The organism is Chitinophaga arvensicola (assembly GCF_900110835.1).
GTDB lineage: Bacteria > Bacteroidota > Bacteroidia > Chitinophagales > Chitinophagaceae > Chitinophaga > Chitinophaga arvensicola.
In genome coordinates this window covers 896979-1012321 of record NZ_FOJG01000002.1, presented here as the reverse complement: position 1 = coordinate 1012321, position 115343 = coordinate 896979, and the positions used below count along the sequence as shown (strand labels likewise).

Below are 115343 nucleotides of genomic sequence, written 5' to 3'. Positions count from 1 at the left end.
TGTAGCCTTTTAATAGAATGCCCCAACAATACATCATACTATTCTATCAGTTTTAACTATCAAGGAGAAGGAATTGTTGGCTTTTGCTTTGAGAAGCGTGATACTATAAACTATTCTATACAGAAGAATGATTCACTTATAAAGTTGATAGCATTTCATCTTACAAGTGATGACAAAAGACATGTTGATAGCTTATTGATAAATATTCCTTTATTAAAGAATGATAATAAAAAGCTCTCCCATGACTCTTTTAAATACACATTAAAATTGGATAATTTAGTTAAAAGTGAAAATGTTTCTGACACAAATCTATATGGAATATTGAAAATTATAAAGAACAATTTTCCGAAAGAAGCCAAACACTATGATTTTTGTGGATTTTTTGAAGCTTTCAGTTATACTAAAATTTCTTCGGAGAAATAAAGATGTAACATTTGCCGGGGGAGACTTACTATTATCTGTTTGGGTTGGCGATGGCGGGGAGCAGTTTGAATGCGCTGAAGAACCGAATTACTCAATAATCAATTAAAAAAAACTAATTTTGCACGCATCCGTTAAAAGGAATTGAACAATATTTGCACCTTTATGATAGATGTAGCAGTTTGGACGAGTAAGAAATACAGCCAGGGAACATTATAAGTTTATTCCATCTTCGCCACCGGAAGATGGTTTTTTTATGCCATAGCCACTATTGCAGGACGTTGCTGTAAAAGCAGCGTCGCTAACCATAATAAATTGCCGGAAAAAGATCTTCATACCGATCAATTGCTTTTCGTGTCCATTGCAGATGGAGATGGGCATGCGTTTGCGCAGTTGTTCCGCCAATATTATGAGCCGTTGCGTGCCAATGCCTATAAGCTCATGAAATCAGCATTCTGGGCGGAAGAAGTGGTGCAGGAAGTTTTTTTATATGTATGGGCAGAACGGAAAACGCTGGTGGAGATAGACCAGCCCGCTGCTTACCTGTACAGGGTTACGGCCAACCGTTGCCTCAACCGTCTGCGCCGCCAGGAGCTGGAATCCAGGATGCAGTACTTCGTTAGCCAGGCATTGCATGATAGTCATCATGACGACTTATCCGGTTACCGTAAACTTGAAAAGTTGATTACCGAAGCTACCGGGCGCCTGCCCGCACAGCAGCAGCGCATTTTCCGCCTGCAGCAGGAAGAGGGACTGAGTTACCAGGAAATAGCCTCCCGGCTGGGTATCAGCAAAAATACCGTGCGTAACCATATGGTGCAAACGCTCAAAAGTATCCGGCAATACCTGCAGCAGTATGGCGACTTCTACCTGTTGTTATTCAGTGTATGGTTCCTTTTCTGATTTTTTTATTGGGTACTAGTCCTGCCTGTTGAGCAAGGTGTCTTTACTAATATCTGCATGAACAAAGGTAAGCAACATATCGAAGATCTCTGGCGCCTGTATGTATCGGGCCAGGCTACTGCGGAGCAGCTCCAGGAGCTGTTCCGGTTACTGAGCGATCCCGCACAGGAAGCCGTTCACACGGAGGCCGTGCAGGTGGCTGCTGCCGGGGATGGTCCGTTCCTGGCGCCGGATTCGCACCAGGAAGAACTTACCTGGCAGCTGCTGTTGCAGGAAGCCGACGGACTTAGTGCCTCCCTGCAACCAGTGATTGAAGCGCCAGTGCGGCGCATCGGCCTCCTGCGCTGGGGCTGGGCGGCGGCTATTGCCGTGCTGCTGAGTGCCGGTGGCTATTATATATATTATACGCCACGGCCTAAAACAGATCTCTCTATCACTACCAAAGTACCTGAAATTAAGCCAGGAAGGCAGGGCGCTGTGCTCACCCTGGCCAATGGCCGGCAGGTACTGCTGGATAGTATGAGTAATGCAGAAATAGCCAGAGAAAGCGGTACCACCGTATCGATGAATAAAGGACAATTGCGCTATGAGGCCACTGGCAATACGGCGCCGGAAGAAATATTTAACAGCGTATCTACACCGGTAGGCCGTCAGTTTAACCTGGTGCTGCCGGATGGTTCGCGCGTATGGCTCAATGCAGGCAGCAGTCTGCGGTACCCGGTAGCATTTACAGACAAGGTGCGGCGGGTAACGGTAACCGGGGAAGCCTATTTTGAAATTGCAGCAGATTCACGGCGCACTTTTATCGTGAACATTGGCAACCGTGCAGAAGTAAAAGTGTTGGGTACGCACTTCAATATTAATGCGTACGACAATGAACCCTATATTCAAACCACCCTGGTAAAAGGTGTCATTGCTACCCGGGTGGAAAAGGAGGCGCCGGTATTGCTGAAGCCCGGCCAGCAGGCCCGGTTGAGCCACACCGGCAATAATAATATACAGGTACTGGAGGTACCCGACATGGATAAAATAACTGCCTGGAAAAGGGGATTCTTCAATTTCCAGGATGCTTCACTGCAGGAAGTAATGCGCACCCTGGAACGGTGGTATGATGTAAAAGTGGTGTATGAAAGGGGAGTACCGGATATAAATTTTGGCGGAGAACTGAGCATGAAAATTTCATTGCAGGGCGTATTAAATGCTTTGCGTAAAACGAAAGTCCACTTTAGAATTGAAAATGGCAATAAAGTAATTGTAACACCCTGATGATTCAGGCAATATATTGAAGGCTGTAAAAAGCCACTGCGGATTAGGCCCCGCAGCGGCGGAAAGCAGGTTTCAAAAAAAGGCGGGTAGCCCATTTTTTAACAACCAAACTCCTGACAAAGGTATGCAAAAAACTGCATCTCGGTGGCGGGCCGCTATATCCCTGTTTCCAGGGCACTATAGCCATGCGCCACATCCAGTTCCAACCAAAATCAAAAAAGCCCCGGATGTATGTATTACACCGGCATCTTTAACAGCCACCGTCAACCGGCTAAAACAAAAATGGCTGCCAGCGGATGGGAAACAATTATTGCGAACAATGAAACTGACATCCGGTCTGCTTCTCTTATGCTTCCTGCAACTCAGTGCTAAAAGTCTGGCGCAGCGTGTAACGCTGAGCGGTAAGGCCATCAGCATGAAGCATTTTTTTGAAGAAATCAAAAAACAAACCAGTTACTCTTTCTTTTATAATAAGGAAGATGTAAATCTTAACAGCATCGTGACGGAGAAAGCCAGCCAGATGCCGTTGGATGAACTGCTGGTGAAAGTGTTTAAAAAAGAACGGATCACCTTTCTGATAGAAGGAGAATCCATTATCCTTTCCGGGGAGCAACCGGTGGCATCACCCGTTACTACCGCCGCCGCAGCGGTTTTTCAGGTCGTTACCGGTACCGTCACTGATGAACAGGGAAATCCGCTTCCCGGCGCGAGTATCACGGTAAAGAAAGCAAAGATGCAGACCGCCATTGCGGATGCCAACGGGCAATTTACCCTGGAGGGCGAACCCGGATCTACGCTCGTTGTTTCTTTCCTGGGCTACAGTCCTAAAGTAGTAGTGCTTACGGAGAATACTACGGGGCTGTATATACGTTTGGCCCGTATTGCTTCACAGATAAAGGAAGTAGCGGTGGTAAACACCGGTTACCAGACCATTTCAAGGGAAAGGGCCGCAGGTTCCTATTCCACCATTACCGCCGATGATATGAAAGGTAAGCTGCAAACAAATATCATGGAGCGCATGGAAGGCATGGTGGCCGGCCTCACCTCACAGGGAAGTATCCAGATCCGTGGCGTATCTACAGTGAATGGTAACAAAGCACCGCTGTATGTGGTAGATGGTATCGTATATGAAGGTGCACTGGCGGCACTGAATCCGGCTGAAATAAGCAGCATTACCATTTTGAAAGATGCCAGCGCAGCTTCCATTTACGGCGCCAGAGCTGCCAACGGCGTGATTGTTATTGTTACCCGCAGCGGCGTGGCAGGAAAGCCCCGTATCAGTTACAGTGGTACCATGAAGCTGACACCGCTGCCCGACTGGGAATATGCCAACCTCATGTCGAGTAATGAGCTGGTAGATTTCCAGCAGCAGTTGTTCGCAGCCGCCTCCGGCGATTATAATTCATTGGATGCCCGTAAATCCATGAACGACGTGTATGCATGGCTGTATGAAAGAAAAGCCGGCAACATTTCTGAAGCAGAACTGCAACAACAGCTGAATGTATACCGGAAGCGCGACCGTTACAACCAGGTGCTCGATGAGCTGGTGCGTGATGCCAAAATGATACAGCAACATAACCTGAGCTTTTCCGGTGGCAGCGACTTCTATAAATATAATCTCTCCGCCAATTATACCGGTAATAATAACTATGATAAAAGTCGCGGTACCACTAACCGCTACGGCTACAACCTGAAAAATGCGTTCAACCTGGCCAAATGGGTCCAGGCAGATGTGACTTTGCTGGGGAGCGTTGTAAAAGATGATTATGACAATGGGTTCAGCGGATTCTCCAATCTCAACGGCGGAAAGGCTTCCTATTATATGCTGCGCAATGAAGATGGCACGCCAGCACAATGGCTGATCTCCAAATCGCAGTTTGAAATTGACCGTCTGAATGCCCTGGGCCTGCAGGATGAAACCTACCAGCCACTGAATGAAATCGGTAAACAACACGCCACCAGCACCAGTAAATATACCAATGCCAATATCGGCGCAAAGTTTAAACTGATAAAAGGGCTTTCGCTGGATATACGCTACCAGAACGAGCGTACAGAGGGGTTTGACAAACAGTTCTATCACAAAAGTGCCAATGCGGTGAAAACGCAGATCAATGATGCCACCGTGATCAATCCTGCAACCGGTGTGGTGACCAACTACATCCCCCAGGGCGGACAGGTGAGTGAAACCCGCAACGATCAGAACTCCTACACCATGCGTGCGCAGTTGAACTTCCAGCGTTCGTTTACCCGTAAACACCAGGTAAATATTATCGCCGGTGCAGAGAAAAGGAGAATTGTGAGATCAGGCACGAACTTGTATAAATATGGATACGATGATTTCAGTCTTACCTATAAGCCGATCGATGAACTGATGCTTCGCCAATACATCAATAATACGCAGAGTGTATTTAACCAGTTTTCGTTTGCCAGTAAGGAGAAAGGTTTTACCTACACAGAAGATCGCTTTTTGTCGTTTTACGGAAATGGCTCCTATACCTTTAACCAGAAGCTAACTGCCACTGGTAGCATCCGTGTGGATCAGTCAAACCTGTTCGGTACCGATCCCCGCTATCAGTACAAGCCTTTGTGGTCTGCCGGTTTATTGTATGAAATAGCACGTAATAAATTCGGTTGGCTCGACAGGGCGGCGGTGCGCGCTACCTATGGTCTCAATGGTAATATTGCCAAACAGAGTGGTCCTTACCTGATCGCGAAAGATGCCAGCAGCACCAATTATCTCACCAATGAATTCCAGAGTTCTATTGTGAGTCCCCCTAACTCAGGACTGCGCTGGGAAAAAACGCAGGTGACCAACTTCGGGGTGGATTTCGATCTGTTTAAAAGAAGAATGCAGGGTTCCATTGAAGTGTATAATAAACATACCGTGGATTTACTGGGTGACCGCAACGCTGATCCCACCACCGGCTGGGGCTCTGTGATGCTGAATTATGGCAGCATGCGTAATCGTGGTATTGATATCACCCTTACCAGCATCAACGTGGAAAGTAAGGACTTCAACTGGCAGAGTACCCTGAATTTCAACTACAATAAAAATGAGTTGCTGAACCTGGAGAATCCTTCCAACGAAGTATACAGTTACCTGGTTTCCGGGCAAACCCGCGTGGGCAGGCCGTTGCAATCGCTGTACAGTATCCGTTACGCAGGACTGGATGCGCAGGGACGCCCTCAGGCCTACACTGCTGGCGGCAAGTTGGTGAATACCACCCAGGCGTTGACCATTGCCGATCTGGTATATGAAGGAACGGCTACGCCACCTTATTCCGCCTCCCTGCAAAATACATTTTCGTATAAGGGGATCAGTTTGTATTTCATGTTTATTTACTACGGTGGTCACGTCATGCGTGGTGCAAAAGCTACTTACCTGAATCTTTATCCGGAGTTGAATTACACCAGTAATATGGATAAGCTCAACCTGGTGCGCTGGCGTAAACCAGGTGATGAGGCTGACCGCAGTATGGCCCCGGCCTATCAGCAGGGTGCTGATGCCGTGCTGACCAATATCTGGGATGCAGCCGATATGCATATGCAGAAGGCCGATTTTATCAAGCTGCGTGATATCACGCTGGGCTATGAACTGCCATCCGGGCTGATTGGCCGGGCAGGTATCAGTGGCGCAAGACTCAGTCTCCAGGTACAGAACGCATGGCGCTGGGCTGCCAACAGCCAGGGGCTTGATCCGGAAGTATGGAGTGGTACTACCTTATCTACCGGCAGGGGCATTTTACCTCCGCCCAACTACACCATTGGTTTAAACATCCAACTCTAAACTTACAGGTATGAAAAAAATAACGATCTCATTGATAAGTGTGGCAGTACTCCTGTTTACTTCCTGCAATAAATTCCTGGATATAAAGCCAAAAGGATATTCCATTCCTGAGTTTTATGAAGATTACGCAAAGCTGTTGAACGACCAGTACCTCATCAGGGTTTCCTCGGCCTATCCGGCTTACTTAACGGATGAAGTGTCGATCGGTGTGAAGGGCGATCCTGTTAAAGGGGCCGAATACTCCCGGCTGCCGGCAGTGAAGAAAAATCTGTACTCATTTCAGGGCGGGGCCATTTTTCTGCCCGGCGAATCGGATGTAATATGGGAAACCGCCTATTCTCATATGTTTACCTACAACGTAGTGATCAATAACGTGATGAAGGTACCGGATGCTACGGACAAGGATAAACGTGAACTGAAAGCAGTGGCTTTACTCGGACGTGCCTATGAGCTGCTGACGCTGGTGAATGCCTATGCAGCGCATTACGATCCGCAAACCGCCAAAAATGACCTGGGTGTACCCATCGTCAAGGAAGGGGATATCAATGAAACCTATAAACGCAATACGGTAGCGGAAGTATATGACCAGATCCGGAAAGACCTGGAAGAGAGCCTGCCCGATCTGCCTGAAAAAGCGAGACATGTTTTCTATCCGAGCAAGAGCATCGGCTTTGCTTTTCTGAGCCGCATGTACCTATATATGGGAGATTATGCCAATGCCCTGAAAAATGCAAAGGAAGCGCTCAACCTGAAGAATACGCTGCTGGATTATAACCTGTACACCACCAAAACCGGCACCACCTATGGCCGTGTGTGCCTGGCGTCGGATAATACAGTAGTATTCCCTGCTCCGCAGGATCATCCGGAAGATATCTGGGTACGATTGGCCGGTATGTCTATGGGCAGCGTGAATGCGGAAGTGTATGCTTCTCCGGAAATACTATCCGTATTTGAAAAAAATCTGCCGGCTACGGCAGTGGATAAACGAATGGAATTGTTTTTCTGCAACGGGAAAGCCAACTTTTCTACCAGGGAAATCCAGTTTCCGGGCCGGGTATTGTATGCACCGTATATCGACTTTAACATCGGCCTCGGTACGCCTGAACTTTACCTGATTGCCGGTGAGTGCGAAGCACGACTGGGTCAGAAGGATGCGGCGCTGAACTATATCAATGCCCTGCGTAGTAAACGGATCCGGAATCACGTGGATTTAACCGCTGCTACAGCTGACGAAGCGCTGGTAATAGCGCTCGACGAAAGGCAGCGGGAGTTATGCTACAGCGACAACACACGTCTCATCGATCTGAAGCGGCTGAACAAAGAACCGCGTTTTGCCAGAACGATTGTGCATAAGCAAGGCACGGAGACATTCAGTTTGCCGCCAAATGATAAAAGATATATTCTGCCGGTGCCGCCAAAGGTACTGGAACTTAACGCCACCATGCCGGTGTATGAGCGGTAATTGTCACCCGATAAAACATTACAGATGAAAAATATTTTTAGCATAATAGGAGCTTGTTTTGCCCTGCTGTTGCCCTTACACGCAGCCGCACAAAATGAAATAGCCTTCCGCCCGCTGGCGTTAAGCGAACTGAAAGCGCTGGCCGCAAAGGAAAAGAAGCCGGTATTTATCGATTGCTTCACCAGTTGGTGTGGTCCCTGCAGGTGGATGGATAAAAACGTGTTTGTAGATCCTAAAGTAGCCACCTTTTACAACGGGCATTTTATCAATGCGCGCTTTGATATGGAAAAAGGGGAGGGCGTTGCCATCAGGAATGAATATAAGGTGACTTCCTTTCCCACCTATCTTTTTATAGATGAAAAAGGGGTTATTATTCACCGTTCCGGCGGCCGTATGGAAGCGGATAATTTTATAGCCGAAGCACAACGGGCAGCAGATCCGAAGCTGAGTTTTCCTAACATGCAAAAGGAATATGCGGCAGGGCGCCGCGATCTTCCTTTCCTCATGAATTACTACCTGGGCTTAAAGAATACTGATGCACGGCTCGCCGATGAAATAGGCGAGGGGTTGGTACGTGATATGCCGGAGTCGCAACTGGCTACTGCCCTGGGTTTAAAAGTAATCAGTGAACTGGGACACAGTGAAGATGATCGACTGGGAAAATACTTCCTGCAAAATACCGGCTTATTTAAAGGGGTGGCCAGTGCAGGCAAACTCGATTCCCTGAAGCAACGTATGCTCCAGTATAAGTTGTATGCCACTATGCGGTCGGGTGATGATAAAGGTTTCCGGGAAAGACTGAATTATTTTAAAACCTCCGCAGATACGGGCATGCAGAAGCAGGCAGTGATGTCGGAAGTGGAGTATTACCTGTACAAAAAACAGTACGCGGAGTATGTGACGCTGGCAGCCAAAGCACGTACCGGCTTGCTCCGGTATGATGCAGAAAAACTGTCGTTCCTGGCGCGTGCAGCGCATCGGCGCGGTATGGGAGATCCGGCCACCTGGGAAGCGGCCTATCAGCTGGCCAGGCAGGCGGTAGCCATCAGTCCGGATGATTATAGTACACAAAGCACGCTGTCGCAGATATGTGTGTCGCTCCGCAAAAAGGAAGAGGGCATGGCAGCTGCGCAAAAGGCATTGTCGCTGGCAGAAACTACCAAGGTGGAAGCAAATGTAAAAAAGACGATCAGCGAACTGGAAAAGCTGTAAGTCCATCTTCAACAACATGATTTTTTAACATTACTTCATCAACATGAAAAATATATTGATATGGTTATGTGCGGGCATCCTGTTAACCGGATGTACCAAGCGTAAGAATGACCTGGACGGTATTCCTGATATTACCCCGGTAGAAAAACCGGTACCCGCTGTAAAAACAGGGTTGCATAAGGATAGTATTATGGTGAATTATGCAGACGGAAAGCGGGGATACCGTTATTTCCTGTACTATATGCCATCGGCACTGACCACTGCGCGGCCGGTGTCGCTGGTCTTTAATTTCCACGGGGCGATTAATTACACCGGTCCGGACCCGATGCCCGATTCGCTGATGCATATCTATGAAAATGATTTCCTGAACCAGGTGGCAGATACAGCCAACTTCATCGCCGTGTTTCCAGTGGGATTAAAATCGGGTACAGAAGCAAACTGGCAGGACAGTGCGCGCAACGTACAGTTTGTAAAAGGTATGCTGGCGTTTTTTGAAACTGCCAAACCTGAAATTGATAAAAACAGGATTTATGCCTGCGGACATTCCAGCGGGGCTATTTTCTCTTTCCGGCTGGCGTTGGCGATGAGTGATGTATTTGCGGCTGTTTGCCCGGTTTCGGGGCAGTACACGCTTGCGAATTTTGGTACTGCGCCTGCACGGATAGTGCCGGTGCGCTGTTTCAACGGCATACTGGATGCTACCGTTAACTTTGGTGCGGCAGTACAGAATATCCGCGCCTGGGCAGACAAAGTGGGCGGCTATTATGTAAAAGACAGCACGCGGAACCTGGATAGCATCTCCATCAGGAATAATAAATACACTGCTTATCCTACCGTTTGGGAAGGTGGTAACGGCAATATTGAAATGTATGCCATTAAGCAGGCGGGGCATGGGATTCACTGGGGCACCATCCTCCCGCTGATGTGGGGCTTTATGCGGGATAACCCATTGAACAAACAGCAGGGACTCTATCTAGGTGTGGAAAAAGATATGGTGAATTATGTAGCAGGGAGCAGCTATCAGGTACAGGTGCGTGCTTCCGGTAACGCTTCTCTGGAGATCTTAACCGTTCCTTCGGGTTTTACCGCCACGTTGAATGGCAGAACCATTAATATAAAAGCCGGTGGCAAACCTAAAGCGGGTGTGCTGGTGGTGAAAGCAGTATCGGGCAACCTGTCGAAACTGGCGGAGGTCCGTTTTGAAAAGGAATAGTGTTAGATGTAGTAGCTGAAATAGGAAGGGCGCCTCTATAATGATGGAGGCGCCCTTTTGTTTTTGACGTAAAAGTTCATTTAACTTCGCCTCTTTTATTCATGATGCGGTGTGGCTTGTGATGTACGATCCAGAGTTAAGTATTTCACATCTTCACATTCAATCAATAATTTAGCTTTCTTAGCAGACAAACTCCGTGTTCATGAGATAGGGTGTTGAGTACAATGTTTATCCCTTAATATATAATTATATGAATTGGAAAGTGCATTTGGAACAATTAGAGCGGAACAAAGACTGGAAATCGGCTACTGTTTTCATGCAGCAAGTTATTGATGACAATCCGGATCAGGCCGAAGTTTACATAAGTATAATTTATTTGCTGCATAATATTTTGGTGGAGGAAGACTATCCTGAATCGGATCACGATTACTTTGCAAAAGTATTAGGATATTATTTTGAGAAATCTTATAAGAAGTTTTCTGATAATGCGGAGTACCTCTTTTTTGCAGGTAAAATTCTTCATATTGCTGAGTGGTATTTTGGCGTTGATGATGATTTAAAGCCTATTGAAAAAAGACTGGCTTTTCAAATGCAGAAAAGCGCTTTTGAAAAAGAAAAAAGCAATGTTTTGTTTGAATGGGCTTATCGTTTTAGTCTGGGTGACGGGATAGCCGAATATCTGGCCGACCAAATTTTGCTTTATGATAAAGCAGCTGTAGAATGGTTAAAATCTAAAGGTTTTCCAGGATATTATGTTTTAGGCGTTTTAGAACAGCATCGGAAAAGGCAAAACACTTAAATTGGGAGTTTATGCGGATAATATTGTATCTATTGGTCTTTTTTCTTATGACTTCTTCTTTTACCGGCATTTAGATGAATAAATTGTCAGGATGGAGAATAGATGATTCTACAACCATTCGCTTCGAGGGTGATTCAGTAAGGGATTTATTTTACGCCAGGAATTTAGATGGGTTGAGTTTAAAGCAGCATGTTGAATAGTAATTCTAAGTTGATGGCTAACCTGCTATTAGGGTAAAAGGCCATATAGGAATTGAGAATGTTGTTATGCCGGGCATATACACCCGATTACAACTGGCACTGTTTGGATTTAAATCAAATACTGAGAATTTATTGGAGATCATATTTTTCGTCTTCAATAAGTTTGGATATTTATTCCTATTTTAACTATCATCATGTCATTACTCAAATGAAGCTGTACTGCACTATTTTGTTACTTCTATGGCCTTTTGCTGTTGTCGCCCAATCCGGCGGGCCTGTTCTGCAGGCTGGTACAGTCCGCGTAAGTGGCGAAGTAACTATTCCGGTAGCAATTAAGAAAGACAGTGTATGGTTGTTTTTGAAAGTTCCGTACCCTTTTACAGGCGAAGTTGCTTTGTATAAGACATTGCTCGATACCAGCGGGCATTTTGTATTAAAGGTAAACACAGAAGTAAATGTCAACAGATGTGCTGTCAGCACCGATATAGATATTAATAACCAGGTGATTGTTTTCCTGAAAAACGGCCGGGAAAACAACATCTCATTCAAATATGGTAATGATGGTGTGATTAATAAAATAACGACCAGTGATAATGCCGGATTTACTGAGGAAGAACTTATCACGAGTCTGGACAAGTTTAATGATATGATCAATGAGAGATCCAATAAGCCGGTATCTCCCTTATATAACAAAGATTATAGCGCATTTATAGATCATACAAATCATGTTTTGGATCGGAAACGTGGCTTGCTGAATCAGCCACCTCTTTTATCTGAGAGGATGAAAGACATCGTATTCAAGGATTATTGGCTGGCGGTGTATTATAATCATGTATTCGATTACCGCACTGAAATGGTGTTGAATTACAGGAATACGAATAATCATAAGATGCCGGATAGTGCAGTCATAAAGCACCCTGTTCGCGGTGATTATTCCTTCCTGAAGGACCTGGACCTGAATAATCCTTTATACCTGTATTGCTTTTCTTACCCGACATTTACGCAGGAGTTATTAAGAAATAGTGTGTTAAATATCCCGCGTATCGGGGATACGCCGGTCCGTGAATGGACGAAAACGATAAAAGGCATACTGGGGCAGCTGATGGGATCAGATCAGGGATTGTTCTATGATATGCTTATCAGCAATGCGTACGCGATGCAATTTGAACTGGAACTAGCAGCATTAACGGCAAAGCAGATCAGAAATATCAAGGATTATTGTAAAGGCGGGGATTTAGAGAAGATACTTCCGCAAGAAACCAGGACATCATCGAAGTGTCCCAATTAAAAGAGACAATGGTGGTTAACAGTACGCCGGAGGTATCTCCCGAAAAACTGATGAGCGCTATTGTGTCCAGATATAAAGGAAAGGCTGTTATTGTTGACTTCTGGGCTACCTGGTGTGTGCCTTGTCTGGAAGCCTTTAAAGCATCCAGGAATTTGAAAAAGCAGCTTACAGATAAGGAGGTGGTATTTATTTACATCAGTAGTCCTTCATCACCTAAAAAACTATGGGAAAAGTATATTCAGGGTATCGGAGGGCAACAGTATTATGTGACGGAGGGAGAGTGGAGGCATCTGCTGGAGAACTTTAAGTTCAACGGCATACCCAGTTACCTGATATTTGACCGGCAAGGTGTACTAAAACAGCAATTTACTTCGTATCCGGGCAACGAAGTCATGCTGGAACGGATTGAAGCAGCGCTGAAAGTGGAATAATACTATAAAACCGCATATATCCCGGATGATATATGCGGCTTTATGGAGAATGTTCCAGGAGGCGCCTTAGCAGCCACCTTTGTGAGGGGGACGTTTATAAAGTATTTTACTATCCCGTTCTACATAGTCGCCCGATACTATTGGATATGAATACTTGGGGGCATACGATACGCCACGGCTTTTTATAGTTATCTTGTCGTTTACTTTCAGGCTATGCAATTGCTTAAATTCATTGGATTGTTCCAGCCCAAAGCTGAGAATATAATCTTCGCCATTAATCCTGGCCATCACTCCGAAACCTAATCTTGAGCCCGGCGGCAGGGAAAGATCCGTTACAACAGCCTCCATATTGGTAAAATCTCTTACAGGCTTGCTTATATTAGCAGCGCGGGCAAGCACTTTTCTACCTTCGGGAGACACTTCCCAGTTTTTGAACATGATACCTGCAGGGGTAGCCTCCCATTTTTCCCTTTCAGCTTTCATTTCTGCCGCAGAAAGAGGTTTTGGGATTGTTTTTTTAGCATTTTCATTTTTGATTTCGCGATTAGCGAATACTAGTCCGCCTACCACCACCAGCGGTAAGATCAGTGCATAAATAACTTTTTTCATGTTTTTTGTAGTTTTAATTAACATAGATCTGTCTCCTGATAAATTATATCCGCTTAAGGCATCTCTTTTATTTTTCATAACCTATTAAAGTTTGATACAGCGAAACTACTTTGATCCTTTCAGTTGGAAGGGATCCGGGTTGTAAATTGAAATGTAAACTTTGTAAATTATTGTAAATAGAGCCATGGGCCTGAGAATCCCGTTGCTTAAGATCATCGCTGACTGCAAAAAAATGCGGTTATCCGGGATGGATGACCAACGGATTGCGGCGCAATGATGATGCCCGGGAAATCGTAAACTGGTTTAAGCCACCGCATTCAGGCAGGGAATTAGGAGGACAGCAGGCCGGTAGATTATCTTGTGAGGGCTGGGGGAATATTTAAGAGCCGGATATTTGTGTTGGTGCTATTGGGGGCTGGTATCAGGCCCTCCGGCAGCGGGTATGCGTATGTTGGTCGTCCGGTTGGCGGCTACAGAATCATAAATTTCGCTTGTTGCTTTCAATGGTAATGAACTCGGGTAAATAATCCGGTGTACATCCTTTGGATACCATCTGACCTTTGTAAAGACCTGTTTTTTCTCCAAGTGTAATACAACGATTGCGATACTTTTTGTCGTAAATGCCAATCCAGCCTGCTGTGAAGTTCATGGCCCATTGAACTTCCGGTTCTTCCTGTTGGATCTGGTTTTCAATTTTAGATAATAACGCTTCATTGTCGGAGGGAGGCGTTTGCCCCATCCAGCGCAGACGCCCCTGATAGTACCAGAAGATCCGCCTCTGAACGGAAGATGGACTATTTTCCCAGGATTGGATCAGTGTAATGGTGTTTTTGTTTTTGGTGAGCTGATTGGCCATGAGCCAATCGGTTAACTGGTTTTGTTCCTCCAATGGGTGAGTCTGCATATCCTGATCCAGTTTATTAATTACCTCCTGGGACAGCAGTTTGTTATCCATAATCAGGATGGCCAGTTGCCGGGGCAAAAACTTCCCGGTGGACCATAATTCCATTGCCAGTTCATGATCTTTTTTAATATCCTTTGCAATATTCCGTAAGTCGCCCAGCTTCGTTTTAGTATCGATTTGAGCCAGGATATCTGCTGCTTTTGAAGAGCGTTTCATATCAATCTTTTGTTTTTCGGGTTAAATAATAATGCTGACCTGGATAATTGTCTGCATCTGCCGTTTGAACAAAGCGAAATGGTTCGCCATTGAATAAATATATCTTCCGGAAACAAGATAAGCTAATAAAATTTTATCTTCATAGAGAATGCAGACTGCTGTTTTATACTCAATTTGCTTGTATGTCGAACGTTATTATTGCTACTTTATGCAGGAATTTTCTGGCGGCCATTGATATGGCTCACCAGGTGCTTGTGCTTGCTCCGGAAGAATTGTTGGAGAAGGATCGCAGGTTCTTTTATATGGCATATCATTCATTAATTTTTCTTGATTACTATTTGTCAGATCCGGTAAGGGATTTTCACCCGAAACTGTCTTACACCATCCATCATGCAGATGTTCTGCCAGCAGAGGCGGTAGACGATGTGCTGCCGGATCGCATTTATACCAAAGATGAGTTACTTACTTTTCTGAGAGAAACAAGGGGGAAATGTGAAACGCAATTCCGGCAAATGACCGGAGAAAAACTATTGGAAAGATGGATAACGGACAATGAAGTGGACATGCATGGGCTTTGCCCACCTTTGGTTTCGCACTATAGCCGGCTGGAAATTTTGCTTTATAACTTGAGACATCTGCAGCATCATACAGGTCAATTGAATTTGCTGCTCCGGTTGAAGGCAAATGTGGCAGCCGACTGGGTTTCTCAGTCGCCCTGCCTGTAGTCGCCCGCAATTATCTCCGTTGATCAGATTGCTTTTTTACGGACTTTCTTTTTCAATTCTTTAGACAACTCTTCTATAGCCCCCGCTTTATCTGCTTTTATTTTCTTCCCCAGTTCTTTTCTCGGGCAGTTTTCATTGTACTTTGCGCCCCAGTCCATGATTTCAATTATTATCGGCAGCAGGTCGGCTCCTTTTTGTGTGAGGCTGTATACGAATTTTGATTTATTCTTCTCTGAAACTTCCTTGATCAGGATTTTTTCGGCTTCCAGCACATTCAGCCTGTTAACGAGAATGTTGGTGGCAATTTTCTCTTCTGACTGAAGAAACTCACTGTAAGATACTTTTTCTCTCAGCATTATATCCCTGATGATAAGCAGCGACCATTTATCGCCAAATACATCCAGCGAGCAACTTATCGGGCAATCGGATCTCATTTTTTCCATACTATGAAAAATTAGTTATTGCATTTTGCAATTACTTTGTATATTAGTACTTGCAAAGTGCAAGCACAAATTTATAAATTTTAAACCTGAAAACGATGGAAAAATCACAAGAAACCAGGAAATTGTTAGATTTCTATTACAAAGGGTTTGCGGAGAAAGCAAACTGGGAAAGTGTTATTGCGGAGGATTTCCGGTATACAGGTGGTGATATGAACAACACTAACCCTGTGATTGGTAAGCAAGCCTATATAGACATCATCAAACGCTTTTCGCAACGTTTTGAAGCCATGCGGGTGCAGCAGATGGTTGTAGATGGGGACAATGCCACTGTGATAGGCAATTATGATTTTGTGTTTCCCAATGGCGTAAAGATAAACGGGAACGTGGCAGAATGCTGGAGGGTAAAGGATGGTAAACTCAGCTCGCTGACCTTGTACTTTGATACCTTGACATTTATGAGCAATTTAAAATAGCAGATGGCTTACGATCAGGATCTTGCGGAAAGGGTAAGAACCCATTTAGCGGGCGTTCCAGGCATTGAAACGGAAGAGAAAAAAATGTTTGGCGGTCTTGCTTTTATGGTCAATGGTAAGATGTGCATCAATGTGAGCGGCAACAGGTTGATGTGCCGGTTTGACCCTGAACAAACAGCGCAGCTTTCCAAAAAAAGAGGCTACCTGCCCATGATCATGAAAGGAAAGGAATATAAAGGCTATTGTTATGTTGAACCAATCGGGTTTAAAAGTAAGGGGAATTTTGAACGCTGGATAAATTTATGCCTTGATTTTAATCGTCTCGCAAAGTCCCCGTAATTAACCAGGTATCGCTGCTGATCTGGCCCCCACGTTTAATTTCGCCGTTAAAAAATCAAGAATATCAATCGGCAATTGCTGGTGAAAGGCTACTCTATCGAAACCTGCCGGATCGGAGGAGGGAGGGAAACCGGGGTTTGTCATGGCCGCCGGGAAAGGGCTGATAAAAGCAAAGTGCCCTGCATTTTTTACTTCGGTGAAGCTCACCAGAGATGGATCAGTGGCTATTTTTTGAACCACCTGCGCATTCCAACCCGGTGTAATGTTATCATGTTCGGCTGTAAGTAGTAATACAGGACAAGAGATATGATTGTCCGGATGATTGAACCATCCGGCCCCCGGCGCCATCAGCACGATTGCTTTTACCCTGTTGTCGTGCGGCACTTCTACGTGCTCACCTTCTTTTGTGATAGGACGGCCACCAGCCAGGGCAAGTGCGGTGTAGCCACCCATAGAATGACCGATAACGGCTATTTTATTTGCATCAGCAGCGCCGGATAAAAAGGGTGCCGTTAACAGATGGTCAATAGTAAGACTTACATGCCTGGGTCTTAACTGCAAATTTTCCACGGTGTTTTCCAGGCTGGTGTTGTTGCGGTTGTTGCCATAATGTTCGGGCATGGCAACAATGAAACCGTTTTTAGCCAGGTAAGTGCTGATCGTTCTGTAAAGGAGATGGGAACCGTTGTTACCATGTGAAATCACAACCAGCGGAAACTGTTGTCCGGGTATGATGTCTGCATTCATGCTTACCTCCATCTGATACGGACCAAAACCCGTAGGCACAGCCGGTGTGTAGGTCGGGTATTGCACCAGTACCGGGAACGAAATGTTATTGTCATTATCGGTAAGTTGCAGTTGCCTGCAACCGGTAAATATATTGTTCTGGCCTGTTTGCATGTGCTGTATGATATCCGTTACGAAAGGTATTTCCAGGCCAAAAGTAGGAATTTATCTGGCCGTTTAGATAGCTTGTCATTATGGAGTATGTTTTTTATGGATCCTTTTGGTGGAATTCATTCAAACTAACTTCTTCTTTCATGGGTATGAAAGAAGTATTGCTCCTATCGTTATGAAACGGGTACCCTGTAGGGAATGAATTTATTTAAAAAGCTGCTGAGCACGCGACAGCTTTTCCTTACCTGATCCTGAAACTAAACTTATTTACTCCCAGCACCCCGGCACCGGTAACGCCTTCGGCTATGCCGATAAATGGCCGGGTTACATCGGAAGAGAAGAATTCAACAGTGGCCTCGCCATTTTTATCCGTCACAATTGTTGGTTTCCATAGCAGGGTATTCCGTGTATCACTGACGGTACTGGTTTCCTTGTCATAATCCGGCTCGTAAAACTCCCTGCTCTGGTAGTAACCTTTTGTTATGGTCATTTTGAATTTTTTTAATAGCTCTTGTTCCGTATACTTTGGATAATGATAAACCACTTCTTTATTATTATCGGCGGTCAGGATAACATGCTGATGTGACGTGACACTGCTGGAAAACATATGGTAGGTTTTCCCTTCAACAGGTTTTATATCGGTGCGTCCATCCGGGCAATTCAGCCAGCCGCAGGCGCCTACATAGTCTGTATTGCCTTCATATTTTGCGATGCTGTCCAGGTAGCCGAAGTACCGGTCTGAAAAAGCCGGCCCTTTAGCCGCAACGGTAATCTCTTTCAATGTTTTGCCATAGGGGATATAGGCGGTATCTGTTACCGCTTTAACCACGCTTTTTTCCGGGAGTAGCAAGGTCGGGGGATGTGTTGCCTGCGCTTTCCGGATGGCCTCAAACGGATCATCTACATGGATAATATATTCTTTGTCGGAAAAGTATTTAACGAAGAAGCGGGGGCCAAGGGCAAGATATTCCGGGGTGAGGTAAAACCTGCCGGCATTGTCGGGTAAAGTTATCCGGGTATTCGTTTTGTTATAGTTGAAAAGGAAAAGCGATGGCGGTTGTTTTTCTTTCCCGGCTTTTTTTGCGGTGATCCTTGCCGGCAAGCTGTCTGATAAAACCGGTTTTATACTATCCCATACGTAGCGGCGCCAGCCCTGCGTAAGCAGCAGCAGGTCCATTGCTTCGTGGCGGTTTGCATGGGTGCTGTCAAAATAATAACCGGGGTCATTGATCCTGCCGCGTATTTGTGTAGAGAGATAATAATAACTGACGATATCCGTGTTTTGCGTATGATGGAACAGATCGTCATATACGCGCAGACTCAATACAGCAGCAACCGGGCTACCATTTGCATCTGTGGTGTTGATTTTTACAGATACCTTTTCTTTCCGGTTGTATTGTTCTTTTAACATACTGAACCGGATGCTGAACTGCTGCTCCGGATGCAGGTATACCAGTCGCTCTGCTATGGGCTGTAACTGCTCATTGAATAACGTGACTTCACCTATTCCCTGCGGGGAGTTTTGAACCGGAATTTTTACGTTCACGCTGTCGTTAAGTCTGCCGGCAGCTATCGACTGCACTGCACCTCTAACCTGTAGCCGCAGGTAGAACTTCTGTGGGACGGTTGTATGTGGTGTGATGATTCTAAAAGTGAGACTGTCGCCTTCCTTCTTCACCAGGCGCATTCCGGTACTGCTTCCTGACGCTATTGGCAGCGGGTATACGCTATCCTTGCGCGCTGCCAGCCTGATATGATAGGCGGTATTTTTTTCCGGTGTGAACAAGAAACTGCCCATTCCGTCATGCACGGTGTTGAAATCCAGCAACGGCGTGTTGCCCTTTAGCAGGGTACCTTTTACAGCGACCGGTTGTCCGTCCTTATCGACAGCCTTAAAGGCAACACGATTGAGCGCATCCGCCACCAGGTTGCCTCCTTCAGGAAAGACATGGAACTGAATACCTTCTTTCGCCAAAGTACCTGGCTGTTGTTGTTTTTTCCAGGTTCTTATTTCCTGCGGGTCGTTCACCACCTGGATACGGGCGGCGGCATAGAACCAGGGTTGGCCGGTAAAAAAAGAATGTGCAGTATAGCCTTTCAGCAAATACGTTCCTCTGGTTAAGGTGGGAGGCAGGTATACATGACCGGCAGACAACCCGTTACTGATGGGATACATTTCCTGCCAGACGATACTGTCTGTATCTTGTTCTTGTAACTGGAGGTACAACGTATTGTCAAGGGATGACAGCGTGAAATCGGTCGCATTTAATATAAAAGCATTGAACCAGAGATCTTCCCCGCTCACATATATATCCTTGCTGGTGCTGAGGTAAAGAGAAGTCTGTGTAATTGAGCCGGGCTCACCTGCCAGCTTATCTATATCGGGGTGGGTTCCCTGTGAGAAGGACGGATTATTGATACCGGATAACACAAAAGCCAGGCATATCATGTACTTGATCATACGTGTGATTGTTCTGTTTGTATTTTCAGCCGTTCCAACGGCGCCCACTATCATTCAACGCACCGAAAGATGCGATAAATAATTAATTAAAGAAAGATGTTTATCTTTTTTCTATGTGCTCACCGAGCAACTTACCTAGTTTAATCAACGCTTTCTCCGCCTTCTTCTCCCAAAGCCCCGAATAGCTTAGCCGGATGTAATGCAGGTACTTGCCTTTCGAGGAGAAAATTTCACCAGGTGCATAGGAGATATTGTGTTCAAATGCTTTTTCCAGGAAGACAGACGTATTCACTGCGTCCGGCAATTCTACCCAGAGATAGATCCCTCCACCGGGCTGCGTTACTTTTGTGCCGGCAGGAAAGTGCTTTTCGATGACAGCAATATAACGATGCTGGTTCATCTGCATTTCCAGCCTGAATTTCTGCAGGTGCTTTTCCAGTACGCCTGTGGTGAGCAATTGCAGTATTACCCGCTGGCTAAAGCAGGAGGTAGAGTGGTTCATCATGGCTTTGATGCGTGCTACATCGTAAGTAAACCGCCCGGCGGCAGTCCAGCCGATCCTGAGTCCGGGCGCCAGGGTTTTGGTAAAGGAGCTGCAATACATGACCCAGCCATCTTTATCATAGGCTTTAATGGTATCACGACGGCCGCCTTTGAAGAAAAGGTCCCCGTAGATATCGTCTTCTATAATGGGCATTTGCAGGGTATTAGCTAAACCGGCAATTTGTTTTTTCTGGTCCGTGCTGATACTCGCGCCATCCGGGTTGTTGAAGTTGCTCACAAAGACACATGCTTTAATGGCGAGTTTCCGGCAGGCGGCTTTGATATTCTCCACCGAAATACCGGTAGTAGGGTGAGAGGGAATAGTGGCCATTTTGAGGCCTAACAGCTCCAGGATCTGCATGATGCCAAAGAAGCAGGGTTCTTGTACCAACACGGTGTCGCCGGGCTGTGTAACGGCTTTTAAGCAGCATACCATCGCTTCTGCGGCGCCATTGGTAATAACTAACTCATTGGCGTGCACAGGTCCCTGCCAGTGCATCGATCGTTTGGCAATGGCTTCACACAATTGCTTGTTGCCGTATCGGGTTTCCAGGCTGAGGTAACTGCCGCTTACATCCCTCGACGTTTGCTGGATAGCCCGCTTGATGCTGTTAAAGGGCAACAGCCGGTTGTCCGGAACGGCATTGCCAAAAGAGACAAAGTCTTTTCCGGTACGGTCCACCGGCATCTTTTGCAGCAACTGATCAATATGCACAGTTCTTTCTGAAAGGGAAACTGGTAACACTTCCGGTACAGGGAGACTTTTAGCCAGGTTGTCGTTCACATAATAACCCGATTTCTCCCGGGATACTACGATGTCTTTGTCCATCAGGTAATTGAACGATTGCAATATGGTACCAATGCTAACCCCACTTTTCTTATGCATACTCCTGATGGATGGTAGTTTTTCCCCCGGCTTATAGATGCCGTCATCTATCATCTTTGCGAATTTGTTGGCGATGCTGATGTAAGCCGGTTCTTTCATGATACCTGATCTGTTATAGTGAAAAGTATAGAAATTAGATCTGTTAAAGATAGGTATAAACCAGTAAGGACAGTCTTTTGAAGCATCTGTTACATAAATATTTACAAAAACTGTATCTGTGTTGGGCGTAATCCAACGGTTACCTTTGTGGTATGAAAAAGCCAGACCAGACTATGAAAATAGAAAACAGCACCAGTCAGGATATAGAAGAAATATTCAGACTATACAGGCTCGCTACGGAATTTCAGAAAACAAGGTTCACCGTTCATTGGCCGGAGTTTGACCGGACAATGGTGGAAACAGAGATTGCGGAAAAGCGGCAATGGAAAATTATCATCGATAACCAGGTAGCGTGTGTGTGGGCAACCACATTCGATGATCCGCAGATCTGGGAAGAAAAAAATGCCGATCCGGCTGTGTATATCCATCGTATTGCTACCAATCCTGTGTTCAGGGGTAATAGCCTGGTGGAGCGCATTGTGGAGAGCGCGAAGGAATATGCCCGTCTCCATCAGAAGAGATTTGTGCGCCTGGATACAGTAGGGAATAATCCCGGCCTCATTGCTTACTACACAAAATGTGGTTTCGACTTTTTAGGGTTGCTGAAACTTAAAAGTACAGCCGGACTTCCCGCGCATTATGATAATGCTACCGTGAGCCTGTTTGAGATAGACCTGGAAGGTGCGTCTCCTGTAGTTAATAACAAAGAACATACCCGTTAAAAGTGGCGTAGTTTAACAAATAGCCGCTCGTTCATATCATGAAGGCCGTTCCGGTATTGCCGGAACGGCCTTTGTTTTATCCGGGCGCCAGCCTTTTGGAGTACACTATCACATACAAAAGAGAAACCTATGATTAAATAGTCCATTTATTTTTGAACAATGTGCAACCATTTTTCGTATATAGTTGTATACGAAGTGCTGTAGAAATGAATTTAACCGGTTACCTGTTCCGGTACTAACTGTTACGCATACATTTTTCTGGCTAGGAAAAACTTTATCGCATGAGTTTATTAATGGCAATAAGCAGATGAATCATTTGAAGAATACGTAAAATGTAGCATGTGTTGGCATAACAGAAGTAGCACCCCGGGAGCATATGCACATTAGAAAATTCTAATTCGGCTTGTATTTTCTCTTTAGTAGTTTTGGTCTTTAATTAATCCTTTATGCAGTACACGAGAGTGTTGCGTCTGACGCTTATGCTATGCATGAGTGTCGTTTTTGTAAGTGCTCAACAGAATTACTCCTTACCTGTTGCGGATACTTTAAATCTACAATTGGATAGTGCAGAACACATCTTTTTGAGAAACAACCTTTTACTATTGGCTCAGCATTATAACATCAATGCGCAGCAGGCACTGGAAATCCAGGCAAAACTTTATCCCAATCCCAACGTATCGGTTGCTACAGCATTGGCGGGACATGATCCCAATCTGCAGCCCCCTTCTTCCAACAAGCCGTTTCCTTCCCCTTTTTCCAATGCAGGGGAGGCTTCTGCCAGTATCAGCCAGGAGATCGTTATTGCCGGAAAAAGGAATAAAGCCATTAAACTGGCAAAATCCAATACCAGGCTGGCGGAATATCAGTTCTATGATCTTTTGCGTACGTTGAAGTATACACTCCGCACAGATTTTTTTACCATCTATTATTTACTGGAAAGCGGAAAAGTGTATAAAGAAGAGATAGACGGCCTGCAAACCGTGGTGGATGCCTATAATCAATTGCTGAAAGAAGGAAAATTCTGGGTGTCGGAAAAGGAGATCGTACGCGTTAAAGCACAGTTATACAGTTTGCAGAGTGAATACCAGGACCTGGTAGACCAGATCAATAATACCCAGAGCGAGTTAAGGCTGCTTTTGCAGGTGAAACCGCTTACCCACCTGGTACCACAGGTAGACACGTCGTTGGCGGCATCTGCCAACCCCCTTAAATATCCGTTACCGGAACTCGTTGATTCGGCTTACAAACGTCGCACAGACCTCAAAATAGCGCAGACGAATACGGAAATCAGCCGGTTGAATTTCAGCTATCAGAAAGCAATGGCCGTTCCCGATCCCTCCCTGAATGTAAACTATGATAAACAAGGCAGTTATATCCGCGATCTGTTCATGGGCGGTGTCGCTATTGACCTGCCGGCCTTCAACCGGAACCAGGGAAATATCAGATCGGCGAAATTCATGATCAAGATGAATGAAATGACCGAGCAGAGTATCGAAAAAACGGTAGAAGAAAATGTATACCGCGCATTACAGGAGTCGATAGACGCCGATAAGCTTTACCGTAAGGTAGATCCCAGCTTCAAAAATGACTACAGCAGGTTGATAGGCTCGGCATTGGACGCCTATAAGAAAAGAACAATAGGATTACTCGATTTCCTGGACTTCTATGATTCCTATAAACAGAATACGCTTCAGATAAACGGCATACAACTGAACAAATTGAATGCGCTGGAAAGTATCAACTTCTACACCGGCTTCAATTTTTTTAATTAATAAAGACAGGTCCCCATGCGACAACTATTAAACATAAGCCATGTATTAAGATTGCTGTTGATCATGACAATGGCAACATTAGCCGCCTGTGGCGATAAGCACGACAAAAAAGAAGAGGAAAGGACGGCCTACGTGATTCCTGATTCCATCATGAAAGTATTAAAGATCGATACCGCCCGGATGACGCCCATGGTGGATGCTATTACTCTCACGGGTATGGTCGACTTCAACCAGGATAACCAGGTGAGCATCTTTCCGCCGGTAAGTGGTATTGTACAGGGTGTAACCGCCCAGCTGGGAGATGTGGTGAAACAGGGGCAGGTACTGGCCGTCGTAAGAAGCAGCGAGATGGCCGGTTATGAAAATAACATGGTGGCCGCAGAAACAAATGTAACCAGTACCAGAAAGCAACTGGAGGCGACAAAAGACCTGTTTAAAAATGGGTTGTCGTCCCAGCTGGATATGGTCAATGCCCAGACCGCCTACGATCAGGCAGTAGCACAATTACAGATGGTGCAGCGTGTCCTGAAAATAAACGGGAATAACAGGCAGGGGGTATACGAAGTAAAATCCCCGATTAACGGATTTATTGTACAAAAGAATATTACCAACAACACGGTTATACGTACTGATAACGGCAACAACCTGTTTACAATTTCTGACCTTAAAAACGTATGGGTGCAGGCGAATGTCTATGAATCAAATGTAAGCAGGGTACACGTTGGCGATAATGTGGATGTGACTACCTTATCGTATCCTGATAAAGTGTTTAAAGGAAAGGTCGGTAAAACATTGAATGTGCTTGATCCGTCCAGTAAAGTGATGAAGGTGCGTATAGAACTGCCCAATGAAGACTATCTCCTGAAGCCGCAGATGTTTGCCAATGTGAATGTACTCAATCCGCTGAACCAGAAGGCGATTACCATCTCCTCTCATGCGCTGATATTTGATCACAGTCAATACTATGTGCTGTTGTATAACAGCAACAGCGATGTCAGAATTACACCTGTACAGGTGTTGGGCGCCAATGGCAATGAAACGTATATATCTGCCGGACTGAAAGAAGGGGATAAGGTGATTGCCTATGATGTAATCCTTATCTATCAGGCTTTGAACAGTTGATCCTGCGGATACCCTATAGAACGGTTAAAAAAAGGCATCGCAAAAATGCCTGACCTCTTTTAATACAAGAAAATGACTAAAATATTAAGTTGGATCATTGGATTTTCGTTAAAGAATAAATTCTTCATCCTCTTCCTGACATTCCTGCTGATCGTGTCCGGTGTAGTTACTTTTATGAACATGCCTATTGAGGCATTCCCGGATGTAACGAATACAGAAATTACCATAATTACCCAATGGCCCGGCCGTAGTGCGGAGGAAGTAGAAAAATTCGTGACTATTCCCATAGAGGTGGCGATGAACCCGGTACAGAAGAAAACAAGTCTCCGTTCCACCAGCATTTTTGGCTTGTCTTATGTAAAAATAATATTTGATGATGGGGTGAAAGATGGAGAGGCAAGGCAACAGGTGATGAACCTGTTACCCAATGCCACTTTACCTGCAGGTTTGCTGCCATCCGTACAACCGCCTACAGGGCCTACGGGCGAAATTTTCAGGTATTCCATTACCAGTACTTTCCGGGACGTACGGGAATTGAAAACGATGCAGGACTGGGTCATCGACCGGCAACTGAGGAGTGTTCCCGGCGTGGCGGATATCAATGGCTTCGGTGGCAAAACAAAAGCCTATGAAATAAAAGTAGACCCAGGAAAGCTGGCCAATATAGGCCTTACCCCGCTCGATGTTTTTACTGCCGTACAAAACACCAACATCAACGTTGGGGGAGATATGATATTTCAGAATAACCAGGCATTTGTGGTGAGAGGCATCGGCTTACTGAATGATATCGAGGAAATAAAAAATATCGTTATCCAGAATAACAATGGGGTACCCTTGTTGGTGAAAGATGTAGCTGCGGTGGATATATCGAATATCCCCCGGTTGGGTTGGGTGGGAAGAAGTGACAGGATTATTGACAAGGACGGAAAGAGCAGGGTGACCGATCAGGCAGATGTGGTGGAGGCTATTATTGTGATGCGGAAAGGGGAGAATCCATCCGAAGTAGTGAAGAAGCTGAAGGAGAAGATTACCTATCTCAATAACTCGGTACTTCCGGCCGATACTAAAATAGTTCCTTACTATGATCGTTCCAATCTGATTGAGTATGCCACGCATACCGTTTTGCACAACCTGATAGAGGGTATTTTACTGGTGGTGATCCTGATTTCGCTTTTCCTGTTTGATTGGAGAGCCACTTTTATTGTAGCCTGTATTATACCGATCTCTTTATTATTTGCCTTCATCTGTCTGCATCTGATGGGCATGAGTGCTAATTTGTTGTCGCTGGGTGCAGTTGACTTTGGGATCATCCTCGATGGTACCATTGTGATGGTGGAGGGGATTTTTGTGGTGCTTGATCATAAGGCGAAGGAAGTGGGAATGGAACGGTTCAACAAGCTAAGTAAGTTGGGACTGATCCGGAAGAATGCGGCAGATATCGGGAAGCGGCCTTTTTATCTCAACGTAATCATTATCACTGCGCTGTTACCCATCTTTGCTTTTCAGAAAGTAGAGGGTAAAATGTTTTCGCCTCTGGCCAATACGTTGTCATTTGCATTGCTGGGCTCACTGATAACAACGCTCACGCTGGTGCCGGTGCTTATCAGTATGCTGATGCGCAGGAATGTGCGGGAGAAGCATAATCCTGTTGTGCATAAAATGATGGGATTTATGTTGATGGGATTCATCAGGTCTTTTAAACGGAAAGAAATTGTGGTAACCTTATCGCTTATTGCCATGGTAGCAGGCATCTATTCTTTCAGATTCCTGGGTTCGGAATTCCTGCCGGAGTTAAATGAAGGTAGTATCTGGCTGCGTATACAGGCCAACTACAGCATAGACCTGAATAAATCAGTAGAATTATCTAAACAGGCGAGGGACATTATTATGCAGTTCCCACAGGTGCAGTATTGTGTGTCGCAGACCGGGCGCCCGGATGACGGAACAGATGTTACCGGTTATTATAATAACGAGTTTGATATACTGATGTTTCCGGAGTCGGATTGGAATCCCAAAATCAGTAAGGAAGAACTGATCAGCCGGATGAATACCGCCTTGTCTGTTATTCCGGGGGTGAATCTGAACTTTTCGCAGCCCATCATGGACAATGTGGAAGAGGCGGTGTCGGGCGTTAAAGGAAGTATTGTGCTGAAGATCTATGGCGACTCACTCAACTACATGGAAGGTAAGATGGACGAGTATTTCAAGGTGTTGAAGAATGTTCGCGGGATAGAAGATCTGGGTGTTATGCATAATATAGGGCAGCCGGAACTGGATATCAATCTCAGTCAGCAGAAGATGGCATTATATGGTGTGGCAGCTACGCAGGCGAATGCTGTTATCAGTATGGCCATGACCGGCCTGGGAGCGGGTGGTACGCCGGCAAGCCAGTTGTATGAAGGGATTAAGATTTTTGATATCCGTGTACGTTTGCCGGAAGAGTTCAGGAAAACACCTGCACAGATCGGGGAGTTGTTGGTGCCAACACAGAATGGCAGCAAAGTACCGATCAAGGAAATTGCGACCATCACCCAGAAAACTGGTGCTGCATTGGTTTTCCGGGATGATAACAGAAGATATGCTGCCCTCAAATTTTCCGTCAGGGGACGTGATATGGGCAGTACTATTGCAGAAGCAATGGAGAAGGTAAATGAAAAGGTGAAGCTGGACAGAGGCTATTCTATGGCATTCCAGGGGGATTTTGAAAACCAGCAGCGCGCAGAAAAAAGACTGGCGCTGGTAGTGCCGATAAGTCTTGCGTTGATATTCCTGTTGCTGATCAGCATGTTCGGGAACTTCAAAGATGCGTTGCTGGTATTTACCAATGTACCTTTTGCACTGGTAGGTGGTATTATGGCGCTTCATGTTACGGGCACCAATTTCAGTATATCTGCAGGTATCGGTTTTATTGCACTGTTCGGGATCTGTATACAGGATGGTATTATCCTGATCACAAAATTTAAAGAGAACCTCTCTTCCGTCAGGGGAGAAAGCAGGTTATATAACTCTATTAAGCTGGGGGTAAACGCCAGGATAAGGCCGGTGATGATGACCGCCCTGATGGCGGCAATAGGGCTTTTCCCTGCCGCCATATCCCATGGTATTGGCTCGGAAAGTTCCAGGCCGTTGGCCAGGGTGGTGATTGGTGGTATCCTTTGTGCGATGTTGTTCTCACTCTGGGTATTCCCGCTCATCTTTGGATGGGCTTACCGGAAAGTAGATAAGCAGCCTTACCGGGCGCCGCAGCATGACCAGGAATAGAAAGAAGCTACGCAAACCGCGTAGCTTTTTTTTTAAGATGCAGGTATCCGTTCTGTAGACGCCAATCATAGTATTGTCCATTTTTTTAACGGTTTTATCCATTGGAAATGGATAGGCGTAATAATAATTTCGCCCTATTACTTTATCAACCATAAATCAATTAATTCCACTATTTCCAACGGCGCCGGAAACGCCGCATCGCTTTTATTCGTACCGAAGCCAGTACTTATTCCAATGGCATCTTCATTATCCGTTATGAAGATGTAGCTGTGGGAAAGCGAATGCTATGTCATTCTCTCAGCACGTTCATTTTACCACGTATATGCATCACTGTTAATTTAGAAAAAAATGAAATTTTCTACACCTTCCCGAAATGGATGGCGCGCAACTGTGCGGCCAGGACTTCCATCATTTGTCGGTATACTATTTATTTTTACAATGCTGCTTTTACCTGCGGTTTTTACGTCTGCAACGGCTGCCGATTTTGTGCTCATAAAGGGCCGGGTGATTGATGAAAATGGTCAGCCACTACCCGGAGTTACCGTTGTAGCAAAAGGAACTTCTGCCGGAGCTACTACCAACGCAGCAGGAGAGTACCAGTTAAAAATGCCGGAAGGAACAAAAGTGTTGGTCTTTAAATTCCTGGGCATGCAGCCGCAGGAAGTTGAACTAAAAAACCGGACAGTGATCAATGTGACGATGGTGGCTTCCACGCAAAATCTGGAAGCCGCTGTTGTCGTTGGTTATGGCACCCAGAAAAAAGCAAACCTGACAGGTGCAGTGTCCACGATCAGTTCAAAAGTGCTGGAAACAAGACCGGTATCCAATGTAGCACAGGCGCTGCAAGGTGTATCACCCGGACTCAACATCACCCAGAGCGGAGAAATGGGTGGCAGCCTGGAAAACAGGCCGGCTATCAATATCCGTGGTGTAGGTACCATCGGACAAGGTTCCAGTGCGGCGCCCCTGATCCTGATCGATGGGATGGAAGGCGATATCAATGCGGTGAATCCACAGGACATTGACAACATCTCCGTGTTGAAAGATGCTGCCGCTTCGTCGATTTATGGTGCGCGTGCACCTTTTGGTGTTATCCTGATCACTACCAAGCAGGGAAAGGCAGGTATCACTACTATCAACCTGGGTACCAATTACCGCTCCAGCAGACCGGTGCTGTTACCACATACGATGGACTCCTATACCTTTGCCACTTATTTTAATGATGCCAGTGTGAACTCCGGACAGGGCGTGTATTTTACACCTGCCCGCATGCAACGGATCCGTGATTTTATGGATGGAAAGATCAAAACCACTATCATCCCACGTCCCGGACAACCCAACATCTGGGCAGACGGCTATTATGAGGGCAATGATAACGTGGATTGGTACAATGCCCTTTACAAGCCCACTTCCCCTTCGCAGGAATATTCCCTGAGCGCCAGCGGTGGCAAAGAAAACATTACTTACTTTCTTTCCGCCGGCTTTCTTGACCAAACCGGTTTTATGCGTTTTGGCAGCGATAAATTCAAGCGTTATAATGTTACTGCACGCATTAATGCAAAACTGACAGAATGGGCATCGCTATCTTTTATCCAACGCTTTAGCCGTGAAGAGTTTGCAAGACCAAGCTATATGACCAATACCCTGAATGATATCATCGCCCGGCAGGGATGGCCCATGCTGCCGCTGTATGATAACAACGGCTTTTTGTACGATTCTCCTTCACCTGCGCTGCAGATGAGAGACGGAGGCACCAGCGATAAACAATATGATGCCAATTCCCAGCAACTAAAGCTGACCATTACGCCGCTGCGTGACTGGAAAATATTCGCTGACCTCAATTACCGTACAGACAACCAGTTTTATCATTGGGAGTTGCAACCGGTGTTTAATCACGATGTAGCGGGTAATCCCTATGTGTACAGAACCGAAAATCATGTGCATGAAGAAGCGGGTCGTACCAATTACCTCAATACGAATCTGTACACAGAATATTTCAAAAAATTTGGTCAGCACAATTTAAAACTGCTGGTTGGTATGCAGACGGAAGAAACCAAAACCAGGTGGTTCTCTGCACAGCGGAATGGTCTTATTGTACCGCAGTTGCCGGTACTGGACCTTACTTCCGGTAACGATCCGAATGGCAAACCGGTTCCACCTACGGTAGGTGGTAATACCAATAAATGGGCTACGCAGGGCTATTTCGGCAGACTCAACTACGACTACAATGGCAAGTACTTGCTGGAAGCCAATCTCCGTTACGACGGATCTTCCCGCTTCCGCTCCGATATGCGCTGGATGTATTCCCCTTCGGTTTCTGCGGGCTGGAACCTCGACAGGGAACAGTTCTGGGGAGGAATCGCCAAATATATCGGCCAGCTAAAACTGAGAGCATCAGTGGGCGAGTTGGGTAATCAGAATACGACCGACTGGTATCCGACCTACCTTTCCCTTCCTACCGGCAGTGCCGATGGTTCCTGGCTGATAAACGGACAGCGGCCTAATACCGCCTCAGCACCAGGCCTCATTACATCGAGCCTTTCCTGGGAAAAAGTACGCACCTGGAACTTCGGCATGGATGCCGCATTTTTACGTAACAGGCTTACATTATCAGTGGAACATTATTCCCGCCTTACCCTGAACATGATAGGGCCCGCGCCTGAGTTGCCTGTAATATTGGGAACAGACGTGCCGAAAGCAAACAATACGGATTTACAGACCAAGGGATGGGAAGTAGAACTGAGCTGGAGAGATCAGTTGAAGAATGGACTGGGTTACAACCTGCGTTTCACGATGGCTGATTCCCGGACCAAAATTACGCGTTATCCCAATCCCACCGGTAGTTTAAGTACGTTCATTGCTGGCCACATGATGGGAGAAATATGGGGCTATCAGACGATAGGCATTGCTAAAACCCAGCAGCAGATGGACGATCATCTCAGTTCATTACCTAAGGGAGGACAGAATGCGCTGGGTAATAACTGGAAAGCGGGCGACATTATGTTTGCCGATGTTAATGGCGATGGTAAAATATCCAACGGCTCCAATACGGAGGGTGATCATGGAGATCTTATCCTGATCGGCAATAACACACCGCGTTTTGTGGTGGGCGCAGAATTTGGGGCAGACTGGAAAGGCATTGATTTCAGGGCTTTTTTCCAGGGTGTGTTGAAGCGTCAATACTTTCAGAACAGTTACCAGTTCTGGGGTGCATCCAACGGCATCTATTCCTCCGCTGGTTTAAAAGAACATACCGATTATTTCCGGGATGATCCTAACCATGTATTGGGTCTTAACCTCGATGCCTATTACCCACGGCCGCTTATCAACGGAAAGAACCAGGTGGTACAAACGCGCTATCTGCAAAACGCCGCTTACTTACGATTGAAAAATCTGCAGGTAGGCTATACGCTGCCGGCCAGTCTGACTCGGCGTGCCGGCATACAGAAGTTCAGGATATATGTTTCCGGTGAAAACCTGCTTACCATTACAAAAATGGCCACCATGTTCGATCCTGAAACAGTGGATGGCGGCTCCGGCGGTAGTGCGTATCCTTTATTTAAAGTATATGCAGCAGGCCTGAATGTTATCTTTTGATCAGACAAACCCAACATTATGAAACAGATACTCTATATATGCTTAGTAGCGGGGGCGGCTTTTTCGCTACCTGCCTGTAACAGGGATTTACTGGAAATTACGCCGCCGTCGCGGATAACGCCGGAAAACTATCTGCAGGAAGAATCACAACTGGCTACTTATGTCATCAAGCAATATGAAACGCTGCCTATTTTCGGCACATTCGACGGCGATGCCCATACCGATGTGGCAGCGCGCCGTGGATTTGATAACCGTTATGTGCCTGGCCAGTGGATGGTAGGGCAAACGGAGGGAGATTGGTCGTTTACCAATATCTATCAGTGTAACTACTTTCTTGAAACGGTGCTGCCTCGTCTTGCAGCAGGTAAAATCAGCGGGAACGATGTCAATATCAGGCACTACATCGGAGAAATGTACTTCATGCGTGCTTTTACCTATTGGGGCAAATTGCAGGCATTGGGTGATTTTCCTATTATCACCAATACGCTGAAGGAGGATAAAGCTTCCCTGATTGAAGCCAGCAAACGTGCGCCTCAAACAGAAGTAGCAAGATTTATTATATCTGATCTTGATTCGGCTATTCTCCTGATGAGCCCCACTGCACCTTCCGGTGGTAAGAACAGGTTATCCAAAATATGTGCACAGCTGTTGAAATCACGGGTGGGGTTATATGAAGGTACATTTTTGAAGTACTTTAAGAACACTGCCTATGTACCCAATGGTCCGCAATGGCCGGGTAAAAATAAGAGCTATAACGCGGCCTATCAGTTTAAATCCGGTAGCATTGAAGGGGAGATCGACTTTTTTCTGACGCAGGCTATGGAGGCCGCGAAGACTGTTGCAGATGCAGTACCACTTGTTCCAAACAGCATGACGAAGCGGCTGGAAACGAGTAACCAGGATTTTGCGGTGGCCAGTGAAGCCAATCCATATTGCCGGATGTATAATTCAACAGATCTTTCCGGTTTCAGCGAGGTGTTGCTCTGGCGCGATTACGACCTCGGACTGGGTGTTTCCAACGGTATTCCCAACACGATACAAGCGGCGCATGGCTGGGGTTTCACACGGGGATATGTAGACCGTTTCCTAATGTCGAACGGGTTACCTATTTATGCCACAGGTTCCGGTTATGCCGGTGATGATTCCATACAGCTGGTGCGCCAGAATCGCGATGGCCGTCTCTGGCTGTTCCTGGCGCAACCAGGTCAGATCAACATTCTGAAACCATCGTCGCTGGGCACACATGCCACGCCGGTAGTAGAGTATCCGGATATTATGAACCTGATCGGTAACCATGATAACTCCACCGGTTATATGAGCCGTAAAGGGAATGTATATGATGGCGCACAGCTTGGCAACGGCCGGGGTGATGTAGGCAGCATCGTATTCAGGGGAACAGAAGCCTATTTCAATTACATGGAAGCCTCCTACGAAAAAACGGGTACGCTAGATGGTATTGCTACTGCATACTGGAAGGCCATCCGGGAAAGAGCAGGGGTGGATGCCGATATCCAGAAAACGATTGCGGCCACTGATCTTGTAAAAGAAGCAGCGAATGACTGGGGGGTATATTCCGCCGGTGTGATGGTAGACAGAACGCTTTACAATATACGCCGGGAGCGGAGTTGTGAGCTGATGGGCGAAGGATTCCGGTATATGGATCTGCGCCGTTGGCGCGCCATGGACCAGATGATCACTAAACCGTATTTCATAGAAGGATTCAAGCTTTGGGGACCTATGAAAAATTGGTACAATGCTGCGGCGCTTACCTACAACATAGGCGATAGGAGCACGGTATCAGATCCGGCGTTGAGCCCTTATCTGCGTATTTATCAGAAAACGCCGTCGGTACTCGCCTACAATGGTTACAAATGGACACTGGCACATTATTTCAGTCCCATTGCCGTACAGCATTTCCTGATTACATCTCAAGACAACGATGTGAATACTTCTCCTATTTATCAGAATCCGGGTTGGCCGATAGAAGCCAATAAGCCACCAATTGGCTTTTAACTACTGATCGTTGACTGGCCGGAGCATCAGCATGTTCCACAAAGGCCTTGGCAAAAAAAACATTGGCGGATAACTTTAAGTTTCCGCCAATGTTTTTTTACAGAATGTTCTACGATCCGCTTCAGTTATATAACTGTTGTATTTTGTCTAATGCCATAGTGTGGGTAGGATTGAAATGTGTTCCAATCATATATTTCTCCAGGCTGTAACGTAGCTGACGGGCTTCCGGACGTGTATCCTGATCAGTGAGCAAATCTATTCCTGAAACCAGGAGTTTACCTTTTCCTACACTACATTCAAAGATTAAACCCAGGGAACGGGCGGTTACCCAATCATCAATCACTCTTACAATGGGCGGCAATTCCTTCTCCAACGCGTCCAGTTTAATAGCACTTGAATGACTCATCGCATCCCACCATTGCCAGTTGCTGTAATACTGTGTAGGGAAGTCTGCCAATGCAGGGTGTGCAGGATTACATAAAATACCCAGGGTAGTAGGCGGTTGTTTGTTTGTCCATGCGGTATTCCAGAATATAGAAGAGAACCCGATACTGATATCGCCACCCATTGCAGGTTTGACAGTTCCTTTTTTCAATGTCAGCAATACTTTTCCTCCCTGATTTAATTTTTCGATGGCATTGGCATCTAATGTCTGGGTTAGTAATATTTCCCCGGGTGTTTGCGGTAACGCCTGCGGGTAAACGAATATATCCCATTCATTGGTACGTGTACCTATTTTTGTCTTTAAAACAAGACGTTGTGCTTTCTTTACGGTTGCCAGCGTTTGTCTGATAGTGCCCAGCTTAATGCCGTTTCCTATTTCAACAGTCTCTTTTTTAAAGCTGCCGCTAAATAACTGCGCTCCGTTTTCAGATGTAATATTCCAGGTAATGAGTGCATTATTAATTGGAGCGTTGCTGAAATTGGCCACTTCCAGGGGAACAATCAATTCTTCGTTGTTGGTGTAAACCATTTTTGGTAGTCTTGCCAAAGGCACTACCGGAGCGCAGAACTGGCTAAAGCCGGTGGCATTAATATAAGGTTTGGGTTCCCAGAATGGATCTAATACACCTATCAGTGCTGTTCCCTGGCCAGGGAAATCGCTCAGGCTCAGTAGCTGAAAGCCGGCGAATCCGGGGGTACGCAGTGCGGCTTCCACATCTGCTTTGTAACAAAGTGCCTGTAGCTTTCCGGAGGCCATAAAGAAGCTGTCAGCTAAACTGAGCAGGCCATTTTCCTGAAGTTTGTCTCTGAAAATGTCAAAGTTTTTCGGTTTTAATACTCCATCATATTTTTTTATCTCTTTGAAATTCGGGTATACGCACCACTGGCCCACTTCATGGCTGACAACCGGACGATTCCATTTTGAAATAATATTAGTCCAGTCATAATCTGTTCTGGGAGCTTCTTTGTTGATGATACTGGATAAGCCCTGTCCCCATCCCTGAACCCTTGGGTCGGGTGTGTTGTGATAGTTACTGGCTTCCTCTACCGGCCAGCCGGCAGCGGTAGTATACATTCTCCTGGCATCTTTTGCCTTCCAGTAATTGACCAGGTCAACCAGGTATTTCACCTGATTTTTTCCGCTCGGTTCATTGCCATAGGTCATCATTACAAAGGAGGGGTGATTTCCGTATGCTTTCATCATTTTATCGCCTTCTTCATAAACATATTTATCTAAAGGATAGCCATCACCAATAACAGTGGTGCTGCCGCTTGCTTCGCTGGCCCATGCGGAACATTCCACCTGTAAAAATATACCGAGCCTGTCTGCTGCCGTAAACGCCGCTTCCGGAGGGCACCAGGAGTGAAACCTGATGTGGTTCATGCCATAAGCTTTGATCGTCTTAAAGTTCTTCATCCAGCTGGCCACATCGGTTGGCGGATAACCTGTTTTGGGGAACGAGGCGCAATCCAATGTGCCGCGTAAAAATGTAAGCGTGTCATTTATGGTAAACTGGGTGCCGCTGGCTTTAAATTCACGCATCCCAAAGGATATTTTCTGACGATCTGTATTGTTTTGTTTTTGCTCACTGAGGGTTACCTGCATGTCGTACAGGTCCGGATGAAACTCGTTCCATAGTAGTGGGTTGTTACCCATAGGATAGGTAATTGCTATTGTGCTGTCTTTTTCAGGGAGCGTTATTTCCTGCGTCAGGGGTTTGGGCTTCACTGCGCCCGGTTTACCGGGTGTTGCGGCCAGGTCTAGCGTCACTACTTTCCGGGTGCCGGATGTATTTTTTACCTGGATTTTTGCGAGTACGCGTTTGTTCTTAATATCGGGATAAAGTTGCACGTCGGCCAGGAAAACCTGTGGCCTTGCTGTGAGACTTAATTCACCCACCATGCCGTTCCAGTTGCCTTGTGTCTGATCGGACACGCTATGGGCATCGTTGCCCATTTTGATGTCTTTGACGCGGTTGTCGACCCGGATGGTTAAACGGTGAGTACCGGGTAGTAATTTATCACCCAGGTCAAACAGTTGTGGGGTGCCAAGGCTGTTGTCCATACCTATCTTCACATCATCTATCCATACAGTAGTTTCCCAATGGCTTCTCTCTATAAACAGCTGAATATTTTTTCGGTTCCAGGAAGCGGGGATGGTAATTGTTTTTTGATACCAGGCGGCGCCCTTGTAATATTTTTCCGGTTGCAGCCAGAACGGGACCTTTATATTTCCGGGCTGTCTGTATCTGGCATATCCGGCATCTGTAAACCAGGACTTGTCAACCACGTTGCCCGTCCAGGGCGTATTTACGGTGATATTGTCGCCCTTTCCGTTCGTTGTCATTGATCCGGGAAGACGAATGTGATCTTTTAACCCATGATTAAACCATTCATCGGTAATTCCTTTGTCGGACGAATCTGTCTGAAAAGCCCAGGTGCCTGAAAGGTCGATCCGTTGCTCACTTTTTTGTTGTGCCGCTGCCGGAGAAAGTAAGACGGACGCCAGTAAAAGAGATAGTACTGTTGGTGGAAAAGTCTTTTTCATATGCGATGAATAAAAGATGATGATTGTTAATTGTTGCTATACTTTGCACAATAGCCGGTGCGTGGACGCTCCGATGTGAGCGGGATCCAGTTGAAGCACCAGATCAAAGCCTGCCAGCGCTTTTTCATATTGTTCCAGTCCCAGCCATCCTAATCCCATGAGATAATGGCAATTTAACTCGTGGAGTAGTTGTAAGTCCAGGTCAAAGATTTCCAGCTCAGGGAAGGAAACGGCAAAGTAATCCATCTTTACGGTATCAGATAAATGTGTTTGCCCATAAGCGATGAGGTTTTGGAAGATGTTCACAGCTTCTTCGTTGCGGCCTAACTGTTGCAGGGCCAATCCCTGGTAAAAAATTTTATCGGGCTGCTGGTCATTATAAAAAATTGCTTGCGACGGCTCCGCAGATCCGGTAGCGGCCTGCTCCCAGGCGGAGGCAGCTGCCGGTATATCCTGCAGTTTATAATACGTATAGCCGATCAGGTAATCAATATCGTTTTCCCTGGCGCCATATAATTTGCCTTCTCCGATATTTGGAGGATATACCTTTGCCTCCTCTAGCAAGCAAAGCGCCTTGTGGTATTGGGATTCCGCTATCTGCTTTTTTGCCAGCCCGATTTTCAGTTGAATGTATTGGGTAGATACTTTTCCTTCTCCGCCTTCCCATGGATGAAAGTGATGACCAAGTAAAAGTTCCATGGCCAGTTCGTGGTGGCCCGACAGGTGATGCAGGGTAATAAATTCCAGGAAAAGATCGTCCCGTTGATGTACCAGGTCTTTGTGAGTGGTGAGCAGGCGGAGACGGCTGTCTGGCGTTACCCGCATCTTTTTTTGTAACTGATCCAGTTCCAGCAGTATCCGCGCATCGGTTTTGTCGAGCTCAAATGCTTTCTGGTAGTGCTCAACAGCTTTTTCTTTCAGATTGAATTTATTATAATAGGCTAGTCCGAGGTTCCGGTGTACGCCAGGAAACTGATCAAAGATCTGCAAGGAATTTTCCCAGCAGGTTTTGGCATCTTCATACTGACGTTTGTCGTAGAAAAGGTTTCCCAGGTAGTACCATGCTTTATAGTCTTTTGGATGGAGCGTAGTAATTTTTCGGAGTACAATGATATCTTCGAGGCGATTGGGGAAAACGGCATCCGGTGATTGGGCGAATCCTTTGCCAAGATATTCCTGACATTTTTCCTGCCATCCCAGCAATGAGCAGAAAAAGGCGAGATAATAGAAGGTAACCGGATGGGTATCTGTACCGGCAATCCATTCCAGCAGCGATATGGCTTCCGGGATCATGCCTGCATGATAGTAGTCGATGGCCAATTCAATATAATTATGAGCTTCATTTCTCATTAATTCAATCAGCTGTTTCTTCACCTCCGTTGCTTCGGCTGTTTTTCCTTGTGCATCCAGGAGTAGATATCTCTCAAACCCGCTGCCATAGTCAAATTCATCGTATGTTATATTTCCCGTTACCAGCAAAAGCGCCTGTTCCAGGTGACCAGTTTTTCGAAGGGCGGCGGCCTGGATGAGTTTTGCCTGGAGACTGTTGATATTTTTTGCCAGTGATTTTTCTGCAAATGCCAGGGCATCCTGCCAGTGCTGCCGGCTACAGGCAATGGTCGCTAATTTCAGATAGGCGTTATCCTGCCAGGCAGCATTCCAGGCTGCTTTATAAAAGTAGGGGTAGGCGGCATCCTTATTTCCCTGGAAGAAAAGTGACAAGCCCAGGTTATAGAGCGGTTCACCATCAGGTGGGTTGGGATTGTGTAATTGCTGACGCCCGATCGCTTTACGAAAGTAGGCCTCACTGGTTTCAAACTGACCTCTGCGAAGCAGCCATAGTCCCATTGCGTTATTACAGCGCATGTCGCCACTATCGCGGTTCAGGGCTTCCTGGTAGTAATCGGTCGGTGAAAACGTGGCATGGCGGTATTGTTCCAGGTGAAGCCCGGCCAGGTACAGCGATTCGTTGGAGGACAGATCGGCCGGTGCCGGGATAGGAGTAGCCGGTGAAGGTATTTCCTGTTCCGTTTTTTTTATGGGCGAGTAGCTGATCAGTTCCCGGCCGGCGGTATCGCGTACTACCATGCGGAGTGCTGTATCCGGAGTTGCCTGGTTGTTGAGCGGTATGGTTTTATGGTAGGTCAGTGAAGGGGACAGGTTGGTTGCTTCTTTAAACAACAGCTGTTCTTTATGCCAGAGCTCTACGGTTACCACATCCGCTTTCGTGAGGTATACCTGCATCACAGCGGTATTGTTGTCCAGCTCAAAATTGACGATGGCATCTATGCCGGCATTTTTTGCATACCCGATGTTTTTGTAAGGCATGAAATACTGCCGGAATTCTCTTGTTTCATTTGGCATGATCCAGCTGAAATCGGGCTGATTGTCGGTGTATACGCCACACATCAGTTCGAAATAAGGTCCGTCTTCATCTGTGAGCTGTTGATCCCATTTTTTTCCAAAATCTCCTGAACCCCAGGTCCATTGTTTCTTTCCGGGGCTGATGTGATGATCCGCCACATGCATCATACCGGCCTTTTTCCCATGATCATATCCCCCTACGAAGTTAAACTGGCTGTTTACCGCCATATAGGACGTTGGTACCGGGATGTTCTGATATCGTGAAATGTCGGTACCCGGTGAATAATCCACCTTGTAATAAGTGCCGGTGGCGATGGGAAAACTGCTCACATCCCTTTTGCCATGGTCATATACGGCATATACATCGGGAGGAAATACGCTTTGATATTGATCGTTTACTGATACTGCCGGGTTAGCCCACCAGAGGAAAGTTTGAGGAAATGGTGTTTTGTTGTGAAGTTTTGCATGTAATTCAATGTAAGCTTTACCGGGATATAGTGTGAAGCCGAGCGCGCATTTTGTGCGGAACATCTTTTCATATTCATTCACCCAGATGGTCTGACTGCCATCTTCGTTCGATTGAATACTGAAATCTACGGGATCAAATGTAGATGGCCGGTGATGTTGTGGCCAGTTGAATTCGATGCCTCCGCTGATCCACGGGCCGGCGAGGCCTACCAGAGCAGGTTTGATCACCTGGTTATAATAGATGAAATGGTAGTCGTTGGTTTTATCATAGGCCATCTGTATGCGTCCTCCCAGTTCAGGAAGGATCATTACTTTCAGATAGTCGTTTTCCAGGAATAGTGCTATGTATTCTTTGTCTGTTTTTTCATCGTATACCTTATCGATGACGGCATGGGGGTATACCACGCCGCTACTTCCCTGGTATATCCGTTTTTCGAGAAACATGGGATATTTATTCGGTTCACCGGTACGATAAGTAGGAATAATAATATTCTCTTTCCAGGCCTTCACTTTATTGGTCATGATGCTATAGTTTCTTTCGTGTTTAGTGCATTACGGCAGCGTTGCTGTCTCCGCCCAGTAATTTGCCTTTTGTTTCTCTTACAAATTTTAGAATAAAAAGAGCCCCCAGGAGGCAGATAAAGCCGTACAGGTAGAATGTTTTGTCGCCCAACTGCTGAAATAATACCGGGAATGAAACCACCAGTATAAAGTAGGCTGTCCAGAGAAAAAGGATGGCGATAGTGGTGGCCGTGGTACGGATGTTATCAGGAAATATTTCGGCGATGAGTATCCAGGTAACGGGTGCAAGTGTCATGGCATAGATCCCGATAGCCGCGAGTAGCAGCCAGGCTACATCAGGATTTTTTGCGCCGAGCAGCTGCACAATGAACAGGTACACGATGGAGAGGGCGGCGGCGCCAAACAGCATCAGGGGTTTACGTCCCACTTTGTCTACCAGGAGCATGGCAATGATGGTAAATGCTAAGTTGACCACTCCGATGAAAACCGTTTGAAGCAGTTGTGAATCGGCAGAAGCACCGATACGTTCGAATAGTTTGGGGGTATAGTTAAAAACAGTGTTGATGCCACAAAACTGTTGAAAAACTGCCAGTGTAATTCCGGTAAACAGTACCGGCCATACTTTTTTGTTGAGGAGAAGACTTAATGAAGAAGACGTGGCAGCCGGTGCCTGGAAAAGGTGTATCATATCCCTGGCATAGCTGGTATTGCCAATTTTGGTATATACAGCGGCCGCCCGTGCATGGCGGTTTTTCAGGAGTAACCATCTCGGGCTTTCAGGTAATATAAATACCCCGATAAGGAAAACCAAAGAAGGTACTGCGCCCAGTCCGAACATCCAGCGCCAGGCATCGGGGCCGATGTTTCGAAGGGAGTAATTAACAAGATTGGTAATGAAAATGCCCAGTACCATCGTCAGCTGATTGATGGCCATGAGTCGCCCTCTGTAAGCTGCAGGAGCTATTTCTGCTATATATAGCGGAGAAAGCATGGAGGCCATTCCAACACCGATCCCGGCAGCATACCTTGATGCGATGAAGATATTGGCGGAAGGCGCTAACCCCATAGCAAGGGAAGACAACAGGAATACGGCTGCAGCGACCAATAGCCCCGATTTCCGCCCGATTTTATCCGCCAGTATGCCGGCAATCAGACAACCGGTGATGGCTCCTAAAGCCATACTGCCCGTAGCCAGGCCCTCCCAGTAGGTATTCAATCCAAAGTATTTTTGCAGGAAGGGTAATCCGCCTGCTATTACCGCGAAATCAAATCCAAACAAGTAACCGCCCAGTGCCGCTACAATGGAAATGGCTGTTATATATGAATAATTGTAGGAGTAATTTTTCAAAGTGGCTGTTTATTTTGGTTTGCTGCTTCTTACAAAAGTGGGATGTTCTGTTGCGATATCCAATGAAGAAAATCGGGGAAAAGATGGATTTTCTTATGATAGACGGAAAGTTGGTACAGGTTGTTAATTGTTCCGCGAAACTAGTTTACGACCAGATTTTTTTCTTCCTGTAGTCAGCGGGAGATAATCCCATGGCTTTTGAGAAGAAGCGGGAAAAGTAGTAGGGGTCTTCAATCCCCAGGTTAATGGCGATTTCTTTTATTCTCATATCTGTGAACTCCAGGTATTCACATGCCCGTTGTACTTTTAAATAGTTGAAATACTCAATAGGAGAGAAGCCGGTTTTTTGCTTGAAGAGAAAGGAGAAATGCGAGGGTGATAAGTTTACATGCCGGGCCATATCAGCCAGGGTAAGCATATTATGAATATGTTGTTGCATAAAGTCAATTGATCTGTTCACTACATCTGTTCCGGAGGAAACAGGGTCAGATTTGAATTTATCTGCAAACAGGAAAGATGCCAGGAAGTGTTTCAGGCTCATGTTGGCAAAAAGGAAATTCTCTTTGTCGTAACCGCGTTCGAGTTGCCGGAAAATAGCATCGAAGATATCTGTACGTTGCAGGGAGTAACCAACAGATCCTTTTAATATACCGAATTTTTGCATCATCATATTTATGATCTCATCGGCTGCCGTACCTGCGAAATGGATCCAGTAAATAGTCCATGGGGTTGCCGGGTTGGCCCCATAGATGTGTTGTTCATTCTGTGGTACAATAAAAAAATCTCCCGGTAAAATTTCATACTCTTCTCCTTTTACCTTTACATGGCCTTTTCCATCCAGGCAATAGATCAGAATATGTTGTTCTGCGCCCTGATTCCTTTTCCGGTAGTGGAATTCAGCTCTTGGATAGTAACCTATATGGGTAATGTGGATGTCTGCAATTAATGGACTGCTTTCACATTGCAGACGAAGAATTTTCTTTGGAATAACAATAGCTTTTTGCCCGGTGAAGCCGTCCATTTTTTTTAACATTGGTTGCCGTCTTTAAAATTTTATAACGCGGAATCAGGTTGCATGCAATTTAGATTTGCTACGGTATTGCATGTTATATTAACCTGAAATGTAAAATAATACTTCAATAAAAGTATCACAATCAGATAAAAGTCCATGTTATCCCGAACAAAATCCATGCGGAAAGGTTTGCCCTGTGAGAAGAGGCAAAACAACTATTTATTAAGCGGGCACTGACCTATGCTGGTGTGAGTTAGTACGTCAGTACTACTTTTCCGATCGTTTTACCGCTTTCCAGTAACTGGTGCGCCTGTTTTAAGTTTTCTACTGTAAACCCGTCAATGGTGGTGTTGAGGGTAGAAGTTAAAGTGCCGTTGTCCAATAACGTCGCAATATTATCCAGGATATAATGTTGTTCGGATATATCATCGGTTTGAAACATAGCGCGGGTAAACATCAGTTCCCAATGAAAACTGACGCTTTTGCTTTTTAGCTGACGGAGGTTTACCGGTTCCGTTGGATCGCTGATAGAGCCAATGCTGCCCTGAGGCTTTATGAGTTCAGCAAATGCGTTCCAGTATTGATTCAGATCTACAAAATCCAGGATAAAATCTACCTGCTGAAAACCGGCATTCCTGACTTCGTTCACGAGATCTTTATGGTTTACCACCACATCTGCACCTTGTTTTTTACACCATTCCACACTTTCCGGGCGGGAGGCGGTGGCAATTACTTTCAGGCCCGCCACTTTTTTGGCGATCTGTATGGCAATAGAGCCAACGCCACCGGCGCCTCCTATGATCAGGATAGATTTTCCTTTATCTTTTTCATTGATTCTTATCCTGTCGAATAGTATTTCCCATGCGGTTAAAGCGGTTAAGGGCATAGCGGCAGCTGCTGCGGCAGACAAAGAACGAGGTTTGCTACCCACAATTCTCTCATCAACCAGTTGATATTCGGCATTGCAGCCGCTCCTGGTGATGTCGCCGGCATAGAACACCTCATCGCCTTTTTTAAAAAGCGATACCTCGTTACCCACTTCTTCTACCACGCCTACGGCGTCCCACCCGATAATTTTGGGGGTATCCAGTACTTTGTCTTTTGTAGAGTTCTGGCGTATCTTAAAATCTACCGGGTTGATGCTGATCGCTTTTATTTTTACCAGGAGATCTCTGCCTGTGGGTGCAGGTACTTCCGTTTCAAATGCGATAAAACTATCTTTTTCGCTGAGGGGGAGCGAGGTTTTGAATCCTATTGCCTTCATAATAATGTATTTAAATCTGAGATAGTGTAATGCCCGGGACTTTTCAAACAGCAGGGTGTTACTACCGGGATTTACCGTATTAAGGTATAACAAAAGCGGGGCTTCTCCGCAAGGAATATTCAGGAAGGGGAGATGCCGGTAGGTGTAGTGACTACCGGCATCTGTGTACTATAAGGATCGTTTATTTACCGCTAAACAGCCAGGCAGCCAGTTTGTAGTTCCAGTCGAAATAAGCGGCCGGTGGCGCCTGCTGTACGTTGTAAACGAATAAGGGTACCTGGGCTTCGTAGGTGGAACCGTGACTGCGGTAGGTATCGGGCAGTTGTTCATAGGCGTGGCCATTTAGCTCGCCAAATACTGTATTAATATCGCCTAATACCATGAAGTCACCTATTCTTCCGGGCAGCAGGTGAAACCGCGTTGCGGCTTCGGATTTGGTTAATACAGCGTCTACACCTTTGAGGGCCGACAATGTGCTGCGGACACCGGCTGAGTCACTGCTTTTTAGCAGGTAAACATAGGCAGCGCCACCAAGGCCTTTGTGGTGTTTTACATATTTGTCTTTTTCCGGGCTGATCACGATCTTAACAGGTGTCTGCTTTTCTGCGCAGACTTTTTGCAGGTCCCAGGCCTGTGTTTTGTGGTTCATCCCATGATCAGCGGTAAGCAGGATAGCGGCATCCGGCGCTGTTTGATGAAGTTGGGCAATGCGGCGGTCTATCTCCGACAGGAAAGTTTTAACGCTATCATTGTCCGGAGGCCACATGTGCATGGGATAATCAGTCGTATGGATATAAACGAGTTTTACTTCGGGCTTATTTTTTAGCAGGTTGTTGGCAGCATCCATTAGCTCATAGTTGATTTCCCTGCTGTAAACACCCGACAGGGCAGGGGGATGCTCCCATTTCACTTGTCCGCCGGCAATCCCTTCCGGGCACAGGGTATAGTCGGCATATTTCCCCAGCAGGTCGATCGTTTTTTGTTTTACAGAGAGCAAGGCGGAGGGAATACCAAGACGATGCGCGCGCTCAAACACCGATGGCGTCAGTATAAGTGAGGGATCTTCAATATATTCTTCTGCCTCTTGCCGCTCATTAAAGAATACGTTTCCGGTAATGCCATTTTGCGCAGGAGTGCTGCCGGTGGCAATAGAGATATTGTTGACGTTCGTTACCGCAGGCATCAGGGAAGGAACGATCTTGTAGATCCCCTGTTGTTCCATTTGTTGCAGGAAGGGCATGGCGGCATTTCTGTAGTATTGTTCGCCAAAGCCGTCCATCATAATAATAATGACACGCTGCCGGGCAAATATGTTTTGGGCATGTAACAGGGGCGCATTCGCCAGCAGGGAAGCAAAGGCGCCAAGAAGGAAACTGTTTTTCATCTTGCAGAGAGATTTAATTTATGCTGCAAAGCTAGGCAGGGAAGGGGCCCAGGCAAAGCGAAAAAAAGTTATGGAGTATGCCAGAATTTCGTGCCGGATAGTTTCTTCCGGATATGTTTCCTTAATTCCAGGAAAGGGAAATTATTCCTGGTAATGAAATACACTGCAATGGGGATCTGTAGCTCCGGGCAATTGATTTTTACATATGTTTTGCTCCAGGAGCTATTGTGATAATAAAAATCGGAGATAAATTGCAGCGCATGCTGCGTTTTGCATAGCTGATCGGTTAACTCATCATTCTTCCCCGTTTGTTTTACATTCTGCAGCTTCAAGTGATGTTCTGAAAGAAATTGTTCTACGGCGGCCCTGGTAGAAGAGCCTTTTTCCCGGAGGCAAAACAGGTAAGGAATGTCTTTCAGGGACACGGTATTATTTGCTAAGGGGTGATCATGGAGGGCATATAAGGAGATGTTGTCCCGGAAAATCAATTCTTTGCTGATGTGATCGGGGATCATTCCGGATACAATGCCACAATCCAGTTCTCCCTGGTCTACTGCGTTTAATACTTCCGCGGAGTTGTTGGTGACTACGTCATATTTCAGTTCCGGGAAGGACTGTGTCAGGGAATCGAGCAGTCTGTTCATTACCAGTTTCGAGTGGGCTCCGCCCGAACCTATCTGTAATACAGCAGCAGTATGCGGTGCGCGCAGTAGTGCTAGCAGGTCTGTAAATTCATCATTTGCCTGCAGCAGTTTCTCTGCCAGTCCGGCCAGTTGTGCTGCCTGTGCAGTAGCCTTGATGTTGTTGCCGGTGGAGGTAACCAATTGAAGGTTCCATTCGGATTCCAGGCTTTTAATAATTTTGCTGACAGCAGAAGGTGTGATAAAGAGATGTTTGGACGCGGTTTTATAGCTGTTTGTTTTGCATACTTCAGAAAGTACTTTTATCTTGAATAAATTCAGAATTTTGGTGTGCATACCCCGTTTTTTTGTGACTGGTCAGATGGCAGTCCTTGCGGCATAAGTTACAAATAAACCTTTGGATAGGCAAAATGGTAAATTCGTATTGATGGCATCATTCACCGCAGTTGCCGGGACCAGGCGCTAAAAACAGCTGAAATCTGTATAAACTAGGTTATATTTAAACGATATAGCATCTTTGCATCAGGCGAATACCAAAATATGTGCTCCTCAAAACTCAAAACAGGGTCCATTCATGAAAGAAGATAAAGAACTAGTTGGTGTAAAGGAAATTGCGAGACGTGCGAAAGTGTCCATCGGAACGGTAGACCGGGTATTGCATAACCGGACCGGGGTTTCACAGAAAACCAGGGATAAGGTGCTGGCGATTGTAGAAGAACTGGAGTATCAGCCGAATATACTGGCGAGGCGACTGGCCTCAAAAAAGCTGCTTAAAATAGCGGTGCTGATCCCATCGGTATCGGCGGAAACCCAGTACTGGAAAGCGCCATTAAACGGCATCCTGGAGGCTGGGGTAGAGGTAAAGCCATACGGCATAACGATAGAGCAGTATTTTTTTGATCAGAATGATAAAAACACTTTTGTGAAACAGGCTGCCGCTATATTGGCCAACAAGGCGGATGCAGTGTTGCTGGCGCCCATGTTTATGAAGGAGTCTGAAACATTTGCGGACAACTGTAAAAAGCTGGGCATTCCTTATGTATTCATTAACTCCGATATCCCCAATCATAACAGCCTGTGTTATATCGGGCCGGACCTGTTCCACAGCGGTTCTTTAGGAGCGCATCTGATGAGCTATCTCGTAACGAAGGGCGACCAGATACTGATTGTCAATATTTCAAAAGAGATGGATAGCCTGCACCATTTGCTTCGTAAGGAAGAGGGCTTCAGGGCATATTTCAAAAAGAATAAGCTGCACAACCAGATCCTGAAAAAGGATATCCGCACTACCAATTATGCTGCGGTGAAAAAGGAGCTGGCTAAAGAACTGGATAACCAGGCAGTGAAAGCCATTTATGTATCAAATTCCCGCGTATCGTCTGTGGCGAGATACCTGAAAGAATCCGGCAGGAAGGATATTAAATTGATCGGCTACGATTTCCTGGATGATAATATCAATTACCTGAAAGATGGCTACATAGAGTTCCTGATCAGCCAGAAACCAAAGGAGCAGGGCTACCGGGGCATCATGGTGTTATACAATCACCTGGTGCATGCCGCCAGTTTCGATAAGGCTTATTATATGCCGATTGATATTATTACCCGCGAAAATTATCTCTTCTATAATAATTAATCACCTTATTCCAGGTCTGCTTTATTTCAAAATAAATTTGATAAAGTGAAATTAATCTTTAAATTCGTGTACGTTACCGGAAAATAAAAAAGCTACGAATTCAGGTAATTTCACGGAAGAACGAACCAAACTGTAATCATTTTACGTGTACGTAAACGGAGTTTAAGAAATCTGCTGCAAAAAGTGGGTTAGTAATGTAGTGTCCGCGATTATCAACCAATCAAGTATGAACAAAACAACTATTGCCAATCCAGCCAGGTATTTATCGCTCGATGTATTAAGAGGCCTGACCATCGCGCTGATGATTGTGGTGAACTCGCCAGGATCATGGAATGCCGTGTATGCGCCATTGGCACATTCGCCCTGGCATGGGTTTACATTAACCGACCTGGTATTTCCTACTTTCTTATTTGTAGTGGGAAATGCCCTGGCTTTCAGCATGAAAAGATATGAAGGTCCCGGTCAGCAGCAAGCTTTCCTGCTAAAGGTTTTCAAGCGTACTATTATTATTTTCTTAATCGGATTATTACTCAACCAGTTTCCTTTTATTGTATTCAGGGAGGGACGCTGGATCGCAAAGCCCTGGGACAGTGTACGGATTTTTGGTGTACTGCAACGTATTGCCATCTGCTACTGTATCGCCTCCCTGATGATTTTCTATTTCTCTAAAAGAATGAATCTGATCTTATCGGGTGTGATCCTGCTGGGATATTGGGCCTGCCTGTATTATGGCGGTGATCCCGCTGATCCCTATGGCCTGGCGGGGAACGCGGCACTTAAATTTGACCTGCTGTTATTTTCTCCGAAGAATCTTTACCATGGCTTCGGACAGCCCTTTGAGCCGGAAGCGGTGCTGAGTAACTTTCCGGCAGTAGTAAATGTGCTGGCGGGCTATTTCGCCGGTAAAGCACTGCTTGAAAATAAGCCGGGAACGGTAAAGTATTTAATGATCACTGGCGCATCAGCTGTATTGATCGCATGTTTGTGGCATTTGATATTTCCCATCAACAAACCCCTGTGGACCAGTAGCTATGTGTTGCTCACCGTAGGGCTGGACCTACTCCTGCTGGCTTTCCTGGTGTTAGTCATCGATCAGTGGAAAGCAGATAAATGGACAAAGTTTTTTGTAGTTTTCGGGAAGAATGCCCTGTTCATTTATATATTAGCCTGGACCATCGGAAGCATGTCCAATTTTGTGCGCGTGGAGGGTATGTCATTATCCCGTTTTAATTACGAAGTCATTTTCTCGTCCTGGCTCAATCCTTATAATGCCTCTCTTTTATACGCGGTCACCTATATGTTGTTTATCTGGGTGCTGGCTTATATCATGGATCAAAAAAGAATTTATATAAAGGTATAGCCAGTAAATGGCATCAACCACCACGAAATTATGTTGAACTATCATTTTATTTCCGTGCTGAAAAAACGCTTTACGATCATGACGTTTTTCTTCATGATCGCCTTTTACAGTTCCGGTAATGCGCAAAACGAATTCCCGGTACGTGCGTTTCATATTGATCTGCGTATCCAGGTGATGAAAATGTCTGCCCTCAAGGCTTTCGCCCTGAAATTAAGTAAGGGGGGCATCAATACCATCATCATGGAATGGGAGGCCAATTACCCTTTTGTGAAACATGCCGTTATTTCCGGCCGTTATCATTACACGCAGGAGGAAGTCAGATCATTTGTCAGTTATTGCAGCAGTATCGGCATCGATGTGATACCGTTGCAGCAGAGTTTCGGGCATGTGGAGTATATCCTGAAACATTATCGCTACGCGGATTTAAGAGAAGATCAGAAAGATTATTCGCAGATAAATCCGCTAAAGGAAGAAGAAGCAAAGGCCTTGTTTACGGATCTTTTCAAAGAGATGATCAGTACACATGCTTCTCCCTATATCCATATCGGGGGAGATGAAACGTACCTGTTAGGACATTCGGAGGCTTCCCGGGAAAAGGTAAAGAAAGTGGGCATGGCCCGTTTATATGGAGATTACATCGGCATGATCTGCAACATTGTAGTGAGCCTCGGCAAGCGGCCGGTGTTATGGGCGGATATTGCGATGAAATATCCGGAGGCTTTGAAGCTATTGCCAAAGGAAACGATATTGGTGGACTGGAACTATGGCTGGGACCTCAATCGCTTTGGCGACCATCAAAAACTGATGTCCTATGGATTTGAGATCTGGGGCGCCCCGGCATTGAGGAGTCATCCGGATAATTATTTCCTGACCGACTGGAGTAAGCATTTTAAAAATATCGCCGATTTTATTCCGCAATCTGCAAAGCTGGGTTATAAAGGCATGGTAATGACCTCCTGGTCTACCTCCGGCGTGTATTCCCCGGTTTTTGAAACCGATCGGGATATCTATTACCTGCATGCCATCCGGCATGTATATCCCTTAACCGGGTTTAATATATTGGCAGATGCCTACCTGTATAGCCTGAACCATGGGCTGCAGTTAAATCCCCGTGAATTTATTGAACGCTATGCTACCACGCAATATGGATTGAATGGAACCGATGCAAAATTATTCCGCACTGCGCTAACGGTAAAACCGGTGGAAATTGTGCAGGGAAAAATTATGGATAGTCCGCTCAGTATTTCTCAATTAGTGGATTCAGCCGCACAGGTAGCGGAGATCTTCAAAACGTTGAAACCTGTAAAAAATATCCCTGAATTTGAGCATTACCGTTTAATGTCGGATATCAGGCTGCAATACCTGAAATACATGAAAGTAGAAATGGCTTTTAATGCGGATAGCTTTAATGCCGCCATGATACCGGGTTTACTAAAAGAGCTGAAAGCACTCGATACAGATGGCATTGATGAGCGTTTCATCCGGCTCAACCAGGATAGTTACTATCTCCCGGAATTAAAAGAAGAGAATAAGCTGAGGAACGAGAAAATAAAGGCGCTGTACGAAACCCTTTCTTCCAACCGATAACACTATGGGGCAACAAAAAACAATTCCTTTACAGGCAAACAGCGGATGGGGCCCGATCGCCATCATTGCGGGGTTATTCTTTGTTTTCGGATTTGTCACCTGGATCAATGCCATCCTGATCCCGTACTTTAAGATTGCCTGCGAGTTGAATAACCTGCAATCTTACCTGGTGGCATTTGCTTTTTATATTTCCTACCTGGTGTTTGCGGTGCCTTCCTTTATGCTGCTGGAAAGAGTGGGTTTTAAAAGAGGTATGATGACCGGGTTCTGGATCATGGCAGCGGGCGCGTTTATTTTTGTACCGGCTGCCTATACCCGCACGTACGAACTGTTTCTGCTGGGACTATTCACCCTTGGCGCCGGTCTGGCTATTCTGCAAACGGCGGCCAATCCCTACATCACCATATTGGGGCCAAAGGAAAGCGCCGCCAGAAGGTTCAGCATCATGGGCATCTGTAATAAACTGGCTGGCATTATTGCTCCCTTATTATTTGCGGCGGTGATACTCCGGCCCACGGATACACAGCTGTTTAAAGAACTCGGAGGGATGTCGTCGTCTGCCAGGGCGCTGGTGCTGGATGGGCTGGCGCAGCGTGTAGTCGTGCCGTATACCGTAGTAGGAATTATTTTAGGTGTATTGGGTTTCTTTGTACGCTTCTCCTCTTTACCGGAAATTGATACGGATCAGGAAAGCGCGGAGGTGGCCGCCATCACCTCCGGAAAGAAACATATCCTTGAGTTTCCGCACCTGGTGCTGGGGGCGATCGCCATTTTTTTACATGTCGGTTCCCAGGTGCTTGCGGTGGATACCGTGATTGGTTATGCGCATTCTATGGGAATTTCGCTACCGGAGGCAAAGGCATTTCCGTCTTATACCCTTGCTGCAACGATGATCGGTTATGTGCTGGGCATTTCGCTGATTCCAAAATACCTGAGCCAGCTGCTCGCCCTCCGGATCTGCACTTTTGCGGGTGTGGTACTTACTTTCCTGATCATTTATACAAACGGGAACGTGGTTTTATTCGGACATCATACGCATATCTCTATCTGGTTTGTCGTGCTGCTGGGCTTTGCCAATTCGATGATCTGGGCGGGTATATGGCCGCTGGCGATGGACGGACTCGGACGATTCATTAAAATAGGCGCTTCCATCCTCATCATGGGCCTGAGCGGAAACGCCGTACTGCCACTGATCTATGGCTACCTGGCCGATCGCTACAATGTACGTGGCGCCTACTGGGTATTATTGCCCTGCTATATGTACCTGTGCTTCTATGCACTTTATGGGTATAAGCTGAAGTCGTGGCGAAGTACAAAACGATTGTCGATGGAATGATCAATAGCTGAAAAAAAATACCAGGGTAATTCCCGTCAACGTTCCTGATTTTCCTGAATCCCACCACCGGGATTTTATTTTGACCTTATTCCGTGTACGTTAACGGTGTGACCGACATTTATTAACCAAAATTAAATTTATCAGACATGAACCTTTACCTGATGCCACTAAAAAGGATGGTGTCCATGCTCTTGCTGCTGCCGGCCGCATTCATCACTGTTGATGCACAGCACAAACTCCTCACGGGGAAGATAACAGACACGGACACAAAAGAGGCTGTCATAGGCGCCTCCGTAAAAGTTAAAAATTCGGCTACCGGCACCGTTTCTGATGCGCAGGGCATCTTTAAACTGGAAGTTCCCGGCGACGTGGTGCTGGAAATTACCAGTCTTGGATACAAGGCGCAGGAAGTGAAAGCCATTCCCGGAGAATGGCTGCAGATAAGCATGAGCGCTATCAACAAGGCGTTGTCTGAAGTAGTGGTAGTGGGATATGGTACCGCAAAGCGATCCGATATTACCGGTTCGGTAGCATCCGTACCCAAAGACCGGTTGTCGCAGCTGCCGGTAGGCAACGTGATGTCGGCCATCCAGGGTGCGGTAGCGGGGATCAATATTTCTACCAGCACCAACGTACCCGGTAAATCGCCCGGTGTACTGGTAAGAGGCGTAAATACCATTAACGGGCAAACAGACCCGCTCATCGTTATCGATGGCATTCCGTTTGAAAACGGCTCTTTAAGCGATATTGCGCCCTCCGATATCGCATCTGTAGATATCCTGAAAGATGTATCCGCCGTAGCCATTTACGGTACCAGGGGCGCCAATGGCGTTATTCTGATCACTACGAAAAGAGGTAAAACAGGGAAGGCGGCTATCACTTTTAATACTTACGCCGGTTATGAAGACTTCGCCCATAAGTTAAAGCCCATGGGACCTGATGAATATGTACAGAAATATGCGGACTATAAGGAACAGGCTGGAGTAGACAATAATTTCAAAGTCCCGAATCTCTATGAACAGCAGAATTATGCCACCGGTACTACCACCAACTGGCTGGATAAAATATCGCAGGAAGGCTTTATACAGGACCATACGTTAAGTATCTCCGGCGGTAACCAGGATGTAAAGTACTATGTGTCCGGCGACTATTTCAGCCAGAAAGGTGTTATCAAAGGCTATCAGAATAAACGCGCCAGCATACGTTCCAATATCGATGCCACCCTCACGGATTATTTAAGTGCCGGCGTTAATCTCTATCTGACGGCTAACAATTCCGACGGTGGCCGCGCCAATTTAAAACAGGCATCAGAGGTAAGTCCTTATGGCCGGTTCACCAATCCGGATGGCACTTACGCCATCTTCCCCATGGAAGGCGAACAGGCCATCCAGAGTCCGATGCTTTCCACGCTCAATATCCGCAATGAACGCCGGCAGAATATTATCAGTAACGTATACGTGGAGCTGAAGCCATTTAAAGGCCTGAAATACCGGGTAAACGCCGCTTATACCTATACACCCACACAGTTCCAGAATTACGAAGGACGCCTGGCCGGCAATACGGTTGGCGGAACAGCCAATGTGGCAAACTCAGACCGTAAGAAATGGATAGTAGAAAATATACTGACGTATCAGAAAGACTGGACCCAAAGCCATCTGGATGTGACCGGACTTTACAGTGCCCAGGAAGATAAATATTTCTCTTCCTCCACTACTGCTTCGGGTTTTATCAACGATGTGCTGGGCTTTGATAACCTGCAGGGTGCTTCCACCGTATCAGGATCTTCTGAGGCGATAAAAACCAATATGGTGTCGCAGATGCTGCGGGTGAACTATACGTACAACAGCAAGTACCTGTTTACCGCCACCGCGCGCCGCGACGGCTATTCGCCTTTTGGCGCCAGCACCAATAAATATGGTTTGTTTCCTTCCGTTGCCTTAGGCTGGAATATCAGCAATGAGCCATTTATGCAAAACCTGAAATTCATCAACAACTTAAAACTGCGCGGTTCCTATGGTATTTCCGGGAACCAGTCGGCCGTGATCCCGACTTCTACTATTTCTACTTTTAAAACTACCTCTATTCCGTTGAACGGAAAACCTGCTACCGGCGTTATTGCTGATCTGCTGGGCAACCAGGATCTGAAATGGGAGAGTACCTATGGCGGAAATATCGGGATCGATTTCTCGCTGTTCGACAACCGGGTGGGCGGTACCATCGAAACTTACAATACCCGCACAAAAGACCTGGTGCTGTACCGCGCCTTACCAACGGTTACCGGCTATACGGAAGTAGTATCAAACATCGGGAAAGTGGCCAACAGGGGACTGGAAATAACACTCCGGACACAGAACATTACCAATGCTGCTTTTAAATGGGAAACGAACCTGAACTTCTCTACCAACAGGAATAAGATCGTTGACCTGTATGGTGATAAAAAAGACGACAGGGGCAACCGCTTATTTATCGGGCAACCGGTGAACGTGATTTATGATTACGTATTACAGGGTATCTGGCAGGAGGGCGAAGATCCTTCCAGCCAGGACCCCGGCGCTACACCCGGCGATCTTAAATTCGCAGATCTTGATGGTAACAAAACCATCAGCTCCGACGGAAAGGACCAGCGGGTGATCGGGCAAACCATTCCCAAATGGACGGGTGGGATCACGAATACCTTCCACTACAGGAATTTTACGCTCAATATCTTCATACAAACAGCACAGGGTATTACCACCAACAATAATGCGATAGATTTTAAGGATTTTGGTGGAAGACAAAACCTGCCCAGTGGCTTAGGTTACTGGACAGCCGCCAACAAAAGCAACGTCCGGCCTAAACTGACCTATGTGAATTACCGTCACTACGGGTATGCAGAAGACGCCAGCTATACCCGCATCAAAGATGTTACACTGAGCTATCTGTTTCCAAAGAACCTGGTGGAGAGATGGCATCTGGGCGGCCTGAGTGCCTACGTGAGCGGCAGAAATCTCGCCACCTTTACCAGTTGGTTTGGCTGGGATCCGGAGGCTGGCTACGGCGCTAGCGGGGATACGCAGGATAACTATCCGCTGGTACGGACATTCATCATAGGTGCTAACATCACATTACGCTAATAATACGGATATGAAAACGATAAAAATAGCTATCGCGATATTTTCAGCAGCAGTGTTGGTACTGCCGGCTTGTAAAAAGAGTTTTCTCAATGAGAAAGTTTATACGAAGTTTACGCCCGAAGCGCTGAACGACTCGCTTGCTTTTGAGGCCAGCATTGTAGGTTTGCAAAGCCAGTATTCCTTGTGGAATACCATGAACGAGGACCGCAACGGTAACCAGGGCTTCCTGGCCGTATGGCAGATGGGAACAGATGTAGCGTATAACAAAGCGCCCGATGACATCGACCCCGTTGCCATTCCTTATACCAACTATGAGAAGCTGACTTCAAGAGATATTTCAGCGGAGTTTGTGTGGAAATGGGCATATAATATCATCAACAACGCCAATGTGGTGATTGCGAATATTGATAAGCCCTCCATTCCGCTGGGCAACTCTTTCCGCAGCCGTATTAAAGCGCAGGGCATGTTTTACAGGGCCCTGGCCTATAATTACCTGGCTACTCTTTTTGGAGGGGTGCCTATCACCATAGCGCCACTGACAGCACCAAAGACGGATTTTGTAAGGGCGCCATTGAAAGACGTAAATGACCTGATTGTAAGTGACCTGAATTTTGCCAAAGTGAATCTTCCTTCGATTGATGACCTGGTGTCGAAGTCGCTCCCAAATAAAGCCATGGCCTCCCAACTCCTGGCAGAAGCCTATCTGCGTATAGGCGGCAAGGATGCCGAAGCAGAAGCCGAATGCAATACCATCATCAGCAGCGGTGATTTTAGCCTGATTCAAAACCGTTACGGCGTAAAGGCCTCCCAACCCGGCGATCCTTATGCGGATATGTTTATTTTCGGTAACCAACGGCGGGTGCAGGGGAATACAGAAGCCATCTGGGTAGAGGAAACAGAAAACCCGGCATCTGTACCCAATGGCGCCGGGCCGGATGTAGACGGCCGCTTCCCGGATTATCATTTTACAGGATCACAGCATCGCAGGGTGTGGGGCAGCCGCTATTACAATACGCCCGGTATGCTTTTATGTGATAGTCTTGGTGGGCGCGGGATCAGCCGTATCGCTTTAACTTACTTCGTGCTGAACTTATACCCCGCCGGCGACATGCGTAATTCCCAATACAACCTGCGGAGGAAATACTATTACAACAATCCGTCTTCCCCCAATTATGGTCAACTGGTGGCTGGTCCGGGTGTAGACACCAACCGGAACATTGTGCCTAAAACCAATAAATGGGACCAGTTTGATCCGAACGATACATTTGGCAGCAGTATGATCAAGGATTTTATCATTATGCGGTTAGGCGAAACTTATCTCTTGCTTGCAGAGGCCCGCTTTAAACAAGGGAATAAAAGCGGCGCTGCCGAAAGTATCAATGTGCTGAGAAAGCGGGCAAAAGCACCTGAAGTAACCGAAGCAATGATTACGATGGACTTTATCCTGGATGAAAGGGCGAGGGAACTGATCGCAGAAGAAAACCGCCGTATGACTTTAATGCGTACCGGTACCTTATTGCAAAGAGTGGTAAACAGAGGTCAGAAGATCACCGGTATCTCCGCCACCAACCTGCTGCTGCCTATTCCGCAATCGGAAATTGATCTGAATAAAGATGCCGTGCTGGAACAGAACCCTGGCTATTAGAAGATGTACTTATGAACTACTTAAAGATATTTAACGGCAATATCCTGAGCCCGCAAGGCACCATCAAGAACGGTTGTATCCTTGTGGGCAACGGAAAGATCCTGGAAGTAAGTCCGGGCAACATAGACCTGGAAGGGGCAGTGAACATTGATGCCGGTGGGAAATATATCTCACCGGGCTTTATTGATATGCATGTGCATGGCGGCGGTGGGTTTGACTTTATGGACAACACACCGGAAGCGTTTTTAGGTATAGCGCAAACCCACGCCTTATTTGGTACTACTGCATTAATGCCCACCACTTTAAGCTGTGAAAATCAGGACCTGCTGGATACATTGGCCACCTACCGGGTGGCCGATGAGCAGAATGTGAAGGGTGCTTCCTTTATTGGTTTACATATTGAAGGGCCTTACTTTAGTATGAAGCAGAAAGGCGCCCAGGATCCCCGGTATATCCGCGATCCGGACCCGCAGGAATACCGGGAGCTGGTAGAAGGAGCCAACTTCATTAAGAGATGGAGCGCTGCTCCCGAGCTGAGCGGCGCGTTGGAGTTGGGAGATTATTTACGCAGTAAGCAGATCCTGCCGGCCATTGCACATACCGACGCTATTTATGAAGAAGTGGTGCTGGCCTATGAAAGAGGCTTTACTCATGCCACGCATTTCTATTCCTGTATGTCGGGGGTATCGCGGCGCGCTGCCTATCGCTATGCAGGGGTTATAGAAAGCGCCTATCTTATCGACGATATGACAGTGGAAATTATAGCCGATGGTTCCCATTTACCGGCGGCCCTGCTAAAGCTGGTGTACAAAATCAAAGGCCCTGAACATACCGCCCTGATCACCGATGCCATGCGGGCCGCCAATATGCCGGATGGGGAAAGCATATTGGGAAGTTTACATAACGGTTTGCCGGTAATCGTAGAAGATGGTGTTGCAAAATTACCAGACCGGTCTTCCTTTGCGGGAAGTGTGGCTACAGCCGATCAGCTGGTCCGCAACATGATTAACCTGGCGGATGTTCCGTTGAGCGATGCGGTCAGGATGGCTAGTCATACACCCGCTTCCATACTCGGTATCAGCGAACGGAAAGGTGCTTTGATAAAAGGTGCAGACGCCGATATCATTCTCTTCGATAACAATATCAATATTGACATGACGATTGTCGGTGGCAATGTCGTTTATCACAGGAAGTCTTAATCTCATCCATTATCGGGTCAAAATTTATCATCATTGAAAACAATCGAAGTACCTTATTTCGAACTGCGGGAGGATGCCGGTATCAATTACCTGGCAAACTATTTAAGAAGGCTTCCGGGAATAGAGATCAGCAAGAACCCCTGGCCTCAGTACTCGGCCAGGGTGAAAGCCAGTTGCCGTATCGCTTACAGTGATACGGCTATCTTTCTTCAATACAAGGTGGCGGAACCATATTTAACGGCCAGTTCAACGATCAATGGCGACATCCATAAAGACAGCTGCGTGGAGTTTTTCCTGGCCCTGGATAATAGCGGCAACTACTACAATATGGAGTTTAATTGTTTAGGTGTTTCAAAGATAGGCTATGGGAAAAAGCGGGATCAGCGACAACTCATCGATGATGAAAAGATCGCGAAGATCCGGTCACTCACCACTATTGATACCTTTTTTGAAAATTCAAAAAGGATGTACAACTGGGAGCTTACGCTGGTGATCCATCAGGATATTTTCTTTTTAAACCAGCATCTCCGGTTCCGGGATCTCCATGCCACCGGCAATTTTTATAAGTGTGGTGATAGTCTTCCGGAGCCACATTACCTCTGCTGGAATATGATTGACGCCGCATCTCCTGATTTTCATCAGAAGGATTTCTTTGGAAACCTGGTATTTTCACCGGTGATGCAGATTTATCATAATTCCCTTTAAATTTATATCAAATGACAACTGAAAAAAACGATTTTTCTTCCCGGGTGCAGATCTATCTGTCCAGGGAACTGATGGGAGAAGCCGCTGCCGATCGCTTTGTGGCGGCCGTTGAAGCGGTATTGAAAGTAAAGGAAGAAGTGAATATTATTTTTGCTGCGGCACCTTCACAGCAAGAATTCCTTCGTGCATTGCTGCAGCGGGATGTTCAATGGCAGCAGATCAACGCATTTCATATGGATGAATATATTGGCCTGGATGATGCAGCCCCACAGCGTTTCGGTAATTTTTTAAAAGACAGGCTCTTTGGAAAAGTGAATTTCAAATCTGTTCATTACCTGGATGGAAATGTGGGGCATCCGGAAGATGAATGTGCGAGGTATACCCGGTTGCTCGAAAATTATCCCGTTGACATGGTATGTATGGGGATAGGGGAGAACGGGCATCTGGCCTTTAACGATCCGCCTGTGGCTGACTTTAACGACCCGGCACAGGTAAAGGTAGTGGAATTGGATCCTGCCTGCCGCCAGCAGCAGGTAAACGATGGTTGTTTTGCCAGCCTGGATCTGGTGCCAACCGAAGCATTAACGCTCACCATTCCGGCGCTGATGCGGGCAAAAGTTATCAATTGTGTAGTACCCGGTAGTACCAAGGCTCAGGCGGTGCTCAATACCGTGAGGAAACCTATATGTACGGATTTTCCGTCGACTGTTTTAAGAACACATGAAGGCGTTGTTGTTTTTCTGGATACGGATAGTGCGAAATACTTAGGTTGAGTGAATGTTAAGAAAATGCTGGCCATCTCAGGTCAGCATTTTCTCAATCTCTTCCAGACTTTTGCCTTTCGTTTCCATCAGTTTGCTTTTAGCATAGAAAAATGACAGCAAACAGAAAAAAGCGAAGATGAAGAACGTTACCGCTATGCCTAAGCCATCTCTCATAAGCGGAAACAGCAGGTTTACCACCCAGTCGGCTACCCACATGGTCATAATGCAAACCGATACAGCCGTTCCACGTATATGCGTGGGGAATATTTCAGTAGAGATCACAAATTTTAAAGGTCCCAGTGACAGTGCGAAGAATAACAGGAAGAGGATGATGGCCCCCAGCATCAGCCAGCCGGTAATACCCAGCAGAAAGCAAAATCCGGTTAACATCAATGCCAGCGCCGCGCACATGGAGCCATATAAATACAACGGGCGACGGCCCCAGCTATCTACTTTAAGAATAGCCACGATAGTGAAAACCGCGTTGGCCACGCCGAGAATCACCTGGTAAAGCAGGGCGTCGTTGGTGATGATACCCGCCGATTTCATGATAGTGGGACCATAGAAGATAATACCATTGATACCACTGAGTTGCGACAATGCAGTAAGTACCACCGCCAGCGCCAGTAGTTTACGCAAGGGTAAACGCAGCAATTCAGACAAACCGCCCCTTGGTTGTGCAGCTGCTTCCCGGATGGATTTTAGTTCAGCTAATGCGTCCTCTTCACCGGAGATTTTTCTTAGTACGGTCAGTGCTTCCTCCGGTTTTCCGTATTGCACCAGCCAGCGTGGACTTTCCGGTACGATCAGCAGTAAGAGGGCAAATATGGCAGCGGGAATTACGGCCACGAGGAACATACCCCGCCATACATTGTCAATAAACAGCCAGTATAATAAGCCATTGCCACCACCCGCATGAGCGGCAGCATTTCTTTGTAAAAAAAGATTACTCAGGTAAGCGGATAGGATGCCGATAGTGATGGCAAGCTGGTAGAAGGTAACCAATGCGCCGCGTTTCTTCCCGGGTGCAATTTCCGAAATATAGAGCGGAGAGATATTGGAGGCCACACCTACACCCATACCGGCCAGTACGCGGAAGAATATCAATACAGCATAGGCTTTTGCAAAAGCAAATCCTACAGCGCTGATGAGAAAGAGAAAGGCGGCAATGAATAATACCTTTCTCCGGCCTATTTTATCACTCAGATACCCGGAGAATGCTACGCCGGCAATACAACCCAGCAGTGCGCAGGAAACAAACAGTCCTTCCTGTGAAGCCGACAGTCCGTACTGTAATTTAACCGGCTCAATAATACCGCTTACAACAGCCATATCAAAGCCAAACAGGAAGCCTCCCAATGCTGCAATCAGCGTGATGAAAATGATAAACTGGTTTGTTTTTCCGTGGATCATAAGTTCAGGTATAATTAGATGTTTTCAAAAGCCCGCTCAGCAATGGTCATCTTTCACGTGCGACATTACTACAAAGGCTTTTCCTTTGCCGGTATTGGTAATAGTATAGCTTCCGGCCGCTGCAGGTACCACAAATGTTTCTGCATAATGGAAGATAGATGAATTACCGTCACTCTCAACGGATATTTTTTCTCCTTCTACCAGCATACACAGATGGCATTGATTGTTGGTGGCGATAGTGATGCTGCCGGTAAATTCGTAGCGGTAAACGTTGTAAAAATGCTCTTCATGGGTAGGCAACTTTACTTTACGGCCACCTTCCCATTCTTCTTCCACTACAGGCTGCGATATTAATTTTTCGGTTACATAATCACCTTTCCGGTCGAAGTAAAGGTTGTTCATGGCATGGTCAATATTGATAGGGCGTGGTTGTCCGTTAAGACCCAGTCGTAGCCAATCGTACATTTTGAACGTGAAAATATAAGGCGTGCTGCTGATTTCGAGTACCATGTTGTTTTTCCCGGAGGCATGCACTGTGCCGTTGGGAATGAGGAATAAGTCGTGTTTATGTGCCTGGAATTTCTGTATATATTTTTCCACTTCCAGCTCAGTACCCTTTTCCTGTGCAGCTATTAACGCAGTTCTGAACTGCTCAGGGTTGATCTTTTCGTGGAAACCCAGGTACACATTGGCATCGGGTTCACAGTCAAGTATGTAATACGTTTCGTCCTGCGTGAAATTCTCCCCGAAATAAGCCTTCGCATAGGCCGTTCTCGGATGACACTGGATAGAGAGATTACCGCCATCGTACGTGTCGAGGAAATCAAAGCGGATAGGAAACTCTGTCCCGAATCTTTCAGCGGCTTTGCCAAGTAGTTTTTGATTATCTGCAAAAAGCAGGTAATCGAAAGATACCTCCAGTAAGTGATGGTCGCCTGCAATCACAATCCCGTTTTCAGGGGTAATCAGTTCGAAGGACCATGCATAATTCACTTCGTCCTGGTTGAGCTGGGGAATGTGTTTTTTCATCCAGTCGCCGCCCCATACGCCGGCTTCAAACCAGGGTCTTGCCCGGAACGGTTGTTTAAGCATGTGTTGCAGTGTATTCCGGAAAGCTTCTCCGCTCATCCAGGTAATGTCCTGTACACGTTGCTCATCGATAATGTAATCTATATGAGGAAGTAATTTTGCTTTATGTTTGCTCAGTACCGGCCAGTCAACAAAATAGAAACGCTTGTACATCTGGGAATGCGCTGCTGTTTCACCGGCGCCAAGATTGGTGATAGCATCCGCCCGCATACGGTACTGAATTTCATTCTTTGGTACATCTGCATACAGCAGTTTTCCGTTCACGCCTGCGAGGGCAGCGCCTGTACCGTACACAATGAAAAGATCCGCCGTTGGATCGGGGTGAATCCCTTTCAACTGTTGCACATCAAAGAAATCTACCAGGTCGCCCGTATATTTTTTTCCGAATACCGGATCGTCTCCGTTCATGCTCGGGGCGATCATGCCAGCTATTTCTGCGGCAGGTTTTAAGCAATTGCTGATGTTATACCAGGCGATAGTTTTATTTTCTTTATTCAGCGCTGCTTGCAGGTGCTCCCTGAGTTTTTCCCATAACACACCACCATAACCATCGATGATAATTACTTTTTCGTTGGCGATAGCGGCTGCCAGCGTAGCGAATCCGGTATCAACTTTTTCACCGGAAATAAAAAAGGGGTAAATATTATATACTGCTGTATCTGTTGCGGGTGTATTTAGAGGTAATAGCGCCTGTGAAGTTTTTCTCATTGTCTGATGATTTATCGTTGTCGTGCAACAGCTGGATCAATACTATAAAATCCTTTTCTTCTGTTGGAAGAAAAAGGAAGTTTTTACAGTATTAATCATTCAATAATAATATGTATGTATGTACAAACATATATCGAAATGGCCGATTTTCCAAAAAAGTTTTGACCGGTACCCGGCAGGCTTCTTTTTTACCTGTTATAATAGCTATAATAAGGTTAGTTGTGGTGTCTGAGAAAAAATGATCCCGCGTTGTGCAATTAAAATTTGCCATCATCCGGAAAAATAGTATGTTTATACATTCAAAGATTTATGCGATATGACGCCCGGTTATTGTCGGGGGAACAAAGGCATACAGATTAATAGTTATAGCATGAAAATACAATCTTCATTCGTATGGGGCCTGATGCTCTTTGCTGTTACAGGCACGGCACAGGTTAAACGTACCACAGACGAAACGTCTGCAGAAAAGAAAGCAATGGCCTACTTTCCCTTTGTGAAATCGAAAGCCCTGGAAGTGATGAAAGCCGGGTTTAATGCGGGAGATGGCTACCGCGAGGTATGGATCCGTGACTACAATACCTTTATCGAGCTCGCTGCCCAGGTAAATACCCCCGACGTGTTGAAAGAAAACCTGCTGGTGTTTTTCAGAATGCAGGGCGATGACGGCAATATCATCGACGGATTTACGCCCGCAGAGAAAATTGGCAAAGGCGAAACCGATTTTAGCTATTCCAAACTGGAACCACGCTATGCCGGTCATAAGAACACCGTAGAAACAGACCAGGAAAGTTCATTGGTACAGGCGGTGTATAAATACATCCAGGTAACCGGTGACAGCAGTATACTACAGGAAAAGATTGGCGATAAAACCGTAGCCGCACGCCTGGAATATTGCATGGATTTTCTCATGAAAAATAAATTCAACCAGCAATATGGCCTGATTACCGGCGCTACTACGGCCGACTGGGGAGATGTGCAGCCAGAACATGGATGGGGCGTAGACCTGGACAATAACACGCATCCTGCTATTGACATCTACGACAATGCCATGTTTATTATAGCCATGAATAACCTGATGGAAATGCTACCTGCTACCCGTCAGCAATGGGAACCCATAAAAAATAGCGTGGCGGCTAATTGCAGGAAATACCTCTGGGATAAAAAGAACCAGAAGTTTATTCCGCATATTTACCTGAAAGGCTCTCCTTTTCCTGCCGGTTTTAAGGAGAATGAGATCTATTATTTCGGAGGTACTACTATTGCCATTGAAGCCGGTTTGTTAACCAAACAGGAAGTGAAGCTTTCGCTGAATGAAATGGTGAAAAGGGTGAAACAGGCAGGCGCGCCTTCCATCGGGTTAACATTGTATCCTCCTTATCCGGAAGGCTATTTCGTGAATAAGATCATGAACCCGGTATATAGCTATCAGAATGGCGGCGACTGGACCTGGTTTGGTGGCAGGATGATTCAACAGCTGATTAAATACGGATTTATAAAGGAAGCCTACGAACAGGTGCTGCCCATGGTAAAACGTGTGAAAGATAATAACGGATTTTATGAGTGGTATTCCGTTGATAACAAACCAAGAGGATCCGGTACCTTCAGGGGAGAGGCAGGTGTTTTGTACACCGCTATTAAAATGTTTGATGAGGTAAAGAAGTAAATGTATATCAGGCAGGGAACAATGAAAAAAGGCCCGCAGGCAGTTGCCTGCGGGCCTTTTAATGTGCTGTGATTATCATCTCCTTGATACAGCTCACCATACATCTGTACCGGTCATAATTACCTACTGTGTACAGTCCCTCATTTTATCAATGCTTATAATTTTGCCCTGTACATTTTACACGGGACATGCGTATCGTCATCACATTAACAGTAGTAACAGATCAGGGATTGGATGCTCTTTTGATGCTGACCGGAGCCGCTCTCTTATTGTCATCATTAATTGCATAAAAAGTAAATGCCCAATGAAATCGAATCAACAGCAAAGTACCTTCGCACAGGCGCTTCCGGCCACTTTGGAGCCACCTATGTTCCTTGTCACTATCTTATCGCTGGGAACTTTTATTATCTTCTTTCAGGGATTTATGGTGGCGCCGATATTACCGGGGTTATCCACGGATTTTGGTGTGTCTGTCCGGCACGTGAGTTTTATTGAGCCTGCCTATCTGTTGGGCTACGGTGCCGCCACCCTTGTTTATGGGCCGCTGTCGGACAAGTACGGCCGGTTTCCGGTCATTTTGTTCTCGTTGATCTGCTTTATTGTATTGACGGCCTGTACTGGTTTTTGCAGTTCTATTACGCAGATGATTGTACTCCGGTTATTGACAGGAATAGGAGCCGGTGGGGTTGCGCCTATCACCATCGGGTGGATTGGTGATAAATTTCCTTATGAAAAACGTGGCCATGCTCTCGGCATTTTTTTCGGTTGTATGGCAGGGGGGACTGCCTTTGGCTCCAGCGTGGGCGCCTTGTTTGCCGCTAAGCTAGGCTGGCAGATGTTGTTCTGGGCAGTGGCAGCTGTTGGTATTCTGATCTTGCTGTTGCTGATGTTGTATCGCCGGAATTTCAGGCAGCGCAGCGTACAAACTGCTGCGGGTTTTATGACCCTGTACAGATCCATGAAAGAGATATAGCTGCTGCCCCGTGGCCGGAGAACGTATCTCTTCGTGTTATTTAATGGGATGTTTCATAGCGGGGTGTTCGCCTGGACCGGCTACTTCTTCTTTAAAAATTATCAGCTGGATGAGCAGGGAGTAGGTTTTGCACTGCTCGGCTATGGGATACCAGGATTGCTGCTAGGGCCGTTGCTGGGGAAACTGGCCGATAAGTATGGTCGCAACAGAATTATCCCGATCGGCATACTGATCGGCGCCGTATCGGCTATTCTGCTGAGCATGAATTATTCATTGGCGGCCTCCTGCATTTTTATTGTGACGTTATCATTTGGCTTTGAGTTAACCCACCCTTTATTTGCGGCCATTATAACTACACTATCTCCGAAAAAGGGCGCTGCGACAGGCTTGTTTGCCTTTTTTCTTTTTATGGGCTATGGATTCGGAAGCCTCGTCTTTAGCCTGATCGTAAATATAGGACTGCATAAGGCATTCAGGCTATTTGGAATAGTGGCTTTTGTGGGAGCTTTTATGGCAGCCTATCATTTTAAAAAAGAACGATAAACAGTAAAACTTTGGGGGAGGAAGTCTTTACATCATTTACGTACTCATGTATTAAACCTTGATAGCGGGTAATAGTCTATTAGCCATTCATTTACTTTTGAACCTTGATACCTGCAACAATTTTTAATGCCTTTCCAATGAGAAAAGTTGAGATGAGTTTTAAGTGCTTATTTTCGGTGGCTATTATTTTGACATTCTTTTCTGTATCTGCTATTCCTCCAGGTGGTCCTGAGATAAGCCAACCCACCCCGCTCAATCTGTTGATGGTAAAAGATGGAGGCTATACCGACCGGCTGTTGTTAGGCATTACGCAGTTGGGTTTGAAAAAAGTGGAATTGAAAACGGTTTTTGATACCGGTTCTGAAGGCCTGGTGCTGGATGCGAAGGCGGTATTGCCGGGGGAAATGGTAACACCTGATGGAATTGACCTGAGAGGCCGGCGGGTAATGACGCTGGATGGTATCACTATTACCGCTATCAAGGATTCTACCAGCTATGGAGACGCACCCAATAACAGAATGTACTATGGGCAGATTGCTTATACCACTGTTACGTTAGGTGATAACACCCACGAGGTAACGACCCGGCAAATGCCTGTATTTCTCATTTACAGGGGTGTGAAGTTGCTTACCGGCGAAGAAGCGGCCATCGATCACGATTCTATTGTAAATGGTATCTGTGGCGTCGAGAATGTGCATCCGTTGAGCGAAGAAGTGGCAACTGCCAGGAAATATATGAAAAGCCCGTTTGCTTATCTTAATTACCGAAGAGGTGTATATGCAGGAATCCAGCTATCAGCGACCGGCAGCGCGGATCATCCGCAAGTGGTGAGTCAGCATAATAACCGGGTGATCTGTGCCGCACCTTTATTGCAGGTAGGACTTACGAATAGTATGGAAGATGGCTATATTCTACAGCAAAAGAAAATGAAGAACAACAGCCATGTACTATCGCCCATGGTGGTGGGCAAACTACGGATCAACGGGATGGAAACCACAGGCGATATCCTGTTCGACAGCGGTACCAAACGGGGTGGAAGTATTGCCGATATGAACAGCTTTTCAGATAATTCCTATGTGCTGGATGATCAGACGCAGGTGAGTTTCACCGCCAGGGAAGGATTCCGTTACAGCTTTGTAGCGGACAAAAAGAACCGGAAAATTACAATGGTACCGAATAATACAGACAGGCTGAAGAGATCCGTCTGGGGATTGTGGTTTTTTATAAATAATAATTTTATCATCGATTATTCCAATTACCTGATCGGTATTAAGCCGGTATAGTTTCAGTGCTATAGTGGTTTCAAAAATGTTATTCATTTGTTATTCAATGTCGTAACAAACCGGATTACTGTACCTTACAATGGTATAAATAATCCACTATGAAACCCCGATTCCTCTCTGCCTTCCTGGCATTATTCACCTGTATTATTTCGTGTAAAAAGAATCCTGACCAATCAGGCGGACAAACAGATCCACCCGGAAAGGTAACAGGAACAATTGTACTACCTGCGGGAAGTACCATCAATACCAGCACATTGTCCGTGGTAGCTCCCTATAAAGTAGCTGCTGTAAAAGATAACCGGTTTGACCTGGGAGACAGCTCCATTAATTACACGCCCACTTTTGTGACAGATCCCGGTGGTAAGCTGATATTGGCCGGATATACGGCCGATCAGGCTACGGATAAGGAAATTAATGTTACCTCAACAGCGGTGATGCTGTTAATGAATACAGACCTGGTGCGGTCCATTTCAGATAGTGGAAAAAAAGCCCTCATTCCACAGTTTAAAAAGAACAAGGATTTTCCGGCGCTGGTAGCGGAAATAAACAAACTGGTGCTGGCAGGAAAAAACATCCTGGACACTACCAACCTGGAATTGGTGAGCCGATTGGATGCTGTTATTCAAACTGCGTCTACGGCGAAGTTATCGCGGAAGCATATGCCCGTGAACTTTACCAGGGAAGGCAGGGTGTTGAACTTTTACAGCGATGACAATATTTTTCATACCGTGATTGGGGTGTATAAAGACGGACAGTATACAGGAAAGTTTCCGGTGAATGGACACCAGGTGTTTCCGGGATCTATCAGCGATGTGATGAACGGGATAGGAATGGTTTATACTGGCAGAAGCACAGAAAGTGAGTCCTACACTTTACAGGGTGATGGCAAGTTTGATATTAAAATGAGAACGGGTCTGGGAGAAGATGATGGAAGCGCAGAATATGCCAGCGCCGACCGGATAAACGCGTTTTCTTTAACGGCATATCTCCTGAATATTTTTGTACCTACGGTAGACAGGAAATATATTAGCTGCGCCGAGAATTCTACGCTGTTTACCAAAGAAACATTTGCAATGGTGAAAGCCGGTGATGCGGCAGGGCTAAGGAGCAAAATTAATAGTAAGGAATTTGCAGATGGCGTAAAGAATTGTATCATAGTGGACCCGCTGCAGGAAGTCTCCTTCAAGGTGATCCAAAGCAACTACTTTACTTTTGTAGATAAGTCTATTTTGTTTAAAGCAACCATGTCGACCGCCAATATCTGTTTTTATGCGGTACAGTGGAACAGGGCCAATCCGTTTTTCGATACATGCCTGATCGCAAGGGGGAATAATATATTTAAATGTAACCTGCAATATGATGGATTTTCGGACGGCGGATCATCTGTTACCTACCTGGAGCTGGAAGCCGCAAACGGGCTGCCGGCTAATCCCAGCGGTATTCGTTCCAGTCTGTACCTCGGATATGCTTACCTGCTGTTTAAAAATGATAATCTCACAGCGGAGTTTGAGGCCGGGATGAACTTCGTAAACACCCCCGGCTATAGCTCCCGTAAATTTGCCAGCAATGTGGCGAAGAAGATAGATTTTGACGGGCAATCATTGCACATTGAATTCGACAACGGCGCTTTTACGGGTACTGTGGCGGGCAATGATATTGTGGGCACATTTACGGTAAACTGGCTGCATCCCGATTTCAAAACCAAATTGCCCAAGGGGTATCCTCCGGTATACGTGAGCATACCGCTTACCTTGCACCTGCACCCGGACAAATAGCGGATTTGGTACTTCGTGTAAAAAGTTTCAATTTTACAAGGAGGAGAAGCAAGTGATGGCAAAAGCAACAGAAACACTGGAGGAGTTTTACCGGCATAAGTTGAATGGTCTTTCCGAAAACCTGAAACGGGATATCGGTCAGTTCAATGTTTTTTGCATAGAAGACCGGCTCATTTCAGGTACTACTTCTCCTACGTACATACGGCGGGATTTCTTTAAGATAATGTTCTTCCAGGGAAGCAATATCTTTCATTATGGGGATAAGAGCATTCCCGTAAACGGTAATACGTTGCTTTTCTTTAATCCGCAGGTTCCCTATACTTACGAACCGCTGCATCGGGATACCAAAGGCTTTTTTTGCGTATTTAAGAGCGAATTTTTTCATGAAAGTCTCCGCCTGAATCTCCTCGAACTACCATTGTTTGCTTCTTCCGCACAGCCGGTATTCCGCCTGAATGAGGAAGATACCGGGGAGGTAATGATTATTTTCAGAAAGATGATGAAGGAACTGGCCACTGATTACATCTACAGATATGAACTGATCAAAAACTATGTGAGTGAGCTGATTTACCTGGCGATGAAGCTCCAGCCATCAGAGCAGTTGTTTAAACATCCGGATGCCGGCTCCCGTATTACTGCCGTATTTAATGAACTGCTCGAACGCCAGTTTCCCATTCAAACCACCGCCCAGCGTTTTGAATTCCGTTCCCCGCAGGCCTTTGCAGATAAGCTGTCCGTGCATGTCAATTACCTGAACAGGGCCATAAAAAAGACTACAGGACACACCACCACCTATCATATCTTCGAGCGTGTTACTGCAGAAGCAAAAGCCCTGCTTAAACATACGAACTGGAACATCGCCGAAATCAGTTATGTGCTTGGATTTGAAGACCAGGCCCATTTTAATAACTTCTTTAAAAAGCAGACCAAAAAGAACCCCTCTGCTTTTCGTAAGGTTTGAATCTGACAAATAATGGTTTGTTTCCGGCAAGGCAGCAGGGCCGGAAGGAGGTAGCTTTGTATAAAAAAATGAACAATACTAAAGTCTGGTACATTACCGGCGCCTCCAAAGGCATGGGATGGTCTCTCGTAAAAGAATTGCTGGCTCAGGGCCACTATGTTGCCGCCACCTCCAGAACCATTGCTGCATTTGAACAGCTGAAAGGTGTATCGGAGAAATTTTTACCGTTAGAAGTAGATCTAAAAAGTGAGTTATCTGTCGCGGATTCACTCAAACGGACAGTGGCAACATTTGGCCGGCTGGATGTTGTTGTCAATAACGCAGGATACGGTCTTGGCGGCGCATTGGAAGAATTGAGCAGCGAAGAAATCCATGAAAATTTTGAAGTGAACTTTTTTGCTGTTGTCCGCGTAGTACAGCAGGCGCTCCCTTATTTCAGAAAACAACAGGCTGGGCATATCATCAATATTTCTTCTATTGCGGGCTTTGCGCCCGGTGTAGGGTGGTCTATGTATTGTGCCGCCAAATTTGCGGTGAGCGGCCTTTCTGATGCGCTGGCAAATGATCTCCGGCCGTTGGGCATAAAGGTGACCAACGTGCTGCCCGGATGGTTCCGGACAAATTTTGCCAAACCGGATTCCATTGCGTACAGTAAAAAACAGTTGGCGGATTATGCATACCTGCGGGAGTATCATAAAAAAATGAACACGATGGATGGCGCTCAACCTGGTGATCCCGGTAAAATTGCCGGCGCATTCCTGGAGCTGGTATCCAGTGAAAACCCGCCAGAGAATCTGTTCCTGGGAAGTGATGCCGTATCGCGTGCAAAAAGCAGGATAGCACAGTTGAGTGGGGAATTGGAGCGCTGGGAACGGGTATCAGGCTCCACGGATTTTGTATCCGTTATCAGAGAAGAGAGGTAGGGATATATCTCCTCAAAAGGTAATGACGTTTCAAAAAAGGTTAATTTTGCCGCACTATTTTATTCATGCGATGATTCCAATCTATAAGATCGAAGATTTTGTGTCAGACAAGACATTGGAGCACTCTTTTAAACTGGAGCGATTCGGAGAGTTATCGTGGCCAAAGCAGCTGACCTGGCCCAACAAACACGATTTCTACGAAATAATCTGGATCACAGAAGGTACCTTCACACATACGATAGATTATCACGACATTTTTATACAGACGGATACGCTGCTGATCACATCTCCCGGCCAGATTCATTTGCTGCCAACACCGGAAAAAGTGAAAGGGTATAGTATCGCTTTCACCGAACAATTCCTGCTTACGCATCAGACGCAGGAATCTATTTTTGAACTGACATTCCTGGAGGATAGTTTTACGAGGCCTTATTTATGCCTGGACGAAAACGGGCAGCAGGAGCTTAAAGCGATTATAGACCCGCTGATAGCAGAGATGAACCGGCGGGAGAAGGTGCCTTTAATCATCAACGGATTGCTGCTGGTGTTGCTGAATCGTATTCAGCGCCTGATGTCGAAAACACAACCGGAGATAAAAGATTCTTTCCAGGTGCTGACACATAAAAGGTTTAAAAAGCTCATCGAAGAAAATTACCGGGAGGAAACTGACCTGGCATTTTATGCCGGCAAATTGAATATCTCTGCCAACTATCTCAATAAAATCGTTAAAAACCTAACCGGCAATACAGCGGGGGGCATGATCCGCGATCGTGGGCTGGCAGAGGCAAAGCGGATGTTGGTGTATTGTAATCTTCCGATCGGCGACATCAGTGATCAGCTTGGATTTAAGGATTTCTCTTATTTCTCCCGTCAGTTTAAAAAGCAGGAGGGCATGTCTCCTGCGGAGTACCGTAAGCAGATGTATAGGAAGTATGCGGTTCAATAAGTGATAGTTCACTATTTGGAACGGAAAGTACCAATATCGGGCTGTTATCTTCTAACAGGCTGGCAGGATCTCATCCGACATTTGCTGTTATAATATTTTAATGATAACAGCATGAAAAGAGAACTGAAAGTTGCCCGGGACTACTTTAAAAATTACCTGGACCTTAGCGCGCCCATACCTGAGTTGCGTATTGCAGCAGATAAAATGTATGCTACGTTGCCTGTAGCAGCAGACATTGTTTACGAAACCGTATCTATCGGGAATTTGCAAGGGGAGTGGACTACTTCTCCGCAGGCCAGAGATACCCACGTTTTATATTATATACACGGTGGTGCGTTCCTGATCGGTAGTCCGGCTACCCATCGGGGAGAGATCAGTGAACTGGGCAGAGCTGGGAGGATGAAAACATTTGCCCCTGACTATCGCCTTGCACCGGAACATCCTTTTCCGCAACCCCTGGAAGATATTTTTGACGGGTATCTCTGGTTACTCGATCAGGGATACGATCCAAAGAATATCATCATCAGCGGCGACTCTGCCGGTGGGAATGCCACGATTAATTTATTGCTTTTTGCCCGCGACAGGGGCGTGCCGATGCCGGCAGGCGGCGTTGTGATCTCTCCTTGGATTGACCTGGCGCAAACGGGTGAAACCTATCAGACAAGGGAAGGAAGAGATCCTATTGTAAGCCTGAAAGCGATCAAAGCCCAGGCAGCCGCCTATCTGGGTGGTGCTGATCCCCGTCTTCCGGTAGCATCGCCGGTATATGCGGATGTGCATGGCATGCCGCCGGTGTATGTAGTGGTGGGTGAGGCGGAAGGCATGCTGAGTGAAGCGTTGGTATTTACGCGGAATGCGGCAATGGCAGGTGTTCACGTGCGACTGGAAGTATGGCCGCAGATGATCCATAATTTTCCATTGTGGCATTCGTTGTTGCCGGAAGGTAAGGATGCGATCCGGAAAGCAGGGGAGTTTATGATGGCTTTAACGGAGGAGCATTGATGGTAGCAACTGGCAAAAAAAAGCAGCAGGAATAAATATCCTGCTGCTTTTTTCGGGATCCGGATGAAAAAAAGATTAATGTCTGCCATGACCACCACCATGTGGAGCATGACCTTGTCCTGATGACATATGTGGCTGTGAAAAGTGTTGCTGACGCATGGCCATTTGCCGGTGCTCCATGCCTCCACGATTATTGATATGATTTTCAGCAGCCGCATTATTGAAATGCTGTTGTTGCCTGCCGGCGTTGTCAAAATGTGCTGGACCTGCATGCGGCTGTTGGCCACCGTTGTTATTGAAATGTCCTTCTCTTACGTTGTTATCGCCATGATTTTGCGCTGTGCCTGGTTTGTTGACGCTGGCAAAGTGCTGGCCATTTTGCTGCCGGTCCCCGTTATTATGAAATGATCCTGCCGGGTTGCCGTGATTGACAGATGCCAGCTGATTCCGGTCTTCGCGGGAAGTTCGTTCATGCGCTGCCTGGTCTGAGGTAGCGCCTATATGCTGGTCACGTGCCGCCAGTTGCTCTTCCCGGCCGGGGCGGGCATTAATGCCGCCGGCGCCGTTAAAGCTGCTGCGATTATTCACCACGGTGTTGTTATTGACAATCGTGGTATTGTTGATGTAGGTATTATGGACTACGCGGGTATTGATATTGGAGTAGGCGGTATTGTAGTGATATACATTACCGCGCCACATACCACCGTAGAAACCGGATCCCGTGTAACCGTAACCGTAATTAACGCCACCATAGAATCCGACATGAGGGCCCCAGTAACCGGCATGCCAGCTATAGATGCCTCCCACAAATCCCCAGTACCCTGGCGTCCATAGCACACCGAAGCGCGGAGGACGTACCCAGATGCCCGGTATCCAGTAATAACCCGCAGGACCATAGGCCCAGTATCCGGGTGTCCAGATGTATCCGTCGTACGGACAAGGCGGTTGCGTGTAAACCGGCAACGGAGGAGGCGCTATATGGATGGATACGCCAACACTTACCTGTGCATATGCTGTAGATCCCGTTCCTGCCACTGCGATCAGCAGTAACAGGATAATGATTGCTCTTTTCATAGTTTGATATACCTGGTCCATCTATTGGACGACATCGGCAGCCCGAAGTTTAACAGGCATCCGTTAAAGCTCATCATACAGGGCCTGCGCCGCGGCCAGGAGCAATGACGAACTGATTCGTTGCTTAAAATCCGGGTTAATATATTCAAAGCGGATAGCGCCTTTTTTATCCAGGATAAACACAGATGGTACAGGAAGAAGCAGGTCTTTGTCTTTTCCCCCGGAGTTCTTAGTAAGGAGAGAAGCATATGATTCCGGCGCTTTAAACGCAATACCGAATTTTTGCGCCAGGTTCAGATCGGCGTCTGAGAGCAGTGTGTATTCCAGCTTTTCTTTGGTAGCAGCGTTTTTCAGCATCTCTGGTGCATCTGTAGAAACGGCAATGACCTGAAACCCTTTTTTATTAAGATCGGTGTTGATGTCTTGCAGGCCGGAAAGCTGCTTTGTGCAGAAAGGACACCATCCGCCCCGGTAAAACACAAGTATGGTGGGTTTTTCCATGACTGCTTTATTTACATTGAACAGGTTCCCATCTTTATCCGGAAGCACCATAGCAGGGATCTGTTCTCCGATCAGTAAGGGACTAATGTCCTCCGGCATAGCCGGAGGGGTATTAGTGGTAGCTGGTTGGTTCATTACCTTCTGAGCCGCAGCATTGAACTGCATAGCAGTGAGCAGGCATACCAGCACGAAGCCGGTTAAACGCTTCAATGGTGTATGGCGCTGAAATGTTTTACGGATCGGTGTATTCATTGAAAAAAGATATTGTGTCATGGTGTTTTTTATTGCAGGGTTATTTTAATGATACTTGTAAGTGCTGGTAAGGTAGTAAACTGGTTAGGATTGGGGACCGCCTGAATGGGCTTGCTTTCCTGCAGGGGAGTACCTGCCAGGTTGGCCTGGGTAACACCGGCGCCGGGGAATTGATTGACGGCAGTACCATTGTCAAATAGCCCGATCGATCCGGATACATCGCCCTTCTGGGTGGCACTGATATCGCTTCCACTGGTAGCAAAGAACCAGTCGTTGGAAAATCCATACATGGTGGCGATGGCGATTTTATCGCCCTGCTGCAGGGATAATGCCTGTGATACTTTACCTCCTGCCGCCCCGTTGATTTTTGGAAGCAGCACTGTGTTGGCCGGATCCTTCAGGATGTATACATTTTTAATACCGGCTTTCCCTTTCAACGCCGCTGCGAGGATATCCGCGTTTCCTTTCTGTGCCAGGTCTTTTAGTCCTTCTCCCCGGTCATTTTCACCAGTTTTGAAGAAAGGATTGCTGTCGCCGTTATACACCACTACCAACACGGGAGACAACGGCGTAAAGATGCCGGTGTTGTTGCTGAGATACGTATTCAGTGCTGAATTATCGCCCATTTCTGCGATATTGGTAAGACCATTTGCAGTAGGCTTTCCTGCTGAATAGATAGGTTCCGGTAGCAGCAGGTTACCGCCCGCAGTATAGGAAATAGCCCATACGCCCGGACTGAAAGGCGTTTCGTTGGCAGTGCCACCGGAAATATTTTTTATAGTAACGGTAAAAGTAGAATTACCATCGTATTTCAAGGCAATGTTCATGAGCTTTGATGCCGGCAGGTAGTTATTGCCAAAATCATCTTTACCACTCACTTCCTTAATACTTTTTGGCGTGGCTTCCGGTGTTCCCGGATGCATAACGGCGGCTCCCGGCGCCTGGTTGATCCGGGTGCCATTGTCCCAGAGTTTTACCTGGGCAGATACATCCCCGGTAATGGGGCTGCCATCATCATTATACAATTTGATGCCGGGGTTGTCCGGTGCAAAAAACAGGTCGTTGCTCCAGCCATACATGGTGGCAAACGTGAGGCGCTGATTTTTAGCCGCCGAGAAAGAAAAGGATACGGACTGCCCGGGCAGGATAACCGGAGGAGTGCCTTCTCCCTTGAAAGTGCCGGATTCGACCAAAGGTTTGCTGTCCAGTATATTTTCAATCGTGATAGTGCCCGACTGCACAGGGGGCATATCATTGTCTTTGTGACAGGACGCCAGCAGTCCGGCGACAGATAAGATAGCAATGGAATAGAATACGTTCCTTTTCATGTCTGGTTCTTTTTTAGAACACAAAACAACAATCTTGATATCCCAAATGCGTAACAGAGTTATAACAAAAGTATCACAGCGGTATTTTGAGTTGTTTTTTGCCGAGATTTGTGCAGATCAGTTATCCATCAACATGCAAAAAGTACTTATCATCGAAGACGACCGGGAAATTATTGAATTGCTCGATATTCATTTGAAAGATCTGGGCTGCGAGGTGTCAGCTGTTGATAATGGGGCGGAAGGACTGCTTGCGGCGAAGGAGAATCGGTTTGATCTTATTATTCTCGATATCATGTTACCGGGCATCAGCGGAATGGAAGTGTGCAGAAAAATCAGGCAGTCGGACCGGCGTACGCCCATTCTGATGCTGACTGCCTTATCAGAGGAAATTGATAAGGTAATGGGACTTGAAACAGGGGCAGATGATTACCTCACAAAACCTTTCAGTATCAGAGAATTTATTGCCCGTGTAAAAGTTATTTTCCGGAGAAACGAAGATAATGGGTCTCCGGAATTTCTCAAAGAAACCACTTCTGTCATCAGGTATGACGGATTGGAAATAGACCTGGATAAGCGGAAAGTAACCCTGGGCGAACTTCGCGTGGATCTTTCCCCGAAAGAGTTTGAGCTGCTGGTATTACTGGCGTCGAATCCCGGTAAAAGTTATAGCCGTAAGCGTTTGCTGAACCTGGTATGGGGATATGATTTTGAAGGATATGAGCATACGGTAAACAGCCACATCAACCGTTTGCGTGGGAAAATAGAGGCCGATGTATCTGTACCTAAATATATTTTAACTACCTGGGGCATCGGTTACAGGTTTAATGAGGAGTTATGATGACAAAGAGAAGGTCTATAAAAGGTAACCGGCTGTTCTGGAAAATTGCAGCGGTATTTACCGGCGTATTGGTGGTGCTGGGATTGGTGTTTGTACTGATCGCTTCAAAGTTTTCTACCTCGTATTATACAACCGCACACCAGGAATTGTATGGCGATATCGCCAAACACCTGGCCACCTTTACACAACCCATCAGGAATGGTAAACCGGATACCACTGTTACGCACGATATCATTCATTCTACTATGGTGGCCAATCCCAGCGTGGAGGTGTATTTACTGGATACGGCCGGAAATATAACAGATTTTGTGGTACCTGATACGACGGTACAACTCAGACGGGTAGATCTGGCTATTGTAAAAGCGTGGCTGGCAACAAAGGAAGGAGAGCGCCCTATGGGCGACAATCCGAAGGTACCTGGTGAACCGGCTATTTTTTCGGCAGCTCCGGTTTATGAAAACGGCCGATTGTCTGGTTATGTGTACGCCGTTCTGGCAAGTGAAAAGCAACGGCAGGTATTAGCCGCATTAAACAGCCATTTGTATATCCGCCTTAGCGCTTACATTTTCTTTGTAGCATTGGCCGTTGCTTTTATTGTTGGTATCATTACCTTCTTCCTGATAACAGACAGTATCAGGAAGATAGCCAATGTGGTGCAGCGTTTTAAGGAAGGCGATTATTCCGCCAGGATACCGGAAAATGCCAAAGGCGATCTGGCTACACTTACTACTACATTTAATGAGATGGCAGATGTGATCGTAAGCAATTTTGATAAAATAACGGCGACCGATAAATTCAGGCAGGAGTTGATCGCCAATGTGTCGCATGATCTGCGTACACCGCTGTCTATTATGCTGGGATATATTGAAACAATGATGATCAAAAAAGAAGAACTGTCCGGAACCGACAAAGAGCGATACCTGTCTGTGGTACATGGAAGCGCTCAGAAGCTCTCGGGTTTGGTAGAACAACTTTTTCAATATGCAAAGCTGGAAGCCAACCTGGTGACTCCGGAAAAAGAACCGTTCCTTATCAATGAACTTGCTTCGGATATTTTAATGTCGTACCAGTTGAAGGCGGCTGATCGCGCTATTCTTCTTCACCTGGATGCTACACCCCGTTTACCCCGCGTATTTGCGGATATCGCCCTTACAGAAAGAGTGTTTCAGAATCTTTTAGACAACGCTTTTAAATTTACGCCTGATGGAGGTAGTATCAGGGTTATTCTTTCCGCAGAAAAAACAGGTGTAAAGGTGCAGGTAGCCGATACCGGGGCGGGAATTGCGCCGGAAGAACAGGCATATATTTTTGAACGGTATAAACAACTGCACAATGAAGTGTCTCCTAAAAAAGGGATGGGTATAGGTTTGGCCATTGTGAAAAAAATATTGGAACTACATCATACTTCTATTGATGTTATCAGTGAGCCGGGTAAGGGAGCCACGTTTAGTTTTGTGATACCTGCGTAGTTTGCTGTATTGGCATCTGATGAATAGCCCCGGAAAGCATTGGCCTTTCCGGGGCTATCTTTTTTGTTTTACCAGTCTATTCGGCTGCACCAATAGCCGGCGCCATTGTTGCAGACACCGGGGCGCCAAAGAAATCTTTGCCACCATTATTACTGATCAGCAATCCGGTTCCTGTTGCCGGTGAGCCGGGCGATAATTTATACCCATTCACGGTATTGATACCATTGCCACCTGTGCCCGGGGCTACCAGCAATGGATTAGCGGTGATGGCGTTACTGTCGCTGGCCGCTTTAAGTCCCTGGTAATAGGCATTATGGTCGTATATCATATGGGTTTGATCATCGAGCTGAAATGCCGGCGCGTAGAAGATATTATTCCGGAATTCCAGTCCGGGGTGAATACCTGCTCCACCGGCTCTGTCCAGCACACCGATTTTGGTGGTATTGTAGAAAGTATTGTTGTAGACGTAGATCGGAACTACCTTTCCGCCGGGATGTTCATGTAATTCAAATACCCGGTTACCGAAGCCATTGCCATCATTCTGGCTGATGTTGTAGCGAACAATTCCATAAGTGAACGCCGGTCCGGGATCGCCCATATGCAAAAAGAAACCGCCTTCATTGTCGTGGGAGTAGTTGTATTCGATAATGGTATATCCCGGTGTACTGAGGTCGATGTCAAAAGCTTCTGAGTCCATGGAAGAATAGGGGACCGGGTTGGTCAGTCGCGTGTAGGCGACCTCGTTATACCGGATCGTTGTATTTTTGCCACGGCCCCATAAGCCTGCCAGTACAATGCTGTTCATCGGTACGCCCAGCGTGTAGGCGCCGGCGTTCAACACCCTGTTATGTTCTATCAGCACATTTTTAGCGGTATAAACAATGATGCCTTCCAGGGCGGTGCTGTCGATCACATTCTGGCGGATGACAACGTTGTTATTGTAAAAAGCCGTGTCTTTGTTGCTGCCGTCGCCCATCATAATGCCCCTGGAAGAGCAGCGTGAAAGCGTGTTTCCTTCGATGAGCAGACTATCGAGGTAGGCCTGCGCTGCATTGGAACGGACGAATATGCCTGCCTGGAGATGCCGGTTGGTAATGGGCATGCCTTCCACATCGTGGATATGATTGTTTTTGATGATGATGCCCGGGTAGATGCCGTTGGTAGCCAGGGCAACATAAATGCCGCAGAGGGAAATGTCCGGAGGGCGTACCGCTCTGGGATGACTGACATCAAAGTTTTCAAAGGTAAGATACCTGGCATCCTGGATGAGTACCGCTGATAGCGTGCTGTTGTTGCCAACGATGCGGGGTTTATCTCCGGAACCATAAGCGCTGAAGGTAATCCTGGCGCTGGAAGTACCGGCGCTTTTAATGATCAGTGAACCGGTCCAGGAGTTACCTCTTTTGAAAAGTACGGAATCGCCGGGCTGAAAGGTCATGGAATTCACTTTGCCAAGGGTTTTCCAGGCAGTGGCAGGGGTGAGACCATTGCTGGTATCGGACCCGTTATTGTCCACATAATACCGCGTGGTGGTGACCAGGCCGGCTCCATGCGGGTAGGATGGATTCACCAGCACTTTGTAACAGGAACATAGTAATACCATTTGCAGGAGGAGCACTCCTGGCAATGAAAGGACAGTCTTCATTTTTTTCATGTGTGGAATGTTTAAAGTGGAATCGTGAGATGAACCGGCCCGGTTTGTGGGGCGAAAGTATTATGGGCCATTGGCGGAGGCAAATTGAAACACCAAAAAAGTGGGAACAAAGCAGGTGCAAAATCCGATCAAAGTTGCAGACCCTTTACACTCAAAGCGTTATCATATGGACCCGTTCGTTGCTGTAGCGCTGAATGTTAATGCCGGTGTTTTCAACAGGCATTATTTAAGGGCAGAAACGCCATCAGTATGTCCGGATCTACCCGTTAGAAAGTCCATTTTGCACCCTGTATAATTGCTTTTTAGGTGATACTTTTGGTAGGTGACAACTTTCACCGTCTGCTATATCGCTGAACAAAAGCGTATGGACGCCATTTTATTTATCAGGTTAGTAAATAAAGGAGGACATTATGACGAAAATCGAAACTGTACACGGTATCCGCGACCACCAGGTGGTATCTCCGGAAGAATGGCTGACTGCCAGGTTAGAGCTGCTCGCAGCTGAAAAGGAATTAACGAAACTGAGCGATCAGGTAGCACAGAAACGCCAGGAATTGCCCTGGGTTAAAATGGACAAGGAATACCAGTTGGATACGGACAACGGAAAAGTAAAACTCATCGACCTTTTCAACGGACGCTCGCAATTACTCATCTATCACTTCATGTTCGGGCCGGATTACAAAGCTGGATGTCCGCATTGTTCTGCCATAGCGGATGGTTTTAACGGGATCCGGGATCACCTGTTTCATCATGATGTGGCTTTCTGGGCGGTATCGCGTGCACCACTGCAAAAACTGCAGGCATACAAACAGCGGATGGGATGGTCATTCCCCTGGGCCTCGTCTTATGACAGTGACTTTAACTACGACTTCCAGGTGTCATTTACCAGAGAGCAACAACAAGCCGGCAGCATAGGATACAATTATGCAAAGGGTAATGTTACCTCGCGTCAAAGCGATATTGCGCCAACCGATACCACCTCTGAGGAAGGAGAAAAACTGGCATCCGACACGGGTACTGATTGGAGCACCTATGCGCTGGAAGCTCCCGGCATGAGCGCTTTTGTGCTGGCCGATGGTGTCGTTTATCATACCTATTCTGCCTATGCCCGTGGGCTGGATGGCCTGTGGAATATTTATCAGTGGCTGGACAGGGCTCCGCTGGGACGCAACGAAAATGGGTTCTGGATGCGCCGCCACGACGAATATCAGCAAGAGAAAAATTCAAATGATTGTTGTCACTGAATGTTACTAAGAGAGAAGGGTATATAGCTGCATCTACCTGTAAACAGGTATGGTAGTATCCCTTTGTGCCGGTATATACCGGGGCGGTTCAATTACTTATTTTTGTAGTGTCTGAAAAACTATCAAAAATATGTTTCCTCAATTCCGTCCATCGATCCTTTTTCCGGCTGCACTACTATTTCTTACCGCTATGGGTAACAGTGCTTTGGCACAGGATAAATTCGACAGCAAACTGCTGAAGAATGGCAAATATACACTGGCCTGTTACACCGTAAACAATGGCAGTGAATCAGAGATAGGTACCTTTACTATCGGTATCAACACTTCCGGCGATAAACTGGCGCTTACTACCATCACTGCGCTTGCCGGACTCGAAGAGTGGAAAGACACTGCCATATCTGACCTGAGCAGCTTCAAACCTGTTTACCGGGCATCACACAGCACCCTGAAAGATATGGTACTCCATTTCGGGAATAATGTAACGGGTTATTACGTAGATAAGAAAACGGGGAAGAAAACCCAGATACAGGAAGCAGGTAACGGGTATTTTATAGATAGTTATACCTATCCGTTTCTCTTGTCGCTGCTGCCACTGTCTTCCGGCTATAGTACTGATTTGCCCGTATACGAATATAAGCCCGCTAACAATGATAACCTGAAAAAGGCAGTGGTAGAGGAAGTAAAGAACAGTACCTGGGTGAGTAAATATACCGGCAAACATGATGTGTGGGAAGTGACGGTGGTGGAACCTGCCACGAATGAGAAATCGGTTTCCTACATCGATAAGAAAACCCGGCGGCTATGGCAGATAGACTCCTGGAGCGACGGGCAGCAGATCAGGATGGTGGATACGGAAAACGATTTCAACTCCATCAAAGCGGCGTTTGACAAAGACGCTACCATGAAAATGGTGAAAGGTGGAAAATCCATTATTTACGGGCAGGTATTTGCGCGCGACTTCAACGACAATGGTACCGTCTTCGCCAAAATGCAGGTAGTGAACATCAAGGCCAAGCAGGTAGCTCCGCGTGGTACGCAGGTAATTCTCATTCCCTATAATGAATACTTTAAAGAATGGATTTCGGTAAATGAGTCGCAGCGCAAGAAAGGCCGGGAAGGAATCGCATTGTCAGATGATGCCGCGCAGTGTATAAAAGCAACAAATGTGTATGATGATCAGGGACATTTCGAATTTGTAAACCTTATGCCCGGTGAATACCTGTTATATACGGAGTTCGGATTCGACCATTCCTACACACAGGCAGAAGTGGTGGGTTATACAGATCACTACATCAATGGTATGTTCCAGGGCTCCAGTACCAATACGGTCGACAGGAGCTACAGCGTAGGCAGTGGCGCCGTTGTAAAAAAGGTGGTGAAGGTGAGCAAGCCCGGCGAAAAAGTGGAAGTGAAGCTAAAGAAAACCCACGCCTGAGTATAAATAAGTTAATGGGGGCCGCATACATCCGTGTATGCGGTTTTTTTAGGCCTATTCGGAGATAGCATAGCATGTTGTATATATGCCTGATATATCGTTTTGGCATTTGCCTGGCAGGTATCGGCGAAAGCCATCCTTTATTTTATATCTTTAGGCAGCCCAAATCGTTTAAATGGATAAGAAAAGCCTTGCGAAAAACATTTTCGGATATATTGTACTGGCAGTTATCAGCTTCTTTTTTGTGTTTGTCTGGAACCCTTTTCAGCTGGCTATTTACAGCCTTTTAACTGGATTGTTACTGTATGTTGTATACAACATTCGGCGACCAGAAAAGCAACGGTTGAACCGTAGCAACCTGGAAGGATATCTTACTTATGCGGGATTCACCTATCTGCTGATACTGCTTTTATACTCCGTTTCCCCCTATCTGCGCGTAAAGGAATTTCAATGGACACATCCGGCCTATCATAGCGTAGAAGGCGAAATTTCCGATGCTGCGTATGGGGTATACCGGCAAAAAGGCAATTTATACGGTTACGTTGATATCAGTTATCGCTATCATGTAGCCGACCACTACATCCAACAGCAACAAAAGGCAGCACTCCGGTTTTACTCTTTCCCTATATTTTCAAATACCAAAGGAGATTATTTAAAAGCGCGCGTGAAGGATCAGTTCAATGAGATACAGCAGGAGAGAAGCTATGTGATTCTCGTAAATGACGCACAGCCCGAGCGGAGCCGGTTCTTTGCCGGCCAGGCCTTGTTTTATTGGAGTGGTAGTATAATGAAGAACTTCTGTTCAGGGATACTGTTTATGATAGCCGTTATTGGTGGTGTGGGGCTGATAGCTTATTTATTCAGGAACTACAAGCGCCCTGCACCGGCAAACAGGAAGTCGTTGGTGAAAATGGTTTGGATGATTGTGTTGGGCATTTTGGGATTGTTCTTTCTCATCTACCTGGTGTTATTAATCTATTTTAAGAGTACAGGTAAATTGTAAGCAGGGAGCAGTAATTAGCCCCCCGCTATTATTCAACATTTAGTTGTCTACTTTTTCATATTCCAGTGTGCCGGTTTTATCATTGGTGATCACCCTTTTCCTGGCGTCAAAGTAATCTACGCTGAAAGTCAGGGAGATGATACTGATCTTAATGGTAAGTTCTTTGTTATCATCAGAAAGCTTCCACTTTCCATTACGGGAATTATTCCCATTCACTCCTTTAAACTCGCCCCCGTCTTTGAATATCTGGCAAGCTTCTCTGGGCGCTTTTACAACACCATCCTTCGTTTCTTTGACCAGTTTCCATTTCCCTATCAGTTCTTTGGCGGTTTGAGCCTTGCTCGCCAGGCTGATCAGGCAAAAAGATAAAATAAGCAGCGGTTTCATATCTGTAAATTTGGAGGTAAGATAGTGTTTCTACATTTAACAGGAAGGATATCTGTTCCCATTTTTAGCTATTTGGGGCTGTTTGTTCTGCAGAATTCTTCCGCCGCGTTGATGATCATCGACCCTCTATCACCCAGGAAGATGGCCTGTTTTAAGTCGGCGCAGATGATCGCCAGCTCATTTGCCGGAATGTCGGGCTTATCTTTTGAGGCAATAACGGTTACACCGTGATTCTCTGATAATTTTCTGCCGGAGCCGTACTGGTATTTCCTGATCCTTGCAAAAGCCCTGTTGGATAAAGCTTTTTTGTAGTAGGGTTCAATTTCCAATGCCTTATTAAAGTCGAGAATTGCCTCATCGAATTGAAAGTCATTTAGCTTGTCGGTGCCTCTTGCAAAGAAGGCTTCCGCATTTGCGCTGTCAATGGCAATCGCTTTTGAATAGTTTTTAATGGCTGATTTATAATCTCCTTCTTTACTATTAGCGTATCCTTTTTTTATTATTGCTTCTACCTTTTCAAGACGTTTATCTGGGGTTATTTTCCCGTTTTTAGCTACTTCCACCGCCAGTATCTTCCCCGTCGAATAGTAAATGGTTACTTCCCCCTCCATATTGCCATCCTGGAAATTATTTCGTTGTTTTACCTGTCCATTTGGGAAGTACATTTCCCAAAGGCCGGTTTCTTTACCATTGAGGAATACTCCTTTTTGTTTTAGTGAGCCGTCTTCATAATATTCTTTCTCCATCCCATTTTCAATACCATCCCGATAGTATCTTTCTGTAGCTATCTTGCCATTTTGATAATACATAGTTCGTTTCCCACTTAAGGTTCCATTTTGAAAAGTACCCTCACCCTGTTTCCTTCCGCTGTAATAATAGTCTATAAATAAGCCACTGTAGGGGCTACCGTTGAAATGCCAGATACCGTTTTTTCTCTCCATTTGCTTTGAAGAAGGAATACTTTTGATGTCATCAGCTCTTTTCCGGTATGCTATCGTAAACAGGTAGATGGCGCCGTCGAATTTGTCGTAACCCAGTATTTTTAAGGTGTCTTTATTTTTTATAACAGTGACATCCGCTATGTCTTCGGGTAGTAATTGATTTTCTTCTTCCGGATCATCAATTACCGGTATGGAATCTACTATATAAATTATATTTTCCCTGGAATTTTGTCCGATTGCATACAGACTTGAAACCACGATGAAAAATAATATCAGGAGAGATTTGATCATGAATGCGATTTTCGGGCGATAAGTATAGGTATAATGTAAATCTAAGATAAAGAATAAACATGAAGGCCGTATGATGTTATCCTGATCAACCCCGCTTAAAGTATTTCTACAAATCCATCGGTACCATTCACCCGGATCCGCTGTCCGTCTCTGATCAACCGGGTCGCATGTTCTACCCCAACAACTGCCGGCAAACCGTATTCACGCGCAATAACGGCTCCATGGGTCATCAGTCCGCCTACTTCGGTCACCAGGCCTTTTATGGCCACAAACAGTGCTGTCCAGCTGGGGTCTGTAAACGGTGTAACCAATATATCGCCTTCTTCCAGGTTGGCTTCTTCCATGCGGAGAATCACGCGTGCACGACCTTCAATGATCCCGGAAGATACTGCCAGCCCGGCAATTGCATTAGCGGGTAGATGATCGTGTTTGTATCGACCCGTGATGATTTCCCCATCAGAGGTGATTACACGCGGAGGTGTCATTTTTTCGTATAGCCGGTATGCTTCTTTTCGTTGGATGATCAACTGGTCGTTTGCTTTGTGAGTGCGGACGAGTTCCCGGAGTTCCTCAAAGGTGAGATAGTAGATATCTTCTTTTTCTCGGATCACATTCGCCTGTAACAGGCGTTCAGCTTCTTTTAGTATTGCCTGCTTGTAAACGAAATAGTGACTTACAATACCGTATTTTGGATATTCACGGTAGCCAATGAAATGCCGGAGCTGGTCGATCTGCTGCTTTGTTTCTTTTGCTTTTTGAGCGCCATCCGGTAGTTGCTGCAGGCGATCCATTATTTCCTCTTCTTTTCTCAATGCTTCCTGTAAGCCTTCTTCAAATTTCTTCGTGCCGGCATTGGGCCGGAAGTTCCTGATATTACTGAGTATCATAGGAATGAGGATAGCAGGTTTTTCTGCCCAGCGGGTTTTGCTGATATCGATTTCTCCGCTGCAGCGCATGCCGTATTTGTGGAGGAATGTATGGATGGCATCTGTTACTTCCTGCCCACCATCAAATTGAATCAACGCATCCAGGAACTGATCGTCTTTTACCTGTTGTAAATAGGCAATGATGGCCGGATAAGGCCGGATCACATCTGCCACATCCAACAATGCAAGGCCCATTTCCGAGGTGATATTGTTGGGGACGGATTGGGAAAGGGTATCAGCTACTCCTTTTTCTCCCAGCCATTCGTACATTTTTTCATTGATCCAGGACGAAGCATTGATACCGGCCAGCAGTGCCTGCATATTCCTGGGCTCAAACAACACCTGCTGCAGTCGCGGGATATCTTCCCGGATAAAATCAAATAATTCAGCTCCCGATTTGGTTTGGATATTTGTTTTCAGGGTGGCTAGCGATGCCTGGCTGTTCCTGATCAGATCATGCACCACCGCAGGATCCAGAGTTGCGGGGATTTCTATATCCGAAAGGCTTTTTCCATGTGTGGGTGGTTGCTGATCCGGTGGTAATATTTTTATAAAGTCTTCCCGCGCTGTAACCGCCAGCAGTGCATCTTTTATGAGCGGATCTGATTTGCCCAGGTCGCTGATCACTTTTTCCCTGCCGGAAGGAGAAGACAGCATCGCGGTGATATCAATAAATATTCTTCCACCGGCCGTGCGCATGGGTGCGCGGCTAACCAGCAGGAAGAACGACAATCCCAATGGTTTCATGGCATCGGTCATCATCTGGTTATGTCCAACAGATACATACACGTGATTACCGTTGTCATTCGCTTCCGGAACCGGGTATAGGGTGGTGATGGGGCGGCTCTGGACAATATAAAATTCATCTCCCGCCAGGCACCATTCTATATCCTGCGGCGTGCCGAAATGACTTTCGATTTTCCGGCCTGTATGCGCCAGGGCTAAAATCTGTTTGTCTGTCAATACCTGGCTGGTTTGCTGTTCGGGTGTAAGCACCTGCTCCCTGGTGCCTCCTTCTTTCAACGCATAGATCGCGAGTTGCTTTGCAGCAATCTTCTTTTCAATGACTTGATCATGATGCACTTTGTAGAGATCCGCTGTAACCAGGCCCGACACCATTGCTTCTCCAAGTCCGAAGCCGGCGTCGATGGACAATACTTTCCGGTGGCCCGTTATGGGATCAGCGGTAAACAATATGCCCGCTGCCTCCGGGAATACCATGCACTGTACTACCACGCACAGCTGTACTTTACGGTGGTCAATACCTTGCTGGATGCGATAGGTGACGGCCCTGTCGGTAAAGAGCGATGCCCAGCATCTGCTGATATGATGTAAGATGGAGGGGAGGCCGGTGATATTCAGATAAGTATCCTGTTGACCTGCAAAAGAGGCTGTTGGAAGATCTTCGGCCGTTGCACTGGATCGCACCGCATAAGCTTCGTTTACGCCCGATTGATGCAGTTGGCCGGTGATGGCTGCTGCAATATCACCGGCAATAGGAATATTTTCAATGATAGCCCGGATTTTTGCGCTGACGACGCTGATCCTTTCCCGTTCAACAATTTGCAGATCTGCCAGTTCCTCCAGGAGTGCATGTAGCCCGGGATGGTTTCCGGTAATCATTTTGTATGCTGCGGTGGTAACACAAAAGCCTTCCGGCACGCGTATCCCTTCGATCCGCGATAGTTCGCCGAGGTTGGCGCCCTTACCGCCCACTGTTGTTACATCGGATTTGCCGGTCTCCTGAAAACGGACTACATAGTTGCTCATTCTTTTCTTTTTGATGATTTTTTGGGAGAGATGAAGGACCAAAAGTATACGGTCTGACGCAGCAAAACACGGTTTTATAACTATATTTTTTTGTGCACAATAATGCTATAAGTGAGGGCGTTATCTTACAAAATAGAGGGGTTTGCAAGCCCGTTTAAATGCCGGTCAGCGACCGGTTTTTTTATATAGGGAGATGCCGTAAAAGCATTGACAGCAGAGAGAAAGAAGGATGTCAGGGCCTGCCGGAGATGGCCAGACCCTGATGCTGAAGGAGGTTATACCCGCAACGCGCCACGGAAGCCCCGGGCTGCATAGTAAGATTCCGCCCCGTTATGATATAGGAAAACATGATCGTACCGGCGATCCATAAAGAGTGCGCCGTTAAGTTTTCTGATCGCGGGAGGTGTTGCAATCCAGCTGGATGTTTTGGTATCGAAGTTGCCCAACTGCTGTAATTCGCGGTACTGCTCTTCGGTTAAGAGCGTAATACCCATATCAGCGGCCATTTCTACCGCGCTGTTGGCTGGTTTATGTTCCTTTCTTGCTTCCAGCGCCTCATGATCATAACAGATACTTCTACGGCCTTTGGGCGTTTCGGCGGAGCAATCGTAAAATATAAATTCCCCTGTTTTCTTATCAAAACCCACCACATCCGGTTCTCCACCGGTAATTTCCATCTCATCGATCGACCACAGCTTCTCCGGATGGGCTTCCAGCCTGGCTTGTACTTTCGCCCACTCCAGGCCTTTATGACGGTTTTTGTTTTTCTCAAAGCGCGTAGCCAGTACGCTGAGCAGCGACTGGCTTTGTTCGGCGGACAATTTCTTTTTAGTGCTTTTCATATGATGGGTGCATTGATAAAGTTATTTTACATGCTCCTTGAAAATCCTGTTCAGCCAGCCCAGCATCATAAAAATCACCGCCGCAGCTCCGCCGAGTAGCAGGAAGTTCACCAGGAAATAATTTGCTTTATTATCATAGGTATCCCACAAGGTAGCCAGAATTCCCGAGAGTTTATTCCCGATAGAAGTAGCCAGGAACCAGCCTCCCATCATCAGGGAAGTAATGCGCACAGGACTTAGTTTTGATACGAGCGACAATCCCATCGGGCTGAGGAACAGTTCTCCCACCGTGATAACGCCATAACAACCTATCAGCCACCAGGGCGACGCTTTGATAGCGCCATTGCTGCACACATATACCGCGCCTACCATCATCAGTGTGGATAATGCCGATATGAGCAGGCCCCACGCTATTTTCGACGGGGTAGACGGTTCTTTGTTACGCCTGCGCAGCAAGGCAAAGAACGCGACGATCAGGGGCGTCAGCGTAATAACGAAGAATGGATTGATAGATTGAAACAATTCAGTATTATACAAACTCACGCTTTTTCCTTCTACCGGCATTTTCTCCGGCGCTACGTTTTTGAAATAAGGCACCTTGCCCCATACTTTTTCCGGTTTGCCTGCAGCATCACGTATCACCCGGAACTCATCATCAAAGGCGGTTACGGAATCGGGCTTGTTCTGAATGGTTTCTACAAGGTACAGGCGTTGTGCCGGTTGCTCTATGGCAGCAGGAATTTCGCGGTCGGTATAGTATTGCGCCCAGGTAGTGAGCGCGGTACCATTCTGTTTGAATACGGCCCAGAATACAATAGATACGGCGAAGATCGCCAGCAGTGCGGATATTGGTTTGCGGTCTTTGGCATCTGCCTTTATCAGGAGAGATACAAAGAAGAATAATATCGGGATACAGGCAAAGATGAAAGCATCCGTGGAATCAGATCCGAAGATATTGCCGGGAATAAACCAGGCGCCCAGTCCAACCACAATAGCAGGCAGGAATACCACGGAGAAAATCCTGCTCAGCGGCATATCGCCTGGCTGTTCCGGTTTGCGCACATCCGCATGGCGATAGTGTTTCATCCCGATCGCAAAAATCAGTACACCGAGGAACATGCCGATGCCGGCAGCGATGAAAGCGGCGCCCCAGCCGATGGTATTGCGAAGAAAAGCTGCAAAGAAGTTACAGATAAAAGCACCGATATTAATACCCATGTAAAAGATATTATACCCCGTATCCTTACGGCTACGGTACTTTTCATCGTTATATACATTCCCCAGTAAAGTGGAGATATTGGGTTTGAAAAAGCCATTCCCGATACAGATCAGTGCCAGCGAAAGATAAAAAACGGTCAGGTGGTGTACTGCCAGGCCTATGTACCCGATGCCCATTAATATGCCCCCGATAATAATAGATTTGCTGTATCCGAGTTTACGGTCGGCGATCAGGCCACCAAGAAAAGGAGTGAGGTATACAAAAGCGATAAAGGTACCAAAGATATCTGCAGCTGTTGCACGATCCATGCCCCATCCGCCTTTCGCCGTGTCTGTCAGGTATAGCTGGAAAATTCCCAGGATCAGGTAAAAACCAAACCGCTCCCACATTTCGGACAGAAACAGGAAGGGCAATGCTGTTGGATGATTGCTCGACTTCTTCATATAGGCCAAATGATAAAAATTATATCGCGGTAAAACGATATCAGCCGCTACCGCCAAATTGCGAAAATAAGGCAAAGCAGGGAATTAAACATTGCCGTTCATAAAGTGCAGCTGCCCGCTGCTCCTGTTTACCTGTTGCTTTTAAGTGAACTTATATTATATTTAAGAAGATTTTAAAGTAAATAACTGAAGGAAGTATATGTACAAGCATTTGAAGCATCACTATTTAACCATGATCTGTATTGGCGGGGTATCCGCTCTGGTATCCTGCGGAGAAGGCACACCAAAGTCGCCCGTAGTGAAAACAGACAGCACCGGCGCACCGGTAGAAAACACCAAAGCCAACTCTGATTACAAACCTGCGTTCGCAGGACAAACCCGGATTGGCAGCGTGAAAACCGTGACACCATATGATTATAAAGTGCTGGATAGCACGCTTAAATCTCCCTGGGGAATTACCAATCTCCCGGATGGTCGTTTAATCATCACCGAGAAAAGCGGCGTATTGCGTATCGCATCTACCGACGGAAAATTAAGTGAGCCGATCACCGGTATCCTTCCGGTAAAGTTCGCCGGACAGGGCGGTTTACTGGGTATCCGTGTGGATCCTGATTTCGGAAGCAACCGGATGGTGTACTGGGTGTTTTCTGAAGAAAGACCCGAAGGCACACTTACTGCCGTGGCAAAAGGAAAATTATCGGCAGATGAAAAGAAAATAGAAAATGCCGCCGTTATATATCGCGCCACGCCGGCGCATAAAAGCGACCTGCATTATGGCGGCCGGATTGTGTTTGACAAAGACGGTAACCTGCTGGTAAGCACCGGCGAACGTTCTGATCTCGAAACCAGGCCACAGGCGCAGGACCTGAACTCCGGATTAGGTAAAGTGGTAAGGATTACCAAAGACGGGCAACCTGCAGCCGGCAATCCTTTTCTTGGAAAAACGGGTATCAGGCCGGAGATCTACTCCTATGGCCACCGCAACGTACAGGGGCTGGCCTTTAACCCGGCCACCGGCGATCTGTGGGAAACAGAATTCGGTCCGAGAGGAGGCGATGAGCTGAATCGTATCGAACCAGGTAAAAACTATGGCTGGCCCATTATTACCTACGGTATCGAATATAGCGGCGAAAAAGTAGGAGATAGCCTGCAGCAGAAAGAAGGACTGGAACAACCCGTTTACTACTGGGACCCGGTTATTTCACCAAGCGGTATTACTTTTTATAGCGGTAATGGCCTGCCTGAATGGAAGAATAACCTGTTCATTGCCAGCCTGAGCAGAACGCATATTGCGCGGCTGGTTATTGAAAATAACAAGGTAGTGGGAGAAGAGCGTTTACTCGCCGGAGAAGGACAACGCTTCCGTGATATTACAGAAGGAAAAGACGGCGCCCTGTATGCTATAACGGATATGGGTAAACTGTACCGGATCTCAAAAAAATAACAAGATCACCAATAAAAAAAATGGCGTCTCAATATTTTTGAGACGCCATTTTTTTTAGTATCCTGTATTCTGCCCCAGTGCAGGATTCTTCTGCACTTCCGTTGCCGGAATGGGTAACAGTACATAATAAGGCTTGTAAGAGGCCGATAACTCCGGTTCTTCTGTAGCGGAGGCCGTTACAGCTGCCTGCGGATATTTGCCCCACCTGGCCAGATCAAAGCGGCGGTGCCCTTCTCCGCAGAGTTCCCAGGCACGCTCCTGGTATATTTCATTCCTGAACTGGTCCTGCGAAAGACCGGCAGCATCATCCAGTCCGGCTCTCTTCCTTACTTCATTCAGGGCGCCGAAAGCCACATCATTATGCCCGTTTTCATTGGCTGCTTCTGCCAGCATGAGCAATACGTCGGCATATCTCAGCAAATAAATATCCAGGCCGCTGTTACGTTCGCCGGCATCGAGGCGCCACCATTTCGGGCCGAACCATACATCTACCTTGTTGGTGGCGTCTGGTGCAAAGGCCTGCCCGTTATAACCGGTGGCTATAATGGCGGCTTTTCTTTTGTCTTTCGGATCAAAGCTATTGGCAAAAGTATGATACGGCACATAGCTGCGGTACCAGGGCTTGCTTTTGAAAGGCTCTACGCCAACGGTATTGTTGGGAGAGTAAAAAGCATGCTGGTAGCTGTTTAGCAGATCTGTCTGGAAATCTATTTCAAAAATGGATTCTTTGTTGAATTCATTGCTGGCGCTGAATACCGATGCGTAATCGTCCAACAGGATGTAATTGCCGGCTGTCTTTATTTTCAACGCGGTTTCTTCTGCCTTTGGAAAATCCTTTGTCCATAAATATACTTTGGTGAGCAGGGCCAGGGCGGCGCCGCTGGTGGCGCGTCCTTTGTCAGCAATAGTATAGGTGGCCGGTAAACCCGCTGCCGCTTCGGTAAGATCGGCAATCATCTGTTTACGTATATCCGCTACCGGTGTTCTCGGGAATGTTTTCGATGCATCGATATTGGCATAGTTGCTTTCCGTATACAGTACGGCATCGCCGAATAAGCCTGTAAGGTAATAGTAGAAAAGTGCCCGCAGGAATTTGGCTTCTCCCAGTACCCGCTTTTTTGTTTCGGGGGAAATCCCCGGCGATTTAGTCACCTTGTCGATCACCAGGTTGGCAGCATAGATGCCTTTATAAAGACCGCTGTACATGACCGGTGCGGAGCCCGGCGATCCGGCAGTGAGATTCAGGGGCCCCGGATGCGGAGATCTGATCACATCACAATTCTCGTCTAATACAGACCATAATTCCTGTTGAAAGAGCCGGTTGGGATAGCTGCCCACCAGCCAGTAATAAGCGCCGTTTACGCCCTGTATGGCGTCCTGGTCGGATTTAAAGAACTGTTCAGGAGAAAGGAAACTCTTAGGTTCTTCCGTCAGCGATTGCTGGCAGGAAGTAAAAGAGGCAAATGCTATGGCTATTAAAATTATTTTCTTCATGATTGTTTGTTTAAAATATCATCAATCGACCGCTTTATTATAATGTCAGGTTCACGCCAACGGCATAGGTTCTGTTCTGCGGATAGTTGGTGTTGTCAAAGCCGCGCAGGGTAGAACTGGTACCGTAGGAGTTGGTTTCAGGATCGTAGTAAGGGTAGTTGGTGATATTGAAAAGATTGGTAGCTGTAATATATACATTCAGGTTATTGATCCATTTGCTATGCATTTGGGCGCCGCTGAGGTTATAGCCCAGGTTCACAGATTTCAGCCGCAGGAAAGAACCTTTGTATACCCACATGGTAGAAGGGATATAGTTCCGGGAGTTAACACGCGGAATATCGGAGTTGGGATTGGATGGCGACCAGCGGTCTTTGATCATGGCGTACTGGTTGGTCAGTGGCTCTCCTGTTTTGTAGAAATCATCCGCCAGGTTCATCACGTCGTTACCAAAGGATCCCTGGAAGTAGATGTTCAGCGATAAATTTTTATAACGGAACGTGTTACCGATTCCACCAAAGAATTTGGGGTTACCGTTACCAATCTCGCTAAAATCTTCTTCTCCGAATTTACCATCGCCGTTACGGTCTACATATAAAGGATCGCCTAATTTTGGATTGGCGCTGGGATCCACGGCGCCTTTTGGTACATCATTCGTTTTACGTACGCCATAGTAGGTTGCGCCCCAGAAGGTGCCTACCGGGTGGCCCACCTGTAATTTGCTCACAGTGCTGTAACCGCCGAAATCAATCCCTGCCAGGTTGAAACTTTCTACGCCGCCCAGGTCTACCACATTACTGCGGTTGCCGGAGATGTTGAAAGAGGTTTCCCAACTGAAGTTTTTACGGGAAATATTCTGGGTGTTGATGAGCAATTCCACCCCTTTATTTTCTACTATACCGATATTGGTAATCTTGCTGGTGAAACCGGTTTGTGTGGGTAGCTGCTGACTGAGCAACAGGTCTTTGGTACGTTTATTATAGTAATCCACTTCCACGCTGATCTTACCTTTCAGGAAACCCGCTTCCAGGCCCATATCAAACTGACGGGTTGTTTCCCATTTCAGATCGGGATTGGGCAACTGCGATTGTACATAACCGAGGATCTGTTTGCCGCCGATCATATATCCGCTGACAGAGCTGAGTGCGGCGAGAGAAGAGTAGGTCTGAATAGCCTGGTTACCATTGTAACCATAACTGGCGCGTAATTTCAGGTTGTCAAACACGTTGAGTTGTTTGATAAAAGGTTCTTCTTCCATGCGCCAGGCTACTGCCGCAGCAGGGAAAAAGGCATACTTATGATTTTCTGCAAAGCGGGAGGCGCCGTCTGATCTGCCGGTGAGGGTAAACAGGTATTTATCTTTATAACTGTAATTAATTCTTCCCAGGAAAGATACAATGGTAAACTGTTCATATCTGGATCCTATCCGGAAGGTGGTCTGGTCGGTGGCTCCAAGGTTATTATACTGGAAGATGTCGGTGGCATATTTGTCTCCGGTGGCGCCAATGGTGTCGGCGTTGGAGGTTTGATAGGTGGTACCGGCCAGGATATTGATATGGTGATCTTTGCCGATCTGTTTATCGTAGGTCACCGTATTTTCACTCAGCCACATCAGCCTGTTGCCGACGCCGCTGGTGGCCAATCCTCCTTTGCTGTCTGATGTCCTTGTTGGCAGACTGCCTGGTGAGTAGGTATTGTTCTTTATAAAATTCAGTTCGGAACCAAAGAGCGATTTGAAAGTAAGACCGGGAATGATGTCCCACTGTACATACAGGTTGCCGATGATATTATTGCTGGTGGTATTGTCTACCGGTAAAGTACCTTGCGCTACGGGGTTCTCGTACACCATCTGATCGTTTGGCTTTTTACTGGTAAAGGAGCCGTCCGGGTTGTACACCGTAGAGGCGGGGTTATACGACAAGGCAGATTGCCCGTAGTTTTGTCCGCCGAGAGAAACCGTATTATTCTTGATTTCAGAGCGGCCGATGTTCAGGATGGTGCCCACTTTCACATTCTTTTTTACGTATTTGTCGAGGTTCACCCTTAACTGGTAACGCTTAAAGCCGGAATTGATGATGATACCATCCTGGTTCAGGTAGTTGGCAGATAAAAAATAGTGATAGTTATCTTTTCCGCCGCTGGTGCTCAACGTTATATTCTGCATAGGTGCTACCCGCGAAACTTCCCGTTGCCAGTCGGTTCCACGGCCCAATGAATCCGGGTTGCTGTAAAGTACAGGCCCGCCGTAGTCTTTAGAACTTTCGTTGGCCAGCTTTGCAAAATCCGCCGCCCCCATCATGTCAATATATTTGGGTACCTGTTGCCAGCCGTTGTAAATGTTTACATTGATTTTATCTTCGCCGGTTTTACCTGTTTTTGTGGTAACGATGATGACGCCGTTGGCGCCACGTGCACCGTAGATAGCTGTAGCAGAAGCATCTTTCAGGATCTGTATGGATTCAATATCTTCCGGGTTAATAAGGTTCAGGTCACCTGCACCGATCAATCCATCTATCACATACAGCGGTTCGTTATCTGCATTCACAGAGTTGCCCCCACGGATACGTATAGACGTTCCCGTACCCGGCGCGCCGCTGATGGAAGTAATCTGCACGCCGGCAGCTTTACCCTGGAGCATCTGGTCTACACGGGTAACCGGTACATTTTTCAATACATCGCTTTTCACGGTGGTAATGGCGCCGGTCAGGTCTTTTTTACGGCTGGTGCCATAGCCCAGAACAACTACATCTTCCAGGTTGGATACCGCTGATTCCAGGGTAATCTTCACCGGGCTGCCGGCTGTTGGCTGTATGCTGCCCGACTGGTAGCCCACCATGCGGTATTCCAGTGTTTCGCCATCATTGAGGCGGATGGAAAAACGACCTTGTGCATCGGTAGTAGTACCACGGGTGGTTTTTCTCACACCTACCGTCGCTCCCGGTAAAGGGTTACCATCTTTATCCACTACTGTTCCTTTTACCGTAAACGTATCGGCCACCACGGCGGCTATTACCGGTGCTGCGGGAGCAATATCCGGCGCAGTGAGAACGATGCCCGCAACCGGCTTTACTTTCAGGATGATGAATTTATCATCTACCAGTTCAAAACTGATCTGATCAGCGGGCAGCAGTGTAGCAAGCACCTGTTTGAGCGTAGAAGCCCGGAAGCTGGCGGTTACGGGCTTACTTTTCTCCAGGATCTGATCGTTGTACACAAAGCGTACGCCTGTTTTTTTTCCCAGCTGTTGTAACACGGCAGCCAATGGCTGTGCATTAAAACTGGCGCTTACTTTTTTCTCCAGCGCGCCTTGAGCCGATGCCGGCGAAGCCCAGCAAAGGGAGGCGGTAATAGATACCAGTAATAATTGGAGTAGTGCAAAACGCATAATTACTTTGATGAATGATAACTTACCGGGGGTTGGATCCGGCTTTTCATTGTTCTGGAATACCTTGCCCCGAAAGGAAAAGACATGACATTCCCCTTTACATTTTTTCATGTAACTTTGGTTGAGTTTAAATAATAAATTGGTGTTTGTTGTTTGGACTTATTATACAGGGGTGTTCGCGCATCCCTGTTTTTTTATTGTTTTATCTGCATCCGTTTCCGGTAATGACAATGGTGCCATCGCTGATGCTATAGGTAGCACTGATGGCCATGGTAATCAGTTTTAAGGAATTAGATAATGATTGATCGGTGATGTCGGCCGTAATGCGGCAATTTTCAAATTGTTGGTAATTGGCGTTGATTTTTATATCAAATTTTTGCTCGATCCGTTGAACGATGTCCGGGAATGCCGTGCGGTTAAAGTTCATATCGTATTCTGTGCCATTGGTTGATTGTTCCCTGTCGGCGCTGCTGGCTTTGCTCACAGACGATTCCCGGCTGTTGCCGGTAAACTGGTAGTCCGGGGTAATGAGGAGTGGCTGAACATTATCTTTGCTGCTTTTCTTTTCCACCTGCACTTTGCCCGTTAATACCAGCAGGGAGAAGGTATTGTTCCCTGTTTGTTCTTTTATATTAAAACTGGTGCCCAGTACCCGTGTAGTGTATTGTCCGCTTTCCACAATAAAAGGATGTGCCGCATCTTTCTTGATCTCAAATAAACCTTCTCCTTTTAAGACTACCTGCCGTGTTTTTTTTCCAAAATCCTGCTGATAGGAGAGGGAACTGTTGCCTTTCAGCCATACAATGCTGCTGTCGGGCAGGATCATTTTTTTGATACTGCCATCTGCTGTAATGACAATAGGCTTCACTTGCTGCCATTTGCTGATGCCTGCCCAGCCGGCAGCGATCAGTAACAGTACGGCGGCGGCCTGCGCTAAACGTTTCCAGTTGTTCTTTTTCACAGGTATCACCGATGGCTGCAATTTATGTTGCAGATCGGCGTACAATCGTTCTTCCATGGCGGTTTCATGTGCATCTGCAGATTCCCATGGAATTTCCGCAGGTACCTGCCGGCTATACCATTCCAGCAAAACATCACGTTCAGAAGCGGTAATCGTTCCCGCAATCCATTTATCGGCCAGTTGCCTGATATGATCTGGTATTTGTGGCTGCATATTTATATAGTGGGTGAAATAGAAGGCTTACCCTTAGTGAGGAATAAAAAAAATCAGAGCGAGCAGAAAAGACAGCGAAGATGCCCGACAGCGCCGCGTAATATGCGAAGGGCTTTGCTCATATGTGACTCCACTGTTTTATGAGATATCTGTAAGGTATGTGCAATTTGCTTTTCGGTGAGGCCCTGTTCCCGGCTTAAGCGGAATACCAGCTGACATTTTTCAGGAAGTGTACCAACTACGCTTTCTATTTCGGCTTTCAGTGATTCGCCATCCAGCCATAACTCGGTAGACCTGTCTGCCACAATGCAGTCGGCCGCATCTTCCGTAACGGGCAAACGTTTTTTGCCCGCCAGTTTCTCAAATATTTTATAGCGGGTAACTGCAGCAATGTAAGTATGAAAACTGTATTTGATTTGCAGGGAATGACGCCGGTGCCAGATGTTTATAAATACATCCTGTACCAATTCCTCCGCATCTGCATGGGATTGCAGTTGTGTGTAGGCTTTCGTCAGTAATTTCTTCCAATATCTTTTATAAAGTTGACGGAATGCAGGTTCATCATTCTGCATCAACAATTGCAACAGTTCTTCATCAGTGTATTTTTCCATTGTCACCGGAATTACGGTTCATTACGTGACACATACGTGTAGCCAAATAAAAGTCTTTTTTTTCAAACGGCAAATTGCGGCAGGCTAAAAAACATCCCCGGAAAGAGCATAGGCTAAAATACCAGTTAAAAGAGATAAAATAACACTAATAACTGTATGGAAAAAAAAATATCCGCTTGAAATAAGGGTAAGTCCTGTATTCAACCCACTATATGAGAGGGAAGATATAACCGATCATTTCCCATTGTGAAAACCCGTATCCCGTGAACCGTGACGGCTGCATCTATCGTGCAGTACCCCGTAATTCAACCAAAAAAAATAGCCGTTACGGCTATTGCAACGTATACACTGCCAGCCGCTCGGGCGCAGTACTTTTTTTTCTTATTCAAAAATACAATTGTATGCAACTGAATTTTAAAAAAGACAGCGCGCAGCGATGGGGTACTTTCCTGCTGCTATTGCTCGCAGGCGTTTCCCGGGCGCAAACCATGACCCGGCAGGACAAACTATTCATTCAGAAAGGTATTCAATACCAAAGCTGGATCCGGGTAGATGGCGCTTCCGAAGATAATCCCGTGCCGGTGACGACTACCCTCAACATCAGCAGGACCGGCCGCTATGTAAAAATTCAACTCTCCGGTACCGATCCGCTGAGCCTGGCAGAAGTACAGGTATTCAGCGCAGGCGTGAATGTGGCACAAGGAAAAACCACACAGCAATCGTCCGACCTGGGAGGTGCCACAAGCAGCAGGGCAGTGGATGGCAACACCAACGGTAACTATTCTGTTGGATCAGTAACCCATACCATCGACGGCTACGCCGCCATAGAACCCTGGTGGCAGGTGGATCTTGGCAGCATCGTGACCATCGACTCCATCCGGATCTGGAACCGGACCGACTGCTGCGATCAGCGTCTCAAAGGGTTTTATCTGTTTGTTTCCAACGCAGCATTTACCAATAATTCACTGGTCAGCACCTTTGCACAAAGCGGTGTGAGTTATTACATGCAGCCCGGCGCAGATCACTACCCCAGCGGAAATGAGCTGGCCAACAGCCACTTTGCACCTACCTATTATGAAAGACCGATGTATAACTATGCGATCCATCAGCAGAACCCCACGGTACAATGGGGACTGGTAAAAGGACCTTTTGGTTTGCATGTAGATCGCGGCCCCAGTGTATTCGAAACCTCGAACGGGTTTCTGAATTCGCTCCAGGCGGCTGATAGTAACCTGTTGTCGAGCATCTGCTTTGGTGATGAAGAAGGCTATAGTACTACGCTGCAGAATTATATGCGCGACTGGTTTGCCGTATCCCGCAGTAAATATCCGAATGTGCTGGTGCATAATAATCAGTATACCGGTCAGTGGTCTGAAGCAAATCTCAGAACCTATCTTCAAACGGCAAAGCCGGATCTGCTCACTTACGACTATTACTATTTCTTTGTAAACAGAAATCCCGGCGCCGGTGGCTCCCAGGCAGCCATCCTGCAGGACATGTATACCTACCGCAAACTGGCGCTGGAAGGGTATGACGGAAGCGGTGCTTCCCCCATTGCATTTGGCGCCTATTTACAGGGTTACAAAGGCAGCCGGAATGGTGGTTCCTATAATTACTATCCCTCCGAATCTGAGTTTAATATCGGCGTATATTCGTTCCTTATCATGGGCGCGAAATGGATGAACAGCTTCCGTTACATCGGTGGCAACAACACTTTTTTCTGGACGGATCAGAACGGAACTCCCACCGCACAGTACTGGCAGAATGCACGACTTGGTGCAGAAGTACTGCATCTGTCACCGCATTTATCCCGCCTTCGCACAAAAGACGTACGCTTTATTGCAGGTCAGCATATCTCCGGCACTTCACCTGTAAATAATGCAGGTCCTGCCAGCATCGCTGCCTGGGATTCCACCGCCGGACCCTATATCAGTAGTATCAGCGCTACTAACCTGGTGAGCGCCACCAATAACGGGTTAAAAGGAGATGTGGTAGTTGGCTATTTCAAACCGGTACCGGGTATTAACAGTACCAGTGGTATCACTATGGCGCCTGTTCCCAGCGCAAGTACCGCCTATTTTATGATCATGAACGGTCTGGCAGTGTCGAACGGTTGTTGTAATGCACCCGGCACAACAGGTATCCTGACAGATACCATCCAGGGGAAAGCCAACCTGGCCACCCAGAAAATTACGCTGAATATCAATTTCGGTACTTACCCGGTGGATACATTATTCCGGGTAAGGAGAAAAGACGGAGTGGTGGAAAAAGTAAACCTGACGCTGGTGAGCGGTAAGAAATATGTTTATAATGATACACTGGACGGAGGCCTGGCAGATCTGTTCTATTGGAAAAATGCAGGCACAGTAGTGGTACCCGCGGCTAACCTGGCTTTGAACAAAACAGCTACGCAATCGAGCGATCATAGCAGCACCACCGGCCTGGCATCTTTAGCGGTGGATGGCAATACCAATGGCGACTATTTCAGCAGTTCCGTTACTTCTACTGCAGATGCCCTCACCAATCAACCCTGGTGGCAGGTTGATCTTGGCGCATCCGCCAATATCCAGACGATCAATATCTATAACCGCACGGATTGCTGTGGCAGCCGGCTGGCCAATTATCACATTTTTATTTCGGATGTTCCTTTTACATCGTCCACTGTAGCAGGTACACAGGCACAGGCAGGTGTGCAGGATTATTTTCAGACCGCTACGGCCGGTAGTCCATCTGTTATCAGCATTAATAACAGCGGCCGTTACGTGAGAATACAACTGCAAAGCACCAACGTACCTTTAAGCCTGGCCGAAGTGCAGGTAATGGGTAACTTCCCGGTCGCGCCATTGCAGGCCCGTACTGCTGCTGCTGTTGAAAACACCACCGCTTTTGAACCGGCATCTGTAAAAGACGGCAAGGTGTTATCCTGCAACGTATATCCCAATCCGTTAACCGGAACGGAACTTACCGTTTCTCTCTCTGCGCCGGCAGCAGTGCAGACTACATTGAAAATATATGACCTGAAAGGGCGGGAGATGCTGACGAAATCAGGTGTTTCATTAAGAAAAGGAAATAATAGCATCCGCGTGCAAACCGGAGAACTTACACCCGGTATTTACTTTTTGCATATAGGCGTGCGCGGTAGTAATGTGGTGAAGAAGTTTGTGGTGTTGGGAAAACAGGATTAAAAGGATGTGCAGCCGGAGCTACTTTCCGGCTGCATATTTCCCGGAAAAGTTGTATCTTATGATAATCATCTAATCTTGTATTATTATGCTGGCTCTTTTAGAAATTCTCATCTTCGGTGTGCAGGTGTTATGCGGATTTAAAAAAGTACGTCGCAGATACACGAAATAGGGCATTCATGGAGAAACAAATCACAATCGACGGAAACCGCATCACCAGTATTACTTCTTTTTATGAAGAAATAAACCGTGTATTTATGACTGGTGAAGACTGGCAGCTGGGTAATAGCCTGGATGCCTTTAACGACCTGCTTTATGGCGGATTTGGCGCTATAAAGAGCGACGAACCGGTTACGTTATTATGGCATAACATGGATAAAAGCAGACAGGCCCTGGGGCATGCCGCCACCCGGCAATATTATGAAGAGAAATTGCTGCCGGAATCTCCCTTCAATAAAGAACACTTCCGCGAAAAACTGGATGAACTGGACAGGGGAGAAGGGCAAACCTATTTTGATATACTCCTCGAAATCATTGCAGATCATCCCAATATTAGGCTGCGCCCCGCAGATGAATAAGCAGTTAACGTACTAACTCATCCGCAAACCGGATGTATTGCATCCAGTCAAACAACAGTATATCGTGTACGCCTGTACGAATATGATACCGAATGGTATTCCCAATGGAGGTATCCGGCGCGGGCATCTGCGTTATACCCAGTCCTTTTTTGCCATAAAGCGCATACACCGGTTCCGCATTTTTCGCTGCCAGGAATTCTCCATGAGGATCCGCCCACTGGTCATCGGTAGCACTGGCCACATACAAGGGGCGTGGTGCCGCCAGCGCCAGCAGCAGATGCGCATCTACAGGAAGCTTGTTTACATCAGCTGCGTAGCTTTTATACTTTTCAATAAACCAATGCGGAAAGGTCGTTGTGATGAATTGCAGTGTTTCGCCATAATTTCTCCGGGCAATGGCAGCGCCGCCCTCGCCGGAATTATTGGAGATAACACCTGCGAAACGGGTATCGTTGGCTGCCGCCCATAGCGCCGCTTTGCCAAGACGGGAATGTCCCAGCACTATCACCTTGCCGGCATCTACGTTGTTATCTGTTTGAAGATAATCCAGCATGCGGCTAAGGCCCCATGCCCAGGCGCCAATGGCACACCAGTCTGAATATTTTAACTGGAGTGACTTAGCCAGACTACTCCTGATGCCGGTTTTCCATCCCTGGGGATGATCCGGCTCTACATCGCCATAGTAGGCAGTGGCTACTCCATAACCATGTTGCAGCAAGGTTTTTACCGGCCAGTTTTTTTCCTGGTTCCCCCTGGTGGGGGCTGCATTCTTTTTTTGAAGCGTGAGCAGGTCAAGATAATTTTGGGAGATGAGGATCTGTTCATCTGTACTGACGTTATGATTCCCGTTAAAATTCCACCCGGCAAATACCGGAACCCGCTCGCTGGTATGCGCCGGCACATACAACAGCAGGTCAATAAACGGTCCTTTTTTACCGGCAGTTAAGTAGATACGCACCTGTTTGGCAATAGCCAGTCCTTCTACGGCGCTACTGTCGATCCGCTGTGTCACAAAATGAATATCCTTTGCCTGCCCCGGAAACTGCCCGAATACATGCTGCTTAAATAACTGTAATACTTCTTTCCTGCGACTGCCTTCCCAGTCGGCTGCCGTCCGTACTTTTTTTTGATGGCTATTCAGCAAGGGATCCGGGAGTTGGTATACACCCACTTTGGCTTCGTCGTAGTTGGGCTTCTCCTGGGCAAAGGCCGGCGTGGCAGTGGAAGCAAAGCAGGTAAGAATAAATAGTGTCAGATAGACATGTATTGTTTTTGGCATGCGATTATTTGTTTAAAGACGGTATTTAACAATAGGCAAGTGGAAATTGACGAGGATCATTTAAAGATAGGATATTTCCTTAAAAATACTATCCTGTACCAACAGGCATGGAACCGGATAATTTTATACCTTACTGCGGAATAACATTTGCCATGCCGGAAAATGTTGCCAATGATAAAGCATATGAATCGTCCATCCTTCATTTATATTTTAGTGTTACTCCTTTGCCAGCAGGTATGTTTTGCTGCTGTTTCTACAGATCCGTACATTACGGAGAATCCCGCTGATAGAACCATTACCATATCCGTTCCGGACCGGTCAATGTCACTGGTAATTGACTATTCAACCGGCTGTGTTATCAGGCAGTTAATGATAAAAGGACAAAATGTGTTATCCTCTGCCGGAGTTTACACCGGTATCCGCACGTCAGACGGGATCTTTTCTGCGGCTAAGAGCCAGGGTAAAGTAGCCGTAACGACAACCAAAAATGAGATAACGATTAGTGGTATCCGTTATGGCAACACAGTCCTGATGGTAGAAGAACAATGGCACTTCAAAAGAGTAGCCCGGAAAATAACATGGCGTATCGAGCGGGAATATAAACAGGACGCCGAACTGGAGGACATGGCTTTTCCCGGATGGCATTTTGCGGATCTGTCGGTATGGAAGGGCGGCATCCTGGATAATGGCGGTATGGTATGGTGTAAATACCTGAAACAGGAAGGAGATACCTACGGTGTACATACCGGTGGGGTAACGTTCTGGAATGCGGTGTCTGGAAATGCCCTGCGCATCAGTACCCGGCCGGAAAACAATAGCGTGATCGCGTCAAAATACACACATGCACCCAATAATGAGTTTGTGAGTACTCAACTGGTTACGGAGCAGCCTTTGCGCCAGCGGTACGATTTAAGCAGGTTTGTATCCGGCAAGGAAAATGTGTTTGCCCCCTTTAAAGTGAAAAAGGGCCGTACCAGCGTGCAATACGAATTACAGTATATTGATTATTTCCAGGAGTACTCCCGGGGAACATTGCCAGGCATCGATGTGGACGCAGTCCGGGAACTGCTCAACACCACCGGTCGCTATGGTGTGGTAGATAACAATATCATAGGCGCCAATGGCTGGCTTACGAACTGGAAATGCCTGCATGAACCGTTTTTTGCACAGATCGGGATGGCATTGAATGACTCCCACTATACAAAAAACTTCTCCGCAACACTGGACCAGGAACGGGATCAGGCGATGGGGAAAGATGGCCGCGTGTTGTCGCGCTGGCACAATGCCCCCGGTGATGAAATACCCGGCACGTATAATCGCGAAACAGGCTACTACGAAGCGATGTGGGGCTATACCATTGATTCGCAAACCGGGTATGTGATCAATACCAGTGAACAGTTTGATCTGAACGGAGATCTTCACTGGCTGCGCGCTCACCAGGTAGCCTGTGAAAAGGCGCTCGACTGGCTGATCCGGCGGGATGAAAACCATAACGGTATCTTTGAAATGGTCAATAATAACATCGCTGACAAAAAATGCAGCGATTGGCTGGATATTGTCTGGGCCAGCTATGAAAACGCTTTTGTGAATGCCCAGTTGTACGAGGCGCTGACGCTCTGGGGCAACTGCGAAAAAGTATTGGGCAATCAGTCACAGGCAGCCAGATACCTGCAGATAGCGGCAACACTGAAAACAGCTTTTAATAAGAACCTCGATGAGGGCGGCTTCTGGTCGGCGGAGAAAAATCAATATGTTTACTGGCGGGATAAAGATGGTACTGTCCATGGTGATAATCTCGTTACACCTGTTAATTTTGCGGCCATCGCATTCGGTCTTTGTGATGATCCGAAAAGGATTGCTTTGATACTGGACCAGATAGAACACCGCACAACCGCCGAAAATTTATTTCACTGGCCCCTCTGTTTTGATAGTTTTAAACAGGCAGAAGTACAGGAAGGCAACTGGCCATTTCCCAGATATGAGAACGGTGATATCTTCCCCACCTGGGGCTACCTGGGAGTTAGAGCCTATGTAGGGTATGATAAAGCCATCGCGCTGAAATATATCGATCATTTGTTGCAGCAGTATAAAAAGGATGGTCTTTCTTCTCAAAGATATAGCAGAACTACTCAGCTGGGTCTTGGCGATGATATCCTGGCAGGCATTTGCACCAGTATTACCGCACTGTACAGGGATATCTACGGGATCCGGCCAAAATGGAACCGGATGGGTATTGAACCTAATATGACACCCGCGTTGAATGGTACCACGTTTTCTTATACACTACGCGATACCGTGTACCGGTTAACGCTGCGTGTGAATGATTACGTGATGAGTACGCAAGGATTCTCGGTGAGCAGCAGCAAAGCATTCGGCGCCAGTAAAACAGGAAATTCCCTTATTTTCTATCCGGGAAACCAGGATAGTACCACGCTCACCATCAATGCCGGTTCGGGTAAGCCCATTGCCATTAATGGCATGGATTGGAGCGGTAGCACCGCAACATGGACGGTTGCTTCGCAGGATAATTATACCTTTACGTTGAAAGGATTATCTCCCGGCACAGTCTACCGGTTAAGCATAAACGGTGTTTCGCGGACGGTGAAAATACAGGCCGACGGGAGTGTAACCATCAGGCAGCTTTGCCAACCGGATACAAAATTTATCCTGAGGAAAACTGCCTGATGGAGGTAGGGTGTTGCGATTATTTAAAAATGGGTGATCCCTCCCGCAGGCTTTTTTCAAGAATAAAGTATTGCATTGGTTGCTTTCAATGTATGTAAATATAGCGGCTACTGCCACCTGTGAGGAATAAGTTCACGCACCGTCATTATAGTATCATCTGCCAGCATTACTTCACATTGATCATTGTCGTCATGTACCTGGCAGATAAATTCCCGGCATCTGCCACACGGACTCACCACCATGTTGCCTTCCGTTACTGCCACTACTTTCAGGATCCTGCTTTCTCCTGCGGTGATCATGGCGGCGATGGCAGCATGTTCGGCGCAAAATCCCATGGAGCAGGGCGTGTCGATGCAAACGCCCGTATATACATGGCCGTTATCCGTCAGTATGGCCGCTGCTACAGATCCGGCGGAACTGTTTTTGGAGATCTGCCTGGGACGCAACGTCTCACAGGCAATTTTATATAGGTCGTGAAATTCCATCGTCAATGCTTTCTGTATAAAAATAGGTCAATTGTATGGGAAAAGTACCCGGGCTGGTGGAACTGCCATATTAAATAATATTGTTTGGAACAAGGAGGGTCCGCTACTCTTTTTTAGGGATAAAAGTACGATCTTCCTCAGTTGGGGAGAGGGTTTCCGGGAGAAGATCTGAAAAAATAGATTATTTGAAAGGTGTTGATAGCCAATGCTGTTTATCCTCAATGCCCCTGGTTTTTAACAATCCCGTAATTTTTAAAAAAAATTAATTTCATTTTTCTTAGCTTGTATCCGGAAGTCACCAAAATCGTTTTGCGTTTATAAATTTATCGTTTGATCTCTTCAATCACGAATCATTAATGACCACATTAACTACATTTCCGGTGCAATCCGGAGAAGTGTCTGCACCAGCAGCCAGTGACGGTGAAAAGAAAGGCCGCCTATACTCATTGGATGCCCTTCGGGGATTTGATATGTTCTGGATTATGGGCGGAGGGTCCATCTTCCACGCGCTGGATAAAGCAACAGGTTCCCCTTTCTGGGCAGCTGTAGCAGTTCAGCTCGAACACCCGGACTGGAATGGTTTCCATTTCTATGACCTGATTTTCCCCCTCTTCCTGTTCATGGCCGGCGTATCAACGCCCTATTCGGTAGGACGGGAGCTGGAAAAAGGAAAAAGCCGTAACAAACTGTTATTGCGGGTAATCAAAAGAGGGTTGGTCCTGGTATTACTGGGCATTATCTATAACAATGGCCTGCAACTACAGCCTATTTCGCAGATACGTTTTGGTAGCGTGTTAGGCCGCATCGGGCTGGCCTATATGTTCGCCAATATCATTTACCTCTATACCAAAGAACGCGCACAGATGATCTGGTTTGCCGGTATCCTTATTGTGTATTGGTTATTACTGAAATTTACAGCGGCACCGGGATTTGCTCCCGGAGATCTGACAATGGAAGGCAATTTCGCATCCTACATTGATCGCTGCCTGATGCCGGGTAAATTATACCTGGGGATCCATGATCCCGAAGGACTCGCCTCAACCTTCCCGGCCATCAGCACCGCTATGCTGGGTATTCTCACAGGAAATTTATTAAAGAACAGCAGCCTGGCGCCGGTAAAGAAAGTAGGCGTGATGGCACTCACAGGCGTTATTTTCCTGATCCTGGCACAACTCTGGAACCTGGATTTTCCCATCAACAAAAATCTGTGGACCAGCTCCTTTGTATTGCAGGTAGGTGGCATCAGCCTGTTGTTGCTCGCACTGTTCTATTATGTGATCGATATTGCCGGCTACAAAAAATGGGCGTTCTTTTTCCGGGTGATTGGTATGAACTCTATCCTGATCTACATCTCCGGTCATTTTATCGACTTTGGTTATACCAACAACGCATTCTTTAAATGGCTCGGGCAATTGGTTGGAGAGCCGTTTGGCGCTGTGGCACTGAGTATCTCCTTTGTATTTATAAAATGGTTGTTCCTGTATTTTATGTACCAGAAGAAAGTATTTCTGAAGGTATAAAAGAAACAATATAATAAAGCCGCGTATATCGAAAGAGATACGCGGCTTTTTTGTGCGCGGTATTTAAATAAAATTATCGCTATCTTAAACGCATTAATGCAGTGTTGCGCCTACAATGAACATTTCAGCAATAACTTCTTACATAGATGCGGTTGAGCGGCAAACTTCGCTTTATAAAGAGACAGCATTCGATCAGCGCATGGAGGTCATCGACTTTATCGGTTTTCAGCTGTTGGACTGTCTGACAGCACTCCTGCACGATACCGCTGACGCGGGTCAGTTGCTGGCGCTCCGGAACCGCGCGGAGAAAATGAAAGCCGGGTTGGAAGCTATCGACCGGCAATTGTTTCAACACCTCCGTCATACCATCCGAAACACCGGATGCACCGGTCCTGCTTTCAAAAAACTGGTCGGCGGATACTTCGATATTAAAGCAACACCCGGCGAAGATGCAGCAGCGCCCGGTTACGATAACCTTGACCTGTTCCTTAACGGATTATCTCCTTTACAAACTATGCCGGAGCCTACAAAAGACCTGGAACCGGAGATGGTTTATTTTCAAAAAACACCAGCGAGGATCGTTTTTGAATTGGTGGATCAGGTCCGGTTTGTAAAAGAAGACGTTTTCTTTGACCTGGGCGCCGGCCTGGGACAGGTGGCTATCCTGGTACATCTCCTGGCAGGCATCCGGACTATAGGCGTGGAGTTTGAACCTGCTTTTTGCCACTATGCCCGGCAGGCTGCTGCGGCGCTGAATTTACCGGCGGTTACGTTTATTAATACCGATGCGCGAAAGGCCGACTATTCCGAAGGAACCGTTTTCTTTATGTTCACGCCTTTTACAGGCGAGATCCTGCAGGATGTCCTCGATATGCTCCGGAAAGAATCGCTGCAGAGAAGGATTAAAATCATCACTTATGGTCCCTGTACAACACATGTGGCGTCGCAACACTGGCTGCGTTGCATTTCTCCCATTGATCAGCACACCTACAAACTGGGCGTTTTTCACAGCGGATGAAACCCGACTTGCCCGATAACCGGGAAAGATTTATCTTGAAGCATCATCCCACTGTAGCAACCGGGATAATTGTTTGGCCCACGGAAACCGGCACAAAATATGGAAGACATTATTTTCCTGTTAAAGCCCGCCCGTACTTACGGATGGCCGTTTTTAATATTTAAATTAGCCTGATGAAAGGATTTTGGAGTTACTTCGGCATTGTTTACCTGCTTTTTTTCGCGATTCCATTCCCCATGTTGCTTTATTACAACACTGCATATCGCGAAATGGAATACGACGGAGGCACCGCTCCCTGGCTCGCATTGACTTATCTGGCACTGGCAGCGATACTATGGATCCTGCTGATACAGCGCTGGCTCCGGAAGTGGGTGTTGATGCCTTTCCTGATGAGAAAGAATATCCTGCGCCTTTTAAAAGAAGGCATCCTCAAAGATGCCCGAGTTATACAAAGTAAAGAACTCGCCGCTACACCGGAAATAATCACAAAAGACCTCCTGGTGTCGTTGCGTAATTTTTCCGGCACAGAGATCACCGAACGGTTAACCGTGAACGATAGTAAACCTGCACTAAGGCGCTATGAAACAGGGAAAACTTTTTCCCTCAGGATCGATCAGCAACTCAAAACCATTCCTTACCTGGTTCCTGATGGTGTGGAAGTAGATCTGAAAATAGGCAGAATGATCCTGCTGTTCCTGGTATGGCTGGTGGTAACTGCCGCCGTGGTATGGTATTTCGGCTTCTCTTATGAATTGGAAAACAGCGGCAGGGGATGGCGCTTTTTGAAGTTTTATCACCCGCTGGTATTATGTCCGCTGATCATTCTTTTATCTGCAGGTGGATTACGCCTGCTGTTAAACATGATGATCGGATCGCCTGAAAAGGACCTGCAGCTGAAGTATTATGGAATACGCACTGATGCAGCTATCATTTCTGCCAGTCAGACCGGTACCTATATCAATGAACAACCGCAGATAAAGTTTGAACTGAGCTTCCAGGATAATAGCGGTAAAACCCATGTTACTTCATTGAAAAAAATAGTGTCGCTGCTCGATCTGGACAGCACCAAACAGGTATCCGTTCCCATTTTTTATCTGAAAGACAAACCAACGCAGGTGATATTTGCCAGCGACCTGGAAACTGAAACAAAATTATCATGAAGAGATACTTGTCAAAGATGGCGGTGGTACTTGCGCTCACAACACTGGCCGCCTGCAACCCATTCCGTAATTCTATTCATGATACGCTTTACGGCAGTGATACCGACAGCAGTTATAAAACCAAAGGGCGCCAGGATGCCGGTAACAGCAGCAGTTCGCATACCGTTACCAGCAGTACCACTACTACTACAGTAACGGAGCATAGCACCCGCACCACAACTGCCTCCCGGAGCGGATTCCTGGGAAATGAAGTACAACTCGAAGCCGCAGAACATGCGCTCCGGACTATACCGGCGTTATCCGGCAAAGATATCTACCTGTATGGTTTTGTACATTTCTATGACCAGGGCAGAATTGTGATCAATGTGCAACATCCCGGTAACCCGGAATACATAGATGCCTATGAGTATAACGATGGCGCATGGAGCGGTCCCAAACCGGTGCAGCTCTCTGTTCATGATAATATTAAAATAGCCCTGGTAAAGCTGGACGACCTCCATTTTAAACAGGTGGCCTCCGTTTACCGGAACTACCGCGATAAATCTGACAGGATAGAAGGCGCCGTTCCGCCCACCTACCTATACGCGATGTTGAGAGATAATAAGGTGAGCTGGTATCCCCGCACCATCAGCGGAAGCAGGGAACGTTACTTTATCAGTTTCCATCCGGATGGCAGCCTGGATACCTGTTACCGCGAGTAGTCGTGCCAGTTATAGCCATACTATATGTATACAAAATGTATACATCCCGCATTCTTTTTAAAAATTACCGGGAGATAGAATCCGCATTTAAAGAGGTGATTATCATTTTGTTGTTAGTAACTTTTATCGTGTAACAACTGCCCGCTGTACTATATTTCGTGCGCGGGCGCTTTGGTCTACGCTATTTTCTGTATATTTTTGGTGGGAACAGTCTGCGCCTGATCTGAAAAGCGCAGGGATGTTCTGTATGCCAATATCCTCATGATGAAGAAATTTTACGCCCTGTACCTGTCAATGCTGCCAATATTGGTATGCCTGTTTCTGTTACCATCAACCGCTAAATCCGGACCTGCTGATCGAAAACGTACAGCCGTTGCCGTACCTCCTGCCATTGCCAGCATCACCTTACCGGCCGATGGTAATTACCGGGTAGGGGCAGAACTTACTTTTAAAGTGAATTTCTCTGTTCCGGTAACCGTTCACACTGCCAGTTCGCCGCTGATTGGAAACTTTCTGTACATTGTAACGGGAACCACTACACGGCAATTAGAAGCGGTCAGCCTGGATAACACCAGCATGACGTTCAAATACACGGTTACGGCAGCTGACAACGATATGGACGGTATTGAAATTCAGCAGTTTGTTACCTACCAGGCGATCATCGATGAGAACTTTCTCACCCTGGATCCGGCCATCAATCCCGCACAATGGCATAACCAGATTAAACTGGATAATAAGAAGCCTTCCATCACCGGCTTTTCAATATCCCCCGGTCATTTTGGTATCGGGAAGATGGTCACCATTAGTGTTCAGTTCGATGAAGCAGTCAATGTAACAGGCATTCCTTCTATAATGGCGGGTACCAATGAATTCTTCGGAGACTACAAATATGCAGGAGGCGCCGGTACCAATATCCTTCGTTTTGAAGTGGCTGTACCTGCCGGCGTAGATATATCGGCCCCATTGTATTATGATCAGCAGATTACGCTGAACGGAGGCACCATTACCGATCTGGCCGGCAACGATTATAATTTGCTGCCCCGGATAATTGCCTGGCTTACCGGCGCCCACCTCGATGGCGTGCCGCCGGCAGTCACCAATATGCTTCTTACAGATCCCTCCTTTACAGTGAAATCCGGTAGGATACATTTCGAAATATACACATCAGAGCCGGTCATCAGTGCAGATTTACAAAATCTGGTTTCCGTGAACACAGACGTCACTGTCAATTCAAAAACAGTGACGCAAACCGGATCCTCCAGTTTTGCGATAGAGCTGGATGTAACGGGCGTACCTGATACCGTGCTGCCGGTGTCGCTGACCATCCCCGGGCCGGTGCCTTTCACTGACCTGGGGGGAAACCCGGTCACCTTGTCCAATACCACGCCACCCTATCATATTGATGAACAGGCCCCGCGTATTACCGGGATGACATTGCCTGCTAACCGGATCTATAAAAAAGGGGAGGTGCTCCGGTTTGTGGTAAATACCAGCGAACCGGTGAAGTCCAATGTGGGCTATGTGCAGCTGGGAATTACACTGGCACAGGGAGGCACTGTATGGGCCACCGGTCAGGCTAACCCGGATGGACTGACGTTTGACTACATGGTAAGAAATGGTGATCTCGATTACAACACTATCCAGTTAAACAATACCTTGCGTCCCGCACCGTTATTTCCCACTACTACCATCACCGACTGGGCAGGCAATCTGATGCCGCTGAGCATTGGTACTATTCCGTCGCTGGCTGGGATTTCGGTTGATGGCGTGGATCCGGTAATTACCGGCTGGTTGCCCATCCCCAAAAAAACCTATAAAATTGGTGATTCCATCAAAATAGAAGGTACTATTTCCAAAAATATCTTTATCAATGGTAAGACATCGATATTATTGGTGGTCACCGATACTGGTTACTATGCACCTTCGATTCCGGCATCTGCACCAAACAGACTGGCCTACGCATATGTGGTACCAGAAGGAAAAGAAGGAGGCATCTTTAGTGCCGGGTTCCATTTAGATTTAAATGGAAGCATCAGAGATACCGCGGGGAATGATCTGCAATTTAGCCCGGGGCCAGCGATGGATGGCGTATTACTGGATGGTGTCCGACCATTGATTACACGTATAGCCACGCCCGTTACCTATGGGAAAATAGGAGATGAAGTATGGATAGATGTCACTTTTAATGAACAGATAACCTCCCTGCCGGGAGCCATCCTCAAAACGAAGATCGGCAGCAGCAATGTGGACATGCCTTTCAAAGAATTAACAGATGCCTCTACCGCAAGATTTGCCTACACCATCAAAGACGGCGATAAAGACGGTACAGGCGTTAAGGTGAGTGGCCTCAGCGGTGTTACCGATCTCGCCGGCAACGAACCTATCCTGAGCAATAGCGTACCCACGTCGCTGTTAGTAGATGGTATTCGCCCGGTCCTTGATAGCATTACGTTACTGTCTGACCGCATTACCAACAAGCGGCTGGTCAGCTATGTGCTGCATATGAGTAAGCCGGTAAATACGCCTTTCACACCTGCTTTTACTACTACCGGCGATATCAGTATAGACCATACAGATTTTACCGTCAGCGGTAATGATGTAATGGTAGATGTAACAGCAACAGGAAACAATGGCACCCTGCAGTTAACCGTAGATCCTTCAATAGTAAGCATTACAGATGCTGCGGGCAATGCCGCTGTTCAACATGCACTGACCGGCGAAACCGTGCTGATAGATATGACACCACCGGCTATCAGCGATTTTGTACCGCCTGCCGATAGTATTTACCTGGCTGGACAGGTACTTACCTATACGCTGACAGCTTCGGAAAACCTGGTGGTAAAAGGAGGGACACCGTCCATACAACTGTTTATCGATAACCAGGCGGCTGTTCATGTAAGTATGAGCAGTGTGCAGGGGAAAACCATGGTGTTCCGGTACGTGATTCCTGAAGGGCTGGAAGACTGGAATGGGGCAGGCTACGATGGCCAACTGGAACTAAACGGAAGTACCATCACAGATGTGGCCGGTAATCCTTTGCCATTGCAGATTCCATATGATCCCAATGTGCGTGGCCCACGCATTCATGCCAAAATACCGGCGATAACAAGTGTTTCACTTTATCATCCCGGCCTGAACGCTAAAGACGACCGCCTTGTTGTAGACGTCTTTTTTGATAATGCCGTAAAAGTATCGCCGGAAGTAAGCATGTCGCTTCAGATTGGTGATAAAACAGTAGAAGCGAAACCAGATCCGGCATCCCTGGAAGGAACATATATCCCGTTCTATTATACGATAGAAGAAGGATTATATGATATGGATGGTGTGAGGGTGGAAGCGATTCAACTAAATGGAGGCGCTATCGAAGATGAATTCCATAACCAGGCAAAGACTAATTTTACTTCGGAAACCTTTGCAGATATAAAGGTGGATGCCATACTGCCTGAAATCTTATCCTTCAAACGGGTAGGTGCTTCTCCATCCAATAAAGACACACTTTATTTCGATGTGGTATTCAGTGAGAAGATGCAGTACGTGAGCCAGTACAGGTTTAAGGTGGTTAAATCGGCCGACTTTTATTACGCTGCCCCGGTAACGCTTCAAACGCTCAACGATACTGCTTATCGTATAGGCGTGCGGGTATTTGGCGCCGGTACCGTTGGGTTGAAAGCCGACAAGAACAGCGGCAGAGATCTGGCAGGAAATAGCATGAAACAGGACAGCGTGTTGAGTGAACTGTATACCGTTGATAACTATCCGCCTTATGTTGCAGATATGAAACTCCCGGCAGCCGGAACCTATAAGATAGGAGATCCGATTACCATCAGGGCCATTATTCCGGAACCGGTCATTATAGCCGGTGGTACCCCATCGATAGACCTGACGCTGCGTACAGGCGGTACCGTTAAAGCATACCTCATCAGAAATGAGCCGGGCGCTCTTACTTTCCAATACATCGTGAAGAAGGGAGATTTTGATGGAAGTGGCATCGGTATTAACCCCGTATTGCAACTGAATGATAGTAAACCAGTGGATGCAATGGGCAATGTGATGTATGGACCGATGGACAGTGTACCTGCTACTACTGCTATTTTAGTAGACGGTATACCGCCCACGGTTACACGCCTTACACAGCTGGATCCCACTGTTACGAAAGCTACTAAAGTGCGATACGCTATTGTCTTCAGTGAGGCGGTGAAAGGATTTACAGCAGCAGATATCACCGTGAGCCAAACAGGAAGTATTCAACCACCGGTGGTAAGTCTTGCCTACCCGGCAACAGATTCGATCGTAGTTACTGCAGATAATGTAAGCGGCGCCGGTACACTGACACT

At 46.6% G+C, this 115343-nt stretch carries 81 protein-coding genes (1 of these 81 only partly in view); 51 read left to right on the top strand and 30 right to left on the bottom strand.

The window, feature by feature from the left end; translation table 11 throughout:
• The 10 genes from BMW79_RS21450 to BMW79_RS21405 form a co-directional block, all read left to right on the top strand.
• Nucleotides 1-423, top strand: partial view of a hypothetical protein gene (locus tag BMW79_RS21450; protein ID WP_089897943.1) — the 3' portion only. 108 nt of this gene lie to the left of the window's left edge; the window shows 423 of its 531 coding nt (coding positions 109-531); its start codon lies beyond the left edge, outside the window; the stop codon is at nucleotides 421-423.
• A 312-nt stretch (nucleotides 424-735) separates the two neighbouring features.
• Nucleotides 736-1323 carry an RNA polymerase sigma-70 factor gene (locus BMW79_RS21445; RefSeq protein ID WP_177192275.1) on the top strand — a complete coding sequence of 196 codons (588 nt, stop codon included), beginning with the start codon at nucleotides 736-738 and terminating at the stop codon, nucleotides 1321-1323.
• Between the two features lie 57 nt (nucleotides 1324-1380).
• Nucleotides 1381-2589, top strand: coding sequence for a FecR family protein (locus tag BMW79_RS21440; RefSeq protein WP_089897939.1), 1209 nt, complete (start codon nucleotides 1381-1383; stop codon nucleotides 2587-2589).
• A gap of 319 nt (nucleotides 2590-2908) precedes the next feature.
• Complete coding sequence (locus tag BMW79_RS21435; RefSeq protein WP_177192274.1) at nucleotides 2909-6376, top strand: SusC/RagA family TonB-linked outer membrane protein; 3468 nt, start codon at nucleotides 2909-2911, stop codon at nucleotides 6374-6376.
• A gap of 10 nt (nucleotides 6377-6386) precedes the next feature.
• Nucleotides 6387-7838, top strand: a complete 1452-nt coding sequence (locus BMW79_RS21430; RefSeq protein ID WP_089897935.1) for a RagB/SusD family nutrient uptake outer membrane protein — start codon at nucleotides 6387-6389, stop codon at nucleotides 7836-7838.
• A gap of 24 nt (nucleotides 7839-7862) precedes the next feature.
• Nucleotides 7863-9050, top strand: coding sequence for a thioredoxin family protein (locus tag BMW79_RS21425; RefSeq protein WP_089897933.1), 1188 nt, complete (start codon nucleotides 7863-7865; stop codon nucleotides 9048-9050).
• A 43-nt stretch (nucleotides 9051-9093) separates the two neighbouring features.
• Nucleotides 9094-10263, top strand: coding sequence for an alpha/beta hydrolase family esterase (locus BMW79_RS21420; RefSeq protein ID WP_089897931.1), 1170 nt, complete (start codon nucleotides 9094-9096; stop codon nucleotides 10261-10263).
• Between the two features lie 250 nt (nucleotides 10264-10513).
• A complete protein-coding gene (locus BMW79_RS21415; protein WP_089897930.1) occupies nucleotides 10514-11062 on the top strand; it encodes a hypothetical protein in 549 nt (182 codons plus the stop codon).
• Between the two features lie 408 nt (nucleotides 11063-11470).
• The gene (locus tag BMW79_RS21410) at nucleotides 11471-12550 is read left to right on the top strand and encodes a hypothetical protein (protein ID WP_089897928.1); all 1080 of its coding nucleotides are present in this window, start codon (nucleotides 11471-11473) and stop codon (nucleotides 12548-12550) included.
• A gap of 8 nt (nucleotides 12551-12558) precedes the next feature.
• Nucleotides 12559-12981, top strand: a complete 423-nt coding sequence (locus BMW79_RS21405; protein ID WP_089897926.1) for a TlpA family protein disulfide reductase — start codon at nucleotides 12559-12561, stop codon at nucleotides 12979-12981.
• A 66-nt stretch (nucleotides 12982-13047) separates the two neighbouring features.
• Here the strand turns inward: BMW79_RS21405 and BMW79_RS21400 are convergent, their stop codons facing one another.
• Both BMW79_RS21400 and BMW79_RS21395 read right to left on the bottom strand, forming a co-directional pair.
• On the bottom strand, nucleotides 13048-13668 hold the full coding sequence (locus BMW79_RS21400; RefSeq protein WP_245752624.1) for a hypothetical protein: 621 nt from the start codon (nucleotides 13666-13668) through the stop codon (nucleotides 13048-13050).
• A 400-nt stretch (nucleotides 13669-14068) separates the two neighbouring features.
• On the bottom strand, nucleotides 14069-14710 hold the full coding sequence (locus BMW79_RS21395; protein WP_089897924.1) for a DNA alkylation repair protein: 642 nt from the start codon (nucleotides 14708-14710) through the stop codon (nucleotides 14069-14071).
• 89 nt (nucleotides 14711-14799) lie between these two features.
• On the opposite strand from BMW79_RS21395, the gene BMW79_RS21390 reads away from it, so the two are divergent.
• Complete coding sequence (locus tag BMW79_RS21390) at nucleotides 14800-15435, top strand: hypothetical protein (protein WP_218150401.1); 636 nt, start codon at nucleotides 14800-14802, stop codon at nucleotides 15433-15435.
• A gap of 23 nt (nucleotides 15436-15458) precedes the next feature.
• Here BMW79_RS21390 and BMW79_RS21385 read toward each other — a convergent pair whose 3' ends face one another.
• Nucleotides 15459-15878 (bottom strand): winged helix-turn-helix transcriptional regulator, encoded by a 420-nt coding sequence (locus BMW79_RS21385; protein ID WP_089897922.1) that lies wholly within the window; start codon nucleotides 15876-15878, stop codon nucleotides 15459-15461.
• 95 nt (nucleotides 15879-15973) lie between these two features.
• Between BMW79_RS21385 and BMW79_RS21380 the strand changes: the two genes are divergently transcribed.
• Both BMW79_RS21380 and BMW79_RS21375 read left to right on the top strand, forming a co-directional pair.
• Nucleotides 15974-16351 (top strand): nuclear transport factor 2 family protein, encoded by a 378-nt coding sequence (locus tag BMW79_RS21380; protein ID WP_089897920.1) that lies wholly within the window; start codon nucleotides 15974-15976, stop codon nucleotides 16349-16351.
• Between the two features lie 3 nt (nucleotides 16352-16354).
• Complete coding sequence (locus BMW79_RS21375) at nucleotides 16355-16690, top strand: TfoX/Sxy family protein (protein ID WP_089897918.1); 336 nt, start codon at nucleotides 16355-16357, stop codon at nucleotides 16688-16690.
• Here the strand turns inward: BMW79_RS21375 and BMW79_RS21370 are convergent, their stop codons facing one another.
• The 3 genes from BMW79_RS21370 to BMW79_RS21360 form a co-directional block, all read right to left on the bottom strand.
• Nucleotides 16691-17590, bottom strand: a complete 900-nt coding sequence (locus BMW79_RS21370) for an alpha/beta hydrolase family protein (protein WP_089897916.1) — start codon at nucleotides 17588-17590, stop codon at nucleotides 16691-16693.
• 238 nt (nucleotides 17591-17828) lie between these two features.
• Entirely contained in the window at nucleotides 17829-20048 is a 2220-nt protein-coding gene (locus tag BMW79_RS21365) for a hypothetical protein (RefSeq protein WP_089897914.1), read from the bottom strand.
• Nucleotides 20049-20148: 100 nt separating this feature from the next.
• The gene (locus BMW79_RS21360; RefSeq protein ID WP_089897911.1) at nucleotides 20149-21576 is read right to left on the bottom strand and encodes an aminotransferase-like domain-containing protein; all 1428 of its coding nucleotides are present in this window, start codon (nucleotides 21574-21576) and stop codon (nucleotides 20149-20151) included.
• A 152-nt stretch (nucleotides 21577-21728) separates the two neighbouring features.
• On the opposite strand from BMW79_RS21360, the gene BMW79_RS21355 reads away from it, so the two are divergent.
• The 6 genes from BMW79_RS21355 (at nucleotide 21729) to BMW79_RS21330 (ending at nucleotide 34063) form a co-directional block, all read left to right on the top strand.
• The gene (locus BMW79_RS21355; RefSeq protein WP_245752623.1) at nucleotides 21729-22298 is read left to right on the top strand and encodes a GNAT family N-acetyltransferase; all 570 of its coding nucleotides are present in this window, start codon (nucleotides 21729-21731) and stop codon (nucleotides 22296-22298) included.
• 446 nt (nucleotides 22299-22744) lie between these two features.
• Nucleotides 22745-24070: a TolC family protein gene (locus BMW79_RS21350; RefSeq protein WP_089897906.1), complete on the top strand. Its 1326-nt coding sequence runs from the start codon at nucleotides 22745-22747 to the stop codon at nucleotides 24068-24070.
• Between the two features lie 15 nt (nucleotides 24071-24085).
• Entirely contained in the window at nucleotides 24086-25192 is a 1107-nt protein-coding gene (locus tag BMW79_RS21345) for an efflux RND transporter periplasmic adaptor subunit (RefSeq protein WP_089897904.1), read from the top strand.
• A 72-nt stretch (nucleotides 25193-25264) separates the two neighbouring features.
• Nucleotides 25265-28453, top strand: a complete 3189-nt coding sequence (locus BMW79_RS21340; protein ID WP_089897901.1) for an efflux RND transporter permease subunit — start codon at nucleotides 25265-25267, stop codon at nucleotides 28451-28453.
• 438 nt (nucleotides 28454-28891) lie between these two features.
• Nucleotides 28892-32050, top strand: a complete 3159-nt coding sequence (locus BMW79_RS21335; RefSeq protein ID WP_089897899.1) for a SusC/RagA family TonB-linked outer membrane protein — start codon at nucleotides 28892-28894, stop codon at nucleotides 32048-32050.
• Between the two features lie 18 nt (nucleotides 32051-32068).
• Nucleotides 32069-34063, top strand: a complete 1995-nt coding sequence (locus BMW79_RS21330; protein ID WP_089897897.1) for a RagB/SusD family nutrient uptake outer membrane protein — start codon at nucleotides 32069-32071, stop codon at nucleotides 34061-34063.
• 121 nt (nucleotides 34064-34184) lie between these two features.
• Here the strand turns inward: BMW79_RS21330 and BMW79_RS21325 are convergent, their stop codons facing one another.
• From BMW79_RS21325 to BMW79_RS21295, 7 genes are all read right to left on the bottom strand, one after another.
• Nucleotides 34185-37055 carry a sugar-binding domain-containing protein gene (locus BMW79_RS21325; protein ID WP_089897895.1) on the bottom strand — a complete coding sequence of 957 codons (2871 nt, stop codon included), beginning with the start codon at nucleotides 37053-37055 and terminating at the stop codon, nucleotides 34185-34187.
• A 36-nt stretch (nucleotides 37056-37091) separates the two neighbouring features.
• Nucleotides 37092-40409 (bottom strand): DUF5107 domain-containing protein, encoded by a 3318-nt coding sequence (locus tag BMW79_RS21320; RefSeq protein ID WP_089897893.1) that lies wholly within the window; start codon nucleotides 40407-40409, stop codon nucleotides 37092-37094.
• A gap of 22 nt (nucleotides 40410-40431) precedes the next feature.
• Complete coding sequence (locus BMW79_RS21315) at nucleotides 40432-41757, bottom strand: sugar porter family MFS transporter (protein WP_089897891.1); 1326 nt, start codon at nucleotides 41755-41757, stop codon at nucleotides 40432-40434.
• 145 nt (nucleotides 41758-41902) lie between these two features.
• Complete coding sequence (locus BMW79_RS21310) at nucleotides 41903-42790, bottom strand: helix-turn-helix domain-containing protein (RefSeq protein ID WP_089897889.1); 888 nt, start codon at nucleotides 42788-42790, stop codon at nucleotides 41903-41905.
• Between the two features lie 232 nt (nucleotides 42791-43022).
• On the bottom strand, nucleotides 43023-44033 hold the full coding sequence (locus tag BMW79_RS21305) for a zinc-binding alcohol dehydrogenase family protein (RefSeq protein WP_089897887.1): 1011 nt from the start codon (nucleotides 44031-44033) through the stop codon (nucleotides 43023-43025).
• A gap of 181 nt (nucleotides 44034-44214) precedes the next feature.
• Nucleotides 44215-45417, bottom strand: a complete 1203-nt coding sequence (locus BMW79_RS21300) for an alkaline phosphatase family protein (protein ID WP_089897885.1) — start codon at nucleotides 45415-45417, stop codon at nucleotides 44215-44217.
• A gap of 68 nt (nucleotides 45418-45485) precedes the next feature.
• Entirely contained in the window at nucleotides 45486-46394 is a 909-nt protein-coding gene (locus BMW79_RS21295; protein ID WP_089897883.1) for a LysR family transcriptional regulator, read from the bottom strand.
• Between the two features lie 238 nt (nucleotides 46395-46632).
• On the opposite strand from BMW79_RS21295, the gene BMW79_RS21290 reads away from it, so the two are divergent.
• The 9 genes from BMW79_RS21290 (at nucleotide 46633) to BMW79_RS21250 (ending at nucleotide 59409) form a co-directional block, all read left to right on the top strand.
• Nucleotides 46633-47691 carry a LacI family DNA-binding transcriptional regulator gene (locus tag BMW79_RS21290; protein WP_089897880.1) on the top strand — a complete coding sequence of 353 codons (1059 nt, stop codon included), beginning with the start codon at nucleotides 46633-46635 and terminating at the stop codon, nucleotides 47689-47691.
• 226 nt (nucleotides 47692-47917) lie between these two features.
• Nucleotides 47918-49051, top strand: coding sequence for an acyltransferase family protein (locus BMW79_RS21285; RefSeq protein WP_089897878.1), 1134 nt, complete (start codon nucleotides 47918-47920; stop codon nucleotides 49049-49051).
• 30 nt (nucleotides 49052-49081) lie between these two features.
• Nucleotides 49082-50638 (top strand): beta-N-acetylhexosaminidase, encoded by a 1557-nt coding sequence (locus BMW79_RS21280; RefSeq protein WP_218150400.1) that lies wholly within the window; start codon nucleotides 49082-49084, stop codon nucleotides 50636-50638.
• A 4-nt stretch (nucleotides 50639-50642) separates the two neighbouring features.
• The gene (locus BMW79_RS21275; RefSeq protein WP_089897876.1) at nucleotides 50643-51974 is read left to right on the top strand and encodes a sugar MFS transporter; all 1332 of its coding nucleotides are present in this window, start codon (nucleotides 50643-50645) and stop codon (nucleotides 51972-51974) included.
• Nucleotides 51975-52120: 146 nt separating this feature from the next.
• Entirely contained in the window at nucleotides 52121-55087 is a 2967-nt protein-coding gene (locus tag BMW79_RS21270) for a SusC/RagA family TonB-linked outer membrane protein (protein ID WP_089897874.1), read from the top strand.
• 10 nt (nucleotides 55088-55097) lie between these two features.
• Nucleotides 55098-56732 carry a RagB/SusD family nutrient uptake outer membrane protein gene (locus BMW79_RS21265; RefSeq protein WP_089897872.1) on the top strand — a complete coding sequence of 545 codons (1635 nt, stop codon included), beginning with the start codon at nucleotides 55098-55100 and terminating at the stop codon, nucleotides 56730-56732.
• Between the two features lie 11 nt (nucleotides 56733-56743).
• A complete protein-coding gene (gene nagA / locus BMW79_RS21260) occupies nucleotides 56744-57931 on the top strand; it encodes an N-acetylglucosamine-6-phosphate deacetylase (RefSeq protein WP_089897870.1) in 1188 nt (395 codons plus the stop codon).
• Nucleotides 57932-57964: 33 nt separating this feature from the next.
• Nucleotides 57965-58636, top strand: coding sequence for a carbohydrate-binding family 9-like protein (locus tag BMW79_RS21255; protein ID WP_089897868.1), 672 nt, complete (start codon nucleotides 57965-57967; stop codon nucleotides 58634-58636).
• Between the two features lie 11 nt (nucleotides 58637-58647).
• On the top strand, nucleotides 58648-59409 hold the full coding sequence (locus tag BMW79_RS21250) for a glucosamine-6-phosphate deaminase (protein WP_089897867.1): 762 nt from the start codon (nucleotides 58648-58650) through the stop codon (nucleotides 59407-59409).
• Between the two features lie 27 nt (nucleotides 59410-59436).
• Here BMW79_RS21250 and BMW79_RS21245 read toward each other — a convergent pair whose 3' ends face one another.
• Both BMW79_RS21245 and BMW79_RS21240 read right to left on the bottom strand, forming a co-directional pair.
• Entirely contained in the window at nucleotides 59437-60813 is a 1377-nt protein-coding gene (locus BMW79_RS21245) for a sugar porter family MFS transporter (RefSeq protein WP_089897865.1), read from the bottom strand.
• A 36-nt stretch (nucleotides 60814-60849) separates the two neighbouring features.
• On the bottom strand, nucleotides 60850-62610 hold the full coding sequence (locus BMW79_RS21240) for a class I mannose-6-phosphate isomerase (protein WP_089897863.1): 1761 nt from the start codon (nucleotides 62608-62610) through the stop codon (nucleotides 60850-60852).
• A 370-nt stretch (nucleotides 62611-62980) separates the two neighbouring features.
• On the opposite strand from BMW79_RS21240, the gene BMW79_RS21235 reads away from it, so the two are divergent.
• From BMW79_RS21235 to BMW79_RS21200, 9 genes are all read left to right on the top strand, one after another.
• Nucleotides 62981-64273 carry a GH36-type glycosyl hydrolase domain-containing protein gene (locus BMW79_RS21235; RefSeq protein WP_089897861.1) on the top strand — a complete coding sequence of 431 codons (1293 nt, stop codon included), beginning with the start codon at nucleotides 62981-62983 and terminating at the stop codon, nucleotides 64271-64273.
• 304 nt (nucleotides 64274-64577) lie between these two features.
• Nucleotides 64578-65246 carry an MFS transporter gene (locus tag BMW79_RS34120; RefSeq protein ID WP_218150399.1) on the top strand — a complete coding sequence of 223 codons (669 nt, stop codon included), beginning with the start codon at nucleotides 64578-64580 and terminating at the stop codon, nucleotides 65244-65246.
• Nucleotides 65247-65279: 33 nt separating this feature from the next.
• Entirely contained in the window at nucleotides 65280-65789 is a 510-nt protein-coding gene (locus tag BMW79_RS34115) for an MFS transporter (RefSeq protein WP_262487488.1), read from the top strand.
• Nucleotides 65790-65926: 137 nt separating this feature from the next.
• Entirely contained in the window at nucleotides 65927-67072 is a 1146-nt protein-coding gene (locus BMW79_RS21225; protein ID WP_143059240.1) for a hypothetical protein, read from the top strand.
• A gap of 98 nt (nucleotides 67073-67170) precedes the next feature.
• Nucleotides 67171-68847 (top strand): hypothetical protein, encoded by a 1677-nt coding sequence (locus BMW79_RS21220; protein WP_089897857.1) that lies wholly within the window; start codon nucleotides 67171-67173, stop codon nucleotides 68845-68847.
• 55 nt (nucleotides 68848-68902) lie between these two features.
• Nucleotides 68903-69808 (top strand): helix-turn-helix domain-containing protein, encoded by a 906-nt coding sequence (locus BMW79_RS21215; RefSeq protein WP_089897855.1) that lies wholly within the window; start codon nucleotides 68903-68905, stop codon nucleotides 69806-69808.
• Between the two features lie 68 nt (nucleotides 69809-69876).
• Nucleotides 69877-70731: an SDR family NAD(P)-dependent oxidoreductase gene (locus tag BMW79_RS21210; protein WP_089904035.1), complete on the top strand. Its 855-nt coding sequence runs from the start codon at nucleotides 69877-69879 to the stop codon at nucleotides 70729-70731.
• A 70-nt stretch (nucleotides 70732-70801) separates the two neighbouring features.
• On the top strand, nucleotides 70802-71677 hold the full coding sequence (locus tag BMW79_RS21205; RefSeq protein WP_177192272.1) for a helix-turn-helix domain-containing protein: 876 nt from the start codon (nucleotides 70802-70804) through the stop codon (nucleotides 71675-71677).
• Nucleotides 71678-71788: 111 nt separating this feature from the next.
• Nucleotides 71789-72679 (top strand): alpha/beta hydrolase, encoded by an 891-nt coding sequence (locus tag BMW79_RS21200; protein ID WP_089897851.1) that lies wholly within the window; start codon nucleotides 71789-71791, stop codon nucleotides 72677-72679.
• 75 nt (nucleotides 72680-72754) lie between these two features.
• Here the strand turns inward: BMW79_RS21200 and BMW79_RS21195 are convergent, their stop codons facing one another.
• The 3 genes from BMW79_RS21195 to BMW79_RS21185 form a co-directional block, all read right to left on the bottom strand.
• Nucleotides 72755-73753 carry a YXWGXW repeat-containing protein gene (locus tag BMW79_RS21195; RefSeq protein WP_218150397.1) on the bottom strand — a complete coding sequence of 333 codons (999 nt, stop codon included), beginning with the start codon at nucleotides 73751-73753 and terminating at the stop codon, nucleotides 72755-72757.
• Between the two features lie 63 nt (nucleotides 73754-73816).
• A complete protein-coding gene (locus tag BMW79_RS21190) occupies nucleotides 73817-74506 on the bottom strand; it encodes a peroxiredoxin-like family protein (RefSeq protein WP_089897846.1) in 690 nt (229 codons plus the stop codon).
• A 29-nt stretch (nucleotides 74507-74535) separates the two neighbouring features.
• Nucleotides 74536-75834, bottom strand: a complete 1299-nt coding sequence (locus BMW79_RS21185) for a spondin domain-containing protein (RefSeq protein WP_089897844.1) — start codon at nucleotides 75832-75834, stop codon at nucleotides 74536-74538.
• A 133-nt stretch (nucleotides 75835-75967) separates the two neighbouring features.
• Between BMW79_RS21185 and BMW79_RS21180 the strand changes: the two genes are divergently transcribed.
• Complete coding sequence (locus tag BMW79_RS21180) at nucleotides 75968-76672, top strand: response regulator transcription factor (protein ID WP_089904033.1); 705 nt, start codon at nucleotides 75968-75970, stop codon at nucleotides 76670-76672.
• On the top strand, nucleotides 76669-78141 hold the full coding sequence (locus BMW79_RS21175; protein WP_245752622.1) for a HAMP domain-containing sensor histidine kinase: 1473 nt from the start codon (nucleotides 76669-76671) through the stop codon (nucleotides 78139-78141). Before BMW79_RS21180 ends, BMW79_RS21175 begins: the two co-directional genes overlap by 4 nt.
• 76 nt (nucleotides 78142-78217) lie before the next feature.
• On the opposite strand, the gene BMW79_RS21170 is transcribed toward BMW79_RS21175, so the two are convergent.
• On the bottom strand, nucleotides 78218-79795 hold the full coding sequence (locus BMW79_RS21170) for a right-handed parallel beta-helix repeat-containing protein (RefSeq protein ID WP_089897842.1): 1578 nt from the start codon (nucleotides 79793-79795) through the stop codon (nucleotides 78218-78220).
• 410 nt (nucleotides 79796-80205) lie between these two features.
• On the opposite strand from BMW79_RS21170, the gene BMW79_RS21165 reads away from it, so the two are divergent.
• The 3 genes from BMW79_RS21165 to BMW79_RS21155 all read left to right on the top strand — a co-directional run bounded on the left by BMW79_RS21165 (nucleotide 80206) and on the right by BMW79_RS21155 (nucleotide 83477).
• Complete coding sequence (locus BMW79_RS21165; protein ID WP_177192271.1) at nucleotides 80206-81039, top strand: DUF899 domain-containing protein; 834 nt, start codon at nucleotides 80206-80208, stop codon at nucleotides 81037-81039.
• 130 nt (nucleotides 81040-81169) lie between these two features.
• Nucleotides 81170-82474, top strand: a complete 1305-nt coding sequence (locus BMW79_RS21160) for a DUF3108 domain-containing protein (protein WP_089897840.1) — start codon at nucleotides 81170-81172, stop codon at nucleotides 82472-82474.
• 175 nt (nucleotides 82475-82649) lie between these two features.
• Nucleotides 82650-83477, top strand: coding sequence for a hypothetical protein (locus BMW79_RS21155; protein ID WP_089897838.1), 828 nt, complete (start codon nucleotides 82650-82652; stop codon nucleotides 83475-83477).
• A gap of 39 nt (nucleotides 83478-83516) precedes the next feature.
• On the opposite strand, the gene BMW79_RS21150 is transcribed toward BMW79_RS21155, so the two are convergent.
• The 5 genes from BMW79_RS21150 to BMW79_RS21130 form a co-directional block, all read right to left on the bottom strand.
• Nucleotides 83517-83864, bottom strand: a complete 348-nt coding sequence (locus tag BMW79_RS21150; protein WP_089897836.1) for a lipocalin-like domain-containing protein — start codon at nucleotides 83862-83864, stop codon at nucleotides 83517-83519.
• A gap of 68 nt (nucleotides 83865-83932) precedes the next feature.
• Nucleotides 83933-85096, bottom strand: coding sequence for a toxin-antitoxin system YwqK family antitoxin (locus BMW79_RS21145; protein ID WP_089897834.1), 1164 nt, complete (start codon nucleotides 85094-85096; stop codon nucleotides 83933-83935).
• Nucleotides 85097-85191: 95 nt separating this feature from the next.
• Nucleotides 85192-87792 carry a phosphoenolpyruvate synthase gene (gene ppsA / locus BMW79_RS21140; RefSeq protein WP_089897833.1) on the bottom strand — a complete coding sequence of 867 codons (2601 nt, stop codon included), beginning with the start codon at nucleotides 87790-87792 and terminating at the stop codon, nucleotides 85192-85194.
• Between the two features lie 275 nt (nucleotides 87793-88067).
• On the bottom strand, nucleotides 88068-88634 hold the full coding sequence (locus tag BMW79_RS21135) for a DUF4256 domain-containing protein (RefSeq protein ID WP_089897831.1): 567 nt from the start codon (nucleotides 88632-88634) through the stop codon (nucleotides 88068-88070).
• A gap of 21 nt (nucleotides 88635-88655) precedes the next feature.
• Entirely contained in the window at nucleotides 88656-90296 is a 1641-nt protein-coding gene (locus BMW79_RS21130) for a peptide MFS transporter (protein WP_089904025.1), read from the bottom strand.
• Between the two features lie 199 nt (nucleotides 90297-90495).
• Between BMW79_RS21130 and BMW79_RS21125 the strand changes: the two genes are divergently transcribed.
• Nucleotides 90496-91740 carry a PQQ-dependent sugar dehydrogenase gene (locus tag BMW79_RS21125; protein ID WP_245752621.1) on the top strand — a complete coding sequence of 415 codons (1245 nt, stop codon included), beginning with the start codon at nucleotides 90496-90498 and terminating at the stop codon, nucleotides 91738-91740.
• 54 nt (nucleotides 91741-91794) lie between these two features.
• Here the strand turns inward: BMW79_RS21125 and BMW79_RS21120 are convergent, their stop codons facing one another.
• From BMW79_RS21120 to BMW79_RS21105, 4 genes are all read right to left on the bottom strand, one after another.
• Entirely contained in the window at nucleotides 91795-93234 is a 1440-nt protein-coding gene (locus BMW79_RS21120; protein ID WP_089897829.1) for a RagB/SusD family nutrient uptake outer membrane protein, read from the bottom strand.
• 37 nt (nucleotides 93235-93271) lie between these two features.
• On the bottom strand, nucleotides 93272-96727 hold the full coding sequence (locus BMW79_RS21115) for a SusC/RagA family TonB-linked outer membrane protein (RefSeq protein WP_089897827.1): 3456 nt from the start codon (nucleotides 96725-96727) through the stop codon (nucleotides 93272-93274).
• A gap of 91 nt (nucleotides 96728-96818) precedes the next feature.
• Nucleotides 96819-97790, bottom strand: a complete 972-nt coding sequence (locus BMW79_RS21110) for a FecR family protein (RefSeq protein WP_089897825.1) — start codon at nucleotides 97788-97790, stop codon at nucleotides 96819-96821.
• Between the two features lie 53 nt (nucleotides 97791-97843).
• Nucleotides 97844-98401 carry an RNA polymerase sigma-70 factor gene (locus tag BMW79_RS21105; protein WP_089897823.1) on the bottom strand — a complete coding sequence of 186 codons (558 nt, stop codon included), beginning with the start codon at nucleotides 98399-98401 and terminating at the stop codon, nucleotides 97844-97846.
• Nucleotides 98402-98802: 401 nt separating this feature from the next.
• On the opposite strand from BMW79_RS21105, the gene BMW79_RS21100 reads away from it, so the two are divergent.
• Nucleotides 98803-101586, top strand: coding sequence for a galactose-binding domain-containing protein (locus BMW79_RS21100; protein ID WP_089897821.1), 2784 nt, complete (start codon nucleotides 98803-98805; stop codon nucleotides 101584-101586).
• A gap of 176 nt (nucleotides 101587-101762) precedes the next feature.
• Nucleotides 101763-102161, top strand: coding sequence for a barstar family protein (locus tag BMW79_RS21095; RefSeq protein WP_089897819.1), 399 nt, complete (start codon nucleotides 101763-101765; stop codon nucleotides 102159-102161).
• Between the two features lie 4 nt (nucleotides 102162-102165).
• Here BMW79_RS21095 and BMW79_RS21090 read toward each other — a convergent pair whose 3' ends face one another.
• The gene (locus tag BMW79_RS21090; protein WP_089897817.1) at nucleotides 102166-103440 is read right to left on the bottom strand and encodes a glucuronyl esterase domain-containing protein; all 1275 of its coding nucleotides are present in this window, start codon (nucleotides 103438-103440) and stop codon (nucleotides 102166-102168) included.
• Nucleotides 103441-103809: 369 nt separating this feature from the next.
• On the opposite strand from BMW79_RS21090, the gene BMW79_RS21085 reads away from it, so the two are divergent.
• On the top strand, nucleotides 103810-106125 hold the full coding sequence (locus tag BMW79_RS21085) for an alpha-L-rhamnosidase-related protein (protein WP_143059239.1): 2316 nt from the start codon (nucleotides 103810-103812) through the stop codon (nucleotides 106123-106125).
• 107 nt (nucleotides 106126-106232) lie between these two features.
• Here the strand turns inward: BMW79_RS21085 and BMW79_RS21080 are convergent, their stop codons facing one another.
• The gene (locus BMW79_RS21080) at nucleotides 106233-106610 is read right to left on the bottom strand and encodes a cytidine deaminase family protein (RefSeq protein WP_089897814.1); all 378 of its coding nucleotides are present in this window, start codon (nucleotides 106608-106610) and stop codon (nucleotides 106233-106235) included.
• A gap of 356 nt (nucleotides 106611-106966) precedes the next feature.
• On the opposite strand from BMW79_RS21080, the gene BMW79_RS21075 reads away from it, so the two are divergent.
• The 5 genes from BMW79_RS21075 to BMW79_RS21055 form a co-directional block, all read left to right on the top strand.
• Nucleotides 106967-108130: an acyltransferase family protein gene (locus BMW79_RS21075; RefSeq protein WP_089897812.1), complete on the top strand. Its 1164-nt coding sequence runs from the start codon at nucleotides 106967-106969 to the stop codon at nucleotides 108128-108130.
• Nucleotides 108131-108245: 115 nt separating this feature from the next.
• Nucleotides 108246-109148: a class I SAM-dependent methyltransferase gene (locus BMW79_RS21070; protein ID WP_089897810.1), complete on the top strand. Its 903-nt coding sequence runs from the start codon at nucleotides 108246-108248 to the stop codon at nucleotides 109146-109148.
• A gap of 173 nt (nucleotides 109149-109321) precedes the next feature.
• On the top strand, nucleotides 109322-110308 hold the full coding sequence (locus BMW79_RS21065; protein WP_089897808.1) for a hypothetical protein: 987 nt from the start codon (nucleotides 109322-109324) through the stop codon (nucleotides 110306-110308).
• On the top strand, nucleotides 110305-111009 hold the full coding sequence (locus BMW79_RS21060) for a hypothetical protein (RefSeq protein WP_143059238.1): 705 nt from the start codon (nucleotides 110305-110307) through the stop codon (nucleotides 111007-111009). Before BMW79_RS21065 ends, BMW79_RS21060 begins: the two co-directional genes overlap by 4 nt.
• A gap of 264 nt (nucleotides 111010-111273) precedes the next feature.
• The coding region (locus tag BMW79_RS21055) for a hypothetical protein (protein WP_177192269.1) at nucleotides 111274-115343 on the top strand (4070 nt) is incomplete at its 3' end.

What these genes read in the sequence shown, in the direction of transcription:
- BMW79_RS21440 (WP_089897939.1), top strand. Translation starts at nt 1,381, where the DNA reads ATGAACAAAGGTAAGCAACATATCGAAGATCTCTGGCGCCTGTATGTA.
- BMW79_RS21435 (WP_177192274.1), top strand. Translation starts at nt 2,909, where the DNA reads ATGAAACTGACATCCGGTCTGCTTCTCTTATGCTTCCTGCAACTCAGT.
- BMW79_RS21430 (WP_089897935.1), top strand. Translation starts at nt 6,387, where the DNA reads ATGAAAAAAATAACGATCTCATTGATAAGTGTGGCAGTACTCCTGTTT.
- BMW79_RS21425 (WP_089897933.1), top strand. Translation starts at nt 7,863, where the DNA reads ATGAAAAATATTTTTAGCATAATAGGAGCTTGTTTTGCCCTGCTGTTG.
- BMW79_RS21420 (WP_089897931.1), top strand. Translation starts at nt 9,094, where the DNA reads ATGAAAAATATATTGATATGGTTATGTGCGGGCATCCTGTTAACCGGA.
- BMW79_RS21415 (WP_089897930.1), top strand. Translation starts at nt 10,514, where the DNA reads ATGAATTGGAAAGTGCATTTGGAACAATTAGAGCGGAACAAAGACTGG.
- BMW79_RS21410 (WP_089897928.1), top strand. Translation starts at nt 11,471, where the DNA reads ATGAAGCTGTACTGCACTATTTTGTTACTTCTATGGCCTTTTGCTGTT.
- BMW79_RS21405 (WP_089897926.1), top strand. Translation starts at nt 12,559, where the DNA reads ATGGTGGTTAACAGTACGCCGGAGGTATCTCCCGAAAAACTGATGAGC.
- BMW79_RS21400 (WP_245752624.1), bottom strand. Translation starts at nt 13,668, where the DNA reads ATGAAAAATAAAAGAGATGCCTTAAGCGGATATAATTTATCAGGAGAC.
- BMW79_RS21395 (WP_089897924.1), bottom strand. Translation starts at nt 14,710, where the DNA reads ATGAAACGCTCTTCAAAAGCAGCAGATATCCTGGCTCAAATCGATACT.
- BMW79_RS21385 (WP_089897922.1), bottom strand. Translation starts at nt 15,878, where the DNA reads ATGGAAAAAATGAGATCCGATTGCCCGATAAGTTGCTCGCTGGATGTA.
- BMW79_RS21380 (WP_089897920.1), top strand. Translation starts at nt 15,974, where the DNA reads ATGGAAAAATCACAAGAAACCAGGAAATTGTTAGATTTCTATTACAAA.
- BMW79_RS21375 (WP_089897918.1), top strand. Translation starts at nt 16,355, where the DNA reads ATGGCTTACGATCAGGATCTTGCGGAAAGGGTAAGAACCCATTTAGCG.
- BMW79_RS21370 (WP_089897916.1), bottom strand. Translation starts at nt 17,590, where the DNA reads ATGCAAACAGGCCAGAACAATATATTTACCGGTTGCAGGCAACTGCAA.
- BMW79_RS21365 (WP_089897914.1), bottom strand. Translation starts at nt 20,048, where the DNA reads ATGATCAAGTACATGATATGCCTGGCTTTTGTGTTATCCGGTATCAAT.
- BMW79_RS21360 (WP_089897911.1), bottom strand. Translation starts at nt 21,576, where the DNA reads ATGAAAGAACCGGCTTACATCAGCATCGCCAACAAATTCGCAAAGATG.
- BMW79_RS21355 (WP_245752623.1), top strand. Translation starts at nt 21,729, where the DNA reads ATGAAAAAGCCAGACCAGACTATGAAAATAGAAAACAGCACCAGTCAG.
- BMW79_RS21350 (WP_089897906.1), top strand. Translation starts at nt 22,745, where the DNA reads ATGCAGTACACGAGAGTGTTGCGTCTGACGCTTATGCTATGCATGAGT.
- BMW79_RS21345 (WP_089897904.1), top strand. Translation starts at nt 24,086, where the DNA reads ATGCGACAACTATTAAACATAAGCCATGTATTAAGATTGCTGTTGATC.
- BMW79_RS21340 (WP_089897901.1), top strand. Translation starts at nt 25,265, where the DNA reads ATGACTAAAATATTAAGTTGGATCATTGGATTTTCGTTAAAGAATAAA.
- BMW79_RS21335 (WP_089897899.1), top strand. Translation starts at nt 28,892, where the DNA reads ATGCTGCTTTTACCTGCGGTTTTTACGTCTGCAACGGCTGCCGATTTT.
- BMW79_RS21330 (WP_089897897.1), top strand. Translation starts at nt 32,069, where the DNA reads ATGAAACAGATACTCTATATATGCTTAGTAGCGGGGGCGGCTTTTTCG.
- BMW79_RS21325 (WP_089897895.1), bottom strand. Translation starts at nt 37,055, where the DNA reads ATGAAAAAGACTTTTCCACCAACAGTACTATCTCTTTTACTGGCGTCC.
- BMW79_RS21320 (WP_089897893.1), bottom strand. Translation starts at nt 40,409, where the DNA reads ATGACCAATAAAGTGAAGGCCTGGAAAGAGAATATTATTATTCCTACT.
- BMW79_RS21310 (WP_089897889.1), bottom strand. Translation starts at nt 42,790, where the DNA reads ATGTTAAAAAAAATGGACGGCTTCACCGGGCAAAAAGCTATTGTTATT.
- BMW79_RS21305 (WP_089897887.1), bottom strand. Translation starts at nt 44,033, where the DNA reads ATGAAGGCAATAGGATTCAAAACCTCGCTCCCCCTCAGCGAAAAAGAT.
- BMW79_RS21300 (WP_089897885.1), bottom strand. Translation starts at nt 45,417, where the DNA reads ATGAAAAACAGTTTCCTTCTTGGCGCCTTTGCTTCCCTGCTGGCGAAT.
- BMW79_RS21295 (WP_089897883.1), bottom strand. Translation starts at nt 46,394, where the DNA reads ATGCACACCAAAATTCTGAATTTATTCAAGATAAAAGTACTTTCTGAA.
- BMW79_RS21290 (WP_089897880.1), top strand. Translation starts at nt 46,633, where the DNA reads ATGAAAGAAGATAAAGAACTAGTTGGTGTAAAGGAAATTGCGAGACGT.
- BMW79_RS21285 (WP_089897878.1), top strand. Translation starts at nt 47,918, where the DNA reads ATGAACAAAACAACTATTGCCAATCCAGCCAGGTATTTATCGCTCGAT.
- BMW79_RS21280 (WP_218150400.1), top strand. Translation starts at nt 49,082, where the DNA reads ATGTTGAACTATCATTTTATTTCCGTGCTGAAAAAACGCTTTACGATC.
- BMW79_RS21275 (WP_089897876.1), top strand. Translation starts at nt 50,643, where the DNA reads ATGGGGCAACAAAAAACAATTCCTTTACAGGCAAACAGCGGATGGGGC.
- BMW79_RS21270 (WP_089897874.1), top strand. Translation starts at nt 52,121, where the DNA reads ATGAACCTTTACCTGATGCCACTAAAAAGGATGGTGTCCATGCTCTTG.
- BMW79_RS21265 (WP_089897872.1), top strand. Translation starts at nt 55,098, where the DNA reads ATGAAAACGATAAAAATAGCTATCGCGATATTTTCAGCAGCAGTGTTG.
- nagA (WP_089897870.1), top strand. Translation starts at nt 56,744, where the DNA reads ATGAACTACTTAAAGATATTTAACGGCAATATCCTGAGCCCGCAAGGC.
- BMW79_RS21250 (WP_089897867.1), top strand. Translation starts at nt 58,648, where the DNA reads ATGACAACTGAAAAAAACGATTTTTCTTCCCGGGTGCAGATCTATCTG.
- BMW79_RS21245 (WP_089897865.1), bottom strand. Translation starts at nt 60,813, where the DNA reads ATGATCCACGGAAAAACAAACCAGTTTATCATTTTCATCACGCTGATT.
- BMW79_RS21240 (WP_089897863.1), bottom strand. Translation starts at nt 62,610, where the DNA reads ATGAGAAAAACTTCACAGGCGCTATTACCTCTAAATACACCCGCAACA.
- BMW79_RS21235 (WP_089897861.1), top strand. Translation starts at nt 62,981, where the DNA reads ATGAAAATACAATCTTCATTCGTATGGGGCCTGATGCTCTTTGCTGTT.
- BMW79_RS34120 (WP_218150399.1), top strand. Translation starts at nt 64,578, where the DNA reads ATGAAATCGAATCAACAGCAAAGTACCTTCGCACAGGCGCTTCCGGCC.
- BMW79_RS21225 (WP_143059240.1), top strand. Translation starts at nt 65,927, where the DNA reads ATGAGAAAAGTTGAGATGAGTTTTAAGTGCTTATTTTCGGTGGCTATT.
- BMW79_RS21220 (WP_089897857.1), top strand. Translation starts at nt 67,171, where the DNA reads ATGAAACCCCGATTCCTCTCTGCCTTCCTGGCATTATTCACCTGTATT.
- BMW79_RS21215 (WP_089897855.1), top strand. Translation starts at nt 68,903, where the DNA reads ATGGCAAAAGCAACAGAAACACTGGAGGAGTTTTACCGGCATAAGTTG.
- BMW79_RS21210 (WP_089904035.1), top strand. Translation starts at nt 69,877, where the DNA reads ATGAACAATACTAAAGTCTGGTACATTACCGGCGCCTCCAAAGGCATG.
- BMW79_RS21205 (WP_177192272.1), top strand. Translation starts at nt 70,802, where the DNA reads ATGATTCCAATCTATAAGATCGAAGATTTTGTGTCAGACAAGACATTG.
- BMW79_RS21200 (WP_089897851.1), top strand. Translation starts at nt 71,789, where the DNA reads ATGAAAAGAGAACTGAAAGTTGCCCGGGACTACTTTAAAAATTACCTG.
- BMW79_RS21195 (WP_218150397.1), bottom strand. Translation starts at nt 73,753, where the DNA reads ATGAAAAGAGCAATCATTATCCTGTTACTGCTGATCGCAGTGGCAGGA.
- BMW79_RS21190 (WP_089897846.1), bottom strand. Translation starts at nt 74,506, where the DNA reads ATGAATACACCGATCCGTAAAACATTTCAGCGCCATACACCATTGAAG.
- BMW79_RS21185 (WP_089897844.1), bottom strand. Translation starts at nt 75,834, where the DNA reads ATGAAAAGGAACGTATTCTATTCCATTGCTATCTTATCTGTCGCCGGA.
- BMW79_RS21180 (WP_089904033.1), top strand. Translation starts at nt 75,968, where the DNA reads ATGCAAAAAGTACTTATCATCGAAGACGACCGGGAAATTATTGAATTG.
- BMW79_RS21175 (WP_245752622.1), top strand. Translation starts at nt 76,669, where the DNA reads ATGATGACAAAGAGAAGGTCTATAAAAGGTAACCGGCTGTTCTGGAAA.
- BMW79_RS21170 (WP_089897842.1), bottom strand. Translation starts at nt 79,795, where the DNA reads ATGAAAAAAATGAAGACTGTCCTTTCATTGCCAGGAGTGCTCCTCCTG.
- BMW79_RS21165 (WP_177192271.1), top strand. Translation starts at nt 80,206, where the DNA reads ATGACGAAAATCGAAACTGTACACGGTATCCGCGACCACCAGGTGGTA.
- BMW79_RS21160 (WP_089897840.1), top strand. Translation starts at nt 81,170, where the DNA reads ATGTTTCCTCAATTCCGTCCATCGATCCTTTTTCCGGCTGCACTACTA.
- BMW79_RS21155 (WP_089897838.1), top strand. Translation starts at nt 82,650, where the DNA reads ATGGATAAGAAAAGCCTTGCGAAAAACATTTTCGGATATATTGTACTG.
- BMW79_RS21150 (WP_089897836.1), bottom strand. Translation starts at nt 83,864, where the DNA reads ATGAAACCGCTGCTTATTTTATCTTTTTGCCTGATCAGCCTGGCGAGC.
- BMW79_RS21145 (WP_089897834.1), bottom strand. Translation starts at nt 85,096, where the DNA reads ATGATCAAATCTCTCCTGATATTATTTTTCATCGTGGTTTCAAGTCTG.
- ppsA (WP_089897833.1), bottom strand. Translation starts at nt 87,792, where the DNA reads ATGAGCAACTATGTAGTCCGTTTTCAGGAGACCGGCAAATCCGATGTA.
- BMW79_RS21135 (WP_089897831.1), bottom strand. Translation starts at nt 88,634, where the DNA reads ATGAAAAGCACTAAAAAGAAATTGTCCGCCGAACAAAGCCAGTCGCTG.
- BMW79_RS21130 (WP_089904025.1), bottom strand. Translation starts at nt 90,296, where the DNA reads ATGAAGAAGTCGAGCAATCATCCAACAGCATTGCCCTTCCTGTTTCTG.
- BMW79_RS21125 (WP_245752621.1), top strand. Translation starts at nt 90,496, where the DNA reads ATGTACAAGCATTTGAAGCATCACTATTTAACCATGATCTGTATTGGC.
- BMW79_RS21120 (WP_089897829.1), bottom strand. Translation starts at nt 93,234, where the DNA reads ATGAAGAAAATAATTTTAATAGCCATAGCATTTGCCTCTTTTACTTCC.
- BMW79_RS21115 (WP_089897827.1), bottom strand. Translation starts at nt 96,727, where the DNA reads ATGAAAAAATGTAAAGGGGAATGTCATGTCTTTTCCTTTCGGGGCAAG.
- BMW79_RS21110 (WP_089897825.1), bottom strand. Translation starts at nt 97,790, where the DNA reads ATGCAGCCACAAATACCAGATCATATCAGGCAACTGGCCGATAAATGG.
- BMW79_RS21105 (WP_089897823.1), bottom strand. Translation starts at nt 98,401, where the DNA reads ATGGAAAAATACACTGATGAAGAACTGTTGCAATTGTTGATGCAGAAT.
- BMW79_RS21100 (WP_089897821.1), top strand. Translation starts at nt 98,803, where the DNA reads ATGCAACTGAATTTTAAAAAAGACAGCGCGCAGCGATGGGGTACTTTC.
- BMW79_RS21095 (WP_089897819.1), top strand. Translation starts at nt 101,763, where the DNA reads ATGGAGAAACAAATCACAATCGACGGAAACCGCATCACCAGTATTACT.
- BMW79_RS21090 (WP_089897817.1), bottom strand. Translation starts at nt 103,440, where the DNA reads ATGCCAAAAACAATACATGTCTATCTGACACTATTTATTCTTACCTGC.
- BMW79_RS21085 (WP_143059239.1), top strand. Translation starts at nt 103,810, where the DNA reads ATGATAAAAGGACAAAATGTGTTATCCTCTGCCGGAGTTTACACCGGT.
- BMW79_RS21080 (WP_089897814.1), bottom strand. Translation starts at nt 106,610, where the DNA reads ATGGAATTTCACGACCTATATAAAATTGCCTGTGAGACGTTGCGTCCC.
- BMW79_RS21075 (WP_089897812.1), top strand. Translation starts at nt 106,967, where the DNA reads ATGACCACATTAACTACATTTCCGGTGCAATCCGGAGAAGTGTCTGCA.
- BMW79_RS21070 (WP_089897810.1), top strand. Translation starts at nt 108,246, where the DNA reads ATGAACATTTCAGCAATAACTTCTTACATAGATGCGGTTGAGCGGCAA.
- BMW79_RS21065 (WP_089897808.1), top strand. Translation starts at nt 109,322, where the DNA reads ATGAAAGGATTTTGGAGTTACTTCGGCATTGTTTACCTGCTTTTTTTC.
- BMW79_RS21060 (WP_143059238.1), top strand. Translation starts at nt 110,305, where the DNA reads ATGAAGAGATACTTGTCAAAGATGGCGGTGGTACTTGCGCTCACAACA.